The organism is Sphaerotilus microaerophilus (assembly GCF_023734135.1).
GTDB classification, from domain to species: Bacteria; Pseudomonadota; Gammaproteobacteria; order Burkholderiales; family Burkholderiaceae_C; genus Sphaerotilus; species Sphaerotilus microaerophilus.
This window is the reverse complement of sequence record NZ_AP025730.1, coordinates 502569-616692: the sequence shown is the minus strand read 5'-3', so window position 1 is coordinate 616692 and position 114124 is coordinate 502569. Positions and strand designations below refer to the sequence as shown.

General features: G+C 71.0%; 95 protein-coding genes and 1 riboswitch (2 of these 96 only partly in view). Of the genes, 39 read left to right on the top strand and 56 right to left on the bottom strand.

What is annotated here, in order from left to right; genetic code table 11:
• From NGK70_RS02770 to NGK70_RS02690, 17 genes are all read right to left on the bottom strand, one after another.
• Positions 1 to 2016, bottom strand: partial view of an alpha-1,6-glucosidase domain-containing protein gene (locus NGK70_RS02770; protein ID WP_251971857.1) — the 5' portion only. It extends 1596 nt beyond the left edge of the window; the window shows 2016 of its 3612 coding nt (coding positions 1–2016); the start codon lies at positions 2014 to 2016; its stop codon lies beyond the left edge, outside the window.
• Between the two features lie 70 nt (positions 2017 to 2086).
• The gene (locus NGK70_RS02765; RefSeq protein WP_251971856.1) at positions 2087 to 3694 is read right to left on the bottom strand and encodes an alpha-amylase family glycosyl hydrolase; all 1608 of its coding nucleotides are present in this window, start codon (positions 3692 to 3694) and stop codon (positions 2087 to 2089) included.
• 50 nt (positions 3695 to 3744) lie between these two features.
• Positions 3745 to 4188, bottom strand: a complete 444-nt coding sequence (locus NGK70_RS02760) for a pullulanase-associated domain-containing protein (protein WP_251971855.1) — start codon at positions 4186 to 4188, stop codon at positions 3745 to 3747.
• A gap of 89 nt (positions 4189 to 4277) precedes the next feature.
• On the bottom strand, positions 4278 to 5168 hold the full coding sequence (malG, locus tag NGK70_RS02755) for a maltose ABC transporter permease MalG (protein ID WP_251971854.1): 891 nt from the start codon (positions 5166 to 5168) through the stop codon (positions 4278 to 4280).
• Positions 5169 to 5201: 33 nt separating this feature from the next.
• Complete coding sequence (gene malF, locus NGK70_RS02750) at positions 5202 to 6746, bottom strand: maltose ABC transporter permease MalF (RefSeq protein WP_251971853.1); 1545 nt, start codon at positions 6744 to 6746, stop codon at positions 5202 to 5204.
• A gap of 133 nt (positions 6747 to 6879) precedes the next feature.
• The gene (malE, locus tag NGK70_RS02745; protein WP_251971852.1) at positions 6880 to 8082 is read right to left on the bottom strand and encodes a maltose/maltodextrin ABC transporter substrate-binding protein MalE; all 1203 of its coding nucleotides are present in this window, start codon (positions 8080 to 8082) and stop codon (positions 6880 to 6882) included.
• A 142-nt stretch (positions 8083 to 8224) separates the two neighbouring features.
• Positions 8225 to 9478, bottom strand: coding sequence for a maltoporin (locus NGK70_RS02740; protein ID WP_251971851.1), 1254 nt, complete (start codon positions 9476 to 9478; stop codon positions 8225 to 8227).
• Positions 9479 to 9913: 435 nt separating this feature from the next.
• Complete coding sequence (locus NGK70_RS02735) at positions 9914 to 10852, bottom strand: SHOCT domain-containing protein (protein ID WP_251971850.1); 939 nt, start codon at positions 10850 to 10852, stop codon at positions 9914 to 9916.
• 80 nt (positions 10853 to 10932) lie between these two features.
• Positions 10933 to 12078 (bottom strand): LacI family DNA-binding transcriptional regulator, encoded by a 1146-nt coding sequence (locus NGK70_RS02730; RefSeq protein WP_251971849.1) that lies wholly within the window; start codon positions 12076 to 12078, stop codon positions 10933 to 10935.
• A gap of 102 nt (positions 12079 to 12180) precedes the next feature.
• On the bottom strand, positions 12181 to 18444 hold the full coding sequence (locus tag NGK70_RS02725) for an alpha-2-macroglobulin family protein (RefSeq protein ID WP_251971848.1): 6264 nt from the start codon (positions 18442 to 18444) through the stop codon (positions 12181 to 12183).
• 282 nt (positions 18445 to 18726) lie between these two features.
• Positions 18727 to 19170 (bottom strand): universal stress protein, encoded by a 444-nt coding sequence (locus NGK70_RS02720; protein WP_251971847.1) that lies wholly within the window; start codon positions 19168 to 19170, stop codon positions 18727 to 18729.
• Positions 19171 to 19302: 132 nt separating this feature from the next.
• Positions 19303 to 19509, bottom strand: coding sequence for a hypothetical protein (locus tag NGK70_RS02715; protein WP_251971846.1), 207 nt, complete (start codon positions 19507 to 19509; stop codon positions 19303 to 19305).
• 225 nt (positions 19510 to 19734) lie between these two features.
• The gene (locus tag NGK70_RS02710) at positions 19735 to 21426 is read right to left on the bottom strand and encodes an MFS transporter (RefSeq protein WP_251971845.1); all 1692 of its coding nucleotides are present in this window, start codon (positions 21424 to 21426) and stop codon (positions 19735 to 19737) included.
• Positions 21427 to 21766: 340 nt separating this feature from the next.
• On the bottom strand, positions 21767 to 23092 hold the full coding sequence (locus NGK70_RS02705) for an IS1182 family transposase (RefSeq protein ID WP_251969505.1): 1326 nt from the start codon (positions 23090 to 23092) through the stop codon (positions 21767 to 21769).
• A 74-nt stretch (positions 23093 to 23166) separates the two neighbouring features.
• Positions 23167 to 23844 (bottom strand): 2-hydroxychromene-2-carboxylate isomerase, encoded by a 678-nt coding sequence (locus tag NGK70_RS02700; RefSeq protein ID WP_251971844.1) that lies wholly within the window; start codon positions 23842 to 23844, stop codon positions 23167 to 23169.
• Positions 23841 to 24065 carry a DUF1289 domain-containing protein gene (locus NGK70_RS02695; protein ID WP_251971843.1) on the bottom strand — a complete coding sequence of 75 codons (225 nt, stop codon included), beginning with the start codon at positions 24063 to 24065 and terminating at the stop codon, positions 23841 to 23843. The genes NGK70_RS02700 and NGK70_RS02695 overlap by 4 nt, the downstream gene beginning before the upstream one ends.
• A 1-nt stretch (position 24066) precedes the next feature.
• The gene (locus NGK70_RS02690) at positions 24067 to 24525 is read right to left on the bottom strand and encodes a YbaK/EbsC family protein (RefSeq protein ID WP_251973660.1); all 459 of its coding nucleotides are present in this window, start codon (positions 24523 to 24525) and stop codon (positions 24067 to 24069) included.
• Positions 24526 to 24834: 309 nt separating this feature from the next.
• On the opposite strand from NGK70_RS02690, the gene NGK70_RS02685 reads away from it, so the two are divergent.
• Entirely contained in the window at positions 24835 to 25320 is a 486-nt protein-coding gene (locus NGK70_RS02685) for a PIN domain-containing protein (protein ID WP_251971842.1), read from the top strand.
• A gap of 24 nt (positions 25321 to 25344) precedes the next feature.
• Here the strand turns inward: NGK70_RS02685 and NGK70_RS02680 are convergent, their stop codons facing one another.
• Both NGK70_RS02680 and NGK70_RS02675 read right to left on the bottom strand, forming a co-directional pair.
• On the bottom strand, positions 25345 to 26346 hold the full coding sequence (locus NGK70_RS02680; RefSeq protein ID WP_251971841.1) for an AEC family transporter: 1002 nt from the start codon (positions 26344 to 26346) through the stop codon (positions 25345 to 25347).
• Positions 26347 to 26446: 100 nt separating this feature from the next.
• Positions 26447 to 29050, bottom strand: a complete 2604-nt coding sequence (locus tag NGK70_RS02675; RefSeq protein WP_251971840.1) for a DNA topoisomerase III — start codon at positions 29048 to 29050, stop codon at positions 26447 to 26449.
• Between the two features lie 183 nt (positions 29051 to 29233).
• Here NGK70_RS02675 and NGK70_RS02670 point away from each other — a divergent pair, with 183 nt between their 5' ends.
• The 6 genes from NGK70_RS02670 to NGK70_RS02645 all read left to right on the top strand — a co-directional run bounded on the left by NGK70_RS02670 (position 29234) and on the right by NGK70_RS02645 (position 38594).
• The gene (locus NGK70_RS02670) at positions 29234 to 29815 is read left to right on the top strand and encodes an SET domain-containing protein (RefSeq protein WP_251971839.1); all 582 of its coding nucleotides are present in this window, start codon (positions 29234 to 29236) and stop codon (positions 29813 to 29815) included.
• 4 nt (positions 29816 to 29819) lie between these two features.
• Positions 29820 to 30695, top strand: a complete 876-nt coding sequence (locus tag NGK70_RS02665) for a biotin--[acetyl-CoA-carboxylase] ligase (RefSeq protein WP_251971838.1) — start codon at positions 29820 to 29822, stop codon at positions 30693 to 30695.
• Positions 30689 to 31339 carry an SPOR domain-containing protein gene (locus NGK70_RS02660; protein ID WP_251971837.1) on the top strand — a complete coding sequence of 217 codons (651 nt, stop codon included), beginning with the start codon at positions 30689 to 30691 and terminating at the stop codon, positions 31337 to 31339. Before NGK70_RS02665 ends, NGK70_RS02660 begins: the two co-directional genes overlap by 7 nt.
• A 108-nt stretch (positions 31340 to 31447) precedes the next feature.
• Positions 31448 to 33373, top strand: a complete 1926-nt coding sequence (locus NGK70_RS02655; RefSeq protein WP_251971836.1) for a response regulator — start codon at positions 31448 to 31450, stop codon at positions 33371 to 33373.
• A gap of 15 nt (positions 33374 to 33388) precedes the next feature.
• Positions 33389 to 34321, top strand: a complete 933-nt coding sequence (locus NGK70_RS02650; protein ID WP_251971835.1) for a diguanylate cyclase domain-containing protein — start codon at positions 33389 to 33391, stop codon at positions 34319 to 34321.
• Positions 34314 to 38594 carry a PAS domain-containing hybrid sensor histidine kinase/response regulator gene (locus NGK70_RS02645; protein ID WP_251971834.1) on the top strand — a complete coding sequence of 1427 codons (4281 nt, stop codon included), beginning with the start codon at positions 34314 to 34316 and terminating at the stop codon, positions 38592 to 38594. Before NGK70_RS02650 ends, NGK70_RS02645 begins: the two co-directional genes overlap by 8 nt.
• A 100-nt stretch (positions 38595 to 38694) precedes the next feature.
• Here NGK70_RS02645 and NGK70_RS02640 read toward each other — a convergent pair whose 3' ends face one another.
• Positions 38695 to 39945, bottom strand: a complete 1251-nt coding sequence (locus NGK70_RS02640) for a ProQ/FINO family protein (RefSeq protein ID WP_251971833.1) — start codon at positions 39943 to 39945, stop codon at positions 38695 to 38697.
• Between the two features lie 262 nt (positions 39946 to 40207).
• On the opposite strand from NGK70_RS02640, the gene NGK70_RS02635 reads away from it, so the two are divergent.
• From NGK70_RS02635 to NGK70_RS02620, 4 genes are read left to right on the top strand one after another with little or no spacing between them, the layout of a single operon-like run.
• Entirely contained in the window at positions 40208 to 43582 is a 3375-nt protein-coding gene (locus NGK70_RS02635; protein WP_251971832.1) for a hybrid sensor histidine kinase/response regulator, read from the top strand.
• Positions 43546 to 44718 (top strand): HD-GYP domain-containing protein, encoded by a 1173-nt coding sequence (locus tag NGK70_RS02630; RefSeq protein WP_310742573.1) that lies wholly within the window; start codon positions 43546 to 43548, stop codon positions 44716 to 44718. The genes NGK70_RS02635 and NGK70_RS02630 overlap by 37 nt, the downstream gene beginning before the upstream one ends.
• A gap of 51 nt (positions 44719 to 44769) precedes the next feature.
• On the top strand, positions 44770 to 46170 hold the full coding sequence (locus NGK70_RS02625) for a hypothetical protein (RefSeq protein WP_251971831.1): 1401 nt from the start codon (positions 44770 to 44772) through the stop codon (positions 46168 to 46170).
• A 10-nt stretch (positions 46171 to 46180) separates the two neighbouring features.
• The gene (locus NGK70_RS02620) at positions 46181 to 46612 is read left to right on the top strand and encodes a hypothetical protein (RefSeq protein ID WP_251971830.1); all 432 of its coding nucleotides are present in this window, start codon (positions 46181 to 46183) and stop codon (positions 46610 to 46612) included.
• On the opposite strand, the gene NGK70_RS02615 is transcribed toward NGK70_RS02620, so the two are convergent.
• The gene (locus NGK70_RS02615; protein WP_251971829.1) at positions 46613 to 47416 is read right to left on the bottom strand and encodes an HAD-IIB family hydrolase; all 804 of its coding nucleotides are present in this window, start codon (positions 47414 to 47416) and stop codon (positions 46613 to 46615) included.
• Positions 47417 to 47584: 168 nt separating this feature from the next.
• On the opposite strand from NGK70_RS02615, the gene ppk2 reads away from it, so the two are divergent.
• From ppk2 to speD, 5 genes are all read left to right on the top strand, one after another.
• Entirely contained in the window at positions 47585 to 48769 is a 1185-nt protein-coding gene (gene ppk2, locus NGK70_RS02610) for a polyphosphate kinase 2 (RefSeq protein WP_251973658.1), read from the top strand.
• A gap of 114 nt (positions 48770 to 48883) precedes the next feature.
• A riboswitch (S-adenosyl-L-homocysteine riboswitch) is annotated at positions 48884 to 48975 on the top strand.
• A gap of 122 nt (positions 48976 to 49097) precedes the next feature.
• Entirely contained in the window at positions 49098 to 50534 is a 1437-nt protein-coding gene (ahcY, locus tag NGK70_RS02605) for an adenosylhomocysteinase (RefSeq protein ID WP_251971828.1), read from the top strand.
• A gap of 22 nt (positions 50535 to 50556) precedes the next feature.
• Entirely contained in the window at positions 50557 to 51363 is an 807-nt protein-coding gene (locus NGK70_RS02600) for a TlyA family RNA methyltransferase (protein WP_251971827.1), read from the top strand.
• Between the two features lie 44 nt (positions 51364 to 51407).
• Complete coding sequence (metF, locus tag NGK70_RS02595; RefSeq protein WP_251971826.1) at positions 51408 to 52262, top strand: methylenetetrahydrofolate reductase [NAD(P)H]; 855 nt, start codon at positions 51408 to 51410, stop codon at positions 52260 to 52262.
• Positions 52263 to 52295: 33 nt separating this feature from the next.
• Complete coding sequence (gene speD / locus NGK70_RS02590; RefSeq protein WP_251971825.1) at positions 52296 to 52703, top strand: adenosylmethionine decarboxylase; 408 nt, start codon at positions 52296 to 52298, stop codon at positions 52701 to 52703.
• On the opposite strand, the gene NGK70_RS02585 is transcribed toward speD, so the two are convergent.
• The 5 genes from NGK70_RS02585 to NGK70_RS02565 form a co-directional block, all read right to left on the bottom strand.
• The gene (locus NGK70_RS02585; protein ID WP_251971824.1) at positions 52634 to 54295 is read right to left on the bottom strand and encodes an FAD-dependent oxidoreductase; all 1662 of its coding nucleotides are present in this window, start codon (positions 54293 to 54295) and stop codon (positions 52634 to 52636) included. The genes speD and NGK70_RS02585 overlap by 70 nt on opposite strands.
• The gene (locus NGK70_RS02580) at positions 54292 to 55902 is read right to left on the bottom strand and encodes a polyamine aminopropyltransferase (RefSeq protein WP_428985563.1); all 1611 of its coding nucleotides are present in this window, start codon (positions 55900 to 55902) and stop codon (positions 54292 to 54294) included. The genes NGK70_RS02585 and NGK70_RS02580 overlap by 4 nt, the downstream gene beginning before the upstream one ends.
• Before the next feature lie 6 nt (positions 55903 to 55908).
• A complete protein-coding gene (locus tag NGK70_RS02575) occupies positions 55909 to 56607 on the bottom strand; it encodes a glutathione S-transferase family protein (protein ID WP_251971823.1) in 699 nt (232 codons plus the stop codon).
• A 98-nt stretch (positions 56608 to 56705) separates the two neighbouring features.
• Positions 56706 to 56921, bottom strand: coding sequence for a DUF350 domain-containing protein (locus NGK70_RS02570; RefSeq protein ID WP_251971822.1), 216 nt, complete (start codon positions 56919 to 56921; stop codon positions 56706 to 56708).
• 106 nt (positions 56922 to 57027) lie between these two features.
• A complete protein-coding gene (locus NGK70_RS02565; protein ID WP_251971821.1) occupies positions 57028 to 57372 on the bottom strand; it encodes a DUF2917 domain-containing protein in 345 nt (114 codons plus the stop codon).
• Between the two features lie 114 nt (positions 57373 to 57486).
• On the opposite strand from NGK70_RS02565, the gene NGK70_RS02560 reads away from it, so the two are divergent.
• From NGK70_RS02560 to NGK70_RS02545, 4 genes are all read left to right on the top strand, one after another.
• Positions 57487 to 58482 (top strand): LysR family transcriptional regulator, encoded by a 996-nt coding sequence (locus tag NGK70_RS02560; protein WP_251971820.1) that lies wholly within the window; start codon positions 57487 to 57489, stop codon positions 58480 to 58482.
• Positions 58483 to 58549: 67 nt separating this feature from the next.
• Complete coding sequence (locus NGK70_RS02555) at positions 58550 to 58780, top strand: MerR family transcriptional regulator (RefSeq protein WP_251971819.1); 231 nt, start codon at positions 58550 to 58552, stop codon at positions 58778 to 58780.
• A complete protein-coding gene (locus tag NGK70_RS02550; protein ID WP_256490830.1) occupies positions 58764 to 59180 on the top strand; it encodes a PIN domain-containing protein in 417 nt (138 codons plus the stop codon). The genes NGK70_RS02555 and NGK70_RS02550 overlap by 17 nt, the downstream gene beginning before the upstream one ends.
• Before the next feature lie 155 nt (positions 59181 to 59335).
• Positions 59336 to 60028 carry a glutathione S-transferase family protein gene (locus NGK70_RS02545; RefSeq protein WP_251971817.1) on the top strand — a complete coding sequence of 231 codons (693 nt, stop codon included), beginning with the start codon at positions 59336 to 59338 and terminating at the stop codon, positions 60026 to 60028.
• A gap of 33 nt (positions 60029 to 60061) precedes the next feature.
• On the opposite strand, the gene NGK70_RS02540 is transcribed toward NGK70_RS02545, so the two are convergent.
• The 3 genes from NGK70_RS02540 to NGK70_RS02530 all read right to left on the bottom strand — a co-directional run bounded on the left by NGK70_RS02540 (position 60062) and on the right by NGK70_RS02530 (position 63816).
• Positions 60062 to 61729 (bottom strand): DUF4178 domain-containing protein, encoded by a 1668-nt coding sequence (locus tag NGK70_RS02540; protein ID WP_251971816.1) that lies wholly within the window; start codon positions 61727 to 61729, stop codon positions 60062 to 60064.
• A 22-nt stretch (positions 61730 to 61751) separates the two neighbouring features.
• Positions 61752 to 62810 (bottom strand): SPFH domain-containing protein, encoded by a 1059-nt coding sequence (locus NGK70_RS02535; RefSeq protein WP_251971815.1) that lies wholly within the window; start codon positions 62808 to 62810, stop codon positions 61752 to 61754.
• Positions 62811 to 62925: 115 nt separating this feature from the next.
• Positions 62926 to 63816 (bottom strand): fused MFS/spermidine synthase, encoded by an 891-nt coding sequence (locus NGK70_RS02530; RefSeq protein ID WP_251971814.1) that lies wholly within the window; start codon positions 63814 to 63816, stop codon positions 62926 to 62928.
• Between the two features lie 99 nt (positions 63817 to 63915).
• Between NGK70_RS02530 and NGK70_RS02525 the strand changes: the two genes are divergently transcribed.
• The 6 genes from NGK70_RS02525 to NGK70_RS02500 all read left to right on the top strand — a co-directional run bounded on the left by NGK70_RS02525 (position 63916) and on the right by NGK70_RS02500 (position 73362).
• Complete coding sequence (locus tag NGK70_RS02525) at positions 63916 to 65040, top strand: M48 family metallopeptidase (protein ID WP_251971813.1); 1125 nt, start codon at positions 63916 to 63918, stop codon at positions 65038 to 65040.
• Between the two features lie 39 nt (positions 65041 to 65079).
• Positions 65080 to 66447 carry an adenylosuccinate lyase gene (purB, locus tag NGK70_RS02520; RefSeq protein WP_251971812.1) on the top strand — a complete coding sequence of 456 codons (1368 nt, stop codon included), beginning with the start codon at positions 65080 to 65082 and terminating at the stop codon, positions 66445 to 66447.
• 30 nt (positions 66448 to 66477) lie between these two features.
• Complete coding sequence (gene pyrF, locus NGK70_RS02515; protein ID WP_251971811.1) at positions 66478 to 67320, top strand: orotidine-5'-phosphate decarboxylase; 843 nt, start codon at positions 66478 to 66480, stop codon at positions 67318 to 67320.
• A gap of 74 nt (positions 67321 to 67394) precedes the next feature.
• The gene (locus tag NGK70_RS02510) at positions 67395 to 69290 is read left to right on the top strand and encodes an ABC transporter substrate-binding protein (protein WP_251971810.1); all 1896 of its coding nucleotides are present in this window, start codon (positions 67395 to 67397) and stop codon (positions 69288 to 69290) included.
• A complete protein-coding gene (locus NGK70_RS02505) occupies positions 69265 to 71112 on the top strand; it encodes an ABC transporter substrate-binding protein (RefSeq protein WP_251971809.1) in 1848 nt (615 codons plus the stop codon). The genes NGK70_RS02510 and NGK70_RS02505 overlap by 26 nt, the downstream gene beginning before the upstream one ends.
• Before the next feature lie 162 nt (positions 71113 to 71274).
• Positions 71275 to 73362 carry an acetoacetate--CoA ligase gene (locus NGK70_RS02500; protein WP_251971808.1) on the top strand — a complete coding sequence of 696 codons (2088 nt, stop codon included), beginning with the start codon at positions 71275 to 71277 and terminating at the stop codon, positions 73360 to 73362.
• A 2-nt stretch (positions 73363 to 73364) separates the two neighbouring features.
• On the opposite strand, the gene trxC is transcribed toward NGK70_RS02500, so the two are convergent.
• Both trxC and NGK70_RS02490 read right to left on the bottom strand, forming a co-directional pair.
• On the bottom strand, positions 73365 to 73796 hold the full coding sequence (trxC, locus tag NGK70_RS02495; RefSeq protein ID WP_251971807.1) for a thioredoxin TrxC: 432 nt from the start codon (positions 73794 to 73796) through the stop codon (positions 73365 to 73367).
• 81 nt (positions 73797 to 73877) lie between these two features.
• The gene (locus tag NGK70_RS02490; protein ID WP_251971806.1) at positions 73878 to 74396 is read right to left on the bottom strand and encodes a flavin reductase family protein; all 519 of its coding nucleotides are present in this window, start codon (positions 74394 to 74396) and stop codon (positions 73878 to 73880) included.
• A 116-nt stretch (positions 74397 to 74512) separates the two neighbouring features.
• Here NGK70_RS02490 and NGK70_RS02485 point away from each other — a divergent pair, with 116 nt between their 5' ends.
• Both NGK70_RS02485 and NGK70_RS02480 read left to right on the top strand, forming a co-directional pair.
• A complete protein-coding gene (locus NGK70_RS02485; protein WP_251971805.1) occupies positions 74513 to 76147 on the top strand; it encodes an AmpG family muropeptide MFS transporter in 1635 nt (544 codons plus the stop codon).
• 130 nt (positions 76148 to 76277) lie between these two features.
• On the top strand, positions 76278 to 77201 hold the full coding sequence (locus NGK70_RS02480) for a M48 family metallopeptidase (RefSeq protein WP_251973656.1): 924 nt from the start codon (positions 76278 to 76280) through the stop codon (positions 77199 to 77201).
• On the opposite strand, the gene NGK70_RS02475 is transcribed toward NGK70_RS02480, so the two are convergent.
• The 9 genes from NGK70_RS02475 to NGK70_RS02435 form a co-directional block, all read right to left on the bottom strand.
• On the bottom strand, positions 77171 to 77974 hold the full coding sequence (locus NGK70_RS02475; protein ID WP_251971804.1) for a metal ABC transporter permease: 804 nt from the start codon (positions 77972 to 77974) through the stop codon (positions 77171 to 77173). The genes NGK70_RS02480 and NGK70_RS02475 overlap by 31 nt on opposite strands.
• A 109-nt stretch (positions 77975 to 78083) precedes the next feature.
• Positions 78084 to 79016: a metal ABC transporter substrate-binding protein gene (locus NGK70_RS02470; protein ID WP_251971803.1), complete on the bottom strand. Its 933-nt coding sequence runs from the start codon at positions 79014 to 79016 to the stop codon at positions 78084 to 78086.
• 37 nt (positions 79017 to 79053) lie between these two features.
• Positions 79054 to 80337, bottom strand: coding sequence for a TonB-dependent receptor (locus NGK70_RS02465; protein ID WP_251971802.1), 1284 nt, complete (start codon positions 80335 to 80337; stop codon positions 79054 to 79056).
• Positions 80338 to 80520: 183 nt separating this feature from the next.
• Positions 80521 to 80946, bottom strand: coding sequence for a hypothetical protein (locus NGK70_RS02460; protein WP_251971801.1), 426 nt, complete (start codon positions 80944 to 80946; stop codon positions 80521 to 80523).
• A 56-nt stretch (positions 80947 to 81002) separates the two neighbouring features.
• A complete protein-coding gene (locus NGK70_RS02455; RefSeq protein WP_251971800.1) occupies positions 81003 to 81998 on the bottom strand; it encodes a toll/interleukin-1 receptor domain-containing protein in 996 nt (331 codons plus the stop codon).
• A 54-nt stretch (positions 81999 to 82052) separates the two neighbouring features.
• Positions 82053 to 82727: a hypothetical protein gene (locus tag NGK70_RS02450; protein ID WP_251971799.1), complete on the bottom strand. Its 675-nt coding sequence runs from the start codon at positions 82725 to 82727 to the stop codon at positions 82053 to 82055.
• An 86-nt stretch (positions 82728 to 82813) separates the two neighbouring features.
• Positions 82814 to 83479, bottom strand: coding sequence for an HAD family hydrolase (locus NGK70_RS02445; RefSeq protein ID WP_251971798.1), 666 nt, complete (start codon positions 83477 to 83479; stop codon positions 82814 to 82816).
• A 44-nt stretch (positions 83480 to 83523) separates the two neighbouring features.
• Complete coding sequence (locus NGK70_RS02440; protein WP_251971797.1) at positions 83524 to 83928, bottom strand: type II toxin-antitoxin system VapC family toxin; 405 nt, start codon at positions 83926 to 83928, stop codon at positions 83524 to 83526.
• The gene (locus NGK70_RS02435; RefSeq protein WP_251971796.1) at positions 83928 to 84230 is read right to left on the bottom strand and encodes a hypothetical protein; all 303 of its coding nucleotides are present in this window, start codon (positions 84228 to 84230) and stop codon (positions 83928 to 83930) included. The genes NGK70_RS02440 and NGK70_RS02435 overlap by 1 nt, the downstream gene beginning before the upstream one ends.
• 41 nt (positions 84231 to 84271) lie before the next feature.
• Between NGK70_RS02435 and NGK70_RS02430 the strand changes: the two genes are divergently transcribed.
• Positions 84272 to 84469, top strand: coding sequence for a BrnT family toxin (locus NGK70_RS02430; RefSeq protein WP_251973655.1), 198 nt, complete (start codon positions 84272 to 84274; stop codon positions 84467 to 84469).
• Positions 84429 to 84701 carry a BrnA antitoxin family protein gene (locus NGK70_RS02425; protein WP_251971795.1) on the top strand — a complete coding sequence of 91 codons (273 nt, stop codon included), beginning with the start codon at positions 84429 to 84431 and terminating at the stop codon, positions 84699 to 84701. Before NGK70_RS02430 ends, NGK70_RS02425 begins: the two co-directional genes overlap by 41 nt.
• A 60-nt stretch (positions 84702 to 84761) precedes the next feature.
• Here NGK70_RS02425 and NGK70_RS02420 read toward each other — a convergent pair whose 3' ends face one another.
• On the bottom strand, positions 84762 to 85157 hold the full coding sequence (locus NGK70_RS02420) for a hypothetical protein (RefSeq protein ID WP_251971794.1): 396 nt from the start codon (positions 85155 to 85157) through the stop codon (positions 84762 to 84764).
• Positions 85158 to 85349: 192 nt separating this feature from the next.
• Between NGK70_RS02420 and NGK70_RS02415 the strand changes: the two genes are divergently transcribed.
• Entirely contained in the window at positions 85350 to 86339 is a 990-nt protein-coding gene (locus NGK70_RS02415; RefSeq protein ID WP_251973654.1) for an IS630 family transposase, read from the top strand.
• Here the strand turns inward: NGK70_RS02415 and NGK70_RS02410 are convergent.
• The 4 genes from NGK70_RS02410 to ppdK all read right to left on the bottom strand — a co-directional run bounded on the left by NGK70_RS02410 (position 86327) and on the right by ppdK (position 90281).
• On the bottom strand, positions 86327 to 86809 hold the full coding sequence (locus NGK70_RS02410; protein ID WP_256490739.1) for a zinc-ribbon domain-containing protein: 483 nt from the start codon (positions 86807 to 86809) through the stop codon (positions 86327 to 86329). The two genes, NGK70_RS02415 and NGK70_RS02410, sit on opposite strands and share 13 nt — an antisense overlap.
• Positions 86810 to 86952: 143 nt before the next feature.
• Entirely contained in the window at positions 86953 to 87237 is a 285-nt protein-coding gene (locus NGK70_RS02405) for a BrnA antitoxin family protein (RefSeq protein ID WP_251971792.1), read from the bottom strand.
• A gap of 45 nt (positions 87238 to 87282) precedes the next feature.
• The gene (locus tag NGK70_RS02400; protein ID WP_251971791.1) at positions 87283 to 87477 is read right to left on the bottom strand and encodes a helix-turn-helix domain-containing transcriptional regulator; all 195 of its coding nucleotides are present in this window, start codon (positions 87475 to 87477) and stop codon (positions 87283 to 87285) included.
• 74 nt (positions 87478 to 87551) lie between these two features.
• Positions 87552 to 90281: a pyruvate, phosphate dikinase gene (ppdK, locus tag NGK70_RS02395; protein WP_251971790.1), complete on the bottom strand. Its 2730-nt coding sequence runs from the start codon at positions 90279 to 90281 to the stop codon at positions 87552 to 87554.
• A 148-nt stretch (positions 90282 to 90429) separates the two neighbouring features.
• Here ppdK and NGK70_RS02390 point away from each other — a divergent pair, with 148 nt between their 5' ends.
• Together NGK70_RS02390 and NGK70_RS02385 are read left to right on the top strand one after the other, a co-directional pair.
• Entirely contained in the window at positions 90430 to 92091 is a 1662-nt protein-coding gene (locus NGK70_RS02390; RefSeq protein ID WP_251971789.1) for a GMC family oxidoreductase, read from the top strand.
• Between the two features lie 142 nt (positions 92092 to 92233).
• Entirely contained in the window at positions 92234 to 93757 is a 1524-nt protein-coding gene (locus tag NGK70_RS02385; RefSeq protein ID WP_251971788.1) for a CoA-acylating methylmalonate-semialdehyde dehydrogenase, read from the top strand.
• A gap of 19 nt (positions 93758 to 93776) precedes the next feature.
• Here the strand turns inward: NGK70_RS02385 and fghA are convergent, their stop codons facing one another.
• The 3 genes from fghA to NGK70_RS02370 all read right to left on the bottom strand — a co-directional run bounded on the left by fghA (position 93777) and on the right by NGK70_RS02370 (position 97157).
• Positions 93777 to 94625: an S-formylglutathione hydrolase gene (gene fghA / locus NGK70_RS02380; RefSeq protein ID WP_251971787.1), complete on the bottom strand. Its 849-nt coding sequence runs from the start codon at positions 94623 to 94625 to the stop codon at positions 93777 to 93779.
• A gap of 31 nt (positions 94626 to 94656) precedes the next feature.
• Positions 94657 to 95784 (bottom strand): S-(hydroxymethyl)glutathione dehydrogenase/class III alcohol dehydrogenase, encoded by a 1128-nt coding sequence (locus NGK70_RS02375; protein WP_251973653.1) that lies wholly within the window; start codon positions 95782 to 95784, stop codon positions 94657 to 94659.
• A gap of 215 nt (positions 95785 to 95999) precedes the next feature.
• The gene (locus tag NGK70_RS02370; protein ID WP_251971786.1) at positions 96000 to 97157 is read right to left on the bottom strand and encodes a carbohydrate porin; all 1158 of its coding nucleotides are present in this window, start codon (positions 97155 to 97157) and stop codon (positions 96000 to 96002) included.
• 406 nt (positions 97158 to 97563) lie between these two features.
• On the opposite strand from NGK70_RS02370, the gene NGK70_RS02365 reads away from it, so the two are divergent.
• Both NGK70_RS02365 and NGK70_RS02360 read left to right on the top strand, forming a co-directional pair.
• The gene (locus tag NGK70_RS02365; RefSeq protein ID WP_251971785.1) at positions 97564 to 98538 is read left to right on the top strand and encodes a LysR family transcriptional regulator; all 975 of its coding nucleotides are present in this window, start codon (positions 97564 to 97566) and stop codon (positions 98536 to 98538) included.
• A 208-nt stretch (positions 98539 to 98746) separates the two neighbouring features.
• Entirely contained in the window at positions 98747 to 98974 is a 228-nt protein-coding gene (locus NGK70_RS02360; RefSeq protein WP_251971784.1) for a hypothetical protein, read from the top strand.
• Between the two features lie 19 nt (positions 98975 to 98993).
• Here NGK70_RS02360 and NGK70_RS02355 read toward each other — a convergent pair whose 3' ends face one another.
• Genes NGK70_RS02355 through NGK70_RS02340 form a run of 4 tightly spaced genes read right to left on the bottom strand, consistent with a single transcriptional unit; the run spans position 98994 to position 103535 of the window.
• A complete protein-coding gene (locus NGK70_RS02355) occupies positions 98994 to 100655 on the bottom strand; it encodes an NAD(P)-binding protein (RefSeq protein ID WP_251971783.1) in 1662 nt (553 codons plus the stop codon).
• Entirely contained in the window at positions 100656 to 101678 is a 1023-nt protein-coding gene (locus tag NGK70_RS02350; protein ID WP_251971782.1) for a thiamine pyrophosphate-dependent enzyme, read from the bottom strand. It abuts the gene before it with no gap.
• 2 nt (positions 101679 to 101680) lie between these two features.
• Positions 101681 to 102943, bottom strand: coding sequence for a pyruvate ferredoxin oxidoreductase (gene porA, locus NGK70_RS02345; protein WP_251971781.1), 1263 nt, complete (start codon positions 102941 to 102943; stop codon positions 101681 to 101683).
• Positions 102927 to 103535: a 2-oxoacid:acceptor oxidoreductase family protein gene (locus NGK70_RS02340; protein ID WP_251971780.1), complete on the bottom strand. Its 609-nt coding sequence runs from the start codon at positions 103533 to 103535 to the stop codon at positions 102927 to 102929. Before NGK70_RS02340 ends, porA begins: the two co-directional genes overlap by 17 nt.
• Positions 103536 to 103777: 242 nt before the next feature.
• Between NGK70_RS02340 and NGK70_RS02335 the strand changes: the two genes are divergently transcribed.
• Positions 103778 to 106198, top strand: coding sequence for a penicillin acylase family protein (locus NGK70_RS02335; protein WP_251971779.1), 2421 nt, complete (start codon positions 103778 to 103780; stop codon positions 106196 to 106198).
• Between the two features lie 53 nt (positions 106199 to 106251).
• Entirely contained in the window at positions 106252 to 107151 is a 900-nt protein-coding gene (locus NGK70_RS02330) for a TIGR01777 family oxidoreductase (protein WP_251971778.1), read from the top strand.
• Positions 107152 to 107164: 13 nt separating this feature from the next.
• On the opposite strand, the gene NGK70_RS02325 is transcribed toward NGK70_RS02330, so the two are convergent.
• Positions 107165 to 108568, bottom strand: a complete 1404-nt coding sequence (locus NGK70_RS02325) for an amidase (RefSeq protein ID WP_251971777.1) — start codon at positions 108566 to 108568, stop codon at positions 107165 to 107167.
• 103 nt (positions 108569 to 108671) lie between these two features.
• Here NGK70_RS02325 and NGK70_RS02320 point away from each other — a divergent pair, with 103 nt between their 5' ends.
• The gene (locus tag NGK70_RS02320; RefSeq protein ID WP_251971776.1) at positions 108672 to 109271 is read left to right on the top strand and encodes a DUF3617 domain-containing protein; all 600 of its coding nucleotides are present in this window, start codon (positions 108672 to 108674) and stop codon (positions 109269 to 109271) included.
• Between the two features lie 28 nt (positions 109272 to 109299).
• A complete protein-coding gene (locus tag NGK70_RS02315) occupies positions 109300 to 111000 on the top strand; it encodes a bifunctional aminoglycoside phosphotransferase/ATP-binding protein (protein WP_251971775.1) in 1701 nt (566 codons plus the stop codon).
• Here NGK70_RS02315 and NGK70_RS02310 read toward each other — a convergent pair.
• The 3 genes from NGK70_RS02310 to NGK70_RS02300 all read right to left on the bottom strand — a co-directional run.
• Positions 110997 to 111533, bottom strand: coding sequence for a GNAT family N-acetyltransferase (locus NGK70_RS02310; RefSeq protein WP_251971774.1), 537 nt, complete (start codon positions 111531 to 111533; stop codon positions 110997 to 110999). The genes NGK70_RS02315 and NGK70_RS02310 overlap by 4 nt on opposite strands.
• Positions 111526 to 112476, bottom strand: coding sequence for a ribose-phosphate diphosphokinase (locus NGK70_RS02305; protein WP_251971773.1), 951 nt, complete (start codon positions 112474 to 112476; stop codon positions 111526 to 111528). Before NGK70_RS02305 ends, NGK70_RS02310 begins: the two co-directional genes overlap by 8 nt.
• Before the next feature lie 172 nt (positions 112477 to 112648).
• On the bottom strand, positions 112649 to 114124 hold the 3' portion of the coding sequence (locus NGK70_RS02300; protein WP_251971772.1) for a thymidine phosphorylase family protein. Its footprint extends 87 nt past the window's final position; 1476 of the gene's 1563 nt are visible here — the last part of the coding sequence; its start codon lies beyond the right edge, outside the window; the stop codon is at positions 112649 to 112651.

Genomic DNA, 114124 nt, shown 5'->3' with positions numbered 1-114124 from the left:
CTGCTGGGTTTCCGAGTTGGCGCTGCCGCTGACACTGGGGCTGACGCAGCCGGTTTCCGGCACGGTGGCGATGTCGAAGACCGGCAGCAGGTGCACGTCGGTCAGGCCGGCCTCGGCCAGCGCCTTCAGGTGCTTCATGCCGTTGGAGCCGGTCTGCGTGAAGGCAAGGTACTTGCCACGCTGCGCGGCCGGCACCGTGGGGTCGGTGGCAGAGAAGTCGCGCACGTGCAGCTCGTAGATGGTCATGTCCACCGGGTCGGCGACCGTGGCCGGCGCGGTGTGGGCATCCCAGCCGGCCGGCTTGAGGGCCGCGCTGTCGAGGCTGGCAACATAGCTGCGCCTCGAGTCGCTCGTCAGGCTCACCGAGTAGGGGTCGGTGACGAGGTTGCGCACCACGCCGACACCCCGCACGAACACCTCGACCGCGTACTTGTAGTACTTGCCGCCGAGGTCCGTGCCCTGGCGCAGGGTCCACACGCCGGTGGCCGGGTCGGCCGCCATGGCTTCGCTGGCCACGGCGTTGCCACTGCCGCTGTCGTACACGCAGACGGACACGTTGCGGGCGGTCGGCGCCCAGAGCTTGAAGGTAGTCGCGCTGGCGCCGGCGCGCACGCCCAGGTCGGTCACGTCGGCGGCGGCGGCGTACAGGTCGTCGAGTGCACCGGCCACCTGCGCGGTGGAGGCGTTCTGGACCTGACCGCTGGCGGACTCCTGCACCACCACCAGCTGGCTGGCGTGCAGGGCCTTGAGCCGGGCGAGGTCGTCGTCGCGCACGGCGAGCACCACGCCCGGGGCCACGAACTTGAAGCGTGCGGCAGCCGACGCCGGCACGGCCACGGCGTTGGCATCGAGTGTCAGCGCGCCATCGGCACCGCTGACCGTGCCGTCCCTGGCCGCCCGGATCTGCCCGGTGGCCGAGTGATAGAGCTTGAACACGCCGCCGGCGTCGACCTGCGGCCACTGGATCAGCCGCCCGGTCAGCCAGTGCGCCCGCGCATCGCCGGTGGAGGCGCTGCGCAGGTCCGGAGCCGCGGTGTAGACCGTCGGGTCGCCCTGGACCAGCCAGATCTCGCCAACGCCCCCGGCGATGCTCAGCGCGGCGTAGTCGACCCGGATGTTGCTGGTCCAACCGTCCTTGTTGTCGGTGCCGCCGGCCGGGTTGGCCGCGGTACCGTGGAGGATGAACTCCAGCGCCGTGCGGGCCGCATCGGCCTTCGGATTGAGCACCGGCAGGTCGAACACGACCTCGCTGGCGCCCACGCCGTAGCCGTTCATGTCCGACAACGCGACCGGCGCAGCCCACTGTTCGATGGTCACGCCCGGCTTCAGCCCGCTCAGGTCCAGGCCACTGCCGGCCCACAGGTGCAGGCCCCAGACGTCGTAGTTGGCGTCGTAGCGCTTGTAGTGCACACGCACCGTGGTGAGGTCCGGGGTACCGGCCGTCAGCGGGTTTCGGGTGTAGGTGGCCGCATCTCCCTGGATGCGCCAGATCTCGTTGGCGCCACTCCTGAGCGTGTAGGACTGGTCGGCGCCGCCGTGGTCCTTGGTGTCACCCTGGTGAAAGACGTAGCCGACCGCGCCGCTGCCGGCAGTGAGCGGCACCTGGTAGATGGCACCGAAGGCGTCGTTGCCGGCGGCGTTGTGCCCGGCGTTCCAGCCCGGGTCGGCCGCCGCACCCCAGCTGTGCAGTTGCCAGCCGCTGTAGTCGCCCGCCGGGCGGCGGTAGTGCACGGTCAGCGTCGTCGTGGGAGTGGGGCCCGGGCCGGCCGCGGCGGGCACGGCATGCAGCACCGTCTGGAAGGCCGTGGCATCACAGGCCGCCAGCGAGCCGCTGGGCGGATCGACCGGATCGGCCGCACCGCCGCTGCCGCCACAGGCCAGCAGTGCGGCGCAGCTCAGGCCGAGCCACAGCCTGCGCCCCAGGCGGGCGAGTCGCCCGAGCGAGGCGGCTGCGGCACCAGGGAGCCCGCTGCCGGAGGAAAGGTCGACGGGGTGCACTCGGACGCTGGACGGCATGCGGGTCTCCTTGAGTTGGGGGAAGGGCTGGGGCAGGAAGGCGGGACTGCAGGGCGGCGCGTGCCGACCGTCAGGGCGCCTGCACCGCGAAGGCGGTGAAGCTGCGCGCCGCCATCGGCACCTGGGCCGCCCCGGCCGCATCGGCCGCGGCGTTGGCCCCGCCCACCGGCCAGAGGCGGCGCAACACCGCGTTGGCCGGCAGGCCGGCGAGGCTCGCGGTGGCCAGGCTGTTGGCGTAGTTGAAGGCGACCACCGTGGTCTCGCTGCCCTCGACGCGCTGGAAGCTCATCACCGCGCCCTGGGCCGCGGGGTTCCGGTAGGCCCCGGTCATCAGTGAGGCACGTGACTTGCGCAGCGCGATCACGTCCTTGTAGAAGCTGTGCAGCGAGTCGGCCACACCCGCCTGGGCGAGCACGTTGTTCGAGCCGACGTTGGCGGAGTTGGCGCGGAAGGGGCTCGCGGTGCTGAAGCCGTCGCTGCCGCGGTTGCTGCTGGTCCAGCTCATCGGGGTGCGCAGCTTCCAGTCACCGGTCAGGCCTGCACCGCCGGCCATGCCGATCTCCTCGCCGTAGTAGAGGAAGGGGGTGCGGCCCTGCAGCAAGTTGGTGGCCGCGGCCAGCCGGTACTCGGCGGCGTTGCCGCTGACCTGGTCCCACAGCCGCTCGCCGGCGAAGGCGTCGTGGTTGCTCAGGAAGCTGGCCATGCCGGTGGGCGCGCTGCTGAAGTAGGCCGCGGTGCTGGCGACGGCTGCGGCGTCACCCGCCGTGGCGTCGATCACCGCGGTCTGCTGGCCGAAGGCGAAGGCGCCGCCGCAGACCGTGTCCGCCCCGTAGCGCTGCGGCTGGCCAGGCGCCTCGCAGACCATGTAGCGGTTCGGGTAGGCCTGCACCACCTGGCGCACCGTGGCCATCAGAGCGTCGTTCTCGCTCTGGTTCTCCCAGGCGGCGGCGCCGTTCTCGATCAGGTTGCCCACCGCGTCGAAGCGGAAGCCGTCCACCCCCAGGTTGAGCCAGTAGCGCAGGTTGCTGTGGTGGTAGGCGACGGCCTCGGCGTTGCGCAGGTTGAAGTCCGGCATCTGGCTCCAGAAGCCGGCGAAGTACCAGCCGCTGCCCGTCGAGTACCAGGGGTAGCTGCCGTAGATGTTCCAGGCGCTGCTGGGCGCGCCACCGCTCCAGACGTACCAGCCGCGGTAGGGGTTGTCGGCGGCGTGACGCGAATTGAGGAACAGCGGGTTCGTCGCGCCGCTGTGGTTCATCACGTAGTCGACGATCACGCCGATGCCGCGCGCATGCGCCTGGCTCAGCAGCTCCTTGAAATCGTCCAGGCTGCCGTAGTCGGCCTCGACGCGGCGGTAGTCGCTCACCGCATAGCCGTGGTCGCGGTCCTGGCTCTGGGTCACCGGCATCAGCCACAGGCCGGTGATGCCCAGATCCTGGAGGTAATCGAGCCGGCTGATCAGGCCGCGCAGGTCGCCGATGCCGTCACCGTCACTGTCCTGGTAGCCGCGGACGTAGATCTCCATGAAGGCGCCGTGCTGCCAGCCGGCCGGCAGCGCGCTGGGCGAGTCCGCCTGCGCCACGGTGGACACATCCACCGCGGGAGGCGGTTCGGTGGACGCGGAGCCACCGCCGCCGCAGGCAGCGAGCAGCAGGGACAGGAGCAGGGCGGCGGGCTTCATGGCGGGGCGGTCTCGTTGGCGACGTCAGTGGGTCCGTGTCACTGCGGGTGTCACGGCTTGCAGGGCGCTTCCTCGCGGCCCTTCTTGGCGTCTTCCAGCGACGCATAGATCTTGCGGTCGCCGCTGTTGACCCAGATCTCTTTGATGGTCTTGCCGTCGAACTTCATGTCGCGGCCGCCCTGTTCCTTGGTGTCGCCCTTGTGGACGATGTAGTTCACGTTGCCCGAGCTGCCGAAGGCGGACAGGTCGGCCTGCCAGAACACGCCGAAGTCGTTCTTGCCGGTGGGCATCATGGGCTTTTGCCACTCGATGCCTTCCAGCGGGATGCCGGGGTTCTTCCACAGGTGCACACCCCAGCCGTCGTAGGTGTTGTCGCAGCGGTTGTAGTTGATCTGGACCTTGCCCTCGGGCGGGGCGGCCAGCGTGGTCAGCGGCGCAACGATGGTGGCCAGAGCGAGGGCAGCGAGGCGCTTGGAGAGGCGGATGGTGCTCATGGACAACTCCTGTCGTGAGGGAGGGGGAAAGCGTGGGCGGCAGGGCCGCTGAAGTCAGAACGTGCGCGTTCGTGTGTCCGCAGGACGGGTCAACCCTTGGTGCCACCGGCGGTCAGGCCGGAAATCAGCCACTTCTGCGCCAGCACGAACACCGCGGTGATCGGCAGGCCGGAGAGGATGGCGGTGGCGGCGAAGTCGCCCCAGCGGAAGTTGTGCTCGTGCACGAAGAGCTTGGTGCCCACCGCCAGGGTCAGGTGGTCCTGGGTGTTGAGCAGGATCGAGGCGACCGGGTACTCGATCACCGCACCGATGAAGGACAGCAGGAACACCACCGCCAGGATGGGCAGCGCCATGGGCAGCAGCACCCAGCGGAAGGCCTGCCAGGGCGAGGCGCCGTCGACCTTGGCGGCCTCCTCCATCTCGTAGGGGATGGTCTCGTAGTAGCCCTTGATGGTCCACACGTGCATCGCGATGCCGCCCGAATAGGCCAGGATCAGCGCCCAGTGCGAGTCGATGCCGAAGGCCGGGAAGGCCGCGCCGATGCGGTCGAAGATCGCGAAGATGGCCACCAGCGCCAGCACCGCCGGGAACATCTGCATCAGCATCAGGCCGGTGAGCACCTGGTTGCGGCCGCGGAACTTCATGCGCGCCAGGGCGTAGGCCGCGGTGGTGGACAGCAGCAGCGTGATCAGCCCCGAGACGGTGGCCACCTTGATCGAGTTCCACAGCCAGCGCAGCACCGGCAGCTCGGGCTCGACCAGCTGGCCGTTGGCCGCCTGGTAGGGCAGGCCAAAGGCGTAGCGCCAGTGCTCGAAGCTGATCTCGCTGGGGATCAGGCTGCCGGTGGCGAAGTTGCCGGGCCGGAACGACACCGACAGCACCACCAGGAAGGGGAACACCACCACCGCGCAGAGCACGATGAGGAAGAGGTGCGCGGCCAGCACGCGCCAGCGCTGCGACTTGTCGACGACGAGGGCCATGGTGCGGGGTCTCCTATCGAACGGCCGGGCCGATCAGCGCTTGCCGTTGTCGTCCTGGGCCAGGCGCGTGAAGCGCATCTGCACCAGGGTGATGGCGGCCACCAGCAGGAAGATCACGGTGGAGATGGCCGAGGCCAGGCCGAACTGCTGGCCGGAGTCCTGGAAGGCCATGCGGAAGGTGTAGGACACCAGGATGTCGGTGGTGCCCGCCGGCACGCTGATGTCCAGGAAATCGGGCCGCCCGCCGGTGAGCAGCGCGATCAGCACGAAGTTGTTGAAGTTGAACGCGAAGGACGAGATCAGCAGCGGCGTGAGCGGCTTGATGATCAGCGGCGCGGTGATGCTGACGAAGTTGGTGATCGGACCGGCACCGGCCACCGCAGAGGCCTCGTACAGGTCGCTGGGGATGGACTTGATCAGCCCCATGCACACCACCATCATGTACGGGAAGCCCAGCCAGGTGTTGACGATGAGGATCATCGTCTTGGCCAGGAAGGGGTCGGCGAACCAGGCCGGCTTGATGCCGAACAGCGCGTTCAGGATCAGGTTGATCTCGCCCAGGTTGGCGTTGAACAGCCCCTTGAAGATCAGGATGGAGATGAAGCCCGGCACCGCGTAGGGCAGGAACAGCACCAGCCGGTAGACGGCACGGCCCTTGAGCCCTTCCCAGTTCAGCAGCACCGCCAGCAGCATGCCCAGGCTGGCGGCGAACAGCACGGTGAGCGCCGAGAAGACCACCGTCCAGATGAAGATGCGCGCAAACGGCTCCTGGAAGCGCTTGTCGGTGAAGATGCGACGGTAGTGGTCGAAGCCGACGCCGACCCGGAAACCTGGCTCCTTGTGCTCGCCGGCGGCGTTCTCGAAGAAGCCGCTCTTGAAGTTGGGCTTGAGCACCTCGCCGGTGTCGACGTTGGTCAGGCTGCCGTCGGCGCCCGGCTTGTACAGCGGCTGGGCCGGCGCGAATTCGCGCAGGGAGGTCATGCGCACCTGCTTGCCATCGGCAAAGCGCAGCGTGAGCGCCTTGATGTCCTTCTGCTGCGCGATCACCTCCTTGAGCGGCAGGGCATCGCCGATCACCACCTTGGCCTCGGCCTCGGGCAGCACATCGACGGTCAGCGAGGCCGGCTGGCGCAGCGCCAGCGCACTGGAGATGAAGACACGCTTGTCGTCCTCCTGGTCCTCCAGGCGGATGCGGAACTGATGCGCATCCGGGTGCAGCGAGAACTTGTAGGCCGGCCCGGGGGCACGGAAGGTTTCCTCCTGCAGGATCTGCTGGACCCGTTCGTATTCGAGCAGGTTGCGCGAGCTGTAGTTCGTGAAGCCGATCGCGATGGTGTAGACCATCGGAAAGATGACGAACACGATCGCCGCGGCCACGCCCGGAAAGAGGTAGCGCAGTGCCACGGTCTTCTTCGACGTGTAGGCCCACAGGGCCAGCGCGGCGATCACCAGCAAGGTGCCGGCCAGCAGCGTCTGGCCCACCGCGTAGACCAGCGTCACCAGGTAGAGCACCGCGAGCGCGCCGACGGCGGCCAGCGCCGGCACAAGCCAGCGGCGTGAGGAGGATGTGACTTGCATGGTCGGAGAGGTCCGCGGTGTGGCCTGCTCTGCAGCGGGACCGGCACTCGGTGCGGCATGCGGCCCGCAGCCCGTGCAACCGGGGTGGTCGCGCGGGCCGCCGGGACGCGCCGGCATCAACAGCCGAAGGGGCTTACTTGGTCAGGATGCGCTTGGCGGCCGCGTCCATCGCCTCCTTGGGCGTCTGGCGCGCTTCCATCACGTTGCCCAGCGCCGAGACCATCGCGGACCAGAAGCGGCCCATCTCGGAGTTGTTGGGCATCGGCACACCATCCTGGGCCGAGGCCATCGTCGCGGCGATGTTGGGGTCGGACTTCAACTCGGCGTAGTAGGACTTGCTCGCCGGCACGCCGATCGGCTCGGCCTCGTTGATCATCTTCAGGCCCTTGGTGGTGAGCATGTAGTTCTCGATGAACTCCACCGCCAGGTCCTTGTTCGGCGAGGCCTTGTTGATCATCACGCCCTTGACGCCCACGAAGGGCACCGCCTTCTTGCCGTCCACCATCGGGATCTTGGCCACGCCGAAGTCGATCTTCGCCTTGCGCAGGTTGTCCCAGGACCAGGGGCCGTTGATCATCATGCCGACCTTGCCCTGCGCCATGCCGCCTTCCATCTCGGCGTAGCCGCTGCCCTCGGGCATGTACTTCTCGCGCAGCAGCTTGTTGAGCAGCTCCACGCCCTTGAGCGCGCCGGCGTTGTTCACGCCGGTGTCGGTGGCGTCATAGCTGCCATCGGCACGCTGCTTGAAGGCATAGCCGCCATTGGCCGCCATCAGCGGGAAGGTGAAGTAGGTGTTCGTGTAGTCCCACAGGATGGCCTTGGCGCCCTTGGCGGCCAGCTGCTTGTCCAGCGCCATCACCTCGTCAAAGGTTTTGGGCGGCGTCTTCACCAGCGCCTTGTTGTAGACCAGCGAGACCGCCTCGATCGAGAACGGGTAGCCCCAGGTCTTGCCGCTGACGGTGAAGGCCTTCATGGCCAGCGGGTCGATGTCAGCAGCTATCTTCTTGCTCGGCGTGACCGGCTGCAGCAGGCCGCCGGAGATCCACTCGCCGATGCGGTCGTGCGCCCAGATCCAGATGTCCGGGCCCTTGCCAGCGGCTGCCGCCTGCTGGAACTTGCCCGGGCCGTCCTCGGGCGCCTCGACGGTGACCGGCACGCCGGTCTTCTTGGTGAACTCCTCGGCCAGCTTCTGGACGCCCTTGGAGCCGTCCACGCTGAACCACACCAGCAGCTTGCCGGGTTCGGCCGCAAAGGCGGCGGGGCTGAGCAGACCGGCGGCCAGCAGCGCCGGCACCGTGACGCTGGCGAGGGTGAAGGTGCGACGTTGCGTGCGCATCATGGGTTTTCCTTGCGATGAGGCGCCGCCGCGCGGCGCGATGCCGGCCGGACGTGGCGGCCGGCCATTGGGATGCATTGACGGTCGGTCGGCCCGCGAGGGGCCGCCCGGGAACGGCTCAGGCAGCCGGCCACCGGGCAGATCACCACCAAGCCTCGGCCTGCACGCCAAAGGTCGTGCCGCTGTTCTTGGTACCGAACACGCCGTTGGCAATGCCGTAGTTGCGTGCCACGTCGTTCCAGCGTGCGTGCGTGATGAAGGCACGCAGCACCGGGCGGGACCAGACGCCTTCACTCAGCGCCAGTTGCGGCGCGATGGTCAGCTTGTCGAGCTTCGACGCCTTGCCAGCGTCAGCACCCCAGGTGGCCTTGGCTTCGTCATGCCCCAGCTCCGTCGCCAGGCTGAAGTTCTTGGTGAAGTTGTACACCGGGCGCACACCGATGCTCGCCCAGCTCCAGGTCTGGCCGCCGCCGTTCTTGTACTTGCCGTAGTGAGCCGTCGCGGTGCCGCTCCAGCCCGAACCCGGGAAGGCAAAGGACAGCTGCTCATGCACCCGCCAAGCCTTGGCGCCATTCTGGTCGCCCGTGCCCGCGTAGGTCGGCAACCACTCCCAGCCAGCCCCCTGCTCGCGCCCGAGCACCACGGCCACCTTGTTGAAGCCACCCAGCAGCCCGCCCTGCGTGTGCTGCAGGAAGAGCATGTCGCCACTGCCCTTGGTCACGCCATCGGCCGCCGTGCTGTCCATCAGGTGCACGTATTCACCCTCGAACTTGCCGCCGGGGTTGACGTCGATGTCATAGAAGCGCACCGAATAGCGCTTGTTGACCACGTCGTTTGCGGCGTTGGCATTGCCCTGGTTCTGCAGGTAGGCAAAGGCCAGCTTGACCGGCCCGGCCTGGACTTCCTCGATACCGGCACCGGTGCCGCTGTTGCCCCAGTAGTAGAAGTCGTTCATGTGGACGTCATGGCGGTTGTAGAACCGCTGACCCACCCACAGGCTGGCGTTCTCCATGAATCCACGGCCGAAGAAGCCGCCCGCGGAGATGTAGTTCTCCCGGTGCTGCCAATTCATGGCTCCGCCGTTGGTGGATTCCGCATCCTGCTTGCCCTGGTTCTGGATGGCCAGGGTGAGCTTGTACTTGTACCAGACGCCGTTGGCGTCACCGAAGGGCAGCGCGACGCTGTGCTCGCTGAAGTTGTCGCACTCGTTGCCCAGGCGATATTTCGCGCGGCCCCCGTTCTCCTGGAAGCACTGCAGGTTGCCACCCTCGCTGGTGCCACCCGCCTGGGCGCGCACATAGCCGTGGTATTCCAGACCGTCGGCCAACACGGCCGGTGCCGCCAGGGCCGCACCCAGGGCCAGAACGATCGGGAGGGGCTTGAACGTCTTGCGCATTGTCATCTCCTCATTGCTCGAAACGGGACAGGAAGCGCCGCGGCTCGGACCGTCATCGGTCGAGCTCCGGGAGCAGGCGGGACAGGCTGCGGCGGGATTGTGAATCGATCAACATCGACTACGGACAGGATTGTGAATCGATCAACTTTGGCGTCAATATCTGACGGATCCGTGCAAACCCTGAGCCAGTGGAAACCCGGCTTTCCTTTGTTCTGGCGCAAAACGATCGGCGCCCCCTGGGGCGCTCCTGGCAGGTGAACGGCAGGAGGGAACCCCCGTGAAAACCGGGGGTACCGAGCGGCCCGAACGGTTACGGCCGGGGATTCAGTCGACGGGGCTTTGCGTTGCCGAAGCGCAACGATTTACACAAATCGGCAGAGACCGCACTCTCGATGCGGATTTGCGGACGGTCCAGCCTTACCGTCTCGCCTGCATTCACAGGCTGTCGAGGATGGCGCGCCGCTTGCGCTGGAACTCTTCCTCGCTCAGCAAGCCGGCATCCCGCAGGCGCTGCAGGCCACGCAGGCGCTCTTCCTGCTCGGCGTAGAAGGCCGCGTCGCGGGGCTTGGTCGGAAGCGCGTTGGCAGCAGGCGCCGCCGCCGGTGGGGTCCCCGCCGCTGCAGCGGCTGCGGGGGCCGGTGCCCCCGGTTGCACGCGCGCAGGCGGGGCTGGTTCACCGTCCAGTGGCCAGGCCACCCAGTCGCCACGACGCAGTTGCGCCGCGCCGTCCACATGCAGCCGGGCCGGCGATGCCGCCCTGCGGCTGCCGAACTCGAACGCCGGCACCCGTTGGACCGCTCGGAATTCGCTGTAGGCGTCCCGGCGGGTGTCGTGCACGATCAGGTTCAGCTGCCTGTCCTGAACGAACAGGCGGGCCGTGACGGACAGGGGCGCCGACAGCAGGTTGCCGCGCCGGGCCGAGCTGAGCAGCAGCAGGTCATCGCCCGGGCCGGCCACCGCCATCGCACGCGCCAGCACCGGTGTGAGGTCGGCCAGTTCATCAGCGCTGAACAGCGCTGTGCGGCGATCGCCGTCGCCGCGAAGTTCCACCTGCGCCAGCAGGGCACGCCAGCGCTCCGCCCCCAGCACCACCGGATGGCGGGCGCCGGCACTGCCCGGCTCGGCATCCACCAGCCGCAGCGCACTGAACTCGCCGACCTTCCAGACCCGCGGTTGCGCCCCGGCGTTGTCGGCCCGCGGCGGCGCGCCGCGGGTGTAGAGGAAGTCCATCGGACCCGGCGCCGCAGCGGCCAGGCAGGTGGCGGTGGCCAGCAGGCCGGCGGCAACGAGCCGCCCCCACCGCGCAGCGCGACGCGAGCCAACAGCAGGCCCACTCGGGGCGACAGGAGCGATGGGCAGGGGTTGGGATTTCACAGGGGCTGACGTTAGATCAAAAGAGTGAATCGATCAACGTGGCATCCCCGATGGGCCCGTCAACCCCGGCGCCGGGGTGTTCAGGTGCTGCGCACCACCAGGTTGACCGGCACGGTGACCGACGGCAGTCGGTCGAGCAGCAGTCGCACCGCCAACTCCCCCTTGCGATGGCTGTCCTGGCGCACCGTGGTGAGGCCAGCGGCGGCAGCGGCGGGCGAGTCGTCAAAGCCCACCAGCGCCACCGGCGGCGGGCGCGACCAACGCTGCGTCTCGGCCAGCGCCGACAGGGCCAGGCGGTCGCTCATCGCGACGATCGCTACGCGGGCATCGGCAGGGAGCGTCGGCGCCAGCGCCGCGAGCCGCGCACCGGCGGATTCGGGGAAGTGGTCGTCGATGTCCAGCCAGAGCAGGCGCTGGGCCGGAAAACCCGCCTCCTCCGCGGCCTGGGCGTAGCCGATCATGCGCTCGTCACCGACGTAGCCGCTGCGCGGCGGGTCGGTGAGGGCCAGCACGCGTAGCCGCTCGACCTCGCCGATGGCGAAGCACAGCACCACCACCACGTCGGGCCGGGCGGCCAGCGCATGCTGCATCGCCCGCAGCGCCCCCTGCCGATCGTCGGTGAGCACCGACGGGACGCCGGGCACGGTGGTGTCCACCAGCACGGTGGGCTTGGGCGAGGCGGTGACCTCGTGCACGAACTCGGGGCCGATCTCCGCGTGCACGATGATCGCGTCCGCCATCGATTGGAAGGCAGCGGCCAGCATCAGGCGCCGCCCCATCTTGGGAATCAGGTGCAGCGCGAGGTGGCGGCGGTCCAGCTCGGCCGCCACGCCGCTGAGGAAGACCATCGCGGTCGGGTCGCTCAGCGCGTAGGACAGGTCGTGGTGGAAGACCACGCCCACCGCCGCCAGATCACGGCGGCGCAGCGCCCGTGCGGTCGGATCGGGGCTGAAGTAGCCCAGTTCGCGCGCGCGATCGAGGATCTCCTCGCGCAGCGAGGCCGAGAGCTTGTCCGGCCGGTTGTAGGCGTTGGAGACGGTGGTGCGGCTGACGCCAAGCGCCTTCGCCACGTCCAGCAGCGTCAACCCGCCGCGGCCGCGGTACCGCCCCCGCGCCGCGCCGCCGTGGGCATCGGCCCCGCCGTCGGCGTCATGGACCGACAGCCGGCCCGCGGGACCTTCCGCCTCCAGCGTGACCGGGCGAGCAGCGTTTCCAGGGGACGACATGGGAGGGGCAGGGCGGGGGAGGCAGGGCGGGCCGCGAAGTCTAATGCAAGCCCCGTGCCCACCAACCCCGACACCGCCCCCAAACCGCCACTCCACCTCGCTTCAGGGCCCGACTTCGACCGGCGCCAGCGGCAGCTCGGCATGCTGCTGCGGCGCATACATCGCCTCCACCCGGCTCGGCGGCAGTGCAAAGCGGCCGACCGTGTTGAGCCGCAGGGTGTAGCTGAGCGTGTGGCGCCCGCGCGGCAGCCAGCGGTAGTAGGCCCGCCAGGCGTCCGGGCGGCGCTCCTCGTAGGCCAGCCAGGCGCTGCCGCTGTCCCCGCCCTCCCCTGCGGCACGGCTGCGGGCGGTGGCGATCTGGCTGTCGCGGCCCAGGCCGCTGCCGAGCAGGGTGGCGCCGGCGGGCACCGGATCGCTCACGACCACCCAGCCGAGGTCGGCCTGGGCATCGACCACCAGCTGCACGCGCAGCACGTCGCCGCGGCTCCACCGGCCCGGGGTTTTCTGCTCGACCGCGCTGACGCTGCGCTCGAGGCGGTAGCCCGCCGCCACCGGCGCCGTCAGCGGCGCGGCCGAGAGGCTCTGCAGCGCCAGCCAGGGCCGCCCGCCGCCCTGCTGCTGCACCTGCAGGGTGCCAGCCTGCGCTGGCCAGGGCAGGGTGAGGCGCTCGCCCTCGGCTCGGCGGGACCAGTCCAGCTCGCGCACGGCGGTGCCCAGGCTCACGCGGGTGCGGCCGGTGACCTGCTGGGACTCGCGCTGCAGCGAGAACTGCTCGAAGGCGAGGCTGGCCCAGGCGTTGGCGGTGGTGCTGCCAAAGGCGCCGTTGGCGAGGGCGTCCCGTTGGGGACCATCACCGCCGTGCAGGCGCAGCGCCAGGCCGGCCGCCAGCCGCGGCGCGTCGCCGTGCCAGGCCGGGTCGCTGCTGTGCACCGCCAGCAGCAGCAGGCGCGCGGCGTTGGCGTCGGGCCCCTCCATGAGCCAGCTCCAGGCGTCGCCCGCCTCGTCGGCAAAGCGCAGCGTGCTGCCGGAGGCCAGCAGGCGTGCGCGCAGCAGGCGCTGCGCCTCGGCCAGCCGGGCGTCGCGCTGGGGGACGCCATCGACGCGCTGCAGCAGCGCCAGCCAGTCCAGCAGGGCCGAGGTGGGCCACTGCGTCGGCGTGATCTCCAGGCTGGCGAGCTGGCGCGCCTGGGCCCGGCCGTGGCGAGACAGCGCCTCCAGCGCGGCGAGCTTGCGCACATCGCGGTCGGCCCGCGGAGCGGGGAAATGGCGCTCGATGCGGCCCTCGACAAAGGCGGTGAGCCCGTCGAGCAGGCGGTCACGCAGCTCAGGGGGCAGCGGCCAGCCGGCGGTGTCGGCCAGTGCGAGCAGATAGGCGCTCAGGCGGTCGCTGCCGCCGCCCGGGCCGTCTTCCGCACGCGGCGGGAAGTAGTGCGCGAGGCCGTCCCCATCGAGGTAGCCGGGCAGCTCGCCCAGCAGCGCTTTCCAGCCGGCCAGGTCGCGCAGGCCGATGGCGCGAGAGGCCCGCTGTTCCAGGCAGGTGTAGGGGTAGGCCTCGAACCAGCGGCGGATGCCCGGCAGGGCGCCGGCCAGGCGCGGGCGCAGCTCGGCCACCACGCCGCCTGCTGCACCGCCGGCACCACCACCGGGCGGCGCAACAGGGATCTGCAGGCTGCCATCGATCTGCTGCAGACTGGCCTGCAGCACGCGCAGCGGCTGGGCGGGCTCGACCCGCTGGGTGAAGCGCAGGGCGTCACGCTGCGGCGTGAGCTGGGCACCGCCGTCGCGGTTGACCTCCACCACCGCGGCCTCCCAGGCCAGCGCGCTGGCCGCTGCCGGCACCGTGACCGGCCAGCGCAGCTCGGCAGCGGCGTTGGCGCCCAGCTGCAGGCGCTGCGCCGGCAGGGCCAGCGGCACGGTCGAGCCGGCCAGGGTCGCCGTGGTGCCCGGGGCTGGCAGCTCCGCGGCGAGCCCCTGGGTCACCGTGGCCTTGAGCGTGGCGTCAAGCGTCACCGCGCGGTCGGTGGTGTTGCGCACGGTGAAGAGCGCCTCGAAGCGGTCGCCCTGGCGCACCACCGTCGGCAGGCCGGCGATGAGCTGCAGGTCCTGGGTGACGCGGATGCTGGCGTGGCCACTGCCGAAGCGGTCTGCCCCCGCATCGGCCAGGGCGATGAGGCGGAAGGCCGTCAGCGAGTCGTTCAGCGGCACGTCGATGCGGGCGCGCCCCTGGGCGTCGAGCTTCACCACCGCCCGCCAGAGCAGCAGGGTGTCGAAAAGCTCGCGCGTCGGGTTCAGCCCGCCGCCGCCGCCGGGCGGCAGGGCCTTGCGGCCGTAATGGCGCCGGCCGACGATCTCGTTCTGCGCGGTCGAGGTCTCGACGCCCCAGGGGCGCGGCTGGTACATCTGCTCCAACAGCTGCCAGCTCTCGTTGGGCGCCAGCGCCAGCAGGCCCTCGTCCACCGCGGCAAAGGCGATCTCCCCCCCGGCCACCGGCTGGCCGCCGCGCGTGACCTGCACCTGGGCGTGCACGGTCTGGCGTGGGCCGTACTGCGGGCGGTCGGTCTCGACCTTGACGTCCAGGCGGTGCGCCGCCAGACCGATCCGCAGCTGGGCGACGCCGAGCTTGAAGGCCGGCCTGGCGAGGTCGACCATCGCGGTGGGCGGCTGGTACTCCGAGCCCTCATGGCGCCAGGCACGCAGCCAGTCGAGCGGCGCCCGCCAGCCCCAATCGAAGAAGGAGTACCAGGGCACGTGCCGCACCCGGCCGCGCAGCACCAGCGCGCTGACGTAGACGTTGGGCGCCCAGCCGGACGCCTCACCCACTGCACCTGTGGCACCTGCTGCACCGGCCCCAGGCACAGGGATCGGCAGCTCGATGACCGGGTCGCTGCCGCGCAGGGTCAGCACGCGGCTGTCGAGCACGCCCTCGCGCTCCACGGTGACCAGCACGGTGGCCTCTCGGAAGGGCATGCGCACCTGCAGGCGGGCGGTCTCGCCGGGCGCCAGCTCGCGCTTCTCGGGCAGCAGGTCGATGCGGTCGTCGTTGTCCTGCGCGAACCACTGCTCGCCACTGCCGGAGATCCACACCGACGTGGCGGCCTCGGTGGCGCGCCCGGCGTCGTCGGCCACGCGGGCGATCAGCTCCACCTCGCCGGCCTGGGTCAATTCGCTGTCGCAGACCAGCAGGCCGCGGGCGTCGGTCCGGCCGCCACACACGGGGCCGAGCTCCTGCACCTCCTGGCGGTCGTCGTAGGCGTAGAAGCCGCCGACCACGCGCTGGCGGGTGCTGGTCAGGCGCACGACGCGGGCGCGCACCTCCACCGTCCGGCCCGCTTGCGGTTTCCCTGCCGTGTCCAGTACCACCGCCTGCAGCGGCACACGGCCGCGCTGCGCCAGCCAGGAGCGTGCACGCAGCCCCACCTGCAGGGCGGCCGGCCAGACCGGCAGGGTCTGGGCGACGGTCTGACGCTCGCCGTTGGGGTCGTCAAAGCTCAGCTCGGCGACCAGCTCGGCGGGCCGCTTCAGCCCGGCCAGGGCCGGCAGCTTGGCGAGTGCCACCGTGGCGGCGCCCTGGGCATCGGTGCGCAGCGCCAGCCGGTCGGCCACCAAGCGGCCCTGCGCCGGGGCATAGGCACCATCGCCAGCGCCTTCGCCAGCGCCGTCAGCATCGGGCAGGCTGCCGGCGGCACGCTCGCGCGGGGCCGAGAAGCTGTAGTCCTCGTAGCCGGCAAAGGCCGGCTCGCGCTCGCGCAGCAGCGCCGAGAAGCTCGCCGGGGCGGCCACGCCGCCACCCGAAAGGTGGTTGAGCTGCACCGCGAAGTTCAGCGCCTGGGGAGCGACCAGCGGCCCCTTGGCCGCACCGGCCAGGCTCAGGCGGGCATCCACCAGCGGCACGCGGAAGGCCTCGACGCGGAAGGCGCCGGCCGACCACTGGCGCGCGCCGCGGTGCAGCGTCAGCTCGTAGCGGCCCAGCTTGGCGGTGGCGGGAATCGCCCACTGCATGGGCAGCGCGCGCAGCGGCGTCGCCTGGGCGTTGGCCGGCTGCGCCGGCAGGGCGATGCGGGTGACCTCGCCGCTGCCCTGGTGGGTGATCTGCAGCTCGGTGGGCCAGTCGGCGGCGTTGACCAGCGCCAGGCCACGCTCGGTCTCGGCACGCACGAGGTGCTTCATCGAAACGGTGTCGCCCGCGCGCAGCAGGCTGCGATCGAGCAGGGTGTGCACGCGCAGGTCGCTCTCGGTGCCGCTGGCGGTGGGGTGGTTGAAGCGCCAGGTCTCGATGCCGCGGTTCCAGTGGCTGAAGACGAAGGCCAGGTCGGTGACCACTGCGCTGCCATCGGCACTGCCGCCGCCGCTGCTTGGCTGGGCCTTGCGGGCGGTCACGAAGTAGGCGGCCTCGCCGATGCAGCGCGGGCCGGCCTCGCTGTCGACCTCGTCGGCAAAGCCGCGCGGGATGCGCGCCAGCCCGGCGGCATCGGTGCGGCCGGCCCAGAGCCGCTGGCCGCGGCAGTCGTTGACCGCCACCTCCGCGCCCTCGACCGGCCGGGCGCGGTCGAGCGTGCTGACCCAGACCAGGCTGGAGCTGCGCCCACGCTTGAAGTGCACGCCCAGGTTGGTCACAAGCACACCGGTGCGCACGTACATCGGGGCCGCCGGGCTGGCCAGGGGCACTGGGGCCGAGGCGGCCGACGCAGCCGCCGGGCTGGCGAGCAGGGCCTGGCCGAGTAGGCGAGATTCGATCTCGACCAGGTGGTAGCCCGGCTGCGCCAGCGGCAGGCCGATCACCTCGGTGGCGCGGGCGTCGGCAGCGCTGGCTGCGGCCGAAGCACCCTTCGCCAGCGTCGGTGGGCCGGGCAGCGGGCTGCGCTGCACGCCGCCCTCCTTCGCCAGCAGCGACAGCTCGCGGCTGCCGACCAGGCGCTCCTGGCGCTCGCGCGCGGCGCGGCCGGTGCCGCGCCCGGCGTCCTCGCGCGGCGCGCCTTCGACCCACCAGCTCGCCTGCGGCAGGCCGGCCTCGCGCGCGGTCAGGCGGCTCTCGTGGTAACGCGCCAGGCGGGCGTGCCAGCGCAGCAGCTCGATGTCGGGCGTGCTGGCATCCAGCCGCTTGACGGCCACCACGGCCCGGCCCGTGCGCCCGTCGCCCTGCTGGACGTGGCGCAGCGTGATCGGCAGTGCCGCCGGCTCGGTGGGCGTGCCCGCCTCGATCACGCCGAAGGGCGCCGCGGCGAACTTGGCCAGCGGCGGCATTGGCCCGGTGCCGGTGGCCAGTGGAAAGGCCGAGGCATTCGACAGGGCCCGGCCGGACTCGTCGCGCAGCCCCGCCGGCAGCGTCAGCAGGTAGCGCGCCTGCTCGGGCAGCGGGCTGGGGAAGGCGATCTCGCTGACGCTGGCAGCACGGTCGTCGGCGTCGAAGCGCGGGGCCAGGCCAGCCTGGGCCGGCGCCGGCGCGGACGTCTGCGGAACCAGGCGGATCTGCTCGGCCAGCGCGCGCGGCACCGGTGCCGAGAAGCGCAGGCGCAGCGGGCGCAGCGGCAGGCAGGGCGCCTCGGCGCGCTCGCGCTCGCAGGCGAATTCGGCGGAAAACGGCGCACGCACGGTCCACTGCCAGGAGCGTGTCTCACGGGTCAACACCTGCGGGTTGCGCGCCGAAGCGATGCCCGCGCCCCAGACCAGGCGCACCGTCGCCCCGGCCGGCAGCGGGCGCTGGCAACGCAGCAGCAGGCTGCGCTCGGCCTGGGCCGCACCGACCCGGCGGGCCTTCAGCACCGCCGCGCGCGCTGGCCCGTCGACCAGCACGAGCGGAATGCGCTCGCCGATGCCCTGGACTTCGCACCAGGCATGGTCCGCCAAGGATGCCCCCTGCACGGGACCGTTGAGCTGCAGCAGCCAGTGCGCCTCCTCCTCGACCTCGGCACCCTCCCAGGGCCAGACCTGCTGGACGGTGGGGCCGGCCGTCGAAAAGTGGAATTCGCGCGGGCCGTCGAGCGTGGCGGAGGGGCTGGGCGTTGCTGCGCCTGAAGCCGCCTGCACGGCGACGCTGGGCTGCCAGTTCGGCCGCAGCGCCAGTGTGCAGCGCACACCGGGGGGCAGGGCCTCGCGCAGTTCGTAGGCCCATTCAGCCGGGCCGAGCCAGCGGCCCTGGCCGGGCGGGGTGGACGGGGTGGACGGGGCGGTAGCCAGGCCATCGCAGCGCAGCAGCGCCGGATCGGCCAGCCGCGGTGCACCGAAGGGCACCACCGGCGCGCCGAAGCGCAGCAGCACCTGCTGGACCTCGCCCACTTCGCCACTGGGGCTGACGCTGCGCACTTGCACGGCCTGGGCCGCAAAGGTCGCGCACAGGGCGGCCGCACCCAGCACCAAGCCGGTCGCCATGGCGTTCACGCGCCGCGACCACGTGCGCGCCGTGGGGACACAGAACCGGGGGGGGCGCACGAAGCGGCGCATGCAGACTCCTCACCCGCCACCCTCTGGCAGCGGCCTCTCGACGGGCCGGGCGCAGCGAGCGATGGCTGCCAGCGGGCAATCCACCACAGGACTCGCCGCCCGATGCGGCAAGTCTACGGCTGCGCGCGTGACTTATTCACTCGCTCAGGGTGAGGGAGAGGGGACGGGCGAAAAGGGCGGAAGGAAGCCACCACCGGGTGGCTGCCGCCATCAGTGCATCGCCAGCAGCGACACCTTGGTCATCGACATGACGTTCTTGGTGTGCGAGCCGAACAGCAACTCGCCGAAGAAGCCGCGGCCGTGCGTGACCATCAGGATCAGGTCGGCACCGGCCCGGTCGGCCGCATCGACGATCGCGCGGTCCACCTGCTGGGTATTGGTGTGGTCGGCCACGAACTCGACGCCGGCTTCCTTGGCGAGGCTCTCGAACTTGCTCAGCACGGCCTGGGCATGAGCCTCGGACTTGGCTTCGTGGTTCTTCACCTGCTCGGTGAAGACCGTCGGGTTGGTGCTGATGGTGGACATCGGCAGGTCCGGCTCGGCCACGAAACCGGTGATGCGCGCACCGAGCGTCTTGGCCAGCACGATGCTGGACGTCATGGCGCGCACGGACAGGTCAGAGCCGTCGACGGGAACGAGGAGATGCTTGAACATGGCAGATTCACCAGAGTTGGACGAGCCGACTCTAGAGCACTGCCGGGTTCCGAACTTGATCGGCGTCAGGATGGCCCTGCGCGGCAGTGCGCTTAGCGCACAGGCCGGCGGGTCAGATCAAACCTCGACCGATCAATTCGAGGCGGCAGACGCGGCCGGGGCGGCCGCGCTCGCTGGCGCCACGGCCGATGCCGGCGCCACCGCCGGCTCGGAGGCCGCCGGAGGATGGGACTCGGTGCCGTGCTTTTCACCGCTCATGTCGATGTCCCCGCCGCTCTTCATCAGGATGAACAGCGCCAGGGCGGCAAAGACGATGAAACCGAGAACGAGCTTCCACATGATGGGAGTTCCTTGAAGGGCGCGTGAAGCGCTGTGATGTAGCGATGATGCCCCCGTCGGACTGACGAGGCGCTTGCAGGGCGGCGTCGAAAACACAGAAGCGCCCCGGGCGGGGCGCTTGGAAGGAGCAGGCAGGGCATTTGCCTGCGGCAGTCCCTGCCAGGCGAGGTACAGCCGCCCGGTCTGCCGGCGGGCCGGGCGCCGGGACGCCCGACATGTCCGCCGTCAGTCCCTGGCGTAGATGTCGACGTCCTTGGTTTCCTTCACAAAGATCATGCCGATCACGAAGGTCATCGCGGCGATGGTGATCGGGTACCACAGGCCGTAGTACATGTCGCCGTTCTGCGCCACCATCGCGAAGGAGATGGTTGGCAGCAGACCACCGAACCAGCCGTTGCCGATGTGGTACGGCAGGGACATGGAGGTGTAGCGGATGCGGGTCGGGAACATCTCCACCAGCATCGCGGCGATCGGGCCGTAAACCATGGTCACGTAGATCACCAGCACGGTCAGGATCAGCACGATCTTGACCTTGTCCACCTTGGCCGGATCGGCCTTGGCGGGGTAGCCGGCTTCCTTCAGTGCGGCGCCCAGGTCCTTCTTGAAGGCGGCAATGGCCTTGCCCGAGGCTTCGTCGAACTTGTGGCCACCAGCGGTCAGCACGCCGGTGGGGGGCGTGAGCTCCTTGTCACCGATCTTGATGACGGCGGGCGAGCCGGCCGACAGCGCCTCGTTGGAGTAGCTGGCCGAGTTCTGGGCCAGGGCACGCTTGGCGATGTCGCAGCCGCTGGTGAAGTCGACTTCGCGGGCGATCGGGCTGCCCTGGAAGGAGCAGGTGGCCGGGTCGGCCTTCACCGAGATCGTGGCAGTGGCCTGTGCCTTGGCCAAGTCTGGGTTGGCGGCTTCGGTCAGCGCCTTGAACAGCGGGAAATAGGTCACCACCGCCAGTGCGAGGCCGGCCATGATGATGGGCTTGCGGCCGATCTTGTCGGACAGCGTGCCGAACACCACGAAGAACGGCGTGCCGATGATCAGGGAGATGGCCACCAGGATGTTGGCGGTAGCGCTGTCGACCTTCAGGACGCTGGTCAGGAAGAACAGCGCGTAGAACTGGCCCGAGTACCACACCACGGCCTGGCCGGCCACCAGGCCCAGCAGCGCCAGGATGACGATCTTCAGGTTCTTCCACTGGCCGAAGGACTCGGACAGCGGCGCCTTGGAGGTCTTGCCCTCTTCCTTCATCTTCTTGAAGGCGGGCGATTCATTCATCGACAGGCGGATCCACACGCTGATGGCCAGCAGCAGGATCGACACGATGAACGGCACGCGCCAGCCCCAGTCGGCAAAGGCAGCTTCGCCGATGGCCGAGCGGGTGCCCAGAATGACCATCAGCGACAGGAACAGGCCCAGCGTCGCCGTGGTCTGGATCCAGGCGGTGTAGGCACCGCGCCGGCCCTGCGGGGCGTGCTCGGCCACGTAGGTGGCGGCACCGCCGTACTCACCACCCAGCGCCAGGCCCTGCAGCATGCGCAGCGCGATCAGGATGACCGGGGCGGCCACGCCGATGGACGCGTAGCTGGGCAGCACGCCGACGATGAAGGTCGACAGGCCCATGATCAGGATGGTGACCAGGAAGGTGTACTTGCGCCCGATCATGTCGCCCAGGCGGCCGAACACCAGCGCACCGAAGGGGCGCACGATGAAGCCGGCGGCGAAGGCCAGCAGCGCGAAGATGAACGCGGCCGACGGATCGAGGCCTGAGAAGAACTGCTTGGCGATGATCGCCGCGAGCGAGCCGTACAGGTAGAAGTCGTACCACTCGAAGACGGTACCGAGCGACGAGGCGAAGATGACCTTCTTCTCCTCTGCCGTCATCGGTGCCGCCGCGACCTTGGCGTTGGCGGGAATGCTGGACATGTGTCTTGTCTCCTGTTGAACCGTCCGCCACGGCCGTGGCGCGTGGCTTCACTGTCGAAGTCCTGTCTGACCAACTCCTGACAGATATCCAACAAAAACTTACGCACCCAGGGTCAACCCCGGGTCGATTTTTCGCCTGACGGGAAATGAAACCCGAAGTGAAATCCCCTAGGAGTGTGGGCGGCAGTAATTTGCCGGAGCCGCGCGGATGGCGGATTGGGAGCACGGCTCTGGCTTTTCGCCCGTTCGCCGACCTCGCGAGGTGTCGTAGCTGCCCACAGCGCTGTGCGGGCGCCTTTGCGGCTGGCTGTTCGGGTCGGTTTCTCGCATCTGTGCGCCCTCAATCTGCAAGCATGTTGCCCATACGCCGCAGATTCAGCGCCAGGCACACGAGCTTGAACTCGGCCTGCACCCGGTGCAGACCTCGCAGGCTGAACTGCCGGAAGCCGAGCACGTTCTTGATCCAGCCATTGGGTGGCTCGGCGATCCACTTGCGTCGGCGGTAGGCCGCCTTGCCCTCGTCGGTCTGCAGCTTGGCTGCCATCTCTGCGGTGTGCGGATTTCTCTGGGCATCCACCTCGGCGCAGCGTTTGCCCTCTCGCCCCAGTGCAACGACCAACTCCGTGGGTGAGCCTGCCAGGCCTGCGAAATTGGCTTCGCTGCGGTAGCCCGCATCGGCCAACGCCTGCTCGGCTGCCTGACCGGTATTGTCCTCGACCGCCTGCAGCATCGGCAGCAACTGCCCGACATCAGCCGCGTTGTTGCCCACCTCGGCGGCGACGATGATGTGCGCCGTGTCGTCCACTGCCGTCTGCGCGTTGTAGCAGGGGTCGAAGCCACCTCCGGCGCGCTTCATGATGCGGCTGGCTGGGTCGGTGAAGTTGTCCTGCGCCTTCGGTTCTGGCACGCCGAACTCGCGCTTGTAGCGCCCGCCCTTGGGGTTGCCGTCCTCGTCGCGCGGCTTGCACTCATCGTCGGCGCTGCGACCGCGCTCGATGTCGGCCTCGCGCTGGCGCTGCTCCAGGCGCTCGCGGGCTTCGGCGATGACCTTGAGCCGCGTCTCGCGCCTCTCGATCTCGGCCGGAATGTCCGAGTCTGGCTCGTCGGCCTCGGCCGCGTCGGTGGTCTTCGCCCGCTCCAGCAGCGCCTCGATCTGCGCCTTCAACTCCGCCTCAGCCTGCTGCATGCGTTCGTAGCTCATCGCCTTGTGGCGACTGGCGTTGGCCTTGATCTTGGTGCCGTCGATAGCCACCGTCCCCAGCTTGACCAGCCCCATCTCGCGCGCCAGCTTGACCACCTGCACGAACAGGTCGGCCAGTTCCTTCAGGTGCAACGCGCGGAAGTCGCGGATCGTGCGGTGCTTGGGGAAGTTGCCCGCACCCAGCATGCGAAAGGCCAGATCCTCGTGCAGCCGGCGCTCGATCTTGCGCGAGCTGAACACGCCCGTGGCATACCCGTAGACCAGCACCTTGACCATCATCGCCGGGTGAAACGGCTGGTTGCGCGCGCCGCCTCCTGCATACCGGGCGTAGAACGCCCCCAAGTCCAACGCGTCAATCGTGTCGCTGATGAAGTACGCCAGGTGCCCCTTGGGCAGCCAGTCCTGCAGCGATGCGGGCAGCAGCATCTCCTGCTGCGGTTCGTATGGGCGGTAGCTGATGGCCATGGCTGTTCAACGCTCAGGCTGCGCGTTGGCTGTCAGGGACTTCCCTTCTGCCGCCCACACTCCTAGGGATAGTCCTAGGCGATTTTGCTGCGCTGCACACCTGCAGCCGGGGTAGCGCCGTGCCAGCCATCCCCGGCCAGCCAGGGGTCGCCATGCAGGGCGGCGGCCAGCATCTCCAGGCCGTCCTGGCCCCAGAAGAGGCGCCCGGCCTGCGGCCCCGCCTCGGCGGGCGTACCCAGCACCTCCAGGGTCGGCACGCCGAAGACGCCGCGGGCAATCGCCGCATCGGTGGCGTCGCGCAGGGCCTGCTTGACGGGCTCGCCCTCCGGGTCCTGCTGCGGCGCCAACTGCGCCGTCAGGTCCGCCAGCAGGGCCGCGTCGTCCGGCGCCCGGCCGGTGGTCCACAGGGCCTGCATCACCAGCGCGCAGCGCTGCCGCGAGGGCGTGCGCCCGGCGGGCGCGCTGGCCAGCAGCAGGCGCAGGAAGGGCAGCGGGTTGAAGGGATGTTGCCCCGGCGGCACGAAGGGCACGCCGTCGCGCTGCGCCAGCCAGGCGATCTGCCGCCAGGTCCAGTCCCGCTTGGGGGCGATCTCCGCCGGACCGAGCTGGCCCCAGTACCGGAGCAGGCCCGCGAACAACACCGGCTGGTACTCGACCACCACGCTGCAGCCGGCCAGCAGCTGCGGCAGGCGGTGAAAGGCCAGCCAGGCGTAGGGGGAGATGGGGTCGAACCAGAAACGCAGCGGGGTCATCGGGGGTCTCCAGGCCGGGCATCGGGCGCGGGGAGCACGCGCCCCGGCAGTTGCAGCCAGATGCGGCGGCGCGCCGCATCGTCCAGCGTCGACCAGGCCGCGATCTCGTCGATGCTGCGGCGGCAGCCCAGGCACCAGCCGCTGGCAGGGTCGATCCGGCAGACGTTGCTGCAGGGGCTGCCGACCGGCCGGCCCGGTTCGGGCGGCGTGAGCCGGTCCACCTCAGCGCCCCGCGTCAGCAACCTGCACCACGTCGCACACCGGCGCACCGCCGGTGAGGCGCTGCAGTTCAGCCGGCGCCAGACGGAACACGCCCTTGGGGTGGCCGGCCGCGGCCCAGATCACGTCGAAGCGGAACAGGTCGGCGTCGATCAGCAGCACGGGCGGCGTGGCGTGCCCCACCGGCGACACCCCTCCGATCGAGAAGCCGGTGCGCTGCTTCACGAAGTCGGCATCGGCCCGGCCGATCGGCCCGACCTGCGCGGCCACCTTGCGCTCGTCGACCCGGCGGTCGCCCGAGGTCACCACCAGCACCGCCCGATCGTCGGCACGGCGGCGAAACACCACGCTCTTGGCGATCTGCCCCAGCGCCACCTGCAGGGCGTCGGCGGCTTCCTGGGCGGTGCGCGCCGTGGCCTCCAGCCACACCGGCGCGTGCGGGTGCGCCAGTTCGGCGAGCATGCGGCTGACATGGAGGAAGCCCTCGGACACATCGGCAAAGGACGGGTCGGCCGGGGTCGACACGGCAATGGCGGTGGCGTTGGCAAGAGCGGGAGCGGGCAACGGCGAGGACATGGTGGAAACACTTTGCACGGGCCATGCATCTTCGCACGCCCACCGGCCGCCCTTGCCGGGCCCGGCGGCGTCCGGCGGCAGGCGCTCCGGATAATTTGCCGAATCGGCGCCAGCGGGTGCCAGTGCGGGTTCCCGATGAATGCTCTCCTCTCTCCCGAACGCCTCCCGGCTCCCTCTGGATCGTCCGGGTCGGCCGTGCTGCCCGACACGCGCGGCAAGCCACCCCGGGTGGTGCTGGACACCTCGGTGGTGGTCACGGCACTGATGTTCGGCGGCGGCCCGGCCGCCCGGCTGCGCAGTGCCTGGCAGACCGGCCTGTGCCGGCCGATGGCCTGCAAGGCCACCGCGCTGGACCTGGGTGCCCAGCTCGCCCACCCGCACCTGGGGCTGACCGCCAACGAGCAGCAGACCCTGCTGGGCGACTACCTGCCCTATGTGCTGAAGGTGCGCGTGCCCCAGGCCGATCAACCCGATGCCCGCGACGAGCCCGCCGCGCTGAACTACGTGCGCCTGGCGATGGCCGGCCGCGCCCATGCGCTGGTCAGCGGGGATGCGCCGATGCTTGGCCTGGAGCCGCGCTTTCCCTTCGCGGTGCTGGCGCTGGATGCCTTCATCAAGGCGCTCGACGCCGTCGACATCACGCCGATCCCCAAGCCCTCACGCTACGGCCTGGCGTACTGACGGGCCCGACGGCCGGACAGGTCCTCAGGGGCTGCCGAACCAGCCCAGCACCCACAGCCAGAACGGCACCGCCGCCGCAAAGCACAGCGTGGACAGCACGATGATCGCGGTGGCCTCCACCTCCAGCACGTGGTAGCGCTGCGCGAACAGCAGGGCGTTGCTGCCGGTGGGCATGGCGGCGGCAATCACCACCACCGCCAGCGGCAGACCGTCCAGCCCGGCGCCCCAGTGCGCCGCCACCAGCACCAGCGCCGGCAGCGCGAAGAGCTTGAGCAGCGCCAGCCCCAGCGCGGCCTGCCAGCGCGGCCCCAGCCCGTGCTGCGCCAGCGAGGCGCCGATCAGCACCAGGCACAGCGGCACCACCGCCTGGCCGAGCATCTGCAGCGTCTCGTCGGCCTGCGGCGGCAGCTTCAGGCCGGCGAGGTTCCAGGCCAGCCCGAGCAGCACCGGCAGCACCACCGGGTGGATCACCGTCTGGCGCACCGTGGTGGCCAGCGTGGCGAGCAGCGAGTGGCCCCGGCCGCTGTGCTGGGCACTGGCCCGGGCGATGTCGATCTCGGCCAGCACGGTGAGCACGCTCAGCAGGATCAGCGCGTGCACGCTGACGATGGCCACCTGCAGCCGCAGCCCGGCCTCGCCGAACAGCGCCGCCGAGAAGGGCAGGCCCATCTGCACGCCGTTGCCGAAGGTGACTGAAATCGCCCGCGTGGTCGGCTGCGGCGCCAGCGCCGGCGTGAGCGGCATCGTGCCGCCGTGGGTCAGCCGGCGGCGCTCCCACAGCCACACCAGCAGCAGCCAGCCGACCACCGGCAGGAAGAAGGCCGCCAGCAGCCGCCAGGGCAGCGCCGCCAGGTCGACCCGCGCCATGGTGCGGAACAACAACGCCGGCACGAACAGCAGGAAGGCCGCGTTGCCAAGCGCACGCAGCCCGTCCGGCCCGGCCAGCAGGCGGCGGCGCGCCCCGACCCAGCCCAGCGCGATCACGCCGAACAGGGCCACGAGGCGAAAGAACAGGTCCCAGGTCATGGGGCGCGACCTTAGCCGCTCGGGTCAAACGGTGCGCTGTGTGGACTACGCATGAGCCGGGGCCACCTGGTGTGGCAGCCCGGCTGACACCATCTCCGGATCAGCTCGGCTTGGCCGCCGCCTTCTTGGCGGGCGCTTTGGCCGCCGGCCGGGCCGCGCGGGGTTCAAACTCGAAGATCACCTTGCCGTCCTTCCGGTCGTAGACCAGGAAGGCCTTGAACTTGCGCTTGGTCTTGTTGGAGACGAAGCCGTCCAGCAGGTCGGTCTTGCCCGTGGCCAGCAGCTGGGTCATCTGCTCGTGGCTGACGGGCTGCTGCAGGATCACCGCGCCGGTCTTGAAGTCGCAGGTGGCGTGCGCGCCCACCGCGTGCTCGCAGACGTAGTTGCTGCCGTGCTCGTAGACGTGGCCCTTGCACTTGGGGCAGGCGCCGAAGCTGGCCTGGCCGCTGAAGTCCACCGGCTCGCCATCGCCCTCGTCTTTCTTGGCGTCGTCGCCGAAGTCGAACTCGAGCTTCCAGTTGCGGATCTCCTCGTCGCGCACCAGCTTCAGCTCGGCGGTGAAGGGCCAGCCCGCCTTGGAACGGAAGCCCTCCAGCGGGCCGATCTGGTGGTCGCGCAGCAGCGCCTCGGCCTCGGGCAGCTCGAAGCTGCGCCCGGCCGGGATCTTGGTGATCGAGAAGCCGCAGCCCTCGGCGTTGCCTTCCTTGCCGGCGCAGGCGAAGCGGCGGTAGTTCTCCTTCACCACGCCACCGCAGTTGGGGCAGGGCGCAGCCAGCGTGGCGTAGTCGCCCGGGATGGTGTCGCGGTCGTACTCCTTGGCCTTCTTGACGATGCGCTGCGCCATCTCGGCGATGCCGGCCATGAACTCGTCGCGGCTGAGCTTGCCCTTTTCCATCTGCGCGAGCTGGTGCTCCCACTGGCCGGTCAGCTCGGGCTTGGTCAGGTCTTCCACCGCCAGGCCGCGCAGCAGCGTCATGAGCTGGAAGGCCTTGGCCGTGGGGATCAGCTCGCGCCCCTCGCGGTACATGTACTTCTCGAGGATCAGGCCTTCGATCACCTGCGCGCGCGTGGCCGGCGTACCCAGGCCCTTCTCCTGCATCGCGGCCTTGAGCTCCTCGTCATCGATGAGCTTGCCGGCGCCCTCCATCGCGGAGAGCAGCGTGGCCTCGCTGTAGCGCGCCGGCGGCTTGGTCTTCAGTGCGGCCTGGCGGACCTCCTCGACCGACACCTTCTCGTTCGGCTGCACCGGCACGAGGTTGGCGTCCTCGTCCTGGGCTTCCTTGCCGTAGACGGCCAGCCAGCCCGGGTTGACCAGCACCTTGCCATTGGTCTGGAACTGCAGCTCCTGAGGGCGGCCGTCGAGCTGGGTCGGCACCTTGGTGATGCGGGTGGTGACCATGAACTCGGCGCTCGGGTAGAACACCGCGATGAAGCGCTTGACCACCAGGTCGTAGAGCTTGGCCTCGATCTCGGTCAGGCTCTTGGGCGCCTGCAGCGTCGGGATGATGGCGAAGTGGTCGCTGATCTTGCTGTTGTCGAAGATGCGCTTGCTGGGCTTGACGTAGCCGTCGTTGAGCGCCTTGCGGGCGTGGCCGGACAGCGCGCGCAGCGGCCCCGGCAGGTCCTCGTCCGCGATCATGGCCAGCGTCTCCTTGGCCACGCCGACGTAGTCCTCCGGCAGCGCGCGCGCGTCCGTCCGCGGGTAGGTCAGCACCTTATGCTTCTCGTACAGTGCCTGCGCGATCGACAGCGTGGTCTTGGCGGAAAAGCCGAAGCGCGAGTTGGCCTCGCGCTGCAACGTGGTCAGGTCATACAGCAGCGGGCTGGCCTGGTTGCTGGGCTTGGCCTCCTCGGTGACCGTGCCGGTGCGGCCACGCACCGCGTCGGCGATGGCGGTAGCCTCGGCTTCGTTCCAGATCCGGTCGGCACGGCGCTCGGCATCCTCGTTCTTCTTGAAGGCCGGGTCGAACCACTTGCCCTCGTAGAGGCCGGCGGCGGCGCCGAAGTCGGCACGGATCTCCCAGTAGGGCCGCGAGACGTGCTTGCGGATCTTCTCCTCGCGCTCGACCACGATGGACAGCGTGGGCGTCTGCACCCGGCCGACGGTGGTCAGGAAGAAGCCGCCGTCGCGCGAGTTGAACGCGGTCATCGCCCGCGTGCCGTTGATGCCCACCAGCCAGTCGGCCTCGCTGCGGCTGCGCGCGGCCTGGGCCAGGCCCATCATCTCGGCATCGCTGCGCAGCTTGTCGAAGCCGTCGCGGATGGCCTGCGGCGTCATGCTCTGCAGCCACAGGCGCTGGATCGGCTTGGCGCCGCTCTTGGCGCCCAGCGCGTACTGCTCAATCAGGCGGAAGATCAGCTCACCCTCGCGCCCGGCGTCACAGGCGTTGATCAGCTGCGTCACGTCCTTGCGCTTGATCTGCTTGACCACCGCCGACAGCCGGGCCTTGCCCTTGTCGATGGGTTCGAGCTCGAAGTGCGGTGGCACCACGGGCAGGTGGGCGAAGCTCCACTTGCCGCGCTTGACGTCGTAGGCCTCGGGCGCGCGGATCTCCACCAGGTGGCCCACGGCGGAGGTGACGATGTACTGCTCGTTTTCGAAGTGGTCGGCGTGCTTCTCGAATTTGCCCGCGACCGGGGTCAGGGCGCGCACGATGTCCTGTGCGACCGACGGTTTTTCTGCAATGACCAGCGACTTGCTCATGGGAGACGATTCTGTGTTCGGGAAGTTGGCGGGCCGCAACGGCCCGGCACCGACCCCCGCCGGTGCCCTCTCTACAATCGGCGTCACGCGTGCGCCTGCACACGCGCTCGCCCACACGTCCACGCAGGTGCGTACCTGCGCACGCACCCACACCCCCAATCTAACCAGAAAATCCGCCCACCCATGCCGTCCACCCGTGCGCCGCGCCCGCCCCGACCGACCGGTACCTCCGGTCGATCCGCTGCCGACGCCCCGCCGGCCGGCCCGGCCAAGGCCGCCGAGGCGGCTTCGCCCACCCGCGGCGGGCGGCGCATCCAGGTGCGTCGCTCCGGCGTGCACGGCAAGGGCGTGTTCGCACTGCAGCCCCTGGCCGCGGGCGAGACCCTCATCGAGTACAAGGGCGAGGTCATCAGCTGGGACGAGGCGCTGCGCCGCCACCCGCACGACCCGGCGCAGCCGAACCACACCTTCTACTTCCACCTGGACGACGCCCGCGTGATCGACGGCGGGGTGAACGGCAACGCCGCGCGCTGGATCAACCACGCCTGCGCCCCCAACTGCGAGACCGAGGACGCCGACGGCCGGATCTTCATCAAAGCCCTGCGCGACATCGCCGCGGGCGAGGAGCTGTTCTTCGACTACCGCCTGGTGATCGACGAGCGCTACACCCCCAGGCTGAAGAAGGAGTACGCCTGCTGGTGCGGGGCGCCCACCTGCCGCGGCACGATGCTCGGGCCCAAGCCCAAGCCCAACCGCAAGCGCTGACGCGGTGACCACCCTCGTGACCCTGGACCCCACCGTGCTCGCCTTCGACTGGGACGCCGCCGCGTTGCAGCAGCGCCTGCAGGCCATCGTGCCCGGCACCACCGTGGAGGTGCGGGCCGAGGCCGGCTCGACCAACACCGAGCTGCTCGAACGCCAGCGCCGGGCCACGCCCACGGGCGAGGCACCGGCCCCCGTGTGGCTGGTGGCCGAGCGGCAGACCGCCGGGCGCGGCCGGCTCGGTCGCAGCTGGTGGTCCGAGCCGGGCAGCACGCTGACCTGCTCGCTCGGGCTCGCGCTGGAGCCTGCCGACTGGTCCGGCCTGTCGCTCGCGGTCGGGCTGGCGGTGGCCGAGGCCCTCGACCCGACCCGATCGGACGACCGTGAATCCGGCAGCAGCGCGCGCATCGGCCTGAAGTGGCCCAACGACCTCTGGCTGCGCGGCGACGACCGCAAGCTCGCCGGCATCCTCATCGAGGCGCAGGCCCTGCGCAGCAGCGCCGCCGGTGCGCGCGGCAGCCTGGCGCGCTGGGCGGTGGTGGGCATCGGCATCAACCTGCGCCCGCCGCGCGGCGAAGGCGGCGAGTTCCGCACCGGCTACGCCTGCCTGGACGAGCTGGAGCCGGGCATCACCGCCCCGGCGGTGCTGCAGCGCATCGCCCCGGCGGTACTGGCGGCCCTGCAGCGCTTCGAGCGCGAGGGCCTGGCGCCGCTGCTGGCGGCCTACGCCCTGCGCGACGTCCTGGCCGGGCGCCGCGCCAGTGCCGGCGACCTCGTCGGCCGCGTCACCGGCATCGCGCCCGGCGGCGAGCTCTGCCTGCGCGACGACGCCGGCCAGACCCACCGCATCGCCAGCGGCGAAGTGAGCGTGCGCCCATGCTGAGGTGGCTGCTCGTCGTGCTGGTGGCGGCCAACCTGGCCTTCTTCGCGTGGACCCAGGGCTGGCTGACCGGGTTGATCGGCCTGTCGCCCCAGGGCGACCGCGAGCCCGAGCGGCTGGCGCGCCAGGTGCAACCGCAGGACATCCAGATCCTGCCCCCCGCCACGCTGGCCCGGCGCACGCCGGCACCGGTGTGCGTCGAGGCCGGCCCGTTCAGCCCCGCCGAGCTCGGCCGCGCCGAAACGGCGCTGCGCACGGCCCTGCCCGAGGGCAGCTGGCAGCTCATCACCCGCGAGAAGCCCGGCCAGTGGATGGTCTACGTCGGCCCCTATGCCAAGCCCGAGTTGATGCAGCGCCGCATGGATGACCTGCGCAAGCGCCAGATCGCCTTCGAGGAGGCGCGCAACCTGCCGGGCTACGAGCCCGGCCTGCTGTTTGGCCGCTACGGGACCGAGGCCGACGCGCGCGCCCTGCAGGCCCGGTTGACGGCCCAGAAAGTGAAGTACGTGCGGGTGGTGCGGCTGGTCGCCCCCACCACCGCCCACACCCTGCGGCTGCCGCGCGCCGACGCACAGACCCAGGCCAACCTGCCCCGCCTGCGCGAGGCCATGGGCGCCCGCGCCTGGGTGGCCTGCTCGGCGCCCTGACCCGGCGCTCAGGCGCGCGCTGGCAGGCCGGCGCGCCGGAACCGGCACATTCGCACGGGGACATCGCATCAGCTGCTAGCATGTGCCGCAGCCAAGCGGGAGACCACCATGGACACGAGTCGCCGCCCCCACATCCTCCTGGTCGACGACGACATCTCCACGATCCAGGTGCTGTGGTGTCTGTTGTCCGACGAGGCCCAGATCCGCTTTGCCCGCTCGGCGGCCCAGGCGCTCGAACTGGCCCGCGAGCGCACGCCCGACCTGATCCTGCTCGACCTCGAACTGCCCGACGGCAACGGCCTGGAGCTGTGCCGCGCCCTGCGCCAGGAGCCCTCGGCGCTGGCACAGGTGCCGGTGCTCATCGTGACCGCCCATGCGGGCGACGAGCAGCAGGTGGCCGCGCTCGAACTCGGCGCGGCCGACTTCATCCCCAAGCCCCTGCAGGGACCGCAGCTGCTGGCGCGGGTGCATGCCCAGCTGCGTGCCCGCCAGGCCGCCCCGACCATGCAGCCACAGTCTCAGCCCCAGCCGCCGGCCCCGCCGCCGCCGCGCCCGTTGCGGGTGCTGATCGTCGATGACGATGTGGTGGCCATCAAGATGCTGCGCAATGCGCTGGAAGCCCTGTCGGTGCAGTTCCACTTCGCCACCCGCGGCGAGGAGGCGTTGCGCCTGGCCGCGCAGGTCAGGCCGGACATCATCTTGCTCGACGCCCAGCTGCCGGGGCTGGACGGCTTCGAAGTCTGCCGGCGCCTGAAGGCCGATACCGCACTCGCTGCCACACCGGTGATCTTCGTCACCCGATCGGACGACCCGATCACCGAGGCGATGGCGCTGGACGCGGGCGCGGTGGACTTCATCGGCAAGCCCTACCGCCCGGCGGTGCTCAAGGCCCGGGTACAGCACGCGCTGCGCCCGAGCGCGGCGGCACCGGCGGGCACGCTGGCCGACGCCGCCGCCGCAGCGAGCACCCCCGCCGCGCGGCGGCTCGCGGCGCTCGCCGAGGCTCAGCCCGATGCGCTGCTGCTGCTCGACACCGCCGGCCACGTCGACTGGCTCAACGGCGCCGCACGCCGCCTGCTGGGCCTGGGCGCCGAGGCGGGGCCCGGGCAACCGGCCGAAGCGCTGTGGCGTGCGGTGCAGCGCCTCGACCGCCCGCCCGGCACCCAGCCCACCTGGCCACCCACGCCGGACGGCATCGCGCAGCCCTGGCGCCTCACCCGCCTGGACGGCGATTGGCAGGACCTGCTGGCCACCTGCCGCATGCACGACGGCCCTGGCGAACCACTGCGCAGCCTGCTGCTGCAGACCGCCCCGCCCACCGTGGCCACGGACCTGGACGACGAGGCGCCCAGCAAGCTGCTGACCCTGCAGCGCCTCGTGGCCCTGGCGCGCGACGGCGCCGAGGCACTGGCGCAGCCCGGCCGGCCCGCCAGCACCGAGACCCTGCGCGAGGCGGCACAGCACCAGGCCCTGCTGCTGCACGACATCGACGACCTGCTGGGCCTCGCGCCGGAGCTGCCCGCCGTGCAGTGCGCCGCGGTGGATCTGGGCCGCTGCCTGCACGCCGCCTGGGTCGCCGCGGACCGGCCTGCGCCCACCCGCGGCGACTTGCCGGCCGATCTCCTCACCAACCTGCCCGCCGACCTGCCGCAGGTGGCCAGCGACCCGACGCGGCTGCAACGCTGCCTGCAGCGCCTGCTCTCCAGCGCCAGCACGGCCGCCGACGCAGGGGCGCCACGGCTGCGCGTGACCACCGAAGGCGACCGGGTGTGCCTGGCCCTCAGCGCCGCCGGCTGGGACTGGAGCCCCGCACAGCTGCGGCGTCTGCGCTGGCCCCTGCCCGGCACCGAGGTGCCCCCCGCCCCGATGGACCGGACCGCGCTCGGGCTGGCCGTGACCCACCACCTGCTCACCGCCCTGGGCGCGGAGGTGCAGCTCGATGCCGGCCCCCCTGGCGGCTCGCCCACCTTCCAGGTGCGCCTGCCGCGCTGGGGCGCGCAGGCGGCCGAGCCCGCCCTGCAACTGCCGGACTGAGCCACCCGCACGGCCATGACCCAGGCGTCGCTGCTGATCGTCGACGACGACCCCGCCAGCATCCAGCTGCTCGGTCGCATGCTGGCCGAGCAGGGCCGGCTGCGCTTTGCCCTCTCCGGCGCCGAGGGGCTGCGGCTGGCGCAGGAGTCCCCCCCCGACCTGGTGCTGCTCGATGCCGACATGCCGGGCATGGATGGCTTCGAGGTCTGCACCCGCCTCAAGGCCGACCCGCTCCTGGCCGACGTGCCCGTGATCTTCGTGACCGGCCACAGCGACACCCAGACCGAGCTGGCCGGCCTCGCCGCCGGGGCGGTGGACTGCATCAGCAAGCCGCCCCAGGCACCGCTGGTGGTGGCACGCGTGCAGACCCAGCTGCGCCTGAAGGCGCTGACCGATGAGCTGCGCCGCGCCGCGCTGACCGACGCGCTGACCGGCGTGGCCAACCGGCGCTGCTTCGACGAGTGGCTGCACCGCGAAGGGCAGCGCGCCTGGCGCCAGGCCGAGCCGCTGTCGCTGGCAATGATCGACATCGATCACTTCAAGGCCTACAACGACCACTTCGGCCACCCCGCAGGCGACGTCTGCTTGCGCCGCGTCGCCGAGGCGCTCCAGACGGTGGTGCGCCGCCCTGCCGACCTGGTGGCACGCTATGGCGGCGAGGAGTTTGCGCTGCTGCTGCCACGCACCGATGCCGCCGGCGCCCGCCACGTCGGCGAGGCCGTGGTCGCAGCCGTGCAGGCGCTGCACCTGCCCCACCCGGCCTCGCCGCTGGGCGCGCAGGTGAGCGTGTCCGTGGGCATCGCCACCGTACTGGGGCGCCACAGCCCCGGTGAGGGCCGGCCGATGCCATCGACAGCGCTCGTGGCCGCGGCCGATCAGGCCCTGTACCAGGCCAAGCGCGAGGGGCGCGCGCGCTGCGTCGTCGCCCCGACCACGGGCGATGCCTGAATCACGGCAGCTGCGCCGCAGCCTGCGCCAGGCGGCCGGGCTGCTCGGCGTGGGCGTGCTGTGCGCCGGACTCGCGGCCCTCCAGCAGGAGCGCCTCAATGCCGAGCAGGTGGCCGAGGAGCTGGACACCCTGGCGCAGCGCAGCGCCGACCAGCTGGTCGAACGGGTGCGCCGGTTCGAGTACGGCCTGCGCGGCGTGCGCGGCGCCATCCTCACCGTGGGCGTCGATGGCATCACGCACGAGCGCTTCCGCGCCTACCACGCCTCGCGCGACATCGACCGCGAGTTTCCCGGCGCCCGCGGCTTCGGCTTCATCCGCCGGGTCCCGCGCGAGCAGGAGGCCGCGTTCACCGCCGCGGCGCGGCGCGACGGCCGGCCCGGTTTCGAGGTACACAGCCTGGCACCGCATGAGGGGCCGCGCTATGTCATCCAGTACATCGAACCGGTGGAGCGCAACGACCAGGCAGTGGGCCTGGACATCGCCTCGGAGGCGCAGCGCCGCGCCGCGGCCGACCGTGCGGCGCACAGCGGCCAGGCCGCGATCACCGGGCCGATCACGCTGGTGCAGGCCACCGGCCGGCCACTGCACGCCTTCCTGATCCTGCTGCCGATCTACCGTGGCGACCCGGCAACCCTGAACGAGGTCTCGAACGACGCCACGCGCGAGGCCGCCACCTTTGGCTGGGCCTACACGCCGCTGGTGATGGACGAAGTGATCGCGGGGTTCGAACCGCGCAGCGGCGAGTTCACGCTGCGGCTGTTCGACACCAGCGCCCCGGAGGCGCCGGTGCGTTTCTATGGCCCGGCCGATGCGCCGACCCTGCCCATGCCAGCAGTGACCAGTGCACGCTCGGCGGGCACCGCCCCGGCGCACGATGCCGCACGCCTGCGCCACGTGCACCGCGCGGTGTTCGGGCGCGACTGGCTGGTCGAACTGCACGCCACGCCGGCCTTCGTGGCCCGGCTCAACCAGACCCGGCCGGAGACCGTCTTTGCCGTCGGCGCCTTCACCTCGCTGCTGCTGGCCGCGCTGCTGTACGCCCACCTGGTCAACCGCAGCCGCGTCCAGCTCATCCGCTCGCACCGCGCACGCATGACCACGCTGCTGGAAAACTCCAGCGACGCCATCATCGCCGAGGCGCTGGACGGTCGGCTCACCGCCTGGAACCGCGCAGCCGAGCGCATCTTCGGCCGCACTGCCGCCGAGGTCCTGGGCCGCCCGTGCCCGCCACTGCTGCTGCCACCCGACCGCCACCGCAGCGACCAGCAGCGCCGCGAACTCGTGCTGCAGGGCGACCCGGTGGCGCCGGTGGACGAGGTATTGCTGCGCAGCGACGGCTCCGAAATCGAGGTGTCGATGACGGTGGCGCCGATCACCGCGTCCGATGGGCACATCGTCGGCATCGGTCGCACCATCCGCGACATCAGCGAGCGCAAGTCCGCCGAGCGCCAGATGCAGCAGTTCACCGCCGCCCTGGAGCGCCAGGTGGCCGCCCGCACCAGCGAACTGGCCGCCGCGCTGCGCGAGCACCAGGCCCTGCTGGGCACCATCCAGAGCCACGCGCTCTATTCGGTGACCGATCCACGCGGGCAAATCACCGACGTCAACGACAACTTTTGCCGCATCAGCGGCTACCGGCGCGAGGAGCTGGTCGGCCGGACCCACCGGGTGGTCAACTCCGGCACCCACGACGCGGGGCACTGGGCCGGGCTGTGGCGCACCATCGCCGCTGGGCAGGTCTGGCGTGGCGAGATCTGCAACCGCACGAAGGACGGCGCGCTGTACTGGGTGGACAGCATCATCGCCCCCTTCTTCGACGAGCAGGGGCGCATCGAGCGCTACGTGTCGATCCGCACCGACATCACCGCCCGCCGCGAGGCCGAGGCAGCCCGCGCCGCCCAGCGCGCCGCCGAGGCCGCCAGCGCAGCCAAGAGCGCCTTCCTGGCCACCATGAGCCATGAGATGCGCACACCGCTGAACGCGCTGATCGGCCTGTCGCACCTGCTCGAAGGCAGCCGGCTGGACGCCGAGCAGCGCGACTGCCTGACCAAGATCCAGATCGCCGGGCGCAGCCTGCTGGGCGTCATCAACGCGGTGCTCGACCTGGCCAAGATCGAGGCCGGCGAGATGACGCTGGAGCACCTGCCCTTCGACCTGCGCGCCCTGCTCGACGAGGTGGTCGCCCTGCTCACCCCCCAGGCCGTGGCCAAGCGGCTCACGCTGGAGTTGCACACCGCCACGCCGCTGCCGGCCTGGGTGCGGGGCGACGCCGCGCGCCTGCGCCAGATCCTCATCAACCTCACCGGCAACGCCATCAAGTTCACCGAGCAGGGCCGGGTGGAGATCCACGTGGCGCCCGCCACGGTCGACGACCATGGCCACGATCAGGGTCACGGCGGCACCGGCCCCGATGCCGGCCGCCCGCTGCTGCGCTTCACGGTGCGCGACACTGGCATCGGCATCGCGGCGCAGGACCAGGCGCGCCTGTTCGAGCCCTTCGTCCAGGCCGACGCCTCCACCAGCCGGCGTTTCGGTGGCAGCGGCCTGGGCCTGTCCATCGTGCGCCACCTGGCACAGATGATGGGCGGCGAGGTCGGCATGCACAGCCGCCTGGGCGAGGGCAGTGCGTTCTGGGTGCAACTGCCGCTGGAGCCGGCCGCGCCCGGCAGCACCGCGGCCAGCGAGCCGGGTGGGCCAAGTGGGCCGATTTCCGCACGCGGTTTCACCCTGCTGATCGGCCATGCGGACGCCGCACAGCGCCAAGCCCTCGTGGAGCTGGCACGCACGCTGGGCTGGCAGGCCGAGGCGCTCGCCGACGGCGCCGCCGCCGTGGCCCGCCAGCACGTGCGCGCCACCCAAGGTGTGGCGGCCGACGCCCTGCTGATCGAGTGGCCCGCTGCGCTGGGGCACACCGGGCCGCCGGAGCTGGCCACGCTGGCAGCCCTGGACGCCAGCGCGGATCCGGCGTGGCGCCCGCCCGTGGTGGTCTGCGGCAGTGAGCCCGGGCTGGCCGACGAGGCGCTCGCCGCCCGGGTGGTGGATGCGGTGCTGCGCCTGCCGGCCGAGGTGCCCGACCTGTTCAACGCCGTCAGCCAGGCGGTTGCCCGCCGCGAAGGCTGCGCCGCCCGGGTCCTGCAGGCCAGCCGGCTGGAGACCGGCGCCGGACGCTGGCTGGCCGGACTGCGTGTGCTGGTGGTGGACGACAGCGCCATCAACCTGGAGGTGGCCGAGCGCATCCTCGCGCGCGAAGGCGCCCAGGTCGCCACCTGCACCAGCGGCGAGGCCGCCATCGAGCGGCTGCGGGCCGCGCCCGCCGGCTGGGATGCCGTGCTGATGGATGTGCAGATGCCCCAGATGGACGGCCACGAGGCCACGCGCCGCATCCGCCATGACCTCGGCCTGACGGAGCTGCCGGTGATCGCCCTGACCGCCGGGGTGCTGACCGCCGAGCGCCAGCACGCGCTGGACAAGGGCATGGACGACTTCATCGGCAAGCCGCTGGACCCGCGCACCCTGGTGCTGACGCTGCGCCGCCACGTCGAGCGGGTGCGCGGGTCCCCGCTGCCGCTGACCGCGCGCGCTGGCCGTTCGCCGCGGCGACTGCTGACGGAGCCCCGCGCGAGCCGCGACGCCGCGCAGATACCGCCGATCGAGGGCATCGACCAGGCCGACCTGCTGACCCGGCTCGGCTCCGACGCCCGGCTCTTCGCCACCCTGCTGCGCCAGGTGCTGCGCGACTTCGCGGTCCTGGCAGACCTGCCATCCAGCCCGCCCGGCCAGCCGCGAGCCTGCCTGCCCAGCGAGCCAGAGCGCCTACCGGCCCTGCTGCACAAGCTGCGCGGCAGCGCGGGGATGCTGGGTGCCGTTGATGTGGCGCGGCTGGCCGGTGCCGCCGAACAGGCGATGCGCAGCGGCGATGACCCCGGCCTCGACGCAGCCCTGCAGGCGCTGGCCACCGGTCTGCGCTGCCTGCGCGACGCCAGCGCGGAGTTCCTCGCCCGCCATGCCGAGCCGGACGATGAGGCGCCAGCCGACGGCCCGGCCAACGCCCCGCCGCTGCACACCGAGGACCTGCGCGAACTGGCCGAGCTGCTGCGCCGCCAGGACCTGGCCGCCCTCGACCGCTTCCAGATCCTCAGCCCGGCCCTGCGCGGGGCCTGGGGCGCCGAGCGCTACCGGCGCGCCCGCGCTGCGGTGGACGAGCTGCAGTTCCGCCAGGCACTGGAGGTGCTGGAGGAGGGGGCGAGCGGGGGCAACGACGTCAGCAGCTGAGCGCCACCAGCGGGCTGACAGGCCACGCTGTGCCGCAGCGAGCGGCACAGCCTGACTGCCAAGCGGGCGGCATCAGCGCTGGGAACACAGCGCTGGCGAGTCAGCGCTGGGGATCGCGTCGCTTGCCGGGCTGGCCAGGCTGGGCTGGCTCGCCGCGGGCCGGCTGGGCGTCATCACGTCGGGGAGCATCGGTGGCGGCCGGGCGGGGGCGATCGTCGCCCTGGCGCCCGGGACGGGGCCCGCGCCGCTCGTCTCGACCTGCTGCAGCGCCCGGCCCGGCAGGCCGCGGCCCGCGCCGATCCGGGAAGCTTGCACCAGCCCCGCCCGTCCGAGGCCCTGCCGGGCGCGGCCCACCCTCACGCGGTTCGCGGCCCTCGCGGGGACCACGGGCTTCGCGGGTGTCACGGGCATCCCGGTTGTCACCGCCGCCGCTGGCCTCGCGTGCGGCACGCTGGGCCGCCCACTCGACCGCCTCGCGGCGGGCCTGTTCGAGCTGGGCGTCGAGCTGGGCCTCGGGCACCCCGCGCAGCACGCAGAAGTTGGCCCGCGTCAGGCGGGTGGATTCGTAGTCGCGCAGCAGGCGGGCGCGCTCGCGGCGGGCCTCGTCCTCCTCGCGGCGGGCGCCCTCGGCCTCGTGGCGGGCCTGATCCGCCTCGCGGCGCGAGGCCTCCTCGGCACGCCGCGCCTCGCTGGCCTGTCGGCGCGCCTCGCGCTCGGCGGCACGGGCCGCCTCCCGGGCGGCTTCACGCTCCTTGGCGATGCGCTCGTCGCGCAGCGCCCGGCGGCGCTTGACCTCCTCGGCCGCCGCGGCACGGTGCTCCTCGCTGAGCTCGCCAGCCGGCTGGCCGTCGAGGTCAAAGCGCTCGGTCGCACGGCTGAGCGCGTTCAGGTAGGCCGTGCCCGTGGTGTAGCGGTGCAGGAAGGCCGACAGCAGCGCCTTGGTGAACACCCCCGGCGCACGCGCCTGGATGTCGGCCTGGATGCGCAGCTTCAGCGGCTTGGGCGGCACACCGAACAGCGCGGGGAAGAGCTCGCCCAGCCGGGTGCCGCAGGCAGCCGGGCTGGCGACCGGCGCCACGGGGGGCTCCTGCGCCTGATCCTGCGCCTGTTCCACCGCATCCACGGCCGCGTCCGCCGGCGGCTCGACGCTCAGCGGCTCGGCAGGCGAGGCGCTGGCAGGCGGCTCTTCGGTGGGCGGGGCTTCGGGGGGCAACGCGGTTGCAGGCGACGGATCTGCCTCGGAGCTGACCACCTCCTCGGTGGGCGCCTCGACGGCGCAGGCCGTCATGGTGGCGGCCGGAGAAAGGGCCTCGTCGGGATGGGGAACGGTTTCGTTTTCTGGCAGGGACATGTCGCGCAACGGCAAGGAAGACAGCCGGATGGCGTGGATTGTGCCCGCTGCCGGGGCGGCGCGCTGCATGGGCACGCAGAACTGGCCGTTGCGCCCAGTGCTCATCAGCCGACCGGCCCAGCCGCGGCAGGCGGATAAACGACGTTGAGCCGCTGCCCCTGCACAGGCATGGCCACCCCTGCTGGAACACCACGATGCCCCCGCCCTGCTGTTGCCTTCGCCCGCGCGTCGCCGCGCCACACCCGCCCGGGAATGCCCAGCCATGAGACTGCGCTCGCTCTCGCGCGGCTTCTCCGCGGTGGTGATGGTCGCCCTGGCGGTCAACTTCGCTTTCCTGCTGGCGATCGGCGGCGCCTTCCAGGCCAGCCGCCAGGCCGACGATCGGCGCGACACCGCCCTGCGGCTGGTCGACGGCCTGCGCCACGAGATCGAGCTGCTCGGCCGGCTCGTGCGGGCCTACACCGCCACCGCCGATGCGCACTACCTGATGGTGTACTACGACATCCTGGCCGTGCGCGCCGGCGAGAAGCCCGCCCCCGCCGGGGTGGACAACGCCCTGGCATGGGAGCACGTCGTCGCCCGGCGCACCAGTTACCAGCCCGCCCAGGGCGCCCAGCCCGAGTCCCTGCAGCGGCGCGTGCAGCGCCTGGACTTCGGTGCCGACGAGCAGCGCGCCGTGCAGGCCGTGCTGGAGGCCACCGAGGCCCTGCGGCAGACGGAGCAGATCGCCTTCGCGGCCACCCAGGGGCTGTACGACACCGTCAACCGCAGCTTCGCCTCCGAGCGGGCCCCGGCCCCCGACTATGCCCGCGCCCTGGTGCACAGCCGCGAGTACGAGACCGCCAAGGCCCGGCTGGCCGACACGGTAGCCACGCTCGAACGCCTCACCGACACGCGCACCGCCCAGGAGGTGACGCGCACCAGCGACCGCATGCGCAATTTCGTCGACGCCGCCAAGGCGGTGGACCTGCTGATGGTCGCGCTGGTGCTGGCCGCCCTGCTGCTGATCCAGCGCCGCCTGCTGCGGCCAATCGACCAGCTCGCGGACACCGCGCGGCGCTACGCGGCGGGCGACTACACGGCGCGCAGCCACCGCGGCCAGGCCGGCCACGAGCGCATGGCCGAGATCGGTGCCCTGGGCAGCACGCTGGACCGCATGGCCGAGGCCATCGAGCACGACATCGCCGCGCGCGACCGCAACCAGCGCGAGGTGGAGGAGGCACGCGCCCAGGCCGAGGCCGCCACGCAGGCCAAGTCGATGTTCCTGGCCAACATGAGCCACGAGATCCGCACGCCGATGAACGCCATCATCGGCATGACGCACCTGGCGCTGGGCACCGAGCTGAACGCCCAGCAGCGCGACTACCTGCAGAAGGTGCACCGCGCGGCCACCATGCTGCTGGGCATCCTCAACGACATCCTGGACTTCTCCAAGATCGAGGCCGGCAAGCTCGGCATCGAGTCGCTGCACTGCCGGGTCGAGGAGCTGATCGACAACCCGCTGATGCTGCTGCGCGAACGCGCGCAGGACAAGGACATCGAGCTGCTGTGCGAGTACGCGCAGCCCGAGCTGCTCGGCCGGGCCGGGAGCTTCTGGGGCGACCCGCTGCGCCTGGGACAGATCCTGACCAACCTGCTGTCCAACGCCGTGAAGTTCACCGAGCGCGGCCACGTCAAGCTGCGCGTCGAACTGCTGGAGACCGTGCACGCGGACGACGGGCACGCCACGCTGCGCTTCACCGTCGAGGACACCGGTGTGGGCCTGACGCCCGAGCAGCGCGCCCGCCTGTTCCAGGAGTTCACCCAGGCCGACGGCTCCACCACCCGCCGCTACGGCGGCACCGGGCTGGGCCTGACGATCGCGCGCCGGCTCACCGAGCTGATGGGAGGGCGCATCGAGGTGGACAGCACGCCGGGCGAGGGCTCGCGCTTCGCGATCACCCTGCCCGTGCGGCTGATCGAGCCCAGCGCGCTCACCCCGTCGGACACCGCCGCCCAGCTGGCCGGCATGCGCGTGCTGGTGGTGGACGACCACCCCGCCACGCGTGCCAGCCTGCTCAGCCAACTGCGTGCGCTGGGGGTGGGCGATGCGCCCGGCGGGCTGCTGGAGGCCGTGTCGACCGGCCAGGCCGCATTGGCCCGCACCAGCCAGGCCGCGGCCGTGGGCCAGCCCTTTGACCTGCTGCTGCTGGACTGGGTGCTGCCCGACATCGACGGTGGCGAGGTGCTGCGCCGCCTGCACGTCGAGCTGGGCGACACCACGCGGGTGATGGTCATCTCGGCCTACGGCTGGGACAGCCTGCGCACCAGCGCCCTGAAGGCGGGTGCCAGCGGCTTCCTGCCCAAGCCCATCGTGCCCGAGACGCTGCGCCGCGCGCTGCTGCCCGCCGCGACAGACGCCCCCGGCCACCCGGCCGAGGCACCCGCCAGCGCCAGCCACCCGCTGCAGGGCCTGCGCGCCCTGCTGGTGGAGGACAACCCGGTCAACCGCCAGCTCGCCAGCGAGCTGCTGGCGCAGGCCGGCGCCCAGGTCGACCTGGCCGCACACGGCCGCGAGGCGCTGGAGCGCCTGAAGCAGCACGGCGCCGGCGCCTACGACGTGGTGCTGATGGACCTGCAGATGCCGGTGCTCGACGGCTACGAAACCACCCGTGCGATGCGCGACCACCCCGAGTGGCGCACGCTCCCCGTGCTGGCCATGACGGCACACGCCATGGTCGAGGAGCGCGAGCGCTGCCTGGCCCTGGGCATGCGCGGCCACATCGCCAAGCCGATCGACCCGGCCGGGCTGGTGGAGACGCTGCGCGCCTACCTGCCGGCAGCGCCCGCCGCCACAGCCGGCACCCCGGCCCCCGGCACGCTGCAGGCTCCCGCGCCGCAGGCCATGCCGGTCGCCATGCCGGTCGAGCGCCCGGCCCTCGCCGCCACCATCATCCCAGCATCGCCCTGGCCAGGCATCGACCTGGCCGACGCCGCCCGCTGGTGCGGCAGCCTGGCGATGGCCCAGCGCAGCCTGGCGCATTTCCTCACCCACTACGCCGACACGGTCGGCCGCGGCAGCCGGCTGCGCGCCCAGCTGGCCGCCGGACGGCTGGGCGACCTGGGCCGCGAGGCCCACACGCTCAAGGGCCTGGGCCGCCAGCTCGGCATGGCCGACGTGGCCGCCGCCGCCGAGGCGATGGACGCGCTGTTCAAGACCGATGGCGGCGCGCCCGACCCGGCCGCGGTGGCCGCGATGCTGGAGCCGCTGATCTCGGCACTGCAGCCCGTGCTGGCCGCCCTGGCCGCCCATGCGCCGATGGAACTGCCGGTCGATGCCCGGGCCCCGCTCACCGCCCCCGCTCCACTGGAGCGCTCGCTGCCCCCCATGGCCCGTGCGGAGTCCGCCCCGGGCACCGTCCCGGGCACGGCCTCCGGGTCTACCACCGACGATCTCGCCGCACGCTGGACCCGCCTGCGCCAGCTGCTGGAGAGCAGCGACAGCCTGGCCCTGGTGCTCTGGCACGAGTGTGGTGACGACTTCTGCGCCGCCCTGCCGCCGCCAACCGCCCGCGCCCTGGGCGATGCGATCCAGCGCTGCGACTTCCAGCAGGCACTCGAATGCCTCCCGCCCACGCTGCCAGCTTCCGCTCGATGATGAACCCGATCACCGCCGACGCGACGGCCCCCGGCTCGCTGATGAGCCCGCCGCTGCCCACCCTGCTGGTGGTGGACGACACGCCGGCCAACCTCAGCCTGATGGCCGGCCTGCTGCACCAGGAGTACCGCGTCAAGCTGGCCAACTCCGGCGCCCGCGCCCTCGACCTCGCCCAGCGCGAGCCCCCCGACCTGGTGCTGCTCGACGTGATGATGCCGGAGATGGACGGCTACGCCGTGTGCCGCCACCTCAAGAGCGACCCGCGCACCCGCGACGTGCCGGTGATCTTCGTCACCGCGATGAGCCAGCCCGACGACGAGACACGCGGCTTCGAGTGCGGCGCGGTCGACTTCATCCACAAGCCCATCAGCCCGCCGATCGTGCGCGCCCGAGTGCGCACCCACCTGCAGCTCAAGACCTGGCAGGACTCACTGCGCCGGCGCAGCACCGGCCTGGAGCTGCAGCTGCGCCAGCGGCTGGAGGAGGTGGAGCGCCTGCGCGACACCACACTGTTCGTGATGGTGTCGCTGGCCGAGTTCCGCGACGAGGACACCGGCAACCACGTCAAGCGCACCCAGGAGTACGTGCGCGCGCTGGCCGAGTACCTGGCCGAGAACCCCGAGTGCATGCCCGGGCGCACTGAGCCACTGGACCCCAGCACCATCGAGCTGATCGCCAAGTCCGCGCCGCTGCACGACATCGGCAAGGTCGCCATCCCCGACCACATCCTGCTCAAGCCGGGCCCCTTGAGCGAGGGCGAGTTCACCGAGATGCGCAAGCACCCGCTACACGGCTGGGAGATGCTGCGCCGCGCCGCGCAGCGCATGGGGGGCGAACAGGGCTTCCTGAGCTACGCCATGCAGATCGCGCGCCACCACCACGAGCGCTGGGACGGCACCGGCTACCCCGACCGGCTGGCCGGCAACGCCATCCCGTTGTCGGCCCGGCTGATGGCGGTGGCCGACGTCTATGACGCGCTCATCAGCCGCCGCCCCTACAAGGAGCCCTATCCGCACGCCGAGGCCATCCAGCGCATCCGCGACCAGGCCGGGCGCCACTTCGACCCCGACGTGGTGCGCGCTGCGCTCGCGCAGCAGGAGCGCTTCCTGTCCATCGCCGCCACCTGGCGCGACTGACGCCCAGCGATGCCCCGCCCCACCTTCGACGATCCCACCGATCTCCGCACGATGAGAACGCCCACCACGCTCACCCTCCTCGCCGCCGCGCTGGCCTGGCTCGGCCTGGCCGCCACGGCACAGGCGCAGAACCCTTCATCGACAAGCCCATCGACACCCTCATCGACACCTGCGGCGGCCACCGCCTCCGCCGGGAGCGAGGCGCCCGTCGACGAGGCCGCCTCGCCCGACGGCCCCACACTCGCCTGGTCCGGCTTCGGCACCCTGGGCTGGGCGCAGTCGAACCGGCGCTGGGGCTACCAGCGCTTCATCGACCGGCAGGGCGGCTTCGAGCGCGACAGCCTGCTGGGCGCCCAGCTGGACGCCCAGCTGAGCCCCGAGTGGTCCGCCACGGCGCAGCTCAAGCTCGCTCCCTCGGAGCGGCAGGACAACGCCTGGGACCTGCGCAGCACCTGGGCCTTCGTCGCCTGGCGGCCGGACAACGACTGGCTGCTGCGCGCTGGCAAGCTGCGCGTGCCCTTCTACCTGCGCTCCGAGCACATGGACGTTGGCGCCACCTACAACGAAGCGCGGCTGCCGGCCGAGTTGCACAACATCGTGCCGACCACCGACTTCACCGGTGCCCATCTGACCCACAGCTGGAGCATCGACGACAGCGATTTCAGTGTCGACGTCTACAAGGGCCGCGCCTCCCAGGCCAAACGCGTCTGGCTGCGCGACGGTGCCGGTCCGTTGCCCTCGGGCGCGATGGTCTGGGACGTGACCACCGTGGCCCAGGGGCTCGTGGTCACCTGGAGCGAGGCCGCCTCCAAGGTCCGCCTCGGCCTGCATCGCGTCGAGGTGTCCCCGCGCGGCAATGCCCAGCTGCCCGTGCGGCCGACCTGGGCCCCGCTGGGGCCCGGCTTCGGCTACTGGCAGACCAGCAACGAACTGCCCGGCCCCGGCGTGGAGATGGCGCGCTCGATCGACAACGACTTCCTGTCCCTGGGCTTTGAGGCCAGTCCGGCCGCGGGCTGGCACCTGACCGGCGAGTACGGGCGAATCCGCCAGCGCAAGACCGAACGCAGCATCGACGCACAGACCGGTTACCTGACGCTCACCCGCGAGCTGGGCCACTGGTCCCCGTACCTGACCTTCGCGCGGCTGTTTTCCAGCCCCCGCTCGCGCGAATGGGCCCGCCAGCTCGACGAAACCACCGTGCCCGCCTACGTGCCAGGCGGTGACCTGCTGAACGCCTCGATGCGCGCATCGGCCGATTCGGTCCCGGTCTACGACCAGCGCTCCTGGGCACTCGGCATGGCCCATGCCCTGACGCCGACGCAGAGAGTCAAGGCGGAATGGCTGCACACCCGCGCCAAGGTGTCGTCAATGTTCGATCTGCTCCCTGGCGAAAAGCTGTTCCAGACCCGCAGCGTGGACGTGCTGTCGGTGAACTACAGCTTCACCTTCTGAGGAGGCCGCCATGCAACGACGAGCCTTCCTCGCCCTGGCCGGCAGCCTCTGCGCCGCCGCCTCCCTGGTCACTTTGCCCGCACGCGCCGACGAGGGCGTGGTGGTGATCGCCCATGCCCCGCTGCGCGGCGTGGACGCCGAAGCCATCAAGCGCATCTACGGCGGGCGCATGGTCGAACTCGACGGCCAGCCGCTGCGCCCGGTGCAACTGGCCGCCGGGCAGCCGCTGCGCCGCCGCTTCGCCAGCGCGGTGCTGCTGCAGAGCGACGAGGACTTCATCGCCTACTGGACCGTGCGCCGCTACATCGGCAAGGGCGCCCCGCCGCGCGAGCTGTCCAGCAGCGCCGAGGTCATCGCCCACGTGCAGCACACGCCCGGCGCCATCGGCTACATCGACGCGGCGGACCTCAAGCCGGGCCTGCACGTGCTGCTGCGGCGCTGATCACCGCGGGCTGGCGCGCACAGCCAGCAGCCGCTCGGCCACCTCGGCAAACCCGCGGCCCCGCTCGGCCGCGGTGACCCAGGCGGGCAGCACCGCGAGCTGCGGTACGAAGCGCGCGATGTTGGCCACGCCGACACTGGCGCCCACGCGCTCGAACATCAGCTGGTCATTGGTCGAATCGCCCACGTAGAGCCACTCGGTGGCATCGAAGCCCCGGCCCAGGGCGCGCTGCACCGCCCAGTGCGCGCCACTCCACTTGCTGTGCTCGCCGATCCAGCCGTTGACGTGGATGGAGCTCACCGTCGCGGTCAGCCCGTGGCGGCGCATGCAGGCCAGCGTGGCGGCAATGCCAGCCGCGTCGAGGCCGGCGTGTTCGCTGTGGTCGACCGCGATGTCGGTCAGGCGCCCGGGGCTGTCGGTGGCCAGGGTGGCACCCGGGACCGTGGCCAGGATCTCGGCGGCGCAGGCCTGCAGGCGCTGCCAGCGCGCCGCACGCTCGGGTGGCTCGACAGTGAACTCGCGCAGCACGCCGCCGCCCTGCGTGCGCTGCAGCAGCACGCCGCCGTTCTCGGCCACCACGGCGCGCACCGGCCAGTCGGTCACACAGGGCTCGCTCCAGCCGGCCGGGCGGCCGGTGGTGGCGATCACCGGCACGCCCGCCTCGCTCAGGCGGTGCAGCGCCGCCAGCGCCGCCGGTTCGATCGCCCCTTCGCAGGTCAGCGTGTCGTCGATGTCGGTGAGCACGCCGCGCAGGCCACGCAGTGCCTCGTCGCGGGCATGGGCCCAGGGCTGGAAGCGAGGCATCGCGGCAGGCACGGACAGCGGAGCAGGCATTGATGAAAGTGTCGCACGCATGGACGACACCAGCCGCGACGCCGCCGCGTCCCGGTTGCGGCTTGACTTCAGTCAAGGGCAGCGCCCGGGAGCAGGTCCACCATGGACGGTTTCATCCTGCCGTCACAACCGCGCACCATGGCCAAGGACAACCCCACCGCAACGCCCTCGCCCGCACCGGCCAAGCCCAAGGCCTCGTCCCGCCGGTCGGCCCCCCGCCGCGCCAGGACCGTCGCCGCTGGCGACACGCCACCCTCGCTCGCCCCGGCGGCGCTGGAGGAGAACCGCGTCGAACGCGCCCTGGAGCGTGCCCACGCAGTGCAGGAGATGGCCCTGTCCGACGCGCTCGGGGCCGCCCATGCCAACGACCCGGCCCAGCTGGTCGGCGCCGTGACCCCGCTGCTCGAAGGAGCCTCGCCCGACGACCTGAAGGCCCTGCGCCGGCTGCTGGCCCAGCAGGTCGCGCGCCATGCCGACCGCAGCCCCGACGCGGACATCGCGCTCGCCCCTGGCTGGCGCGAGGGCGGCTACCCGTACAAGAACCTGCTGTCGCGGCGCAGCTACGAGCACCAGAAGTACCGCCTGCAGGTCGAGCTGCTCAAGCTGCAGGCCTGGGTGAAGGAGACCGGCGCGCGCGTCGTCATCCTGTTCGAGGGCCGCGACGCCGCCGGGAAGGGCGGCACCATCAAGCGCTTCATGGAGCACCTCAACCCGCGTGGCGCGCGTGTGGTGGCGCTGGAGAAGCCCAGCGAGGTCGAGCGCGGCCAGTGGTACTTCCAGCGCTACATCGAGCACCTGCCCACGCGCGGCGAGATCGTCATGTTCGACCGCAGCTGGTACAACCGCGCCGGCGTCGAGCGGGTGATGGGCTTCTGCAGCGAGCACGAGTACGACGAGTTCCTGCGCCAGTGCCCGGAGTTCGAGCGCCAGCTGGTTCGCTCGGGCATCCACCTGTTCAAGTTCTGGTTCTCGGTCAGCCGCGACCAGCAGCGCCGCCGCTTCAAGGAGCGCAAGCTGCACCCGCTCAAGCAGTGGAAGCTCAGCCCGGTGGACTTGGCCAGCCTGGACAAGTGGGACGACTACACCCGCGCCAAGGAGGCCATGTTCCTGCACACCGACACCTCGGATGCGCCCTGGACGGTGATCAAGTCGGACTGCAAGAAGCGCGCGCGCCTGAACGCCATGCGCTACCTGCTGCATCGCCTGCCGTATGGCAAGAAGGACCTGCCGGCCATCGGCTCGGTGGATCCGCTCATCGTCGGCCGCCCGGCCCTGGTGTCCAGCGCCTACGACGACCAGCTGGCACAGACCCCGTCGAGCTGAACCGTCCCGCGTGAAGGCCGGCGGGCGGGCGAATTGCACGCTGCCGCCAGGGCTTGGCTACCGCACGCCCCCGAACCCGGGGGCGGCGTGGCTAGAATCGCGCCCTGTTTTCCATGTTCCGAGGAGCGTTGCAAGGCCGGAGGTGATGCTTCACCCTCGGACCCCAGGCTCGGAACCCTTCCCCAAGGCAACGGCGCTCACCCGCTCGCACTCCCGGCGAGTCCCCAGGGTGAGTGGCATCCAGCCAGCCGGCGCTTGCGTCCGGCGGGCACAGCCTCTCCCCCTGATTCGACTCGGCCGGCGCGGCGGACTCAACCGGAGTTACGCAATGAACGCTGTGGTCAAGCCCCTGAACGATCAGGATTACATCGTCGCCGATCTGTCGCTGGCCGACTGGGGTCGCAAGGAACTGAACATCGCCGAGAGCGAGATGCCCGCGCTGATGGCCATCCGCCGCGAATTTGCCGCGACACAGCCGCTCAAGGGCGCGCGCATCACCGGCTCCCTGCACATGACCATCCAGACCGGCGTGCTGGTCGAGACGCTGCAGGCCCTGGGCGCCGAGGTGCGCTGGGCCTCCTGCAACATCTTCTCGACGCAGGACCACGCCGCCGCGGCGCTGGTGGCCGCCGGCACCCCGGTGTTCGCCTACAAGGGCGAGACCCTGGTGGACTACTGGGACTACACCCACCGCATCTTCGACTTCGGCCCGGCCGGCAGCGACGGTGAAGGCCCGAACATGATCCTGGACGACGGCGGCGACGCGACGCTGCTGATGCACCTGGGCAAGAAGGCCGAGAAGGACCTGTCGGTGCTGGACAAGCCGGGCAGCGAGGAAGAGCGCATCCTGTTTGCCGCCATCAAGGCCAAGCTGGCCGTGGACGGCAGCTGGTACAGCCGCAAGAGCGCCCAGATCCTGGGCGTGACGGAAGAGACCACCACCGGCGTGCATCGCCTGAACGAGATGAGCGCCAAGGGCCAGCTCATGTTCCGCGCCATCAACGTCAACGACTCCGTCACCAAGAGCAAGTTCGACAACCTCTACGGCTGCCGCGAGTCGCTGGTGGACGGCATCAAGCGCGCCACCGACGTGATGATCGCCGGCAAGATCGCCGTCGTGGCCGGCTATGGCGACGTGGGCAAGGGCAGCGCCCAGGCCCTGCGCGCGCTGAGCGCCCAGGTGTGGGTGACCGAGATCGACCCCATCAACGCCCTGCAGGCCGCGATGGAAGGCTACCGCGTGGTGACGATGGACTGGGCCGCCGACAAGGCCGACATCTTCGTGACCACCACCGGCAACCGCGACGTGATCACCTACGAGCACATGGCGGCGATGAAGAACAACGCCATCGTCTGCAACATCGGCCACTTCGACAACGAGATCCAGGTCGCGAAGCTGGAAGAGCACTGCCAGTGGGAGGAGATCAAGCCGCAGGTCGACCACGTGATCTTCAAGGACGGCAAGCGCATCATCCTGCTGGCCAAGGGCCGCCTGGTGAACCTGGGTTGCGGCACCGGCCACCCCAGCTACGTGATGAGCTCCAGCTTTGCCAACCAGACGCTGGCACAGATCGAGCTGTACGCGCACTGCGACGGCTACGACGTGGGCAAGGTCTACGTGCTGCCCAAGCACCTGGACGAGAAGGTGGCCCGCCTGCAGCTGACCACGCTGAACGCCCAGCTGACCACGCTGACCGACGAGCAGGCCGCCTACATCGGCGTGCCGGTGCAGGGCCCGTACAAGCCCGACACCTACCGCTACTGAGCAACGAGAGACAGGACACGCCATGCGCATCGATCAGCTGATCCTCCAACGGGGCCTGGTGCCGACACGCTCCGCGGCCCAACGGCTGATCGAACGCCGTGCCGTGCGCTGGCTCGGCCCCAAGGGCTGGACCGTGCCGACCAAGGCCGGCGAGGACGTGCCCGAGGGTGCCCAGGTCGAGATCACCGACGACGCGGAGCTGCGCTTCGTGTCGCGCGGCGGCCTCAAGCTCGAAGGCGCGCTGGCCCACTGCGGCCTGGCCGTGCAGGGGCGCACCTGCCTCGACGTGGGCCAGAGTACCGGCGGCTTCACCGACCTGCTGCTGCAGCAGGGTGCGGTCAAGGTGGTGGGCCTGGACGTGGGCCGCGACCAGCTCGCCGCCAAACTGCGCGCCGATGAGCGCGTGGTGGCCTACGAGGGCATCAACGCCCGCGACGTGAGCGGCTCGGCCTTCGCGCAGGACTGGCCTGCGGCCAGCTTCGGCTTCATCACCGCCGACGTGTCCTTCATTTCGCTGACCCACGTGCTGCCCACGCTGTTCACCTACCTGGCGCGCGACGGCGACCTGCTGGTGCTGGTCAAGCCGCAGTTCGAGCTGCAGCCCGAGCAGATCGGCAAGGGCGGCATCGTGCGCAACAAGGCGCTGTTCACCGACGTGGAAACGCGCGTGCGCCAGTGCTGCCGCGACCACGGCATCAAGGTGCATGCCTACTTCCAGAGCCCCATCACCGGCGGCAACGGCAACACCGAGTTCTTCCTCTGGGCCCGCCACCTCGCGCCCACCGACAAGCCGATCGCCAAGTCCACGCCCAAGAAGGCGACGACCTGAGCCGATCGACCGGCCGCGTCGGACCGGCCTCCCCAGGATCTGCCATGACCTCTTCCCCCTCCTTTCCGCTGAGCCTGGAGTTCTTCCCGCCCAAGACGCCCGAGGGCACGGCCAAGCTGGCCATCGCCCGCCAGGAGCTGTATGCGCTGAACCCGCAGTTCTGCTCGGTCACCTACGGCGCTGGCGGCAGCACGCAGGACGGCACGCTGACCGCCGTGCAGGCCATCCTCGACGAAGGCCGCCAGGGCGCCTCGCACTTCACCTGCGTGGGCGCCACGCGCGAGTCGGTGCGCGAACGCCTGGCGCAGTTCCGCGCCATGGGCATGCGCCGCATCGTCGCGCTGCGCGGTGACCTGCCCAGCGGCTACGGCCAGGTGGGCGCCGGCGACAGTTTCCGCTACGCCAGCGACCTGGTGGCCTTCATCCGCGCCGAGACCGGCGACCACTTCCACATCGAGGTGGCCGCCTACCCGGAGATGCACCCGCAGGCCAAGTCGCCACAGGCCGACCTGCAGGCCTACGCCGCCAAGGCCCAGGCCGGCGCCGACTCGGCGATCACGCAGTTCTTCTTCAACGCCGACGCCTACTTCCGCTTCGTGGACGACAGCCGGGCGCTGGGCGTGGACATCCCGGTGGTGCCCGGCATCATGCCGATCACCAACTCCAGCGGCATCCTTCGCTTTGCCGACGGCTGCGGCGCCGAGGTCCCCCGCTGGGTGCGCCTGCGCCTGCAGAGCTTTGGCGACGACAGCGCCAGCATCCGCGCCTTCGGGCTGGACGTGGTCACCGCCCTGTGCGAGCGCCTGCGCAGCCAGGGCGTGCCGGGCCTGCACTTCTACACGATGAACACCAGCGCCACGGTGCTGGAGATCTGCCGGCGCCTGGGCCTGCCCGGCTGAACCTCAGCCGCCGTGCGTGCTACAACCCCGGGCATGCACGGCCTGCACCTCAGCGCAGAACTCCACGGCTGCCCCAGCGGCACCGCCGAACTGCCGCTGCTGACCGACCCGACGGCGCTGCAGGCGCTGTGCGAGCAGGCCACCACCACTGCCGGCCTGACCGTGGTCGGCCAGCTCTTCCACCGCTTCTCGCCCGCGCCAGGGCAGAGCCAGACCGGCGTCACCGGCATGCTGCTGCTGGCCGAGTCGCACCTCGCGGTGCACACCTGGCCGGAGCTGAGCGTCGTCACGCTCGACGTCTACGTCTGCAACCGCGGCCAGGACTGCAGCGCCGCCGCGAAGGCGGTGATGGACGCGCTGATCGCCACCTTTCAGCCTGAGCGGGTCGAGCGGCGGAGCTGGGCACGCAGCGCGGTGGCGGCATCGACTCCGGCCGTGTAGGCCTCCTCGAACACCGAATATCCCGCCAGGTCGGCGTGCGCCAGCTGGATGCGCCCCGCCAGCGTGCGCAGCGCGGCCCGCGCGGCCGATCCCCGCACGCCGGGCGCCGGGATGGCCATGGCGTGGCCGTAGCGCATCAGGTCGACCTGGGTCAGCTTGGTGGGCAGATCGGGGTGCACCGGCGCCAGGTCGGCGAGCACCTGCTGCGCCCAGTGCGCGGGCGGGCGGTCGAGCAGGGCGGCGCGCTCGGTGACGGGCAGGGCGCGGTAGGCGGTGAGCAGGGTGCGGGCGCGGTCCGGGCGCAGGCCCTGGTGGCCGGCATCGACGTAGCCCAGGCCCGCGCTGCCGTAGACGACGTTGTCCCAGGCCGGCTCGGCGCCGACGCGCTCCAGCAGCGGCTCGCGCAGCAGCAGGTTGGCCACCAGCCAGGGCGCCTGCGGGGTGTCGCGCGCGGACTGCGTCAGCGCTGCGGGCGCGCCGGCCCAGATCCGCGCCGTGACGTGCAGCGGCAGCGCCAGCACGGCCTGCGGGGCAACCCATCTGCGGGCGGCCTGGGCGGCTTCGTCCCAGACCAGCGCCTGCACCTCGTGCCGGCCGGCTTCGACACGCAGCACGGTCTGGCCGCTGTGCAGGCGCCCGGCGCCGAGCGGCGCGGCGAGCCGGCGGGTCAGCCAGGCGTTGCCCTCGGGCCAGGTGAAGACGCCGTCGCGCTCGCCGGCCTCGTCGGCGGGCGCGTGGAAGCCGTGGCGGCTGCCGAAGTAGTGCAGCCCGGCCCAGGCGGAGACGGCGCGGCTGTCGGCGCCGTAGTCGTCGCGGCAGCTGTAGTCGAGATACCAGCGCAGCGCAGGGTCGGTGAGGCCCTGGGCATCGAGCCAGCTGGCAAAGGTGATTGCGTCCAGCGCCGCGTGGCCGGGCCGCCAGGGGGTGCGGTGGCTGGGCAGGCTGAAGCCGAGTTCGCGCTGGGCGGTGGTGACGAGTTGTCCAAAGCGGCGGTACTGCGCCAGCCGGGTGCTGCCTGGTGCGGCGGGCGGCAGCAGGCCGTCGTGCCAGGCGCCGTCGTGGAACAGCCGCTCCTGCGGGCTGTGGCAGAGGTGGCGCTCGTCGGCCACCCAGCGGCCGAGTTCGAAGCGCATCAGGCCGAGTTCTTCGAGCAGCGCACGCACCTCGCGGGCGGACTCGCCGGGCACCGGCAGGTAGTGCGCGCCGAGCGGGCAGGCCCGGCCGCCGAGCGAGTGGCCGCGGGCGTTGCCGCCGGGCTGGTCTTCGAGTTCGAGCAGGTGCACATCGTCGATGCCCGCCCGCAGCAGCGAGCGCGCCGCTGCCAGCCCGGCCACGCCGCCGCCCAGCACCAGCACGCCGGCCCGGCGGGCGGGCAGCGTCGGCGCTGGCAGCGCATCGCTGCGGCGCAGGCGGTGGCCGCGCCCGGCGGCGGCACCTACCCAGCGGCTGATCGACGCCCCATCCGGCTCCCAATCCGGCACCGGCGCCGGTGGTGCGCCGCGATCGCAGCCGGCCAGGCCGCCGAGCGCGGCAGCGCCCACCGCCCCGAGCCAGGCCCGGCGGGTCGGGCCGCTCCCCGCACCCGCACTCATTCGTGCACCCGGCCCCATTCCTGCTCGAACACCCGCACCAGGCGCTGGTCCGACAAGCGGCTCGGTTCGGCCGCGACGCGGGCCATGTCGGGCGGGAACTGGAACAGCGCCGACATTCCCTCGACGGTCAGAAAGCGCAACCCGGCGGGCAGCGCGGCCGGTGTCGCTGTCGGAATACGCCACGGCCGGCGGCTGGCCAGCACGAAGCCCCATTCGCCGAAGCTGGGCACGTGTGCGTGGTACGGCGCCGTGCGCAGGCCCACCGCCTCCAGCGTGGCCACCACGGTCCAGAAGCTCTGGCGGGCGAGCAGCGGCGAGGTGGTCTGCACCACCGCGTAGCCGCCTGCGGCCAGGTGCTGGTCGACCACCTGGTAGAAGCTGGTGGTGTAGAGCTTGCCGATCGCGAAGTTGCTGGGGTCGGGGAAGTCGATGACGATGACGTCCCACACCGCCGCGGCATCACGCTGCTGCTCCAGCCAGGTCCAGGCATCGGCGTTGACGATGCGCAGCTTCGGCGAGCGCAGCGCCCCGGCGTTGAGCGCCGCCAGCCGGGGCTCCTCGGCGAACAGGCGCGTCATGTGCGGGTCCAGCTCGACCAGCGTGACCTGCTCGACGCTCGGGTGCTTCAGCACCTCGCGCACCGCCAGCCCGTCTCCACCGCCCAGCACCAGCACATGCTTCGGGGCGCCGTGCGCGGCCATCGCCGGGTGCACCAGGGCCTCGTGGTAGCGGTACTCGTCGCGCTCGTGGAACTGCAGGTTGCCGTTCAGGAAGAGCCGCGTGCCGGCGCTGCCGCGGGTGACGACGATGCGCTGGTAGTCGCTGCTGGCCTGGTAGACGATGCCTTCGCCGTAGAAGCGGTCCTCGGACCAGCGCGTGAGCCGGTCCGCCCCGGCCAGCGCCGCCAGCAGCACGCCCACCACCCCGGCGCAGGCCAGCGCATGGGCGCCCCAGCGGCGCAGCTCGCCCCGGAACAGCGCCAGCGCCCACACCGCCACCGCCGCGTTGAGCAGGCCGAAGGCCAGCCCCGTGCGCACCAGCCCGAGCTGCGGCACCAGCAGCAGCGGAAAGGCCAGCGCCACCGCCAGCGCGCCCAGGTAGTCGAAGGTGAGCACCTGCGAGACCAGGTCGCGCAGCGCGTAGCGGTCACTGAACTGGCGCTTGAGGATGCGCATCACCAGCGGGATCTCCAGCCCCACCAGCACGCCCACGACCAGCACCAGCGCATAGAGCAGCACCCGGAAGGCGAGCGCATGGCCGGCCGGCAGCAGGTTGTGCGCGATGAACAGCGCGGCCGGCAGCAGCCCGCCGATCAGGCCCACCAGCAGCTCGATGCGCAGGAAGTGCGCGATCAGCTGCCGCTCGATGAAGCGGCTCAGCCAGGAGCCGATGCCCATCGCGAACAGGTAGGTCCCGATCACGGTGGAAAACTGCAGCACCGAGTCGCCGAGCAGGTAGCTGGCCAGTGCGCCAGCCGCCAGCTCGTAGACCAACCCGCAGGCGGCGATCAGGAAGACGGAGGCCAGCAGCGCCAGTTCGGCGGGAGCGACGCGGGGAGGGGAGGGCGATTCGGCCGGTTGGGCGCAGAGGACAGGCGGGGCGCTCAAGGATGCTCAGGCGTCATAGCGCGCCTTCATGCGCAGGCAATAGGCTTCGAGGTTCGGCCGCGCCCGCGCCGCCTCACGGATCGGCGAATCCACCGGCGCCCACAGCAGGTTGGCCAGGAAGGCGTAGGCCACCGCATCCAGCGAGCAGGGCTCGTCGCCCATCAGGCAGGGCTTGTCGGCCAGGAAGTCGGCCACCGCGCCCACGTCCCGGCGGCCGATGGCGTGGATCTCCGCGGCGCTGTGCCGGCCCATGCCCTGGCCGTTCATCTCGGCCAGCATGCCCCGGCGAGCCAGCGGCGGCAGGATCCAGCGCATCGGGGCGGGCAACGCGGCGAAGAAGGCCTCGCGCGTCTTCGCCCAGCCGGCCGCCTCGGCCCAGCGGGTGTGCACCACCGCCCAATAGAGGTTCTCCTCGAACAGGCGCTGGAAGGCCAGCGCCACCGCGCGCTGCGCCGGGCTCAGCCAGGCGTCCAGCGGGTCCCCGTAGGTGGCCTTGAGGTAGTCGATGATGAAGGTCGTGTCGGCCACCACCCGCACGCCGTCCTCGATGTAGGGCAGCTTGCGCTTGGGCGCCTTCAGCACATCGCCGATGTTGACCGCCTCGTAGGGCAGCCCGGCCATGCGCAGGTACATCTCCAGCTTCATGCAGAACGGGCTGGCGTTCAGCAGGCCGAAGGCAGGGGCGAACTGGTGCAGACGGATCATGGCCTCGACTCCTCAAGCCCGGGGGCAGGAGCCCATTTTGTGCATTCCGTCACGCCAGCACCAGAGGTGCAGAGGTGCGAACCACGTCACCCGCACGGTCAACCGTGGATCGCCGCCGCCACGATCTGGCCGATGGCGATGAACATCGCACCCACCACCACCGCCAGCGCCAGGTTCTTCTTCTCGACGATCTCCTCCCACAGCTTGTAGGGCGTGAGCTTGTCGATCACCACGAAGCTGACCCACAGCACCATCACGCCGATCACGGCGTAGAGCACGGAGGCGAGGATCACGGCGGGTTTGAGCATCTCCATGGCGGGCTCCGGTAGGCAGGTCTGACCAGCGCCCGGATTATGGGCGCGGGCGCGGCCGCCGCACCGCCCGCGGCACGTCCGCCGGTTCAGCCGGGTTCAGCCTGGTTCAGGCGGCCGGGCAGGCCGGCGGCGGCACATCCACCCGGCGGGCTGCATCACGCAGGCCGTCGGCCACGCGGCGCAGGCCCTGCGCCATCGCGGTGCGAAGCACAGGCAGGGCCACCGGTGTGGCAGCCGGCAGCGCCTGCCAGGACAGCCGCACCGCCTCGCCACGCCGCCAGGGCTCCACGTAGAGAGGCTCGCCGGCCGCCACGGCCAGCCGCTCGCCGGCGGCCAGCACATGGTCCTCGGCGTCGCCCGCGCGGGTCAGCCAGACCTGCCCCTCGCGCACGGTCAACAGCATGGCGCGCGCCGGGCGCAGCACCTGGACATCGGTCACATGCTCGATCATCATCAATCTCCTGGGTTCGGGTGCCACGACAGGGGCTTTCCCGTGCCTGCATCCTCCTGGGAAACACCCACGCGGTCCAATGAGATCGCTGCACCGGATTGATGACGCCACGACATGAACCAAAGACTCTCCCAGCGCCCCCTGTCGCTCGACTTCCTGCGCAGCTTCGAAGCCGTCGCGCGCCTGCTGAGCTTTTCCGCCGCGGCCGAGGAGTTGCACCTGACGCAGCCCGCCGTGAGCCGGCAGATCAAGTCGCTGGAGGAGGAGCTGGGCGCCCAGCTCTTCCAGCGCGGCACCCGCAAGGTCGAGCTGACCCAGGCCGGCCGCACGCTGCTGCGCGCGGTGGAGCCCTCGCTGGTGCGGCTGGACAGCGCCGTGCGGCAGATCCGCCTGTCGCGCAGCCGGGCGATGGTCAGCGTCACCACCTTCGCCTCCTTCGCCACGCTCTGGCTGATGCCGCGGCTGGCCGATTTCGAGCGCGCGCACCCGGGCGTAGACATCCGCCTCTCGGCCAGCGACCGCCTGATCGAGAGTGATGACGAGGAGCTGGACCTCGCCCTGCGCGGCTGCCGCCCCGAGCGCGCCCCGGCCGATGCGATCCGCCTGTTCGGCGACGTGCTGACACCGGTGATCGGCGCCGCGCTGGCCGAGTCCATCGCCCGCGGCGATGCACCGCCGCTGCGCGAACCGGCCGACCTGACCGGCCACACGCTGCTGGAGATGGACGACGGCAGCCAGATCGCCACCGACCAGGCCTGGGCGGCCTGGCTCACTCCGCGCGGGCTGGAGCGCCTGCAGCCGCGCCGGCGCATGAGCATGAACTACACCCACCAGCAGATCCAGGCCGCGCTGGCCGGCCAGGGCGTGGCACTCGCGCGGCTGGCGCTGGTGGCCGATGCGCTGGCGCGCGGCGACCTGGTCGAACCCTTCGGCCCCGGCCAGCGCCAATGGGCCCAGATGTGCTACTGGCTGGTGCCCCTGGGCGGCTCGGCCGGCGAAGCCCGCCCCGAGGTGGTCGCCTTCACCCGCTGGGTCATCGCCCAGGCCGAAGCCACCCGCCTGGCGATTGGCGACGGGCCGGACGCGGAGACGCTGGTGGATGCGGATTGAGCGGGCCTCCGTTGCCTGCGCCAGACCGCGCGTAAGCTGATGACTGCATCTGTTCCGTGGATCCGCCATGAACACCCCCGTGTCGGTCGATGACCGTCTTGCCGGGTCGCCCCCCCGCCCGCCACAGTCGATGGGCAAGCGCCCTCCTGAAACCGTTCGCGACGATCAGGCGCCATTCAACGAGCGCCAGCAACCGGCCGCAGAGCTGCAAGAGCTCGAGCAATCCGCCCTGAACTCCCCGGGCCGCCTGGCCGGTTGGCGCTTCGACAGAGACGAGGCCAATCAACGGGGCGCGTAGCGTCATCGACACCAACGTGCTGGTCTATGCCGATGCCGGCGACGAACCGGCCCGCCAGCGCCAGGCGCTGGACCTGATCCTGGCGCACCGGGAGGCCGGCACCGGCGTCGTGTCCACCCAGGTGCTGCAGGAGTTCGTCAACGTCGCGCTGCGCAAGCTGCGCCTGCCCGCGCCGCTGATCCGCGAGCGGCTGGCGGTCTACAGCCGCTTCGACGTGGTGCCGGCCAGCCCGGCCCTGATCGAGGCCGCGCTCGACCTGCACGTACTGCGCGGCGTCTCCTTCTACGACGCCCTGATCGCCCAGGCTGCGGTGGTCAGCGGCTGCGAAGTGCTGCTGAGCGAGGATTTCCAGACAGGCACCAGTCTCGGTGGGGTGCGGGTGGTGAATCCGTTCGCTTGAAGGCCGGGGACGCGTCAGGGTGCACACGTCGGCACCTCGCTGACCCATGCACCACGCGCATCAAGCCCATGCCGCAACGTCACCCATCGGCCGGCCGCCCCGGCCTAGGATCGGCGCCTGACTGAATCTGCCACTTCCGCCCCGGAGACCGCGCCATGAAGCTCTACATCGGCAACAAGAACTACTCGTCCTGGTCCATGCGCCCGTGGGTGCTGCTGCGCCAGTTCGGCCTGCCCTTCGAGGAGGTGAAGCTGCGCTTCGACTCCTTCAGCGCCGACTCGCAGTTCAAGACCCGGTTGACGGGCATCGCCCGGGCCGGCAAGGTGCCGGTGCTGGTGGACGATGACGGCTTCGTCGTCTGGGACACGCTGGCGATCGCCGAGTACCTGGCGGAGAAGTTCCCCGCCCTGCCGCTGTGGCCCACCGACCCGAAGCAGCGCGCCCGCGCCCGCAGCTACTGCGCGGAGATGCACTCGGGCTTTGGCGCGCTGCGCAGCCACTGCGGCATGAACATCGAGGCCAGCCTGCCGGAGGTCGGCGCGAAGGTGCTGGCCGAGCAGCCCGGCGTGCGGGCCGACCTGGACCGGCTGGTGGAGCTGTGGAGCGAGGCGCTCGCGGCCCGGGCGCCGGGCGCCGGCCCCTTCCTGTTCGGCACCTTCGGCATCGTGGACGCCTACTTCGCGCCGGTGGTGGCGCGGCTGCGCAGCTACGCGCTGCCGGTACCGCCGGCGGTGCAGGCCTGGGCCGATGCGGTCTGGGCTGCGCCGGGCGTGACGGCCTGGGTAGCGGATGCGCTGGCCGAGCAGGACTTCATCGCCTTCGAGGAGCCTTACCGCACGCAGCGTTGAGCGCAGTGAACCGCGCGCCGGGCGGCGGCAACATCACTTGTGGCCGCCCCCGCCGCTGCTGTAGCCGCCCCAACTGCCGCCACCGGTGCGCATGCCACTGCTGCCGCGGTTGCGCAGGCACTGCTGGTACTCGGCACTCTGGGCGCCAAAGGTCTGCGCCACTTGGTCGCAGTCGTTGCTGCTGCACATCGACAGCACGGCGATCACGACCAGCGCCAGCACGATGAAAATCATCACCCGCTGCACCAGCGGCGCCTTGCCGACGGCACTGGCCCCGAGTGCAGTGGGCGCCGCGTCGCGCTGCAGGGCGGCGCGCTGGGACGGCGCGATGCCGAAGGCGTCCGCCACGGCGCTGGCCTCCAGCGTCTCGCCGCCCGACCAGGTGACCTCGCCGCCGCCGGCCGCGATGGTCTGCTCGCGGCCCAGGCGCTTGCGGCTGGCGGCGCCCAGGCCGTCGTAGTCGGTGACGTGAGCGCGCTCGTCGCGCCGCACCTGCCAGTAGAACTCGCCCAGCACGTAGGTGGTGCGGGCGTCGTAGCTCCAGCGCTGGCGGTAGCGCTCATCGGCCCAGGTGGCCGTCTGGCCGCTGACCTGCGGCGCGCCGGTGAGCGGGCGCACCCAGCTCCAGCCGTCCTCGGCGTCGACCAGGAAGGCGAAGCCCTCCGTGCGGTGGTACAGCAGGTACTCGCGCCAGAAGGTCTGCTCGTCGTCGTCGCCGTCATTGCCACCGGTTGCCGGCAGGTCGCAGCGTTCCAGGTAGCCCACCACCTGCCAGGGCAGCGCCTCGGCGCTGCCCAGCGCGATCCGGCCCGTGCGACCCAATGGCAGCAGCGGCTCCATGCCGGCTTGTGCGCCGGTCTCTTGGGCGTAGTGAGCCAGGTCCTGGGCCAGCTCAGCCCCGGCACCGCCCAAGGCCCCACCCGCCAGATCGACCACCGCCCGGCACTGCCCGCAGACGATCGAGCGCGTGCTCTCCAGCTTGGGCTCCAGCGCGGCACCGCAGCTCGGGCAGGGCAGGCTGCGCCCGGCCACGGACTTGACGGCCTCGCCCTCGCGCAGGCCCTGCATCTTCAGCTCGGCCAGGCGCACCGCGCGGCCGACCGACCAGGCGGGTGTGGCCGGATCGCTGTAGTCCAGCGTGGCCACCTCGTCGCGGGCGTTGCGCAGGTCGGCCACCACGAAGGCCTTGCCCGGACGCGGCGGCTTGGGCAGCTCGCCCTCGGCGGCCTGCACGGTGGCGGTCTGCACCGACGCGACACTCCAGGCCTGCTCGCCCACGCGCACCGTGCCGCCGACGCGCAGGGATTCGACCGCGGGCGCCGCGCCCGGCAGCGGCGCGTCGAAGGCCAGCACGTAGGCGCCGTTGTCCTCCGAGAGCCAGCCGCTGCGGCCGTTGTCGAACAGCGCGTGCCACTCGTTCCAGCGGCCCTGCGCGTAGCCCAGGCCCAGCCGGCCGATCAGCGTGAAGGCCTCGCCCGCGTACCGGCCGCTGGCGCCCAGCTGCAGCGGCGAGTGGTCGTCGAACAGCTCGGCCGACTCGCCGATGCGCCGCAGCGCCTCGCCCTCGCGCAGCAGCGTGCTGCGGCAGTACGAGCACACCGCGCTGGCCGAGGCGGCCGAGCGGAAGTCCACCGGCGCACCGCAGTTGGGGCAGGCGGCACGCCAGGCGCGCTGGGCCGGCGGGGGCGGGGCTTCAGCCAAGATCGAACTCGACCCGATCCGTTCAGACCAGCTTCTTCAGCAACTCCGCCTTCTTGGCGCTGAACTCGTCCTCGGTCAGGATGCCCTTGGCCTTCAGTTCGGCGAGCTTCTCCAGCGTCGCCATGATTTCCTCGGGACGGATGCCGACCGCCGCGGCCACCGGGGCGGCAGCTGCAGAAGCGGCGCCGGCGGCACCCTGCAGGCCCTGCTGGAGGTTCTGCGCCAGCACCTGGCCCAGCGCCACGCCGGCGCCCAGGCCCATCGCGTCCCCCGCGATGCCGGAACCGGCGCCACCCGCCGCCGCGCCCTCCGCGAACTTCGGGATCGCCTGCGCGGTCTGGTACTGCATGAACTTGCCCATGTCGCCGCCGACCATGCCCATGCCGATCTTCTGGTCGAGCACCTTCTGCAGCTCGTCGGGCAGCGAGACGTTCTGCAGCGTCACGCTGTCGAGCGCCAGGCCGATGGCGTCGAACTCCGGCGCCACGGCTTGCTTGATCTGCACCGCGAACTCGATCTGGTTGGCCGCCAGGTCGAGGAAGGGGATGCCGGACTGCGCCACCGCGTCCGAGATGTGCTGCAGCAGGAAGCCGCGCAGCTGGCCGTCCAGTTCGGCGGCGGTGTAGGTGTCGCGCGTGCCGGAGATCGCGGCGATGAACTTGCGCGGGTCGACCAGGTGCCAGCTGTAGTTGCCGAAGGCGCGCACCCGCACGGCGCCGAAGTCCCGGTCGCGGATGGTCACCGGCTGCTGGGTGCCCCAGCGCTGGTCGATCTGCGCGCGGGTGCTGAAGAAGTAGAGGTCGCTCTTGAAGGGCGAGGCGAAGAGCTTGTCCCAGTTCTTCAGGTTGGTCAGCAGCGGCAGGGTCTGCGTGGTGAGCGTGTAGCGCCCGGGGCGGAACACGTCGGCCACCTGGCCCTCGTTGACGAAGACGGCCAGCTGCGACTCGCGCACCGTGAGCGACGCCCCGTTCTGGATCTCGTTGTCGGCCATCGGGTAGCGCCAGGCCACCACGCCGTCACCGGACTCGGTCCACTCGAGGACATCGATGAACTGTTTCTTGATGAAATCCATCAGGGCCATGGCGACTCCTTGCTGATCGGGCGGTACCGACGAAAGCCGGCTTCACGGCCCGTGCCGCTCATCATAAGCACGGACCGGCGACGGCCCACCCGGCCACGGCCGTCACCCGCGCCCGTCAACCGCGGCGCTGGCGGCGCACCCGGGTCGAGCCGCCGCGGTGCAGCCCCGGCTGGGCATGGGCCTGGCGCACGGCCGCCAGCTCCGGCGCCAGGCTGGCCCAGGCCGGCTCGCTCATCCCGGGCGGGGGTTCGGTGGTCGGTGGCCGGTGCAGCAACTCGCCCCGGGCAGCGAAGACGGCGCTGTTGGCGCCGCCGCCCTCCTCGTCCAGCTCACCGGCCTCGGCGTCCTTGACCTCCAGCACCGCGTCATCGAAGCTGCGCCGCAGCCGGTCGAGGTGGATGGCGTGCTGCGGGTGGCCGCGAAAGAGGTTGGCCACCAGCAGGCCCTGCGGCGCCAGCGCGGCGCAGCAGTCGTCGTAGAAGCGCTGCGTCGCGAGTGCCGAGGGCAGGCCGCTGTGGTCGTAGCCGTCCACCACCAGCACGTCGAAAGCTTCGGGCCGCTCGCGCACCCAGCGGGCGCCGTCGCCCTCGACGATGGCCAGGCGGGCGTCATCGGGCGGGATCTCGAACTCGTCGCGCAGCGCCAGCACGTGCGGGTTGATCTCCACCACCTCGATGCGGCTGGCCGGCAAGTGGCGGTGGCAGAACTTGACCAGCGAGCCGCCACCCAGGCCGACCATGCCGATGCGCGCCGGCTGCGGTGCCCAGAGCAGGAAGCCCATCATCAGCCGGGTGTAGGCCAGCGCCAGCGCGTCGGGCGCGTCGCTGCGCATGAAGCTCTGCACCTCGTGGATCGAGAAGTGCAGCGCCAGCGTGTTGCGCGTGCGATGCACGTAGGGGCGCACGGGCGCATCCGGATCGGAGGCGGGATCGTCGTCGGGCACGAAGCCCTGCCGTTCGGCGCGGGCGGCGTTGCAGCAGGCGTTGCGGGAGGGGGAGCGGGACATGGCCGGCGAGGAGGGACAGTTCAGAAGGAAGGGCCGGCGAAGTATCCAGGATGGGCCGCCGCGGGCGGGGTGCGGCCGCATGCCCTAGGCTGCGCGCCCATGAGCACCACCGCGTCACCGTTCTCGTCCACGTCCTTGCTGCCCGGCGTGACGCCACCGCCCACGGTCAGCGCCGAGTACCTCGCGGCCGACGGCACCCCCGCCCAGCCGGTGCGGGTGCTGGCGCTGAACGGCCAGCTGCTGATCCAGGGCGCAGGGGCCGACCGCAGCGTGGCGCTGCGCGGCCTGCGCTGGCCGGACCAGGCTGCGCGGCGGGGCCACCTGCGCGAACTCGTCCTGCCCGACGGCGCCCGGCTGCGCGCCACGGGGGCTGCCGACAGCGCCGCCTGGGACGCCTGGCAGCGCCAGGTCGGCCCCGGCAGTGGCTGGCGCGCACTGCGCTGGGCCGGCCTGGGCGCGCTGCTGGCCGGCCTCGCCGCGGCGCTGCTGCTCTGGCTGGCCTACGCGCAGGGGCTGCCGTTGGCCGCGCGCGGCGTGCTGGCGCTGGTGCCGACCGAGCTGGAGGCGCGCATCGGCCGCGCCACGCTGGAGGGCATGGACGGCGAGCAGCTCGCCCCCAGCACCCTGCCGCCGGAGCGCCGCCGCCAGCTCGAAGCCCGCGTGGCCGCCGCCCTGCAGCGCAGCGGCACCCCGTTGGCCTACGACCTGCAGTGGCGCCGCAGCCGCGATGGCCGGCACCCCGGGCCGAACGCCTTCGCGCTGCCCGGCGGCACGGTGGTGGTCACCGACGAGCTGGTGCAGCTGCTCGAGGGCGCCGACGACGCGCTGCTCGGCGTCATCGGCCACGAGCTGGGCCACGTGCGCGAGCGCCACGGCATGCGGCTGGTCACGCAGACGGGGCTGGTGACGCTGGCCATCGGCGCGCTGATCGGCGACTACGGCTCCGTGCTGGCCGGCGCCCCCGTGCTGCTCGCCCAGGGGGCCTACTCACGCGACTTCGAGCGCGAGGCGGACGACGCCGCGATCGCCCTGCTGCGCGCCAACGGCCTCTCCCCGCTGGCGCTGTTGACGCTGTTCGAGCGCCTGGCCGCGCGAGCGGGCCAGACCGAGCGCGCGGGGGAGCCGGACGCCTGGGGCATTGCGTTTGCCAGCCACCCGCCGGACGCCGAGCGCGTGGCGCGCATCCGCGCGGCGGCGGCAAGTGCAGCGCACCCGCCCCCCTGACGCCTAAAATTCAGGGTTTGCCTGAACGAGCCCGCCGCCATGCCCTACTCCGCCCTGACCGCCCTCTCGCCGCTGGACGGCCGCTACGCCGCCAAGGTCGCTGCGCTGCGCCCGCTGATGTCCGAGTACGGGCTGATGCACCGCCGCGTGCAGGTGGAGGTGGAGTGGTTCATCGCCCTGTCGGATGCCGGCTTCGACGAATTCAAGCCCCTGTCCGAGGCCTCGCGCGGGCTGCTGCGCGGCCTGGTGCAGCGCTTCTCTGAAGCCGACGCGCAGGCCATCAAGGACATCGAGAAGACCACCAACCATGACGTCAAGGCGGTCGAGTACTGGCTGAAGAGCCGCTTCGCCGACCAGCCGGAATTGGCCGCGGCCGGCGAGTTCGTGCACTTCGCCTGCACCAGCGAGGACATCAACAACACCAGCCACGCGCTGATGCTCAAGGGCGCGCGCGAGCAGGTGCTGCTGCCCACGCTGGACCAGATCATCGCCAAGCTGCGCGAGCTGGCCCAGGCCTTCGCCGCGGTGCCGATGCTCAGCCGCACCCACGGCCAGACCGCCAGCCCCACCACGGTGGGCAAGGAGATCGCCAACGTGGTGGCCCGCCTGCAGGCCGGGCGCGCGCGCATCGCCGAGGTCAAGCTGCTGGCCAAGATGAACGGCGCGGTGGGCAACTACAACGCCCACCTGTCGGCCTGGCCGGAGCATGACTGGGAGGCCTTCAGCCGCGCGGTGATCGAGAACCAGCTGGGGCTGACCTTCAACCCCTACACCATCCAGATCGAGCCGCACGACTACATGGCCGAGCTGTTCGACGCGGTTACGCGGGTCGACACCATCCTGATCGACTTCAGCCGCGACGTCTGGGGCTACATCAGCCTGGGCTACTTCAAGCAGAAGACCAAGGCCGGCGAGGTGGGCTCCTCGACGATGCCGCACAAGGTCAACCCGATCGACTTCGAGAACGCCGAGGGCAACTTCGGCCTGGCCAGCGCGCTGCTGACCCACCTGAGCCAGAAGCTGCCGATCAGCCGCTGGCAGCGCGACCTGACCGACAGCACCGTGCTGCGCAACATGGGCGTGGCACTGGGCTACGCCCAGCTCGGCTTTGACAGCCTGCTGCGCGGCCTGGGCAAGCTCGAACTCAACGAAGCCGCCCTGGCCAACGACCTCGACGACGCCTGGGAAGTGCTGGCCGAGCCCATCCAGACCGTGATGCGCCGCTTCGGCCTGCCCGAACCCTACGAACAGCTCAAGGCCTTCACCCGCGGCCAGCCCATGACCCGCGCGCTGATGCAGGGCTTCATCGCCGACCTGGCACTGCCCCAGGCCGAGAAGGACCGCCTGCTCGCCATGACACCGGGCAGCTACACCGGCAAGGCAGCCGAGCTGGCACGGCGGATCTGAGCCTGAACCCTTGAACCTCGGAGCCCGACGATGAACTTCACCGACCAGCTGCTGCGCGCCCAGGCGCGCCACGACTCCTTCCTCTGCGTCGGGCTCGACCCCGAGCCGGCGAAGTTCCCGAGCCACTGGGCCGGTGACGCGTCGAAGATCTTCGACTTCTGCGCCCGCATCGTCGACGCCACCAAGGACCTGGTCTGCGCCTTCAAGCCGCAGATCGCCTACTTCGCGGCACACCGGGCGGAGGCGCAGCTCGAAGAGCTGATGGCCTACATGCGCCGCACCGCGCCGCAGGTGCCGGTGATCCTGGACGCCAAGCGCGGCGACATCGGCGCCACCGCGGAGCAGTACGCCAAGGAGGCCTTCGAGCGCTACCAGGCCGACGCGGTGACGCTGTCGCCCTTCATGGGTTTTGACAGCATCGAGCCCTACCTGCGCTGGCCCGGCAAGGGCGCCATCCTGCTGTGCCGCACCTCCAACCCGGGCGGTGACGACTGGCAGATGCAGCGCCTGGCCGACGTGCCGGGGCAGCCGCGGCTGTTCGAGCACCTGGCGGCGCTGGCGCAGACGACCTGGAATACCAACGGCCAGCTCGCACTGGTGGTGGGCGCGACCTACCCGGGGGAGATCGCCAAGGTGCGCGAGCTGGCGCCGACGCTGCCGCTGCTGATCCCCGGCGTGGGCGCCCAGGGCGGCGATGCCGAGGCGACGGTGCGCGCCGGCCTGCGCCGCGCCGCCGACGGCACGGTGACCGGCACGATCGTGGTCAACAGCTCGCGGGCGGTGCTCTATGCCAGCCAGGGCACGGACTTTGCCGAGGCGGCACGGCGCGTCGCCCTGGCCACGCGCGACCAGCTGAACGCCGCGGCGCGCTGATTCGACGGGCCCCGGCGACCCTGCTCGGGCTGGCCCGCTGACGCCGGGCCGGGGCGGGCCGGCATACTCGCGCCATGCTCAAGTTCAGCCTTGTGCGCCGTGGCCTGGCCGGCTGCGGCGGCGCCATCGTCCTCGCCTGCACCAGCCTGGGTGCCTGGGCTGCCAACGCGCCCGCACCCGCGTCCGCTGCGGCATCTTCACCCGCACCCGCACCCGCTTCAGCCACCGCACCGCCGGCCAAGCTGCTGCGCTACTCCTTTCCGGTGGCCGAAACCGGCTTCGATCCGGCGCAGGTGTCAGACACCTACTCGCGCATCGTCACGGCCGGCATCTTCGAGGCGCCGCTGACCTACGACTACCTGGCGCGCCCCTTCCAGCTCAAGCCGCTGACGGCGCAGGCGCTGCCGGAGATCTCGGCCGACTTCACCGAGTTCACCTTCCGCATTCGCCCCGGCATCTACTTTGCCGACGACCCGGCCTTCCAGGGACAGCGGCGCGAGCTGACCGCGCAGGACTACGTCTATGCCCTGAAGCGCCACTACGACCCGGTCACCAAGAGCCCCAACCTCTACCTGCTGGAAAACGCCAAGGTGCTCGGCCTGTCCGAACTGCGCAAGCAGGCCCTGGCCGAGAAGAAGCCCTTTCCCTACGACGTGGAGGTGGAGGGCCTGCGGGCGCTGGACCGCTACACCTTCCGCGTCAAGCTGGCCGAGCCCTCGCCGCGGCTGCACCACGTGGTGTTCAACGACGGCTCGGCCTTCGGCGCCATCGCCCGCGAGGTGGTGGAGTTCTATGGCGACCGGATCATGGCCCACCCGGTGGGCACCGGGCCGTTCCGGCTGGCCGAGTGGCGGCGCAGCTCGCTGATCGCGCTGGAGCGCAACCCCGGCTTCCGCGAGCTGCGCTACGACGAGCAGGCCCCCGCCAACGATCCAGAAGGCCAGGCCGTGGCCCGGCGCCTGGCCGGCCAGCGCCTGCCGATGGTGGACCGCGTCGAAATTTCGATCATCGAGGAGGACCAGCCGCGCTGGCTGGCCTTCCTGAACGGCGAGTCCGACGTGATGGACCGCCTGCCCAACACCTACGCCGGCCTGGCGATCCCGAACAACCGGCTCGCGCCCTACCTGCAGCAGCGCGGGGTGCAGATGTTCCGCGCCTTCCTGGGCGACGTGACGCTGGCCACGCTCTACAACATGGAGCACCCGGTGGTCGGCGGCTACACGCCCGAGAAGGTGGCGCTGCGCCGGGCGATGAACCTGGCCTACAACGGCCCGCAGGAGCTGGTGCTGGTGCGGCGCAACCAGGCGGTGCGCGCCGAAGGCCCCATCCCGCCGATCAACTACGGCCACGACCCGGCGCTGCGCAGCGAGATGAGCGAGTACAGCCCCGCCAAGGCGCGCGCGCTGCTCGACCTCTACGGCTACCGGGACCGCGACGGCGACGGCTGGCGCGAGACCCCGGACGGCCAGCCGCTGGAGCTGGAGCTGGCCACGCAGTCCGACCAGGCCTCGCGCCAGCTGGCCGAGATCTGGCAGAAGAGCAGCAAGGCCATCGGCATCCGCATGCGCTTCAAGATCGCGCAGTGGCCGGAGAACCTGAAGAGCTCACGCACCGGCAAGTTGATGATGTGGGGTGTGGCCTGGCTGGCCGGCAGCCCGGACGGCGACACCTTCCTGGCGCTGGGCTACGGCCCCAACAAGGGCGCCGCCAACCACGCGCGCTTCAACCTGCCGGCCTTCAACGAGTTGTACATCCGCCAGAACAAGCTGCCCGACGGCCCCGAGCGCTTCGCCCTGATGCAGCAGGCGGTCAAGCTGATGGTGGCCTACGCGCCGTACAAGATGAGCAGCTGGCGCATCGCCACCGACCTGATGCACCCCTGGGTGATCGGCTACCGGCGCAACCCCTTCCAGCGCGAGTTCTACAAGTACGTGGACATCGACCATGCACGACGCCCTGTCTCGCCGTGATTGGCTGAACCGCCAGCTGGCCGGGGGCACCGGCCTGCTGGGCGCGCTGGCCTGGCCCGGGACTGGCACTGCCGCGGCACTGCACCCGAGTGGCCAGCGCGAGCACGTGCTGCGCTACGCCTTCCCGACCGCCGAGACGGGGTTCGATCCGGCGCAGATCTCAGACATCTACTCGCGCACCGTCACCGCCAACCTGTTCGAGGCGCTCTACGAGTACGACCACCTGGCGCGGCCCTTCCTGCTGCGCCCCTGCCTGGCCGAGGCGATGCCGGAGATGGCCGACGGCCACACCCGCTACACCATCCGGCTGCGGCGCGGGGTGCACTTCCAGGACGATGCGGCCTTCGCCGCCACGGGCGGCAAGGGCCGGGAGGTGACCGCCGAGGACTGGATCTACACCTTCAAGCGCCTGTACGACCCGGCGCTGAAGAGCCCCAGCCAGCCCAACTTCGAGGAGCTGGGCATCATCGGCCTGCGCGAACTGCGCGATGCCGCGATCCGGGACAAGCGCGCCCTCGACCCTGACGCGCCGGTGCCCGGCCTGGTGGCGCTGGACCGCTACACGCTGCAATTCCGCCTGCGCGAGCCGCGCCCGCGCTTCATCTACTCGATGGCCGCGCCCGACATCTGGGGCGTGATGGCGCGCGAGGTGGTGGAGCGCTATGGCGACAAGATCATGGAGCACCCGGTGGGCACCGGGCCGTTCCGGCTGGCGAGCTGGCGGCGCAGCTCGCAGATCGTGCTGGAGCGCAACCCGACCTACCGCGAGGTGGTCTACGACGCCCGCCCCGCGCCCGACGATGCCGAGGGCCAGGCCCTGCTGGCCAGGCTCAAGGGCCGGCGCCTGCCGCTGCTGGAGCGCATCGACATCGCGATCATCGAGGAGTCGCAGCCACGCTGGCTGGCCTTCCTGGCCGGCGAGCAGGACCTGCTGCAGATCGTGCCGCCGGAGTTCATCGCCCAGGCGATCCCCGGCGGCCAGCTGGCGCCGCACCTGGCCAAGCGTGGCATTGAGGCCCGCCGCGTGCCGGCGGCGGACGTGTACTACCAGGTCTTCAACATGGAGCACCCGGTGGTCGGCGGCCTGGCGCCCGAGCGCGTGGCGCTGCGCCGCGCGATCGCGCTGGGCTACGACATCGACCGCGAGATCGCCCTGGTGCGCCGCGGCGAGGCCATCGCCGCCCAGGGCATGACGGTGCCGGGCACCTTCGGCTACGACGCCACGCTACGCACCCCCGCGACCGGGCACGACCTGAGCCGAGCGCGCGCCCTGCTCGACCTCTACGGCTGGCGCGACCGCGATGGCGATGGTTGGCGCGAGCAGCCCGACGGCCAACCCTTCACGCTGGAGATGCTCAGCCAGTCCGACCAGACCACCCGCGCGATGGACGAGCTGCTCAAGAAGACCCTGGACGCCCTGGGCATCCGGCTGGAGCTGAAGATCGGCCAGTGGGCCGAGAACCTCAAGGCCGCGCGCACGGGGCGCTTCATGATGTGGCGGGTGGGCTCCAGCGCCAGCACGCCCGATGGCCAGAGCGCGCTGGAGCGCGCTTACGGCGGCTCGATCGGCAAGGCCAACCTCTCGCGCATGAAGCTGCCGGCCTTCGACGCGCTCTACGAACGCCTGCAGGGTCTGCCCGACGGCCCCGAGCGGCAGGCCCTGTTCCGCGAGGCCAACAAGCTGGCAGTCGCCTACATGCCCTACCGCATGACGGTGCACCGCATCCTCTGCGACCTGGCGCAGCCCGGCGTGGTCGGCTACCGCCGCCCGGTGTGCTGGCTGGACTGGTGGAAGCATGTCGACGTGAGCCGCAGCGCCTGAGTTCACGGTCTCTGTGGCCCGCCCGGGGTGCCGGCCGTCTCGGCGGCGTCACAGGCCCCCGTCCGGATCTGGTCAATTTGGTAACAACACGGCAACATGTCGACCGGTGCTGCTGTGCGCGGGCAGTGTCCTGTGTTGCCCATTTATCCCTTGGAAGCGTCCATGCCCCTGTCCGAAACCCGGATCACCCCCCGGATCACGCTCTACCAGCGCTGGCTGGCCGAACAGCGCGGCCTGAGCTTCGCCACCTACGACGAGCTCTGGCAGTGGTCGGTCACGGACCTGGACGGTTTCTGGGGCTCGCTCTGGGACTACTTCGACCTGCGTTCGCCCACCCCGCACGAGGCCGTGCTGGCCGACGAGCGCATGCCCGGCGCGGGCTGGTTCCCCGGCGCCCAGGTCAACTACGTGCAGCAGGTGTTCCGCCACGTCGATGCGTCCTATGGCGCCGGCCACCCAGCCATCGTCTTCCGCAACGAGTGGATGCACGAGGACCACTGCAGCCTCGACCTGAGCTGGCGCGAGCTGAAACGCGAGGTGGCCTCGCTGGCGGTGTCGCTGCGGCGCAAGGGCGTGCAGCGCGGTGACCGCGTCGCCGCCTACCTGCCCAACACGCCGCAGACGGTGGTGGCCTTCCTGGCCTGCGCCAGCATCGGCGCGGTCTGGTCGCTGTGCTCGCCGGAGATGGGCCCGGTGGCGGTGCTGGACCGCTTCCGCCAGATCGAGCCCAAGGTGCTGATCGCCTGCGACGGCAGCAGCTACGGCGGGCGCGACCATGACCGCCGCCCCGTGCTGGCCGAACTGCTGGACGGTCTGCCCAGCGTCACCGACTTCATCCTCTGGCCCTACCTGCTGCGCGAGGCCGATGCGGACGATTTCGCCACCCCGACGCGGCGCGCCCACGACCTGCGCGCCCTGCTGGCGGGCGACCCGCGCGACTTCGAGCCCGAGTGGCTGCCCTTCGACCACCCGCTGTGGATCGTCTACTCCAGCGGCACCACCGGACTGCCCAAGCCCATCGTGCACAGCCACGGCGGCATCATGCTGGAGGCGCTCAAGCTGCTGGTGCTGCACAACAACCTGGGGCCGACGGTGGAAACCGGCGACCGCTTCCACTGGTCCACCTCCACCGCCTGGGTGATGTGGAACTGCCAGGTCAACGCCCTGCTGGGCGGCACCACGATCTGCCTCTATGACGGCAGCCCCACCGGCCGCAGCGAGGTGCCGGACTGGGGCACGCTGTGGCGCTTCGCCGCCGAGACCGGCACGACGATGTTCGGCGCTGGCGCGGCCTTCTACGCCAACTGCCTGAAGGCCGGCGTGGAGCCGCAGCGCGTGGCCGACCTGTCCGCGCTGCGGGCGGTGGGCTCCACCGGCTCGCCGCTGTCCGAGGAGTGCTACGACTGGCTCTGGCGCAGCCTGCCCAAGGTGGAGGGGCGCGACATCTGGGTCAACCCGATCTCCGGTGGCACCGACTTCGCCGGTGCCTTCATCGCCGGCCTGCCGACCCTGCCAATGGTGCGCGGCGAGATGCAGTGCCGCTGCCTGGGTGCCGCGGTGGAATCCTGGAGCGAGCCGGACGCGCAGGGCCGTGGCCACGCACTCATCAACGAGGTGGGCGAGCTGGTCTGCACCCGGCCGATGCCCTCGATGCCGCTGCAGTTCTGGAACGACCCGGGCGAGCGCCGCTACCGCGAGAGCTACTTCGAGACCTACCCGGGCGGGCGCGACGACGGCAGCCTGGCCGGCCCGGTCTGGCGCCACGGCGACTGGATCCGCATCGTGCCGCACCCCGAGTCCGGCGCCAGCGGCGCGGTGATCTACGGCCGCAGCGATGCCACCATCAACCGCTTCGGCGTGCGCATGGGCACCGCCGAGATCTACCGGGCCATCGAGGCCCTGCCCCAGGTGGTCGACAGCCTGGTGGTCGACCTGGAGTACCTCGGGCGGCCGAGCTGGATGGGCGCCTTCGTGGTGCTGCGCGAGGGCCTGCAGCTCGACGGCGAACTGAGCGAGGCGATCCGCACCGCCATCCGCAGCGCCCTGTCGCCGCGCTACGTGCCCGACGAGGTGATCCAGGTGCCGGCGATCCCGCGCACCCTGTCGGGCAAGAAGATGGAGCTGCCGGTCAAGAAGCTGCTGCAGGGCGCGCACCCCGACGAGGTGCTCAAGCGCGACGCCATGGCCAACGCCGCCAGCGTCGACTGGTTCGTCGACTTCGCGGCCCGGCGCCAGGCCGCCAACCCCTGACTTCAGGCGCGCTGGAGTGCCTGAGCGACCCACTGGCCGATCTGCGCTGCGCCCATCGCGCCGCTCTGGCGCGCCACCTCCCGCCCGCCCTGGAACAGCACCATCGTCGGGATCGAGCGGATGCCGAAGCGCCCCGCGCTGCGTTGGTGGTCGTCGCTGTTGACCTTGGCGAAGAGCACCTCGCCGCGCAGCGACTGCGCCGCCTGGGCGAACTGCGGTGCCATCTGCCGGCAGGGGCCGCACCAGGGCGCCCAGAAATCCACCAGCACTGGCAGGTCGGACTTGCCGATGACGGCCTCGAAGCTGGCGTCGCTCAGCTCGACCGGGTGACCATCGAGCAGGGCGGCGCCGCAGCGGCCGCAGGTCGGCTCGTCATGGCGGCGCTCCTCAGGGAGGCGGTTGACGGCTTGGCATTGGGGGCAGGCGATGTGCATGGGGCGGCTCCGTTGATACCCCATCAAGTATGAGCGCCTGCCGGGCTTTCAAGCCCTGACAACACGGCCGACCACGCTGGCTCAGGGCGCCAGCGGCAGCTCCGTGTAGAAGCGCCCGCCGTGGAAGATCAGCGGCGAGGCGTCGGCGCGCCAGCGGCACTGCTCCACCTCGCCGACAAAGATGACGTGGTCGCCTTCCTCGTAGCGGCTGCGGTTGTGGCACTCCAGCACCGCGGCGGCACCGTCGATCAGCGGGATGCCGCCGGCCCCCTCGCTCCAGTCCAGCCCGGCAAAGCGGTCCACCGAGCGGGCAGCGAAGCGCTCGGCCAGCTCCCGCTGCTCGGCCGCCAGGATGTGGATGGCGTAGTGCGAGCCCGCCTCGAAGGCGGGCAGCGAGCCGGCCGCCAGCGACAGGCTCCACAGCACCAGCGGCGGCGCCAGCGAGACGGAGTTGAAGGAGTTCACCGTCAGCCCGACGGGGCTGCCATCCGCCGCCCGGGCGGTGACGATGGTCACGCCGGTGGCGAAGAGGCCCAGCGCCTGGCGGAACTCCTGGCGGGTGAAGGGCGACTCGGCGGCGCGGATCGGGCTCGGTTGCATGGGCGGGATTGTCCGCGATGCCCCGATCCGGTGCCGGCGCAGGCCCACCCGCGCTGGCCCACCGGTGCCCACGGCCCCCTCCGGGCCGGGCGGGAGGCCGCTCCTAGAATCGGTCGATGTCCGCCTCGCCCCCGCCACCCCGGCCCGTTGCCACCAGCCCTGCCGCCCTGTCCCAGGGGCACCTGCTGCTGCGCAGCTGGCGCTTCGCGGTGGTGCTGGTGCTGGGCTTTGCCTCCGGGCTGCCGCTGGCGCTCACCGGCCAGGCGATGCAGGCCTGGCTGAGCCTGGAGGGGATCGACGTGGCAACGATCGGCTTCCTCAGCCTGGTCGGCCTGCCCTACACCTTCAAGTTCCTCTGGGCGCCGCTGATGGACCGCTTCGACCTGCCCTGGCTGGGCCGGCGGCGCGGCTGGCTGGTGCTGAGCCAGCTCGCCCTGGCCGGCGCGCTGCTGGCGATGGCCGCCACACCGCCGAAGCACGCGGTGCAGGCCTTCGCGCTGCTGGCGGTGCTGGTGGCCTTCCTCTCCGCCACGCAGGACGTGGTGATCGACGCCTACGGCACCGACCTGCTGCCCGGTGCCGAGCGCGGCATGGGCTCGTCGCTGAAGGTGCTGGGCTACCGGCTGGCGATGATCCTCTCCGGCGGCGTCGCGCTGATCTGGACCGACCCGGCCAACGCGCTGGTGGGTGCCGCTGCCGGCGCAGGCGCTGCCTGGAGCTGGCCGCAGGTCTACCGCCTGATGGCCCTCATCATGCTCGGCGCCGCCGCGCTGAGTGCGGTCGCGCTGCCACGCCTGCCTGAGCCGCCGCCCAGCGATGGCGTGGCCCGCCAGGACGTGATCGGCTTCGCGGCCGTGGTGGCCGCGGTGGCGGTGGGCTACCTCGTCACCGACCGCGCCTTCGGCCCCGCGGCCAGCGCCCTGTTGGGCCCGCTGCTGGAAGGCACGGCGCTGACGCCGCTGCTGCGCCAGCGCTGGACGGACCTGCTGGCGTTGCTGGCCGGCATCGCCTTCACTCTGCCGCTGGCAGCCTGGGCGGCACGCCGGGCGCGCTTTGCGACCCTGCTCAGCGGGCTGGCGAACTACTTTGCCCAGCCGGGTGCCTGGGCCTTTCTGGCCTTCGTGGTGCTCTACAAGCTGGGCGACGCCTTTGCCGGCTCGCTGATGACGCCCTTCCTGCTCAAGAGCATGGCCTACGGCTCGGCCGAGGTGGGCGTGGTCAACAAGGTCATCGGCCTGTGGCTGACCATCGGCGGCGCGCTGCTGGGCGGGGCGCTGATGCTGCGCCTGGGGCTGTGGCGCGCGTTGTTCCTGTTCGGCCTGCTGCAGGCGGCCAGCAACCTGGGCTTCTGGTGGCTGGCGGTCAACGGACGTGGCGTGCTGCCGGGGCTGACCGTGCCGGCCTTCGACTGGGGCGTCCTGCACCTGGCGCAGCCCACGGCGGTGGATGGCGGCCTGCTGATGGTGATCGCCTTCGAGAACCTCAGTGGCGGCATGGGCACCGCCGCCTTCGTCGCCTTCCTGATGAGCCTGACCAGCCAGCGCTTCAGCGCCACGCAGTACGCGCTGCTGAGCGCCTTCGCGTCGGTCGGGCGGGTCTGGGTGGGGCCGCTGGCGGGCGTGCTGGCCGAGTCGATCGGCTGGCCGACCTTCTTCCTCGTCTCCACCGCCGCCGCGCTGCCGGCGCTGGCGATGATCTGGCGGCTGCGCGCGACGGTGCAGGCGCTGGAGCCGGATGCGGCACGTGCCTGAAGCGCCCGCGCCGGATCACGTCAACCGACCGGTGGGGTCGCCCGCTATGCTGTCGCTCCGGTCGGGAATCTTCCCGACCCCTCGGGGTCTGAGCCTTCACGACTTCCTGCCCACCGCCGCCATGAACGAGATGCCCGCACCGAGCTTCGTCACCGACGCCGAGATCACCACCCGCGTGGACGCCCACCCGGGCGGCTGCGCGCTGCACCAGCGCCGCCTCTTCACCCGCCTGCTGGTGGCCGGCGCCGCCGGCACCGCCGCCGGCCCGCTGCTGGCGCGCGAGGGCGTGGAGGTGGGCGGCATCTCCAAGTTCGCCAAGTTCTACCCGGCCGACCAGGTCGAGGCCGATGCCGGCAAGCAGTACGCCCAGCTGCGCCAGGAGGCCAACGGCAAGGGTGCACTGGCACCCGCCAACCACCCGCAGATGCTGCGGCTGAACACCATCGCCCAGCGCCTGATCCCCTACACCTACGAGTGGAACCCGCGGGCGAAGCAGTGGAAGTGGGAGGTCAGCCTGATCGGCGCCAAGACCATCAACGCCTTCTGCATGCCCGGCGGCAAGATCGCCTTCTATCACGGCATCCTCGCGCAGCTGCAGCTCAACGACGACGAGGTGGCCATGATCATGGGCCACGAGATGGCGCACGCGGTGCGCGAGCATGCCCGTGAGCGCATCGGCAAGACCATGGCCACGCGCGGGGGCATCTCGATCGTGTCGAGCCTGCTGGGATTTGGCGACGTGGGCCGCACCCTGGCCGATGCCGGCGGGCAGCTGCTGACGCTGAAGTTCGGCCGCGAGGACGAATCCGAGGCTGATCTGGTCGGCATGGAGCTGGCCGCGCGCGGCGGCTACGACCCGCGTGCGGGCGTCACGCTGTGGCAGAAGATGGCGGCCGCCTCCAAGGGCGCGCCGCCGCAGTTCCTCTCCACCCACCCGACGGGCGCCACACGGATCACCGACATCGAGGCCAACCTGCCCAAGGTGACCGGCCTGTACGCCCGCGCCGAGAAACCGCCGGTGCGCTACCGCCCGCCCGAGGCGGGCAACGGCTGACGGTTGGCATCGGCGGCGGGCCGCCGGGCCACCAATGCGGCCACCAGCGCGGCCAGCGCCGCCATCACCAGCACCACCACCGCACCGGACGGCGCATCCAGTAGCGCCGACAGCGCCAGCCCCAGCGCGTAGGCCGCTGCACCCAGGCCCAGCGCGACCCCCATGCGGCGGCGCCCGCGCTGCCGGCGCGTGGCCAGCGCCGGCAGGATCAGGCTGGCGAACACCAGATAGACCCCCACGAGCTGCACCGAGGCGGTCACCGCCAGCGCGAACAGCAGGTAGAAGCCCAGCCGGCCGAGCCGCTCACCCGCGACCGCCCAGAGCACCCCGATCGGCAGCGTCAGCCCGGCCATGACGCCCAGCTGAGCCGGCGTGACCCAGAGGATCTGCCCGACCAGCAGGTCCTTCAGGTGCTCGCCCCCGTGCGGGTTGCTGGCCAGCAGCAGCAGGCCCAGGCAGGAGGCGAGCACGAAGGACACGCCGATCAGCGCCTCCTGGATCTCCGGCCAGCGCCGCTCCGTCCAGGTCAGCAGCAGCGCCCCTCCCAGGGCCGCCGCCGCTGCCGCCGCCTGCCCGGCCCAGCCGGAAGTCGCCCAGCCGAGCGCATCCGCCGCGATCACGCCGATGCCGGCGATCTGCGCGATCGCCAGGTCGATGAACACGATCCCGCGCTGCAGCACCTGCATGCCCAGCGGCACATGGGTGAGCAGCACCAGCAGCCCGGCCACGAAGGCCGGCCCGAGGATGGACGGGTCCAGCGCGGCCCAGGTCATGTCAGCCCCTCGTCCGACGGGTACGTCGGCCGATCCCCCGAGGGGATGGCGGGCCGGCTTGGGAGCGGCCCGGCGCTCGGCCCGCTCGATGAGGTTGGCACGGGCTGCCTCATGGCTGCACCGCCTTGAGCAGCCGCGCCAGCGTGTCGTCGAAGAGGCCGAACAGGTCCCTGGCCGCCTCGCTGCCGCCCACCGTGTAGGGCAGCGCCACCACCGGCAGGCGGGTGCGCTCGGCCAGCCACATCGAGCCGCGCCCATCGTTGTAGGCCGCACGCAGGATCAGCCGCGCCGGCTCGCGCTGCAGCGTGGCCAGCACCGCCTGCAGGTGCGCGCTGCTGGGCTCCAGCCCGGGCTTGGGCTCCAGCGCCGCCACCTGCCGCAGCCCCAGCCACTGCTCCAGGTACGGAAAGCCCTGGTGCTGCACCACGATCGGCAACCCCTTGAGCGGCGCGGCCGAGCGCTCCCAGCGCGTGATCGCCGCCTGCCAGCGCTGGGCGAAGTCGGCGTGGCGGCGTTCGTAATCGGCCGCGTGGGGCGGGTCGAGTTCCGCCAGCCGGCGTGCCAGCGCCGCCGCCACGCGGGCGATGCGGCGCGGGTCGGTCTGGATGTGCGGGTTGCCGGCGGCGTGCACATCGCCATCGGCCCGGTCCAGCCGCGCGGGCACGCCGAGCAGCTCGACCTGCGCCGCCGCCTCGAACAGGCCCGGCCGGCCCGGCTGGATTGCCGGGTTACCGGCCTGGCGCTGCAGCAGCGGCAGCCAGCCCGCCTCCAGCTCGGCGCCGGTGCACACCAGCAGGTCGGCGCGGCGCACCGCGGCGATCAGGCTGGGCCGGGCCTGCACCTGGTGCGGGTCCTGCTGCGCCGTGGTGGCGCTGTAGACCTGGGCCAGCGCTCCCGCCAGCTCGGTGGTCAGCGCGGCCCACTCGGGCTCGCAGGCGACCACCCGCAGCTCGGCGCGGGCGGCTGCCCAAGGCGCCAGCCCCAGCGTCAGGGCGGCCAGCAGGCCGGCAGCGCTGCGCCATGTCCATCGTTGCATCGTCATGTCGATCTCCTGATCTGCTGATCTACCGATGGCCGGCTCAATAGCTGTGCGCGCCGTGCGCACCCAGGCTCATCTGGTACTGCAGCATCACCTGGCGGTCGTTGACGCCGGCGCGCACGCGGTCCTGCGCCACCTGCAGGCGCACCCGGCTGAACTCGCTGGGCACCCAGTCGAGCAGCAGGCTGGTGCGCGACGGGTCATGGCGGGCGGATTCCAGCAGCGCCGCGTTGGCACCGGCGTCCACCGTGCCGACGCGCAGCCAGTCGCCACGCAGGCCGGCGCGCCAGCCGGGCATGAACTGCCAGACCCCCTGCAGGTAGGCCCCGGACTGCGTCGCGCGGTAGGGCGCCACCGAGGCCAGCCCGGTGCGGTCCGCCACCAGCGTGCCACGCTCGCTGCGGCGCATCCACTCGCCCTGCAGGCTCACCCAGCGGCTGTGCGCGTTGCCGTCGGGCGCCCACTTCCACACCCCGTCGAGCACCCAGGTGCGGCTGTGGCCGGTAAAGGCGTGGGTGACCTCGTTGCCGGCAGCATCCAGCACACTCGATTCGCGCCCCTGCGGCCGGGCCGACAGCAGGCTCAGGCCGGCACGCCAGCTCTGGCTCGCGCCAATGTCGCCGCCCAGGTGGCCGAACAGCGTCCAGGCGCCGGCACCGTTCTTCTTACGCGCGGCCCCCGGGTGAGTCTCGCCGCGGCCCAGTTCGGCACCCAGCTCGGCAAACAGCTCGGTCGGCGCCAGCCAGCGCAGTTGCGGACCGTCCTCGCGGCGCTGCCCGCCCAGGAAGGCCTGGTGGGCCAGCGGCGCATCGACGAAGGCCCAGGCGTGCGCATGCAGCTCGTTCTGGTAGCCCAGCGCCGAGAGGAAGCGGCCGAACTTCAGCGTCAGCCCGGCCGGCAACGCGGTGGTCTGCGCATAGGCCTCCTCGACCGCTGCACCTTCGTCGTCGCTCAGCGCCACCGTCATCGAGCCGAAGAAGCGCGGGTCGATGCTGGCCGACAGGCCCAGCTCCGACTCACCCAGGCCGAAGCCGCGCGAACCCGGGCCGATCTCGCCGCCCGTCTGGAAGCCCGCCAGCCGCCAGCTGGCCGGATCGCGCTGCAGCTGGGTGTAGCCGCCGGAAAGGATCAGCGAGATCGCAGGGTTGAAGGCATTGGCTGCCGCGCGTTGGGCGCTGGCGGGAGCCGTGCTGGCCGGGGCGGGTGCCGCCGCGTCGGCCGAGCGCGCCACGGGCGCGGCAGCCAGGCCCGCCAGCAGCACGGCCGCGGCGGACAGGGATCGGGGTAGAGGCAGTGAGCACGAAAAGCAGGAATGGGGTGTCATGAGGGAAGAACCTCCGTGGGGGTGCCGAGCAGGGCGGCACCGGCCCCGCCGCATCGATCGGGCAGGGACGCTTGGCTGCAGACAGGGACGGGATGCACCAACGGCCAGCCGCCCGGCCGTTCGGGCCGGGGGGGGGGGTGGGAGGTGCCGGGATCAGGCCACGCGAAGCACGCTGGAGCGGCTTCAGGCCCTTTGCAGCCGGGCCGGTGGCCCCCGGGCCAGGCGGAAGCGGCGCGCCGCCGACACGGCCGGCTCTGCCCGGGTGGGCAGCCAGCTGGTTGCGGCCAGTGCGCGCGGCAACGCCATGTCCGCCGCGGGCGGCGCCGCCGCCAACCCGGCCGCGGCGAGGCAGATCAGGCAGGCGGCATCCGCACGGTCGATGCCACCGCCGGGCTCAAGCCCCGCCGGCGTGCTGGGCAGCGAGGTGGCGACGCGAACCTGCGCAGGCCCGCCGGGCTGGCCCGCCAGATTCTGCAGCGCCGGCAGGTGCGACAGCGGGTGCAGCAGCAGCACCTGCTGTGCCAGCAACAGCGCCAGGAGCCAGGCCAGCGCCCAGCCGCGCGGCAGGTGCGCACGGCGAGCGGTGGGGGCGGGGTGGGCGAAAGTCACGCTTGGATGTTACCGGGCGCCCCCGGGAGCCCGGTCGGCGCCGCGGGCCGCTGTGCTCACTGCACCTCGACGATCCGGTAGAGCAGCGCCTCGGGCTCCTGGCCCTGCGCGTACATCACGCGCTGGCCCGCCAGGTCCAGGCGGATGTGCACGTCGCGCGAACGGTCGTACAGGCGCACCTCGTCGGCGCTGCGGCCGGCCTCGCTGAACTCGAAAATGACTTTCCGGCTCGTTGAAGCCGTCTCCTGCCAGACCCCTTCGGCACGGGGTGACGGCTTGAACGCCCCCAGGACCTGGCCCTGCGCATCGCCATACACCACCCGGGTGATGGCGGAAACCGCCGGATAGGTCGCCAATGACGCCGCGGCGGCTGGCTGACCCGATGAATCGGGCGCGACAACCGCCTCACCCCCCGACTGCGCCGCGATGACGGCCGCCACCAGGACGGCCGCCGCCACACCGCCCGCGATCTTCCAGGTCCGCCCCTGGCCACCGGCGCCCGGGGGAGCTGGCGCGGGCGGCGCTGCCACGGCGGGCGCCGGGGTCGGCAGCTGCGCCAACCCCAGGGGTGCCGCCCCCCCCTTCGACAGCGGCTGAACGTGCTTTGCGAGCGCGGCCACCAGCAGCTGCACGTCACTCTCCCAGCGCGCGTGGGTGAGCTCCACGCCGTTGCGGAAGGCCAGGTCCTTCAGGTCGTCCGGCAGCTGCACCTCCGAGGGCATCTTCGCGCCCTGCACCAGCACCGGGACCACCGGGATGTCGCGCCGCAGCGCCGCCGCCGTCTCCAGCCGCACGAAATCACCGGCATCGTCCAGCCGGCGCCGGCCGTCGGGCCCCTTGAGGTCAAGCCACTGCCGGCCCATCAGGGCCAGCAGCACCGAGCAGCTCGTCACCTTGGCGTCGATGGTCTTGCGGAAGTCGACCCCCGGCTCGATGCCCACCACGTCCATGAAGACCGAGTCGGCGCCAAACACCTCGCGCAGGTCCTCGAACAGGCGGCCCGCATGGCCCTCGGCATCCTCGCGACGGTAGCTGATGAAGATCGCACCCATGGACGTCTCCTTGGCCGTACAGGCCGGCCACGCCAACAACGCCGCGCAGGTGGATCAGTCCGCCGCGAAGCAGTAGAAGAGACCCGCTCCGCCCGTGCGCCGCAGCGCCTCCGTGCTGCAGCCCACCGTCGGGTGAGAGAAGTTCCAGGACGTCGCCCAGTTCTCCGGCAGCGGGCCGATGCGGTCGTGATGGCCGACGATCGCCGCGCCCTCGCCGCTCTTGGTCCAGTTGCCGCAGGTGGTGTCGGTCTGGGGGGCAAAGGCCGTGCCGTCCACGCGCGAGCCGGTCAGGATGTCGTGGTTGTTCACCGCATCGCCGCGCCCGGTGACGGAGCGGCCCATCTCATCCAGCGCCGTGGTCTTGCTGAGGTGGTTGCCGTTGTGCAGGTGGGCCAGGTCCCGCGCGATCAACTCGCCCTTGGCGTTGAACCACGGGCCCTGGCCGATGCGGTCACGCGCGTTGACCGAGGGCACCGCTGGCGCGGTCTGCGTCGCGAAGGTCGGGCTGGTGCTCAGGTAGGCCCGCCATGTCCGGCTGCCAGCCCCCGCCGCCGAAGCCAGCGCCTGGCAATGCCGGTCCGCCCCGGTCAGCCCCCCCAGATCCCCCCCCTTGCCGGGCCCGGCACTGGTGACGAAGAAGCTCATCGGGCCGGTGGCTGGTGTGCTGGCACAGGCCACCACCAGCGCGGCGGCCACGACGGGCACGAGGGCAAGGGCAGTACGGCGCATGGGGAACTCCTGATCCGTGACAAGAGCCTCAGGTTATGCGCCTGATCCGGCATTTTCCGATCGGGGGCTTTCCCGCGGGCGGCGGCTCACAGCGCCCCCAGCGCCTCGATCACCCCGAACAGACTCGCCACCACGGACACGCCGCTGGCCCGCACATCGTCGGCCGGCGCCAGCAGATCCGGCACCATGATCACCCGCGCGCCCGATGCCAGGCCGCCGCGCACGCCGGTGTTGGAATCCTCCAGCACCAGGCAGTCGGTGATCGGCACGTCCAGCAGCTGCGCCGCGGCCAGGTAGATGTCCGGCGCCGGCTTGCCACGCGCCACCTCATCCCCGCCGACCAGCCCCTGCAGCCGGGGCCACACGCCCACGCCGTCCAACTTCGCGATCGCCCGGCTGCGCCGCGTGGACGTGGCCACCGCGCGCTTCAGGCCGCGCGCATCGAGCAGGTCGAACAACTCGTGCACACCCGGCTTGAGGTCGAAGCGCCCCGCGTCGATCGCCGCCTCATAGCGCCGCCCGAACTCCGCCATGTGCGCAGCCACCGGAAAGTCGGCCCCGAAGGCCTCGCAGACCACCCGGTAGCCGTCCTTCGAGTTCAGCCCCACCATCGCCATCGCCACCTCGTGGCTCCAGGGCAGGCCGAGGTGCTCACTGGTTTCGCGGCCAATGGCGTAGGCGACCCGCTCGCTGTCGAGCAGCAGGCCGTCCATGTCGAAGAGGATGGCGCGGATGGGGGTGAGATCAGGCATACGTTCGAGGTGGGGCATTCGGTCTGTCGGGTCGGTTTCGGTGATCAGACAGCAGGTTCAAACACGTTCACTGCCATGGCGCCGGCGGCGGACCTGAGCCGGTTGTCGTTGGTCCAGAACTCGGTGCAGCCGTTCTGCAGTGCCGTGGCCAGATGCAGTGCGTCCGGCGTCTTCAGGCCCTGCTCGGCACGCAGGATCAAGGCGCGCCCAAAGACGGCATCGTCCATCGGCAGCCACAGCTGCCCGGCCAGGGCCTGCTCATAGGCCTGGACGAGAGGCGCATCACCGCTGCGCAGCGGCTTGACCAGAGCCTCCAGCCTCACCAGGGGCGAGACGCACAGTTGCACATTGCTCTGCCGAGCCACCCATTGCCGAGCAGCCAGTGCCGGCGGATGTCCGCCCTCTACCAGATAGATCAGCAGGCAGGCGTCGAGATAGGCACGGCGCATCAGTCGTCGTTCCAGTCGTTGCGCAACGCCTGGATGCGCGCCTCCAGCTCCTGAGGGTCGGCCTTGGGCAGCGCCTGGAAGGGGGGGGACGCGAGCAACGCCATCAGGTTGGCGATGCTGCCCCGGGCCGAGACTGCCTCTGGGCTTGCGCCCAGCGCGACGTGACCGGGTTCCGGCGTCTGCGCCGCGTCGTTCACCGGTTCCAGGATGGTCACCAGCACCGGCACCGGTCGTGCCTTGGCCAGACCTGGTGGCAATTGAACTTGCCCGTTGGGCAGCAGGGTGGCGTGGACGGTGAGCATGGGGTATTTCCCGGACCAGCGATCAGGCATTCGATGATGCCCTGCAGTGTGCATTCTGTGCGCGCCTTGGCACCACGATTCGCTTGCTAGGCATCGAAGAGCGCTTCATCACTGTCGGCCCGCTGGACGGACGCATGGTGCTGCTGGTCTGGACGCCCCGCGGCGACGCACGCGGCATCATCAGCATGAGGAAAGCCGATGAACGGGAACAAGCCCGCTACACCCACCGACTGGGTTGACCCCGATGACGCCCCTGAGCTGTCGGACGACCTCTTCGCACGCGCCGACGAGTTTCAGGGCAGCAAGCTGATACGACGCGGCCGTCCGCCGACCGGCATGCCGAGCAAGCAGGTCACCACGATCCGCCTGTCCCCCGAAGTGATAGACGCCTTCAAGGCCACCGGTGCGGGCCGGCAGACGCGCATCGATGCGGCGTTGAAGGATTGGTTGAAGACGCATTCGCCGGGGTGATGGCAAAAGGCAAGATTTGACCATGGCGCAGCACGTCGCACGGCCAGCAACAGCGGCCCACTAATTTCCTCGGTCACCGTTCTTTTCGTGGATAGAGTAGTCACCAGGTGAGTGAAACTCTCTTTGGTGCTGAGTAAAGGCAGAGACTATTGACGAAAGTCTCGTTGTCGATGGCTCTGTCAGCCTTGAGCTGATGTTATAGAACGGATAATTCCCCAATACCTCTGGATGCAAAATTGCAGCAATCTCTATATCACCCCTTGAAACATACCTGCCACCCCAGGAAGCAATCAGCTGCTTCAACGAGAGCGGCTTATTTCTTGGATGCTTTGTCTTCTTTTGAGCATCCAGCCACTCATACGCAATTCGAATACAGTCATCGTGCTCATAATGCCCTCGGCCAGCACTGTCGAATGACTTCTTTGCCTCTTGAATTTGTTCTTCCGTGATTCTCATTTCAAAGCACCAGTTTCAACGAAGATCTAGTCTGGCCTTATGGTCCAGCCCGCACCCTTATCTTCCAAATGATATGCATACAGGTTGTTACTAAGAAATAAAGAAATTTAGTTCTAATTGAGTTTGTGTTCATATATAATATGCACCATGAAGCACAAACTGCCTCCCCGTCCTGTTTTTACCTCGCGCCGAATGGAGCAGCAGTGGAATCGAATGCAGGGTGTCAAGATGATGCGGGAAGGGTTTGCTGCGGCGGATGTGGCGCGTTTGTTCGGCGTGACGAGTCGTGCCGTCTACAAATGGGTCGCCGCCTTCAGTGAGGGCGGGCAAAATGCGCTGGCAGCCAAAAGCGGAGCCGGGCGCCCGCTCAAACTCAATGAAGAGCAACTTCGGTGGATTGCCGATACGGTTCGTGACAACACGCCCGACCAACTGAAGTTCGAGTTCGGGCTGTGGACACTTTCCATGATTGGCGCACTCATCGAGCGCCAGTTCGGCATGAAATTGAGCCTGCCTACGCTGAGCAAGGCGATGCGCCTGCTGGGCTTCACTACGCAGCGTCCGGTGCATCGCGCCTATGAACAAGACCCCGTGCTGGTGTCGCAATGGTGGGCGTCTGACTGGCCGCAGCTCCAGGCCACCGCCAAGGTGCTGGGTGCACAGATCCTGTTCGCTGACGAGGCTGGCATGCGCTCGGACTACCACGCCGGTACCACGTGGGCACCCCAGGGACAAACACCTGTGGTGCGCTCGACGGGCAAGCGTGTGTCGGTGCAGATGATTTCTGCGGTCAGTGCCAATGGACAACTGCATTTCATGCTCCACGAGGGACGCACAACGGCCGAGGTCTTCGTGAAGTTCCTGCGCCAATTGATGACCGACCGGACTCAGAAGGTCATTCTCGTCGTCGATGGTCACAGTATTCACAAAGCCGGAATTGTTCAAGAATATGTCAATTCAACCGATGGACTGCTTCGACTCCACTACCTGCCGCCATACTCTCCACAACTCAACCCTGACGAGCAGGTCTGGAAGAACGTCAAGGAGCGAGTATCAAAGCAAAAGCCGACAGACAAAGCCAGCCTGCGCAGTTTGATCGAGCGGGCGCTACTGCGACTACAAGATCTGCCTGCTCTGGTTTCAGGATTTTTTCGCCATCCAGATTGCCCCTACATTTTGTGAATTAAATTATTTTCTGTCTTAGTATTACAGGTAAGCCTGTAGCTATTCCCAAGTCCAGGGGAAAGAAATGAAATTGATTCGCACTTGTAGCCCTTCGTCCTTGCAATAGTTACAACTGCATCGGCAACGACTTTATTTATCCTTGGATCAATATCTGCATTTTCGTCAATTAAAATATCTGACGGCAACTCTGACTTGAGTTGATTCAAGTCGGATTTGCTCATCGAATAGCGACTTATTTCTCTAGTAGGCGGACTTTCAGGCGGCGGATTCATTGTTCGCTTGGTGTACAGGAAAAGCAAGAACAACCCCGCCAAGAGCAGAAGCCAGAATGATCCCCGCTTCTTCTTAACGACGGGCAAATTCTCCTTGGCCGCCAGATCCAATTTAATTGGAGCACCACAGGAAGGGCATGTAGAGGCTTTGTCTGACACGTCCTTATTGCATTCCCAGCATTTAATGATTGCCATTCGCTAACCTCGACGCAACTAGCCTTGCTCTCATTTATGGAGGGGCAGAGGGAAAGAGTCAAGTTTTCCCTTTGCTGCGACCCTTCTCTTCCAATAGCCCATCCCACCAACCCCATTACCGCAGTGTCGCATGTGCGTATCTGTCATCCAGGCCCCTCGGCGCGGAATGTGTTCAGGATGTCGCGATCGAGGTGGATGGTGGTGGATTCCTTCTCGCCGTCGCCCGGGCGGCCTCTGCGACGCGGGGCGGCCGCTTCGATACCAGCCTGCATCTCCTCGCGACCGAGGGGACGATCGTCCTCATCGATGCCATCCCACACGTAAGGTGGTGAAGCCTGAACCTGTGCCACCGCTGTGCGACTCTGACCGGCGGCCCTCGCGGACGCCAGTTCAGCGCGAGTAAGCGACGTGATCTTCGTCTCATTCATGGTGATCGTCCTGCGCTGTAGGTTCGACGATAGGTCGCAACACCGTCACTCTTGACTCTCTTGCTGGAGTCGGATTCGAGCCCGAACTGCCACGGCCTGAGCTTGAACCAAGACAGCAGGGTCTCCGGCACCCTCGGTCATCGCGACCTGCAGGTAGGCTGCAATGTCTTCCTCGTCTCGCAGGTAGTCGGCACTGTCATAGGGCAACAGCCCCAACTCCACGGCAGCCTTCGGATTCATGGCACCCACTTCAGTTGGCCAAGCATCGCAGGCCATGCGACGCCCGGCAACCCTCTTCCGGGGGTTCTATCCCCTCACCCCACCGCCGCCTGCGCCGCCGCCAGCCGGGCGATTGGCACCCGGAACGGCGAGCAGCTGACATAGTCCAGACCGGCTTTGTGGAAGAAGCCGATCGAGGCCGGGTCGCCGCCGTGTTCGCCGCAGACGCCGAGTTCGATGTCCGGGCGGACGGAGCGGCCCTTTTGGGCGGCCAGTTCCACCAGCTGGCCGACGCCCTTCTGGTCGATGGAGCGGAAGGGGTCCTGCTCGTAGATGCCCTTCTTGACGTATTCCGGCAGGAAGCTGCCGGCGTCGTCTCGGGAGAAACCCATCGTCATCTGCGTCAGGTCGTTGGTGCCGAAGGAGAAGAACTCGGCCTGACTGCCGATGCTGTCGGCCACCAGCGCGGCGCGGGGGGTTTCGATCATCGTGCCGACCAGGTAATGCACCTTGGCGCCGCGTTCGGCAAACACGGCCTCGGCGGTCTTGCGGACGATGGCGGCCTGCGGGTTGAACTCGCGCACACTGCCCACCAGTGGAATCATCACCTCGGGGAAGGGTTTCAGGCCTTCGGCCTGCACGTTCAGCGCGGCCTCGAAGACGGCGCGGGCCTGCATCTCGGTGATCTCGGGGTAGGTGATGCCCAGGCGGCAGCCGCGGTGGCCGAGCATGGGGTTGAACTCGTGCAGTTCCTCGACGCGGCGCTTGATCTTGGCCACCGGCACGCGCATCTGCTGCGCCATGGCCTGCTGGCCGGCGTCGTCGTGCGGGACGAATTCGTGCAGCGGCGGGTCGAGCAGGCGGATGGTGACGGGCAGGCCGTCCATGGCGCGGAACAGGCCCTCGAAGTCGCCGCGCTGCATCGGCAGCAGCTTGGCCAGCGCGCGGCGGCGGCCGGCCTCGTCGTCGGCCAGGATCATCTCGCGCACCGCCTGGATGCGCTCGCCCTGGAAGAACATGTGCTCGGTGCGGCACAGGCCGATGCCGGTGGCGCCCAGGCGCCGGGCCACGGTGGCGTCGGTGGGGGTATCGGCGTTGGCGCGCACGTCCAGGCGCTTGTAGCGGTCGGCCAGCGCCATCAGCTTGCCGAAGTCGCCGCTCAGCTCGGCGTCCTTGGTGGCGATGCGGCCGTCGAAGACCTCGCCGGTCGAGCCGTTCAGGGAGATCCAGTCGCCCTCATGCCAAGTCACGCTGCCGACGGTCATGGTGCGCGCCTTCGGGTCCACGTGCACCGCGCCGGCGCCGCTGACGCAGCACTTGCCCATGCCACGCGCCACCACCGCGGCGTGGCTGGTCATGCCGCCACGCGCGGTGAGGATGCCCTGGGCGACGCTCATGCCGCGCAGGTCTTCGGGGGAGGTCTCCTGGCGCACCAGGATCACGGCCTTGCCGCTGCCTTTTTCGCCCTTGGACCAGGCCTCGGCCTCGTCGGCGTGGAAGACGATCTGCCCGGTGGCCGCGCCCGGAGAGGCGGGCAGGCCGCGGGCAATCGGCACGGCGTCCTTCAGCGCCTGGGTGTCGAAGACCGGGTGCAGAAGGTCGTTGAGCCGGTCGGGCGTCACGCGCAGCAGCGCGGTGCGCTCGTCGATCATGCCCTGGGCCAGCATTTCCATGGCGATGCGCACCATCGCCGCGCCGGTGCGCTTGCCGTTGCGGGTCTGCAGCATCCAGAGCTTGCCCTCCTGGATGGTGAACTCCAGGTCCTGCATGTCGTGGAAGTGGTTCTCCAGCGTGGTCTCAGCGGCCAGCAGCTCCTGGTAGAGGCCGGGCATCAGCTCTTCGAGCGAGGGGTAGGTGGCGCGGCGCTCGTCCTCGCCCACCAGCGCCAGCTCGGCCCAGCGGCGCGAACCCTCCAGCGTGATCTGCTGCGGCGTGCGGATGCCGGCCACCACGTCCTCGCCCTGGGCGTTGACGAGGAACTCGCCATTGAACAGGTCCTCGCCGGTGCCGGCGTCGCGGGTGAAGGCCACGCCGGTGGCGCTGCTGTCCCCCAGGTTGCCGAACACCATCGCCTGCACGTTCACCGCCGTGCCCCAGGACTCGGGGATGTCGTTGAGTTCGCGGTAGACGCGGGCGCGCTCGTTGTTCCAGCTCTCGAACACCGCCAGCACCGCGCCCCAGAGCTGTTCCCAGGGGTCGGTGGGGAAGTCGCGTCCGAGGCGCGAATGGATCAGCGACTTGAAGCGCTGCACCAGCTGCTGCAGGTCGGCCGCGTCCAGTTCGGTGTCGAGCTTGACGCCGCGCTGCGTCTTCAGCGCATCGATCACCACCTCGAAAGGATCGTGCTCTTCCTTGGAGGTGGGCTTGAGCCCCATCACCACGTCGCCGTACATCTGGATGAAGCGGCGATAGCTGTCCCAGGCAAAGCGCTCGTTGCCGCTGCGCGCGGCCAGGCCGGCCACGGCCTCGTCGTTCAGGCCCAGGTTGAGAATGGTGTCCATCATCCCCGGCATTGAGGCGCGCGCACCTGAGCGCACCGACAGCAGCAGCGGGTCGGCCGCATTGCCGAAGCGCTTGCCCATCTCGGCCTCGACGGCGGCCACGCCCTCGCGCACCTCGGCGTCGATCATCGCCAGCAGCGCGTCGCGCCCCTGCTGCGTGTAGGCCGTGCAGGCCTCCGTGCTGATCGTGAAGCCGGGCGGCACGGGGATGGCCAGGCGGCACATCTCGGCCAGGTTGGCGCCCTTGCCGCCAAGCAGGTTCTTCATCGCGGCAGCGCCGTCGGTGCGCTGCGAGCCGAAGCGGTAGACGTAGGGGGCGGGCATTTTTCTGTCTCCTGATCAAGGGGTCACGACAATTGATAAGCTTCTGCCTCGCCCTTGTGCGGCGCCTTGCTTGGCATCAAGCGGGGCCGAATCTGCCACCGGGCGGCTACAGTGGAGCGCACCGACACGATCCCAGCGCCCACCCAGCATGTCCACGCCGACCTTCGACCACATCATCATCGGCGGCGGCACCGCCGGCTGCCTGCTGGCCAACCGGCTCTCGGCCGACCCGACCAAGCGGGTGCTGCTCATCGAGGCCGGCGGGCGGGACGACTACCACTGGATCCACATCCCGGTGGGCTACCTCTACTGCATCGGCAACCCGCGCACCGACTGGCTCTACCAGACCGAGCCGGACGCCGGGCTGAACGGCCGCCGGCTGCGCTACCCGCGCGGCAAGACGCTGGGCGGCTGCTCCAGCATCAACGGCATGATCTACATGCGCGGCCAGTCGCGCGACTACGACCAGTGGGCTGCCCTCACCGGTGAGGACAGCTGGCGCTGGGACCGGGTGCTGCCGGTGTTCAAGCAGCACGAGGACCACTACCTGGGCGCCAATGACCTCCACGGCGCCGGCGGGGAATGGCGCATCGAGCGGCAACGGCTGCGCTGGGACATCCTGGATGCCTTCGCAACGGCGGCCGAGCAGGCCGGCATCCCTGCCACCAGCGACTTCAACCGCGGCAGCAACGAGGGCGTGGGCTACTTCGAGGTCAACCAGAAAAGCGGCTGGCGCTGGAACGCGGCCAAGGCCTTCCTGCGGCCCACCTGCTACGGCCGGCCCAACTTCGAGATGTGGACGGTCGGCCAGGCCAGCAAGCTGCTGTTCGAGCCGGACCCCCCCAGCGGCGACGGTCGGCCGCGCTGCGTGGGTGTGCAGGTCTGGACCGGCCACGGCATGGAGACCGCGCGCATCGCACCGGGCAGCGGCGAGGTCATCCTCAGCGCCGGCAGCATCGGCTCGGTGCAGCTGCTGCAGCTCTCCGGCATCGGGCCGGCGGCGCACCTGCAGTCGCTGGGCATCGAGCCGGTGGTGGACCTGCCCGGCGTGGGCGCCAACCTGCAGGACCACCTGCAGATCCGCGCCGTCTACCAGGTGCGGGGCACGCGCACGCTCAACACCCTGTCCAACAGCCTGTGGGGCAAGGCCCGCATCGCGCTGGAGTACGCCCTCAAGCGCAGCGGGCCGATGAGCATGGCGCCCTCGCAGCTCGGCGCCTTTACGCGCAGCTCGCCCGACAAGGCCTGGCCGGACCTGGAGTACCACGTGCAGCCGCTCAGCCTGGACGCCTTCGGCGAGCCGCTGCACGGCTTCGACGCCTTCACCGCCAGCGTCTGCAACCTCAACCCGACCAGCCGCGGCTCGGTGATGATCCGCTCGCCGCGCTTCGAGGACTCCCCGGCGATCGCGCCCCACTACCTCAGCACCGAGGAGGACCGGCGCATCGCCGCGCAGTCCCTGCGGCTGACGCGGCGCATCGTCGGCCAGCCGGCGCTGGCGCCCTTCGCACCGCAGGAGTTCAAGCCCGGCACGCAGTACCAGAGTGACGAGGACCTGGCCCGCCTGGCCGGCGACATCGCCACCACCATCTTCCACCCGGTGGGCACGACGAAGATGGGCATCACCGAAGGCCCGAACGCCGACCCGATGGCGGTGGTCGACCCGCAGCTGCGCGTGCGCGGCGTGACCGGCCTGCGCGTGGTGGACGCCGGGGTGATGCCCACCATCACCAGCGGCAACACCAACAGCCCGACGCTGATGATCGCCGAGAAGGCGGCGGCCTGGATCCTGGCTGCCGCCAAGGCGTGAGTGCCTTGGCCGCGCAGGATTGTTCGCCACGGTGAACAGTGATTCGCGCCGAAGCCCCCTGGCGCAGCGCCCGACGGCTTCCTAGACTGCAGGGCAACCCCCGCCGCGCCCGGCGGGACCGCGCCCCTGACCGGAGACCGCCATGCCCGCACCCCAGCCCTTCACCGCCACCGCCGACGTCGTCCACTACATCCAGGGCGAACGCAGCGCCGGGGTGAGCCAGCGCAGCCAGCCGGTGTTCAACCCCACCACCGGCGAGGCGCCGCGGCGCGTGCTGCTGGCCGAGGCGGCGGACGTGAACGCCGCGGTGGCCAGCGCGCAGGCCGCCTTCCCGGGCTGGGCCGCCACGCCGCCGATCCGCCGCGCACGGGTGCTCAACGCCTTCCTGGCGCTGCTCAACGAGCACCGCGACGAGCTGGCCGCGATGATCACCGCCGAGCACGGCAAGGTCTTCACCGACGCGCAGGGCGAGGTGATGCGCGGCATCGACATCGTCGAGTTCGCCTGCGGCATCCCGCAGCTGCTCAAGGGGGACTACACCGAGCAGGTCTCCACCGGCATCGACAACTGGACGATGCGCCAGGCGCTGGGTGTGGTGGCGGGCATCACGCCCTTCAACTTCCCTTGCATGGTCCCGATGTGGATGTTCCCGGTGGCCATTGCCTGCGGCAACAGCTTCATCCTCAAGCCCAGCGAGCGCGACCCCTCGCCCAGCCTCTTCATGGCCGAGCTGCTCAAGCAGGCCGGCCTGCCCGACGGCGTGTTCAACGTGGTGCAGGGCGACAAGCTGGCGGTGGACACGCTGCTGGCGCACCCGGACGTGAAGGCGGTGAGCTTCGTCGGCAGCACCCCCATCGCCAACTACATCTACGAGACCGGCGCGCACCACGGCAAGCGCGTGCAGGCCCTGGGCGGCGCGAAGAACCACATGGTCGTGCTGCCCGACGCCGACGTCGAGCAGACCGTGGACGCGCTGATCGGCGCCGCCTACGGCTCGGCCGGCGAGCGCTGCATGGCGATCTCGGTGGCGCTGTTCGTGGGCGACGAGATCGCCGACGTGATCGTCCCCAAGGTGGCCGAGCGCGCCCGCCAGCTCAAGATCAAGAACGGCATGGAGCTGGACGCCGAGATGGGCCCGATCGTCACCGCCGCTGCGCGCGACCGCATCGAGGGCTACATCGCCACCGGCGTGGCCGAGGGCGCGGAGCTGGTGGTCGACGGCCGCGGCTACAGCGTGCCTGGCTTCGAAGGCGGCTTCTTCACCGGCGGCACGCTGTTCGACCGCGTCACGCCCGCCATGCGCATCTACAAAGAGGAGATCTTCGGCCCGGTGCTCAGCTGCGTGCGCGTCAAGACCTTTGCCGAGGCGGTGGAGCTGGTCAACGCCCACGAGTTCGGCAACGGCGTGGCCTGCTACACCCGCGACGGCAACGTGGCGCGCGAGTTCGCCCGCCAGATCCAGGTCGGCATGGTCGGCATCAACGTGCCCATCCCGGTGCCGATGGCCTGGCACGGCTTCGGCGGCTGGAAGAAGAGCCTCTTCGGCGACATGCACGCCTACGGCGAGGAGGGCGTGCGCTTCTATACGAAGCAGAAGAGCGTGATGCAGCGCTGGCCGGAAAGCACCGCCAAGGGTGCCGAGTTCGTGATGCCGACGGCGAAATAGCCCCCCGTAGCGGCTGACGTCAGAGTGGAGCGATGGCCAACTGCCGCGCGTGGTGCTCCAGCTGCGCCTCGATGTAGCTCTGGATGAACCAGTACGAGTGGTCGTAGCCCTCGCAGCGGTGCAGTTCCAGCACCTGGCCGGAGGCCGCTGCCGCCGCTTCGAGCGCCTGCGGCTGCAACTGCGCGGCCAGGAACTGATCCGCCATGCCCTGGTGCACCAGGATCGGGCGCGGGAAGGCGCGACGCCGCATCAGGACGCTGGCGTCCCACTCGGCCCAGGCGGCGGGGTCGGGGCCGAGGTAGTTCGTGAAGGCCTTGCGGCCCCAGGGCACCTCGCTGGGGTGGCTGATCGGCGCGAAGGCCGACACCGAGGTCCAGCGCTCGGGCGCGCGCTGCGCCAGCACCAGCGCGCCGTGGCCGCCCATCGAGTGGCCGAGGATGCCGCGCACGTCGCTGCGCGCCGGCAGGTGCCGCTCGACCAGCGCCGGCAGCTCGCGGTCCACGTAGCTGCCCATGCGGTAGTGGCCGGCCCAGGGCGCCTGGGTGGCGTCCAGGTAGAAGCCGGCGCCGGCGCCGAAGTCCCAGTCGCTGTCCTCGCCGGGCAGCCCCAGGCCGCGCGGGCTGGTGTCGCAGGCCACCAGGATCAGGCCCAGCCGGGCGGCCACGCGCAGCGCGCCGGCCTTGATCAGGAAGGTCTCCTGCGTGCAGGTCAGCCCCGCGAGGCAGTAGACCACCGGCAACGGCCGGGTCGCCGCCGCCTCCGGCACGAAGCTGCCGAAGCGCATGCGCGTGCCGGTCTCGCTGGAGTCGTGGGCGTGGAAGGCCAGCTCGCCGCCGAAGCAGCGGTGGCGTTCGAGGGTTTCGATCATCGTGCTGCTCCTCGGTCTGCCGGCGTGCCGCTCAGTACACCACCACGCTGCGGATGCTCTCGCCGTGGTGCATCAGGTCGAAGCCGTGGTTGATCTGGTCGAGCGTGAGCGTGTGCGTGATCATCGGGTCGATCTCGATCTTGCCCTCCATGTACCAGTCGACGATCTTGGGCACGTCGGTGCGCCCGCGCGCGCCGCCAAAGGCCGAGCCCTTCCAGACCCGCCCGGTGACGAGCTGGAACGGCCGGGTGGAGATCTCCTTGCCCGCCTCGGCCACGCCGATGACGATGGACTCGCCCCAGCCGCGGTGGGCGCACTCCAGCGCCTGGCGCATCACGGTGGTGTTGCCGGTGCAGTCGAAGGTGTAATCCGCGCCGCCGATCTGGTCGGCCCCGCGCTTGGTCAGGTTGACCAGGTAGGGCACCAGGTCGCCGCCCACGTCCTTCGGGTTGACGAAGTGCGTCATGCCGAAGCGCTCGCCCCAGGCCTTCTTGGCGTCGTTGAGGTCCACGCCGATGATCATGTCGGCGCCGGCCAGCCGCAGCCCCTGGATGACGTTCAGGCCGATGCCGCCGAGCCCGAAGACGATGGCCGTGGAGCGGATCTCGACCTTGGCCGTGTTCAGCACCGCGCCGATGCCGGTGGTGACGCCGCAGCCGATGTAGCAGACCTTGTCGAAGGGTGCATCCTCGCGGATCTTGGCCAGCGCGATCTCGGGCAGCACGGTGTAGTTCGCGAAGGTCGAGCAGCCCATGTAGTGGTGCAGCTTGCGGCCTTCGAGCGAGAAGCGCGAGCTGCCGTCGGGCATCAGGCCCTGGCCCTGGGTGCCGCGGATCGCCGTGCAGAGGTTGGTCTTGCGCGACAGGCAGGAGGGGCAGCCGCGGCACTCCGGCGTGTACAGCGGAATGACGTGGTCGCCCTTCTTCAGCGTGGTCACGCCCAGTCCCACGTCGACCACCACGCCGGCGCCCTCATGCCCGAGGATGGCGGGGAAGAGGCCCTCCGGGTCGGCGCCGGAGAGCGTGTAGGCGTCGGTGTGGCAGATGCCGGTGGCCTTGATCTCGACCAGCACCTCGCCCAGGCGGGGGCCTTCGAGCTGCACGGTGGTGACTTCAAGCGGCTTGCCAGCGGCAAGCGCAACGGCGGCGCGGACGTCCATCATGGTCCTTTCGAGGGGGGCGTGGAAAGGCAGTGGGGAGGGCTGTGCCGGTACCGCGCACAGCGGCAAGAGCGTCGAATGTAAGGTCAGGCCGGCACCAGGTCGACCACGGCCTCACCTTCGTCAGGCATGAAAAAGGGGCGCCGCAGCGCCCCGTGAACCTCATCGATGACGGATCAGCCCGTGGGCGGGTCAGCCGACCCGCCGCTGGACGATCAGAACCACCATTCGACCTGGGCACCGTAGCTGGTGCCGCTGGTCTTGTCGGTGATGCCGACGCTGCTCTTGGCGGCGTCGTTCCACTTGGCGCTGGTGACGTAGAAGCGCAGTTCCGGACGGGTCCAGAAGTCCGGGCCGGTGGACAGCGTCGGGGCGATGGTGACCTTGGTCAGGTTGGCCGCGGCGGCGCCGTCGGTCTTGGTGCGGGTGAAGCCCGCTTCGCCGACCAGCTTGAAGTTCTTCGTCACGCCATAGGACAGGCGGCCACCGACGCTGGCGGTGTCGGTCTTGACGCCCGCGTTGTCCTTGGCGCTGCCGAACAGCACGACGGCTTGGCCACCCAGGGCGCCGGACTGGCCGTTGATCGTCTCCACCAGGCGCCAGCGCTTGGCGGCCGAGCCGTCGGCAATGTTGCCGAAGTTGGAGTTCAGACCAGCCGAGCCGGTGGCGTACTGGGCCCACACGGTGTTGGACAGGCCGGCGAACTTGGAGTCGAACTTGACGCTGAAGGCCGAGCCGTTCTCACCGCCGGTGGTGTCCTTGCCGCTGACGAAGGTGCCGATCAGGCCCAGCTTGTTGTCACCGCCCAGGGCGATGTCCTGGACTTCGACGTTGAAGCGGCTGCCGGCCTGGTTGGCGCTGGTGTCGGCGCGGTAGAAGCCCACGCCCAGCTTGGCGCCACCCAGCGACAGGCCCTTGAAGCCGGCACCGACACCGGACATGTCGGTGAAGAAGGTGTCGATGATGTGCACGTCGCCGCGGCGCTCACGCACCTTGCCGGCGAAGAAGGTCGCGCTGGGGGCGATGTCGAAGCCGGTGAACTCGCCGCTCAGGATCGCGATGCCGGTCTTGTTGGTGGAGTTGGGCGTGGCGCCGTCGCTCCAGCTGTCGATCATCAGGTTGGCACGGGAATCAATCCCGTCGGTCTTGAAGCCCTGGCTGAACATGAATTCGCCGCCGATGTCGCACTCGTTGCCGAGGCGGTACTTCACGCCGCCCAGGCCGTAGCACTCACGCGCCTTCTCGTTCTTGGACTGCGTCTGCGGGCCGCCACGGAAGTAGCCGCCGAAATCGACAGCCTGGGCCGCCGAGCCGGCGGCGAGCAGGGTGGCGACTGCGGTCAGTTGCAGCGCCGTCTTGATCTTCTGGGTCATGCTTGTCTCCTAGGGGGGATCGTTTTGGCAGTGAGCCGCCTGCCGGACGGTGGCGATGGGACATCGCGTGGAATCGTCATGAGGTGAGCCGCGTGAACCTGGAGCGACAGCGCCCAACCTCTGTTGCCCGATGTCCACGCGTTGTCATTGAATACTCATTTAATCTTCATGAAAAGTAATCAAGGGTTAATACCAAGTTAAGGTTACAGGCGATTTCCAATACGGAAACGACATGGAACGCGTTTTCTCCTGGGAAGAGGCGGTTCGCTGTCAGCTTCGTCCCACACTGGAGCGTTGCGGTTACGCGACGGTGTCAACGCACCGAGGGAGCCGGTGGCGACGGTGCCCCTCGGGGAAATAGCGCCCTACACTGCGGCGCCACCGACTCGCCGACTCACCGCCCACCGTGGACCTGCGCCGCATCGAATCCCTCTGGGCCCATGTGCACTGGCTGACGGTGCTGGGCGACCTGGGCAGCTACACCGCCGCCGCGCGCCGGCTGGGGGTGAGCAAGGCGGCCATGAGCCAGCGCATCAGCGAGCTGGAACACGCCGCTGGCGTGCCGCTGGTGAGGCGCACCACCCGCAGCGTGCGCCTCACCGATGCGGGCGTGCAGCTGGCGGAAGCCAGCCGCGGCGCCTTCGCGCAGATCGAGCGCGGCTTCGAGTCGGTGCGCAACCTGGCCGATGCGCCGCGCGGGCTGATCCGCGTCACCGCGCCGGTCGCCCTGGGGCGCCAGCACGTGGTGCCGCTGCTGCCGGCCTTCCTGCGGGCGCACCCGCAGGTGCGGGTGGAACTGCAGCTGTCGGACCACCTGGCGTCAATGGCGCAGGAGGGCTTCGACCTCGCCATCCGCCACTGCGAGCGCCCGCCTGAAACCCACGTCGCCTGGCCGCTCACGCGCACCGAGTCCTGGCTGCTCGCCTCCCCCGACTACCTCGCGCAGGCCGGCACGCCCACGCGGCCCTCCGAGCTGGCGGCCCACCCCTGCCTGCACTACCCGCGCCCGGGCGAGCCGGCGGTGTGGCGCTTCCGCCCCCCCACGGGCGACCCGGCAGGCGCCCCGCTGGTGGACACGGCCGACGGCCACGATGCCGCCGAGGTGGCGGTGGCGGTGAGCGGACCGCTGTCGGCCAACAACAGCGAGGCGCTGCGCGATGCCGCGCTGGCCGGGCTGGGCATCGCCCTGCTGCCGGACTTCACCGCCCAGGCGGCCCTGCGCGCCGGCCAGCTCGTGCGCGTGCTGGCCGAGTGGCAGGCGCTGGGCGCTTTCGGCGAACACCTCTGGGCCATCCGACCCTACAGCGCGCTGGTGCCCAGCTCGGTGCAGGCCCTGGTGACGCACCTGCGCGCCGGGCTGGCGGGCGGGTTCGGGGCGTGACCCTGCCACCCGACATTCGACCACTCACCCCCACATCGCCACTCGGGACTGAGGCTCGGCCATGTGGGGGCCGCTCGCAGCCGATGGTGCCGGGTCGGCCGGCATCGTCGGCGAACGCGGCGGTGCCCTGGCCGTCCCGGCGCGCCCAGGCCTGATGCCCCAACCCCGGATCTAACCCCAGGTCGCAGAAATCGTCTCGCGGAGCAGAATGGTCAGCGGCCACACCGCGCACTGCCGGGAGGGTTACGAAAACGCGGAGGCCATGCTGGCACACCTGCAGAACGTCGGCGAACTGCTCGGCGAGGCGCTGAAAATCTCGCGGATCCTCCGGCTGGAGGTCCATGCGCCCGCGGCAGAGGTGGAGAAGCTGCGCGGTCCGATGGCAGCCGTCGGACCGCAGTTCTTCGTGCTGGAGGAAGGCATCCGTCGGCAGTGAACGCCGCCGCCCGGCCGCCCTACACCTCTTCGGCCACCATCTCGATCGCGCCGCAGGGGCACTCGGCGGCGCAGATGCCGCAGCCCTTGCAGTAGTCGTAGTTGATCTCGAAGCGCTTCCCGGGGCCGAGCTTGATGACGGCGTTGTCGGGGCACACGCCGTAGCAGTTGTCGCACTCGAAGCAGTTGCCGCAGCTCAGGCAGCGGCGCGCCTCGAACAGGGCGTTGGCCTCGGTCAGGCCGCCCTGCACCTCGTCGAAGCTGCTGGTGCGGCGCGCCAGGTCGAGCTGCGGGCGCAGGGTCTTGGGCGCGTCGCTGTAGTACCAGGGGTTGAGGCGCTCGAAGGTGGCGCCCGGGTGCTTGGGCGCAGCCCCGGCGGCTCGGCCGTTCAGCCATGCGTCGATATGCCGGGCGGCCTTCTTGCCGTGGCCGACGGCCACTGTGACGTTGCGCGAGGCCGGCACCATGTCGCCACCGGCGAAGAGGCCGGGATGGCCGGTCATCATCGTCACCGGGTCGACCTGCACGACGCCGTCCTTGCGCTCCAGGCCGGGCACGCCGTCGAGCAGCGAGAGGTCGACGTCCTGGCCCAGCGCCAGCACGAGCGAATCGGCCTCCAGCGTCTCGTACTCGCCGGTCGGCTGCGGGTTGCCGTGGGCGTCCAGCGCCATCTTCTCGATCGTCAGCGCGGTTTCGCCGAGCTGGTTGCCGGCCTGCTTGATGGTGGAGAGCCACTTGACCATCACGCCTTCTTCCAGCGCCTCCTCGACCTCGAAGTCGTGCGCGGGCATCTTCTCGCGGGTGCGGCGGTAGACGATGATGGCCTCGGTGGCGCCCAGGCGCTTGGCGGTGCGGGCGACGTCGATGGCCGTGTTGCCACCGCCGTAGACCACCACGCGGCGGCCGAGCATGGGCCGGGTTTCGGGCGTATCGGCACCCTCCATGCTGCGCAGCAGCGAAACGGCGTCGAGGATGCGCGAGCCGTCCTTGGCGGGGATGAAGGTGCGCTTGGCGATGTGCGCGCCCACCGCCAGGAAGGCCGCGTCATAGCCGCCGTCCTTCATGGTCTGCGCCAGGTCGAAGACCTTGGTGTCGAGCTTCAGCGTCACGCCCATCGCGACGATGCGCGCCATCTCGGCGTCCAGCACGTCACGCGGCAGGCGGTACTTGGGGATGCCGAAGCGCATCATGCCGCCCGCGGCCGGGCCGGCTTCCAGCACCGTGACCGCATGGCCGAGACGCCGCAGGTGGTAGGCGGCGGACATGCCCGAGGGGCCAGCGCCGACCACCAGGACGTGCTTGCCGCGCGCCAGCAGCTCGGCCGCCGGCGGCTCGAAGCGCCAGCCGCGCTTGAGCGCCTCGTCGCCCAGGAAGCGCTCCACCGAGTTGATGCCCACCGCGGCGTCGAGCTTGCCGCGGTTGCAGGCGCCTTCGCAGGAGTGGTAGCAGACGCGGCCCATGATGGCCGGGAAGGGGTTGTCGCGCGTCAGGTGGCGCCAGGCGGCCTCGTAGTCGCCGCTCTCGGCCGGGTAGAGCCAGCCCTGGATGTCCTCGCCCGCCGGGCACTGGGCGTTGCAGGGCGGCAGGTGGTCGCGGTAGACCGGACGCATCGTGCGCCAGGTGCCGGTCTTGTTGGCCAGCGAGGAGCCGGGGTCCAGCGTGATGGCAAAGGGCTTTTCCATTCAGGCCTCCTGTTGCGCTTCGTCGAGCAGCTTGAAGCGGCGGATGTTCCGGTCCGCGTCGGCCTGGATGCGGGCAATCGTCTCGGGATGCCCGTTGCCGCTGAACAGGTGCGCAAAGCGCTTCTGCGGCCGCAGGTACTCCTCCACCGGCACGTGGCGGCGGATCTTGGTCACCGCCGTCACCTCGCCGTGCTCGGCCTCGAAGACCGGGAAGATGCCGGTTTCGCGGGCCAGGCGCGCCAGGCGGATGGTGTCGTGGCTGGCCGCACCCCAACCGAGCGGGCAGGGCACCAGGATGTGCAGGTAGCGCGCGCCGTGGATCGACATGGCCTTCTCCACCTTGGCCTCCAGGTCGCGCAGGTCGGCCACGGTGGCGGTGGCGACGTAGGGAATCTCGTGCGCCATCGCGATCAGCGGCAGGTTCTTGCCCTGGCCGAATTCGGCGCCCGGGTGCGCGCCCACGGCCATCGTGGTGGCGGTGCGGGCGGCCGGCGGCGTGGCGCTGCTGCGCTGCACCCCCGTGTTCATGTAGGCCTCGTTGTCGTAGCAGAGGTAGAGCACGTCATCGTTGCGCTCGAACATCCCGCTCAGGCAGCCGAAGCCGATGTCGGTGGTGCCGCCGTCGCCGCCCTGGGCGATCACGCGCACAGGGCTGTGCTCGGCGCCCGCCTTGATGGCCTTGACCTTCAGCGCCGCGGCGATGCCGGTGCCCACCGCGGCGGCGTTGCCGAACAGCGAGTGGATCCAGGGCAGCTGCCAGCTGGTCTCCGGGTACGGCGTGGAGAACACCTCCAGGCAGCCGGTGGCGTTGGCGGCGATGAGCTGGTTGCCGGTGGCCCGCATGGCGGCATCGACCGCGTAGCGCGCGCCCAGCGCCTCGCCGCAGCCCTGGCAGGCGCGGTGGCCGGAGTTGAGCGAGTTGCTGCGCTCGGTGCTGGCCTGCACGCTGCGCTGCTCGGGCGCGAGCAGGCGGTTGCCGACGGTGAAGGTGCCGGTCTGATAGAACTTGACGGGTTGATGCATGGTCAGCTCACCTTCGAGGCCACGGTGCCCAGGTCGCGCAGCAGGTTCTCGGCGATCGGGCCGCTGCGGCGGGTGGCAGCCTCGCGCTCGAGCTGGCGCTTGACGATGCGCTCGTCCAGGTCCAGGAAGGTCAGCGGGGGCAGGCGGTCGGCCACCGCCTCGCGCAGCATGCGCGCCAGCGAGGCCTTGGTGATGGCCCGCCCACCCAGCCCGGCAATCACGGTGTAGCCCTGCAGCCCCAGACCCGACAGCGCCAGGCGCACGTCGGTGGAGACGACGCCACCCAGGCCGACCGAGAAGCTCTTCTCCAGCACCACGACGCGCTTGGCCTGCTCCAGCGCCGCACGCACCGCCGCCAGCGGGAAGGGCCGGAAGCTGTGGATGCCCAGCACGCCGATGCGCGGGCCGTCATCGGCGGGGCCGCGCAGCTCGTCCACGGTGTCCTTGAGCGTGCCGATCACCGAGCCCAGCGCGACCACGATGGTGTCGGCATCCTGGCAGCGGTAACCGCGCACCAGCCCGCCGGTGGTGCGCCCGAAGCGCTCGGCAAACTCGGCGGCGATCTGCGGGATCCGGTCGAGGGCCATCAGCTGCTTGGCGTGCGCGAGGTAGCGCACCTCCATGAAGGCCTCCGGACCAACCATCGCGCCGATCGACACCGGCTCGTTCACGTCCAGCACCTGGCGCGGCTCGTAGGGCGGCAGGAAGGCGTCCACCTCGTTCTGCGCCGGGATGTCCACCCGCTCCACCGCGTGGGTGAGGATGAAGCCGTCCATGCAGACCATCACCGGCATGGACAACTCCTCGGCCAGCTTGAAGGCCTGGATGTGCAGGTCCGCCGCTTCCTGGTTGTGCGCCGCGAAGAGCTGGATCCAGCCGCAGTCGCGCTGGCTCATGCTGTCGCTGTGGTCGTTCCAGATGTTGATGGGCGCACCGATCGCGCGGTTGGCCACCGTCATCACGATCGGCAGGCCCAGGCCGCTGGCGTTGTAGACCGCCTCGGCCATGAACAGCAGGCCCTGGCTGGCGGTGGCGGTGTAGGTGCGCGCGCCGGCCGCCGAGCTGCCGATGGCCACGCTCATCGCGGCGAACTCGCTCTCCACGTTGATGAACTCGCAGGGCGCCAGGGCGCCGCTCTTCACCAGCTCGCCCAGGCCCTCGACGATGTGCGTCTGCGGCGAGATCGGGTAGGCGCAGATCACCTCCGGGCGGCTCAGCGCCACCGTCTGCGCCACCGCCTGTGAACCCTCAATCTGCTTGAGCATGGGCCGCCTCCTGCATTTCCGCCAATTCCTCCAATTCCTGGCGCACGAACTCGAAGGCCTCGCTGGCCGCGGCGATGTTGCCCTCGGCCACCTTGCCGCTGAACCGGTCGCTGATGGCATGGGCCACCGCGTCCAGCGACACCAGGCCGGACAGCGCGGCAAAGCCGCCCAGCAGCACCGCGTTGGGCAGCGGGCGGCCCAGGTGCTTGAGCGCGATCTCGGTGGCAGGCACGGTGGTCAGCCGCTCGTGGCGGAACTGCTTGGCCACCTCGCCCAGGCCGAGCGCATCGAAGCTGCGGCGGCTGTTGATCAGCACGTAGCCATCGGGCTTCAGGCCCTGGAAGACGTCCACCTGGTGCAGCAGCGTCGGGTCCTGCACGATCAGCACGTCGGGCGCCAGGATGGGCTCGCGCAGGCGGATCTCGCGGTCGTCGATGCGGCAGAAGGCCACCACCGGCGCGCCGGTGCGCTCGGAGCCGAAGCTCGGGAAGGCTTGGGCGTGACGGCCCTGCTCGAAGGCAGCGACCGACAGCAACTCGGCGGCGGTGACCACCCCCTGCCCGCCCCGCCCATGGATCCGGATCTGCAGCATCGGCCTTGCTCCTCGTTGTGGTTGCCGCCAGGCGCGGTGGCCTGGAACCCGGCATTGTTCGACTCGGCGCGCCAGCCGGTCTTGAGGCGCGTCAAGCCCGCGCCCGACCCCGACTGGCTCCCGACAGATCGCCCGCTGGACCACCCGATGACGCCTGGGTGACAGGCGCCCCCGGTACACCCGGATTGCCGGGGCCTGTGGCGGACCTTACAAGTCGGGACACAACCAGACCGGAGACGCCCGTGACCCTTCCCCGCCTCATGGTGCAGCGGCACCCGACATCGGCCGCAGCGATCGCCGCACTGCTCAGTGCCGCCCTGCTGGCCGCCTGCACCACACCGGGCGGCGCCGGCGGACTCGACGCCCGCAGCGTTCAGATCCAGCGCAGCGCCCACGGCGTGGCGCACATTGAGGCGGCCAACCTCGAGTCGCTGGCCTACGGCGTGGCCTATGCCCATGCCGAGGACAACGCCTGCCAGACCGCCAACCAGCTCATCACCGTCCGCGGCGAGCGCTCGCGCTGGTTCGGCGCCGAGGCCCGCGGGCTGTTCGGCCTGCGCCCGCTGCCCAACGCGCTGATCGACACCTTTGTGCGCGCCCACATGGACGACGCCGCGCTGGCCCGGGCCTTCGTGGCCGCCAGTGCCGACACGCAGGCGCTGGCGCGCGGCTATGTGGCCGGCTGGAACCGCTTCCTGCGCGATCAGGCCAGCCAGCTCCCGGCCCCCTGCGCCGCCCAGCCCTGGCTGCGGCCGATGACGCTGGCCGACTACCTGCGGCTCAACGAGCTGTCGATGGTGCAGGCCGGCGTCGCGGCGCTGGCCGACGCGGTGGTCGCTGCCCAGCCGCCCCAGGCGGGCGCCGCCCTGCCGGCTCCGGTGAGCCTGGCGGACGCCACCGCCGCGCTGCGCGAGGAGGTGGTGCTCGACCCGCCGATCGGCTCCAATGGCTGGGCCTTTGGCGCCGAGGTGACCCGCAACGGCGCCGGGGTGCTGCTGGGCAACCCGCACTTCCCCTGGTATGGCATCAACCGCTTCTGGCAGATGCACCTGACCATCCCCGGCGAGCTGGACGTGATGGGCGCGGCCATCGGCCACGGCGGCCTGGTGCAGATCGGCTTCAACCGCGACGTGGCCTGGACCCACACCGTCTCGACCGGCAAGCGCTTCACCCTGCATGAACTGAAGCTGGCGCCCGGCAACCCGCGCGCCTACCTGGTCGACGGCCAGAGCGAGGCGATGACGCCGCGCACGGTGCGCTACGAGGTGCGGGCCGCCGACGGCAGCCTGAGCACGCGCGAGCACACCGTCTGGGTGACCCGCTGGGGCCCGGTGCTGGTGATGCCGCGCGCCGGGCTGAACTGGACCGCGACGCAGGCCTATGCCATCCAGGACGCCAACACGCTGAACATGCGCTACGGCGACAGCTGGCTGGCCTTCAACCGCGCGAAGAACCTGGCGGACCTCCGCGCCGGGCTGGCCAAGCTCGGCATCCCCTGGGTGAACACCGTCGCGGCCGACCGCCACGGCGACGCCATGGTCGCCGACGTCAGCGTGGTGCCCGACGTCGATGCCGCCCAGCTGGAGCGCTGCGCGCCCTCGAAGCCGGCGGCCGCCCTCTTCCGCGCCGCCGGCCTGCCGGTGCTGGACGGCTCGCGCAGCGACTGCAGCTGGCGCCGCGACCCCACCTCGCCCGTGCCGGGTCTGACGCCCATCGAGCGCATGCCGATCGTCCAGCGCCGCGACTGGGTGCAGAACTCCAACGACAGCTTCTGGCTCAGCAACCCGGCCACCCCGCTGGCGGGCATCTCGCCGATGGTCGGCCCGGTGGGCACGCCGCAGCGGCTGCGCACCCGCGCCGGCATCCTGGAGATCGGCGAGCGCCTGGCCGCACGTGACGGGATCGCGCCGGACGGCAAGGTCGGCCCGGCCGAGGTGCAGGCCATGCTATTCCTGAACCGCAACCACGCCGCGCGGATCGTGCTGGACGACCTGCTCGCTGGCTGTGCCAATGGCTCGGCCGGCCCGCTCAGCGACGCGAGCCGCGACGGCTGCGCCGCGCTGAAGGGCTGGGACCGCCGCAACAACCCCGAGTCGCGCGGTGCCCACCTCTTCCGCGAATGGTGGCGCCAGGCCAAGGACATCGCCGGTGTCTGGCGTGTGCCCTTCAACCCCGCCGACGCGGTGCGCACGCCCGCCGGCCTGAAGCTGGACGACGCTGCCGTGCGCGCCAAGGTCTTCGAGGCGCTCGACAAAGCCGTGGCCACCGTGCGCGCTGCCGGCTTTGCACTGGACGCGCCGCTGGCGCAGGTGCAGTTCAAGCGCATGAACGCGGCCAACGGCGGCGGCAACGTGCCGGTGCATGGCGGCGACGAGTTCGAGGGCGTGCTCAACAAGGTCGAGACCCAGGGCGTGCCGACTCTGCCAAAGTCCGGCTACGACGTGAACTACGGCTCCAGCTACCTCCAGACCGTGACTTTCGACGCGCGCGGGCCGGTGGCGCAGGCCATCCTGGCCTACGGCCAAGCCTCGCAACCCGACTCGCCCTTTGCCTTCGACCAGCTGAAGACCTTTGCCGCCAAGCAATGGCCCACGCTGCCCTTCCACGCCGAGGACGTGGCCAGGCAGCGCGTGGGGGCAGTGAAGCGGCTCGTGCGCGATTGAGGCTGGCGCGCTAGGCTCGTCGTCCCTTGAGCAAGAGGCAAGAGCCCGCCGCCATGCACCTCCTCATCACCGGCGCCACCGGCACCCTCGGCCGGCCACTGTGCACCACGCTGCAGCAGACCGGCCACCGCGTCACCGTGCTCAGCCGCCAGCCGGCAGAGCGGGTGCGCGCCCTCTGCGGCAGGGACGTGGAGGTCTGGAACGATCTCGCCGCCTGGACGCCGGAACGCCACTTCGACGCGGTGGTCAACCTGGCCGGCGAGCCGATCGCCGACGCACGCTGGACGGCGGCGCGCAAGGCCCGGCTGCGTGACAGCCGCATCGCGCTGACCGAGCAGCTGGTGCAGCGTATCGCCGCAGCCCACCGGCGGCCGGCGGTGCTGCTCAGTGGCTCGGCGGTGGGCGTCTACGGCGATGGCGGCGAACGCGTCTTCACCGAGGCCGCGCCGCCCGCCGCCGACTTTGCCGCCCGGCTCTGCGCCGACTGGGAGGCCGCCGCCCGGCCCGTTCAGGGCCTGGGGCTGCGGCTGTGCTGGCTGCGCACCGGCCTGGTGCTGGCGCGCGATGGCGGCCTGCTGGCGCGCATGCGGCTGCCGTTTTCGCTCGGGCTGGGCGCCCGCCTGGGCGACGGCCGCCAGTGGATGAGCTGGATCCACGAGGACGACTGGCACGCCCTGCTGCTGCACCTGCTGGCCGACCCGCAGGCCAGCGGCGCCTTCAACCTCACCGCGCCGCAGCCGGTAACGAACGCCGAGTTCACCGCCCAGCTCGCCCGCGCGCTGCACCGCCCGGCCTTCCTGGCTGCACCGGCCTGGGTGCTGAAGCTGGCGGCCGGCGAGATGGCCCCGTTGCTGCTTGGCGGCCAGCGCGTGCTGCCGGCGCATGCGCAGGCGCGCGGCTTCCACTTCCGCCACCCGGCGCTGGGCGGCGCGCTGCAGGATCTGCTGGGCTGATCGGCTGGGCTGGTCAGGCAGCGCGGGCCGGCTCCAGTACCGCTTTCAGCGCCGCCTCCACCGCCAGCGCCACCCCGGCGAGCCGCGCGTCATGGCCGCCCGGCGCGGTCAACATCAGCCCCACCGGTGCCTCACCCGGGGCCTGGCAGGGCAGGCTGAACGCGCAGCCGTCCAGGTAGTTGGCGACGAAGGTGTTGCGCAGCAGCAGGCCGTTGGCGCGGAAAAAAGCCTGGTCGCTGGCTTCGTCGCTGGCCTCGAGCGCGGCGATCTCGGGCGCCAGGATCGGCACGGTCGGGCTGACGATGGCGTCGAAGCCGGCCAGCGCGCGGCCCGTCCGCCCGATCCAGTCGTGCCGCCGGTCCTGCAGCGCGATGTACTGCGCTGCGGTCACCGGCTCGCCCAGCGCGATGCGCTGCGCCACGCGGGGGTCGAAGCGGTGGCGCTCGGCCGCGAAGTACGCGCTGTGCACCGCGAAGGCCTCCACCGCCGAGAAGCCGCCGGGTGCGTTCAACGTGCCGATCTCGCCCAGTTCGGTCAGCGGCAGCTCGATGATGCGCGCGCCCGCGGCCGACAGTGCCGTCAGCGCCCGCTCGAAGGCCACGGCCACCGCGGGCTCCAGCGCATCGAGCATCAGCGTGCCGGGCAGCGCCAGGCGCACGCCGTCCAGCGGGCGGGGCTCGACGGCCAGCGGCGCGTCGGCGATTCCCGCGTCCACGGCGATGCCGTCGGCCACGCTGCGGGTCATGGCGCAGACGGTGTCCAGCGAGCGCGCCAGCTCGAAGGTGCCCGTGCGCGGCGTGCGGGCCTGCGTGCTCTTGAAGCCGACCAGCCCGCAGAGCGCGGCGGGGATGCGGATCGAGCCGCCGGTGTCCGAGCCCAGCGCCACCACCGCGATGCCCAGCGCCACCGACACCGCCGCGCCGGAGGACGAGCCGCCCGGGATGCGCGGCGCCACCCCGGGCAGCCCCGCGCCCGGCCAGGCGGGGTTGGCCGGCGTGCCGTGGTGCGGGTTGATGCCGACGCCCGAGAAGGCGAACTCGGTCATCGCCGTCTTGCCGAGGATGGCCGCACCGGCTGCGCGAAGGCGCTGCACCGCGGGTGCATCGGCCTCCGCGGGAGTGGCGCCCAGGCGGATCACCGAGCCGGCCAGGGTGGTTTCGCCGGCCACGTCGTAGAGGTCCTTGATCGTCACCGGCAGCCCGGCCAGCAGGCCCAGCCGCACGCCGGCCGCCTGCGCCGCATCGGCGTGGCGGGCCGCGGCCAGTGCGGCGTCGGCATACAGCCGCGTGAAGACCTGCGCCGCGGCGGGGCTGGCAGCGCGTTCCAGGGCGGCCTGCACCAGGGCCTCGTGGGTGAGCTCGCCCTGGTCCAGGCGGCGGCGCAGGTCGGCAAGCGTAGAGAAGGGTACGGCGGGCATGGCGGCTTACATGGCGTGACACGGGTCATCGCGATGATAGGCAGCCCGGGCCTAACATCGTCCTGCGGTGTGGGTTGCGCCGCGTCGGACAAGGAGGTTTGCGATGGCTTTCGAACTCACCCCCTGCAGCGTCAAGCGCTGGTTTGCCCTGGGTGCCCTCGTCGTGGTCGGTGCCTGGTCCGCCTGGGACGCACACGCCCAGGCCAGCGGCAAGATGAAACCCGGCCTGTGGGAAATCTCGGCCCGCGTCCAGGGCGGGGGCGCGGCCGGTGGTGGTGGCGGCGGTGACCTGGCCAGCGCGATGGCAATGGCCCAGCAGCAGATGCAGAACCTGCCGCCCGAGCAGCGCGCGCAGATGGAGGCCATGATGAAGGGCCGCGGCGTCGCCCTGGGCCCGCAGGGCAACACGGTGCGCGTGTGCGTGACCAAGGAGCAGGCCGAGCGCGAGGAGCTGCCCCAGGCGCAGGAGGGCTGCACCCAGCAGGGCCAGCGCAGCGGCAAGGTGTTCCGCTACACCTTCAGCTGCCGCACCGAGCCGCCCATGAGCGGCGAAGGCGAGTACACCCTCACCAGCGCCACCTCGGCAAGTGGGCGCACCGTCGTGCGCACCGTGGTCGGCGGGCGCAGCGAGACGGTGAACGTGGAGAACAGCTCCACCTGGCTCGGTGCCGACTGCGGCGACCTGAAGCCGCGCGCCCGCTGAGCCGGGCAAGGCCGTGCCGAGCGGAGTCGTGCAGCCCGATCCGGTGGGCGCACAGGCGCTGGCGGAGCACCACGCGCTGATCGATGCGCTGATCGAGGCACTGGCGCAGCAGCTGGACACCGACCACGGCGGTGGTGAGCTGCCCCGCCGCATCGACACGCACATCTCCAGCGTGTTGCTGGCGGGCGATGACGCCTGGAAGCTGAAGAAGCCGCTCGCGCTCGGCTTCCTCGACTTCGCCAGTGCCGAGGCACGGCGCCACTTCTGCGAGGAGGAGCTGCGCCTGAACCGCCGCACCGCGCCCGCGCTGTACCTGGGCGTGCACCCGGTGATCGGCCCTGCGGAAGCGCCCACATTTGGCCCGGCCCTCGCCGTCGGCGCAGCAGCCCCGCCCGGCACGCTCGACTGGGTGCTGCACATGCGCCGCTTCGACGACTCGCGCCTGCTGGCGCACCTGGCCGACCGGGGCGAGCTGACCGCCGAGGTGGTGGAGCGGCTGGCCGAGCGGCTGGTGGCCTTCCACGCCACGCTGACCGCGGCCGATGCGACGGACACGGCCACGGGACGGCCCGAGGTGACGCTGCGCTGGGTGCGCGACAACCTGGCGGCCGTCACCCGGCTGGCCCCGACCGAGTCCGAGCGCCAGCGCATCGCCGCCCTGGCCCGCTGGAGCGAAGAGCGCGCCGCCGCGCTCACCCCGCTCATGGCGCGGCGCCACGCCGCCGGCCGGGTGCGCGAATGCCACGGCGACGCCCACCTGGCCAACTGGGTCCTCATCGGGGACGATCGCGACGGGGAGCCGGTGGCCTTCGACGCGCTGGAGTTCAACCCCGAGCTGCGCTGGATCGACGTGGCGGCCGAACTCGCCTTCCCCTGGATGGACCTGCTCGCCCACGGCCAGCCGGCGCTGGCGCAGCGCCTGCTGACGCGCTGGCTGGAGCTCACCGGTGACTTCGACGCACTCGGCCTGCTGCGCTGGCAGGCCGCCTACCGCGCGCTGGTGCGCGTCAAGGTGGCCTGGATCCACGCCGCCGAGCCGGACGTGCCCGACGAGCTGCGCTGCGCCGAACACGCCGCGGCGGCGCAGGGCCTGGCGCTGGCCGAGCGGCTGGCCGCCGCGCCCACGCCGCGGCTGGTCGTCACCTGGGGCCTCTCCGGTTCCGGCAAGAGCACCGCGGCACGCCAGATCGCCGAAGGGCTCGGCGCCGTCTGGCTGCGCTCGGACGTGGAGCGCAAGCGCCTGTACGGCCTGGCGCCCACCGACCGCCCCGGCGAGGGCCCTGGCCAGCTCCCCGCCGCCACGCTCTACGGCCGCGAAGCCACCGAGCGCACCTACGCCCACCTGCAGGCCACCGCCACCCAGGCCCTGGCCGACGGCTGGGCCGTGGTGGTCGATGCCGCCTGCCTGCACGCACACGAACGCCGTGCGCTGATGGCCGTCGCCGCCCAGGCGGGCGTGCCCGGGCACCTGCTCGAATGCCGTGCCCCCGACCCGGTGCTGCGCGAGCGCATCGCCCGCCGGGAGAAGGAAGGCCGCGATGCGTCGGATGCGGGGGTGGCGGTGCTGGAGTTTCAGCAGCGGGTCCGGGAACCGTTCGACGCCGCTGAACTGGCGGGCCTGGCGGGCTGCCGTGCCGAAGTCATCGACACGCAGGCGCCGCGCGAGGTCCTGGCAGCGCGCTGCACCAACTGGGCAAGCGCCCACTGCACGCCAGGCCCGCAGGCCTAGGCCGGGCGGGACGGCGCGGGCTGGATCAGGATCAGTTCGTCGTCATCCACGGCCCAGGCCGTTCGATCGGCGGGTGATCCGGGACGGAACCCGAGCTTGTGCAGCAACCCCAGGGAGCGCGCATTGCGGGCCTTGAGCACCGCCACACAGCGAGTCACCCCCTGGTGGGCGATGAGCTCGCCGATCAGGGTGGCGACGGCGGCGCTGCCGAGGCCCTGGCGCCAGTGGCGGCTGGCCAGCTCGTAGCCAATGTAGGCCGAGCCGTCGGGATGCAGCGTGGCCTGCACGTAGCCGGCGAGTTCGCCCGTCCTCCGGCGGATCACCCAGTTCAGCCAGCGTTCTCGCCCGTCCGGCGAGTGGCCCACGACCTGCCGTGCGTAGCGCGCCGCCAGGGCGGCCTCGGACGCAGGCGGGGCATTTTCATACTCGTAGATGGCCGGGTCGCTCAGGACCGGGAACATCTCGGCGGCGTGGTCGACCGAGAGGGGCTCCAGATCGCAGAGCGGGTGATGCAGCGTCCGCGTCTCACACACCCCGCAACGCCTCCGCCAGCATCCCCGCCACCGACACCGCGTTGCTCGGGTGCGGCACGCAGTCGCTGCTCCAGACGCGGCGCACGCCGCTGGCGCGCAGGGCGTCCATGGCGTCACCGACGAAGAGGGCGTGGGTCACGGCGACGTCCACCGTGTCGGCGCCGGCGGCAAAGCACAGGCGGGCGGCTTCGATCAGGGTGCGGCCAGTGCTGGCCATGTCGTCGATCAGCACCACGGCGCGGGCGGCCAGATCAAGGCCGTCGGGCAGGGTGACGTGCACGTCGCGGTCGCCGCGGCGGTTCTTGACGCACCAGGCGTGGGGCAGGCCGCGGGCGCGGGCGGCCTCGGCCACCCACTGGGCGGACTCTTCATCCGGGCCGAGCAGCAGCGGCGGCAGCTGGTCGTGCGCATGCTGGCGCGCGATGAACTCGCCCAACAGGGGGGCGGCCGTCAGCGCGACGCCGCGGCAGGGCGGCGGCATCACCTCGTCCAGCGAGGCGATGCGATGCAGGTGCGGGTCGACGGTGACGACGGCGTCGAAGTGCTGCGCCAGCAACCGGGCGATGTGGCGCTGGCTGACGGCCTCGCCGGGTGTGAATTCGATGTCCTGGCGCATGTACGCCAGGTAGGGGCTGGCCAGCAGGACGCGCTCGGCGCCCTGGGCACGGGCGGCAGGGGCGGTGATGAGCAGCTCGACCAGCTTCTCGTTGGGCTGGTGCAGGCTGCGCAGCAGCACGACGCTGCCAGACAGCGGCGTGGGCAGGGTGAGCTTGAGCTCGCCGTCCGGGAAGCGGTGCCGCACAATCAACCGGCAGGGCACGCCCAGCGCCTCGGCCAGGGCCGCCCCCTGCGCCCGCTCATCCTCGAAGGCCAGCACGGCGGTGATCGGCGCCGCGGTGGCGGGCGCGGCGGGCACAGCGGTTGAGGCGGGCAGGCTGGGCATGGCGGGAGCGGTCGATACGGTCATCGCAGAGGGGCGCCGGGCGAGCGGCACCGGAAAAGCGGGCGGGGCCAATGCGGCGGCAGTATGGCGCGCGGTGCAGGTCGATCCCGCCCACAGCCCCGCCCGGCCCGGCCTGCCGTGTGCGCTTTCGCCGGTTCAGGGCGGGCGGGCATCATGCGGCGGCGGTCGCAGCAGGGGCGACGGTGGCCTGGGCTGCCACCCGGTAGCCACCGTCGCGCTCGGCGGCCGTGCGGGCGAAGGTCAGGTCGGCGGCGTAGCAGGCATGGATGCGGTAGAGCGGCTGGCCGGTGCGCACCGCGTCACCCAGCTTGGCGAGCAGGTCCACGCCGGCCCCGCTGACCTGCGGCGCGCCGGCCAGGCGGGCGATGCGGGCCAGGTGCAGGTTGTCGATCTCGCCGACCACGCCATCGGCGGGCGCGAGCACCTCGTGCGTCAGCTCGCCCAGCGGTGGGGGCTGCTGCCGCCGGCCCTGGGCGTCGATGAGGGCCTCCATCTGCACCAGCGCGCGACCGGATTCGAGGATGTCGCGGGCGATGCGCCAGCCGTCGCCGCCACGCACGTCGGGGTCGAACTCGATGATGCGCCCGGCCAAGCGCAGCGCCTTGTCGCGCAGGTCGCTGGGGGCGGCGGGGTCGTTGCGCAGCACCTGCATCACGTCGCGCGCCTCCAGCACCGGGCCGATGCCGCGGCCGATGGGCTGGCTGCCATCGGTGATCATCACGTCGAGCTGCAGGTGCAGGCGGTCGGCGACGTACTCGAAGAGCTTGCGCAGGCGCTGCGCCGCGGGCATCGAGCGCACCTTGGCGGTGGGGCCGACGGGGATGTCGAGCACCAGGTGGGTGGAGCCGGCGGCGATCTTCTTGCTCAGGATCGAGGCGACCATCTGGCCGGGCGAGTCAATCGCCAGCGGGCGCTCGACCGAGATCAGGATGTCGTCGGCCGGCGAGAGGTCGGCCGTGCCGCCCCAGGCGAGGCAGCCGTTGGTGTCGCGCACGATCTGGCGCAGCCGCTCGAAGGGCAGCTCCACGTCGGCCAGCACCTCCATGGTGTCCGCGGTGCCGGCCGGCGAGGTGATGGCGCGCGAACTGGTCTTGGGGCAGAGCATGCCGTGCGCGGTGACGATGGGCACCACCAGCATCGAGGTGCGGTTGCCCGGGATGCCGCCGATGCAGTGCTTGTCGACCACCGGGCCGCCGCGCACCGCCTGGTGCCAGTCGAGCCGGCGGCCGGCCTCGATCATCGCCTCGGTGAGGTGCAGCACCTCGTCGCGGTCCAGGTCGTAGCCGTTGGTGGCCACCACGAAGGCGGCCAGCTCGATCTTGGAGTAACGCGCCGCCGCCACGTCGCGGATGATGGCGTGCAGGTCCTCGCGGTCGAGCCGCTCCCCGGCGATCTTGCGGTGCAACGCCGGGATGGACTCGGCCGGCTCGGCCGGTGCGACGCGCGCCGAATGCCCCTCCGGCACGTTCAGGCGGGCAAAGGCGTCCTCCGACAGGCCCAGCTCGCAGGCGGAGACGATGCGCTCGTCGTCCACCACGTTCAGCACCGCGCTGATGGTCTGGCCGTTGGCGCGCACCTGCACCTTGGCCAGCGCCTGGAAGCCGGTGGCGCGCACCACCTCGCAGTC

What these genes read in the sequence shown, in the direction of transcription:
- NGK70_RS02650 (WP_251971835.1), top strand. Translation starts at nt 33,389, where the DNA reads ATGACCCAGGCGTCGCTGCTGATCGTCGACGACGACCCCGCCAGCATC.
- NGK70_RS02500 (WP_251971808.1), top strand. Translation starts at nt 71,275, where the DNA reads ATGCCCCTGTCCGAAACCCGGATCACCCCCCGGATCACGCTCTACCAG.
- NGK70_RS02510 (WP_251971810.1), top strand. Translation starts at nt 67,395, where the DNA reads ATGCTCAAGTTCAGCCTTGTGCGCCGTGGCCTGGCCGGCTGCGGCGGC.
- NGK70_RS02360 (WP_251971784.1), top strand. Translation starts at nt 98,747, where the DNA reads ATGGTCAGCGGCCACACCGCGCACTGCCGGGAGGGTTACGAAAACGCG.
- NGK70_RS02730 (WP_251971849.1), bottom strand. Translation starts at nt 12,078, where the DNA reads ATGTCGTCCCCTGGAAACGCTGCTCGCCCGGTCACGCTGGAGGCGGAA.
- NGK70_RS02535 (WP_251971815.1), bottom strand. Translation starts at nt 62,810, where the DNA reads ATGGCCCTGATGGATTTCATCAAGAAACAGTTCATCGATGTCCTCGAG.
- NGK70_RS02325 (WP_251971777.1), bottom strand. Translation starts at nt 108,568, where the DNA reads ATGCCCGCCGTACCCTTCTCTACGCTTGCCGACCTGCGCCGCCGCCTG.
- ppk2 (WP_251973658.1), top strand. Translation starts at nt 47,585, where the DNA reads ATGGCCAAGGACAACCCCACCGCAACGCCCTCGCCCGCACCGGCCAAG.
- NGK70_RS02505 (WP_251971809.1), top strand. Translation starts at nt 69,265, where the DNA reads ATGCACGACGCCCTGTCTCGCCGTGATTGGCTGAACCGCCAGCTGGCC.
- NGK70_RS02375 (WP_251973653.1), bottom strand. Translation starts at nt 95,784, where the DNA reads ATGGACGTCCGCGCCGCCGTTGCGCTTGCCGCTGGCAAGCCGCTTGAA.
- NGK70_RS02635 (WP_251971832.1), top strand. Translation starts at nt 40,208, where the DNA reads ATGAGACTGCGCTCGCTCTCGCGCGGCTTCTCCGCGGTGGTGATGGTC.
- NGK70_RS02480 (WP_251973656.1), top strand. Translation starts at nt 76,278, where the DNA reads ATGCCCGCACCGAGCTTCGTCACCGACGCCGAGATCACCACCCGCGTG.
- NGK70_RS02355 (WP_251971783.1), bottom strand. Translation starts at nt 100,655, where the DNA reads ATGGAAAAGCCCTTTGCCATCACGCTGGACCCCGGCTCCTCGCTGGCC.
- NGK70_RS02560 (WP_251971820.1), top strand. Translation starts at nt 57,487, where the DNA reads ATGAACCAAAGACTCTCCCAGCGCCCCCTGTCGCTCGACTTCCTGCGC.
- malF (WP_251971853.1), bottom strand. Translation starts at nt 6,746, where the DNA reads ATGCAAGTCACATCCTCCTCACGCCGCTGGCTTGTGCCGGCGCTGGCC.
- NGK70_RS02740 (WP_251971851.1), bottom strand. Translation starts at nt 9,478, where the DNA reads ATGCGCAAGACGTTCAAGCCCCTCCCGATCGTTCTGGCCCTGGGTGCG.
- purB (WP_251971812.1), top strand. Translation starts at nt 65,080, where the DNA reads ATGCCCTACTCCGCCCTGACCGCCCTCTCGCCGCTGGACGGCCGCTAC.
- NGK70_RS02435 (WP_251971796.1), bottom strand. Translation starts at nt 84,230, where the DNA reads ATGCTCACCGTCCACGCCACCCTGCTGCCCAACGGGCAAGTTCAATTG.
- NGK70_RS02620 (WP_251971830.1), top strand. Translation starts at nt 46,181, where the DNA reads ATGCAACGACGAGCCTTCCTCGCCCTGGCCGGCAGCCTCTGCGCCGCC.
- NGK70_RS02450 (WP_251971799.1), bottom strand. Translation starts at nt 82,727, where the DNA reads ATGCGCCGTACTGCCCTTGCCCTCGTGCCCGTCGTGGCCGCCGCGCTG.
- NGK70_RS02645 (WP_251971834.1), top strand. Translation starts at nt 34,314, where the DNA reads ATGCCTGAATCACGGCAGCTGCGCCGCAGCCTGCGCCAGGCGGCCGGG.
- NGK70_RS02465 (WP_251971802.1), bottom strand. Translation starts at nt 80,337, where the DNA reads ATGACACCCCATTCCTGCTTTTCGTGCTCACTGCCTCTACCCCGATCC.
- NGK70_RS02330 (WP_251971778.1), top strand. Translation starts at nt 106,252, where the DNA reads ATGCACCTCCTCATCACCGGCGCCACCGGCACCCTCGGCCGGCCACTG.
- NGK70_RS02555 (WP_251971819.1), top strand. Translation starts at nt 58,550, where the DNA reads ATGAACACCCCCGTGTCGGTCGATGACCGTCTTGCCGGGTCGCCCCCC.
- NGK70_RS02565 (WP_251971821.1), bottom strand. Translation starts at nt 57,372, where the DNA reads ATGATCGAGCATGTGACCGATGTCCAGGTGCTGCGCCCGGCGCGCGCC.
- NGK70_RS02530 (WP_251971814.1), bottom strand. Translation starts at nt 63,816, where the DNA reads ATGTCCCGCTCCCCCTCCCGCAACGCCTGCTGCAACGCCGCCCGCGCC.
- malE (WP_251971852.1), bottom strand. Translation starts at nt 8,082, where the DNA reads ATGCGCACGCAACGTCGCACCTTCACCCTCGCCAGCGTCACGGTGCCG.
- NGK70_RS02720 (WP_251971847.1), bottom strand. Translation starts at nt 19,170, where the DNA reads ATGTTCAAGCATCTCCTCGTTCCCGTCGACGGCTCTGACCTGTCCGTG.
- malG (WP_251971854.1), bottom strand. Translation starts at nt 5,168, where the DNA reads ATGGCCCTCGTCGTCGACAAGTCGCAGCGCTGGCGCGTGCTGGCCGCG.
- NGK70_RS02765 (WP_251971856.1), bottom strand. Translation starts at nt 3,694, where the DNA reads ATGAAGCCCGCCGCCCTGCTCCTGTCCCTGCTGCTCGCTGCCTGCGGC.
- porA (WP_251971781.1), bottom strand. Translation starts at nt 102,943, where the DNA reads ATGCTCAAGCAGATTGAGGGTTCACAGGCGGTGGCGCAGACGGTGGCG.
- NGK70_RS02340 (WP_251971780.1), bottom strand. Translation starts at nt 103,535, where the DNA reads ATGCTGCAGATCCGGATCCATGGGCGGGGCGGGCAGGGGGTGGTCACC.
- NGK70_RS02725 (WP_251971848.1), bottom strand. Translation starts at nt 18,444, where the DNA reads ATGGCGACCGGCTTGGTGCTGGGTGCGGCCGCCCTGTGCGCGACCTTT.
- NGK70_RS02410 (WP_256490739.1), bottom strand. Translation starts at nt 86,809, where the DNA reads ATGGCAATCATTAAATGCTGGGAATGCAATAAGGACGTGTCAGACAAA.
- metF (WP_251971826.1), top strand. Translation starts at nt 51,408, where the DNA reads ATGACCTCTTCCCCCTCCTTTCCGCTGAGCCTGGAGTTCTTCCCGCCC.
- NGK70_RS02640 (WP_251971833.1), bottom strand. Translation starts at nt 39,945, where the DNA reads ATGTCCCTGCCAGAAAACGAAACCGTTCCCCATCCCGACGAGGCCCTT.
- trxC (WP_251971807.1), bottom strand. Translation starts at nt 73,796, where the DNA reads ATGCACATCGCCTGCCCCCAATGCCAAGCCGTCAACCGCCTCCCTGAG.
- NGK70_RS02630 (WP_310742573.1), top strand. Translation starts at nt 43,546, where the DNA reads ATGCCTCCCGCCCACGCTGCCAGCTTCCGCTCGATGATGAACCCGATC.
- NGK70_RS02625 (WP_251971831.1), top strand. Translation starts at nt 44,770, where the DNA reads ATGAGAACGCCCACCACGCTCACCCTCCTCGCCGCCGCGCTGGCCTGG.
- NGK70_RS02445 (WP_251971798.1), bottom strand. Translation starts at nt 83,479, where the DNA reads ATGCCTGATCTCACCCCCATCCGCGCCATCCTCTTCGACATGGACGGC.
- NGK70_RS02525 (WP_251971813.1), top strand. Translation starts at nt 63,916, where the DNA reads ATGAGCACCACCGCGTCACCGTTCTCGTCCACGTCCTTGCTGCCCGGC.
- pyrF (WP_251971811.1), top strand. Translation starts at nt 66,478, where the DNA reads ATGAACTTCACCGACCAGCTGCTGCGCGCCCAGGCGCGCCACGACTCC.
- NGK70_RS02400 (WP_251971791.1), bottom strand. Translation starts at nt 87,477, where the DNA reads ATGAATCCGAAGGCTGCCGTGGAGTTGGGGCTGTTGCCCTATGACAGT.
- NGK70_RS02370 (WP_251971786.1), bottom strand. Translation starts at nt 97,157, where the DNA reads ATGACCCAGAAGATCAAGACGGCGCTGCAACTGACCGCAGTCGCCACC.
- NGK70_RS02760 (WP_251971855.1), bottom strand. Translation starts at nt 4,188, where the DNA reads ATGAGCACCATCCGCCTCTCCAAGCGCCTCGCTGCCCTCGCTCTGGCC.
- NGK70_RS02600 (WP_251971827.1), top strand. Translation starts at nt 50,557, where the DNA reads ATGCGCATCGATCAGCTGATCCTCCAACGGGGCCTGGTGCCGACACGC.
- NGK70_RS02490 (WP_251971806.1), bottom strand. Translation starts at nt 74,396, where the DNA reads ATGCAACCGAGCCCGATCCGCGCCGCCGAGTCGCCCTTCACCCGCCAG.
- NGK70_RS02485 (WP_251971805.1), top strand. Translation starts at nt 74,513, where the DNA reads ATGTCCGCCTCGCCCCCGCCACCCCGGCCCGTTGCCACCAGCCCTGCC.
- NGK70_RS02585 (WP_251971824.1), bottom strand. Translation starts at nt 54,295, where the DNA reads ATGAGTGCGGGTGCGGGGAGCGGCCCGACCCGCCGGGCCTGGCTCGGG.
- NGK70_RS02440 (WP_251971797.1), bottom strand. Translation starts at nt 83,928, where the DNA reads ATGCGCCGTGCCTATCTCGACGCCTGCCTGCTGATCTATCTGGTAGAG.
- NGK70_RS02575 (WP_251971823.1), bottom strand. Translation starts at nt 56,607, where the DNA reads ATGATCCGTCTGCACCAGTTCGCCCCTGCCTTCGGCCTGCTGAACGCC.
- NGK70_RS02615 (WP_251971829.1), bottom strand. Translation starts at nt 47,416, where the DNA reads ATGCCTCGCTTCCAGCCCTGGGCCCATGCCCGCGACGAGGCACTGCGT.
- NGK70_RS02670 (WP_251971839.1), top strand. Translation starts at nt 29,234, where the DNA reads ATGCCGTCCACCCGTGCGCCGCGCCCGCCCCGACCGACCGGTACCTCC.
- NGK70_RS02705 (WP_251969505.1), bottom strand. Translation starts at nt 23,092, where the DNA reads ATGGCCATCAGCTACCGCCCATACGAACCGCAGCAGGAGATGCTGCTG.
- NGK70_RS02390 (WP_251971789.1), top strand. Translation starts at nt 90,430, where the DNA reads ATGTCCACGCCGACCTTCGACCACATCATCATCGGCGGCGGCACCGCC.
- NGK70_RS02425 (WP_251971795.1), top strand. Translation starts at nt 84,429, where the DNA reads ATGAACGGGAACAAGCCCGCTACACCCACCGACTGGGTTGACCCCGAT.
- NGK70_RS02545 (WP_251971817.1), top strand. Translation starts at nt 59,336, where the DNA reads ATGAAGCTCTACATCGGCAACAAGAACTACTCGTCCTGGTCCATGCGC.
- NGK70_RS02415 (WP_251973654.1), top strand. Translation starts at nt 85,350, where the DNA reads ATGGAGCAGCAGTGGAATCGAATGCAGGGTGTCAAGATGATGCGGGAA.
- NGK70_RS02680 (WP_251971841.1), bottom strand. Translation starts at nt 26,346, where the DNA reads ATGACCTGGGACCTGTTCTTTCGCCTCGTGGCCCTGTTCGGCGTGATC.
- NGK70_RS02320 (WP_251971776.1), top strand. Translation starts at nt 108,672, where the DNA reads ATGGCTTTCGAACTCACCCCCTGCAGCGTCAAGCGCTGGTTTGCCCTG.
- NGK70_RS02385 (WP_251971788.1), top strand. Translation starts at nt 92,234, where the DNA reads ATGCCCGCACCCCAGCCCTTCACCGCCACCGCCGACGTCGTCCACTAC.
- NGK70_RS02455 (WP_251971800.1), bottom strand. Translation starts at nt 81,998, where the DNA reads ATGGGTGCGATCTTCATCAGCTACCGTCGCGAGGATGCCGAGGGCCAT.
- NGK70_RS02715 (WP_251971846.1), bottom strand. Translation starts at nt 19,509, where the DNA reads ATGTGGAAGCTCGTTCTCGGTTTCATCGTCTTTGCCGCCCTGGCGCTG.
- NGK70_RS02700 (WP_251971844.1), bottom strand. Translation starts at nt 23,844, where the DNA reads ATGACCCCGCTGCGTTTCTGGTTCGACCCCATCTCCCCCTACGCCTGG.
- speD (WP_251971825.1), top strand. Translation starts at nt 52,296, where the DNA reads ATGCACGGCCTGCACCTCAGCGCAGAACTCCACGGCTGCCCCAGCGGC.
- fghA (WP_251971787.1), bottom strand. Translation starts at nt 94,625, where the DNA reads ATGATCGAAACCCTCGAACGCCACCGCTGCTTCGGCGGCGAGCTGGCC.
- ppdK (WP_251971790.1), bottom strand. Translation starts at nt 90,281, where the DNA reads ATGCCCGCCCCCTACGTCTACCGCTTCGGCTCGCAGCGCACCGACGGC.
- NGK70_RS02420 (WP_251971794.1), bottom strand. Translation starts at nt 85,157, where the DNA reads ATGAGAATCACGGAAGAACAAATTCAAGAGGCAAAGAAGTCATTCGAC.
- NGK70_RS02305 (WP_251971773.1), bottom strand. Translation starts at nt 112,476, where the DNA reads ATGCCCAGCCTGCCCGCCTCAACCGCTGTGCCCGCCGCGCCCGCCACC.
- NGK70_RS02405 (WP_251971792.1), bottom strand. Translation starts at nt 87,237, where the DNA reads ATGAATGAGACGAAGATCACGTCGCTTACTCGCGCTGAACTGGCGTCC.
- NGK70_RS02350 (WP_251971782.1), bottom strand. Translation starts at nt 101,678, where the DNA reads ATGCATCAACCCGTCAAGTTCTATCAGACCGGCACCTTCACCGTCGGC.
- ahcY (WP_251971828.1), top strand. Translation starts at nt 49,098, where the DNA reads ATGAACGCTGTGGTCAAGCCCCTGAACGATCAGGATTACATCGTCGCC.
- NGK70_RS02690 (WP_251973660.1), bottom strand. Translation starts at nt 24,525, where the DNA reads ATGCTCGCCGAACTGGCGCACCCGCACGCGCCGGTGTGGCTGGAGGCC.
- NGK70_RS02570 (WP_251971822.1), bottom strand. Translation starts at nt 56,921, where the DNA reads ATGGAGATGCTCAAACCCGCCGTGATCCTCGCCTCCGTGCTCTACGCC.
- NGK70_RS02475 (WP_251971804.1), bottom strand. Translation starts at nt 77,974, where the DNA reads ATGACCTGGGCCGCGCTGGACCCGTCCATCCTCGGGCCGGCCTTCGTG.
- NGK70_RS02710 (WP_251971845.1), bottom strand. Translation starts at nt 21,426, where the DNA reads ATGTCCAGCATTCCCGCCAACGCCAAGGTCGCGGCGGCACCGATGACG.
- NGK70_RS02675 (WP_251971840.1), bottom strand. Translation starts at nt 29,050, where the DNA reads ATGAGCAAGTCGCTGGTCATTGCAGAAAAACCGTCGGTCGCACAGGAC.
- NGK70_RS02470 (WP_251971803.1), bottom strand. Translation starts at nt 79,016, where the DNA reads ATGACGATGCAACGATGGACATGGCGCAGCGCTGCCGGCCTGCTGGCC.
- NGK70_RS02660 (WP_251971837.1), top strand. Translation starts at nt 30,689, where the DNA reads ATGCTGAGGTGGCTGCTCGTCGTGCTGGTGGCGGCCAACCTGGCCTTC.
- NGK70_RS02655 (WP_251971836.1), top strand. Translation starts at nt 31,448, where the DNA reads ATGGACACGAGTCGCCGCCCCCACATCCTCCTGGTCGACGACGACATC.